General features: G+C 35.7%; 106 protein-coding genes, 2 tRNA genes, 1 pseudogene and 2 riboswitches (2 of these 111 cut by a window edge). Of the genes and pseudogenes, 15 read left to right on the forward strand and 94 right to left on the reverse strand.

Translation table 11 applies throughout. The annotated features are described in order from the left end of the window. The 25 genes from CIN_RS06635 to CIN_RS06755 form a co-directional block, all read right to left on the reverse strand. Positions 1-1,930: the 5' portion of a TonB-dependent receptor gene (locus CIN_RS06635; protein WP_139016967.1), read on the reverse strand. The gene continues 494 nt to the left of window position 1, outside the view; only the first 1,930 of its 2,424 coding nucleotides appear in the window; it begins with the start codon at positions 1,928-1,930; the stop codon falls past the left edge of the window. Beyond that, positions 1,923-2,023: riboswitch (TPP riboswitch) on the reverse strand. Its footprint overlaps the gene before it by 8 nt. 45 nt (positions 2,024-2,068) lie before the next feature. After that, the gene (locus CIN_RS06640) at positions 2,069-4,249 is read right to left on the reverse strand and encodes an FUSC family protein (RefSeq protein WP_040364056.1); all 2,181 of its coding nucleotides are present in this window, start codon (positions 4,247-4,249) and stop codon (positions 2,069-2,071) included. A gap of 176 nt (positions 4,250-4,425) precedes the next feature. Beyond that, positions 4,426-4,791: a hypothetical protein gene (locus tag CIN_RS06645; protein WP_008854303.1), complete on the reverse strand. Its 366-nt coding sequence runs from the start codon at positions 4,789-4,791 to the stop codon at positions 4,426-4,428. Positions 4,792-5,025: 234 nt separating this feature from the next. After that, positions 5,026-6,357 (reverse strand): glycoside hydrolase family 28 protein, encoded by a 1,332-nt coding sequence (locus CIN_RS06650; RefSeq protein ID WP_050798378.1) that lies wholly within the window; start codon positions 6,355-6,357, stop codon positions 5,026-5,028. 30 nt (positions 6,358-6,387) lie between these two features. Further along, positions 6,388-8,514 carry an FUSC family protein gene (locus CIN_RS06655; RefSeq protein WP_008854305.1) on the reverse strand — a complete coding sequence of 709 codons (2,127 nt, stop codon included), beginning with the start codon at positions 8,512-8,514 and terminating at the stop codon, positions 6,388-6,390. Between the two features lie 134 nt (positions 8,515-8,648). Continuing rightward, positions 8,649-10,814 (reverse strand): FUSC family protein, encoded by a 2,166-nt coding sequence (locus CIN_RS06660; RefSeq protein WP_008854306.1) that lies wholly within the window; start codon positions 10,812-10,814, stop codon positions 8,649-8,651. A 354-nt stretch (positions 10,815-11,168) separates the two neighbouring features. Further along, entirely contained in the window at positions 11,169-13,244 is a 2,076-nt protein-coding gene (locus tag CIN_RS06665; protein WP_008854307.1) for an FUSC family protein, read from the reverse strand. A gap of 149 nt (positions 13,245-13,393) precedes the next feature. Continuing rightward, on the reverse strand, positions 13,394-14,971 hold the full coding sequence (gene lnt, locus CIN_RS06670; RefSeq protein ID WP_008854308.1) for an apolipoprotein N-acyltransferase: 1,578 nt from the start codon (positions 14,969-14,971) through the stop codon (positions 13,394-13,396). Positions 14,972-15,010: 39 nt separating this feature from the next. Further along, complete coding sequence (locus tag CIN_RS06675; RefSeq protein ID WP_008854309.1) at positions 15,011-15,856, reverse strand: GNAT family N-acetyltransferase; 846 nt, start codon at positions 15,854-15,856, stop codon at positions 15,011-15,013. Positions 15,857-15,873: 17 nt separating this feature from the next. Further along, on the reverse strand, positions 15,874-16,314 hold the full coding sequence (locus CIN_RS06680; protein WP_008854310.1) for a Fur family transcriptional regulator: 441 nt from the start codon (positions 16,312-16,314) through the stop codon (positions 15,874-15,876). Positions 16,315-16,468: 154 nt separating this feature from the next. Next, the gene (gene rimI / locus CIN_RS11460) at positions 16,469-16,915 is read right to left on the reverse strand and encodes a ribosomal protein S18-alanine N-acetyltransferase (RefSeq protein WP_050798379.1); all 447 of its coding nucleotides are present in this window, start codon (positions 16,913-16,915) and stop codon (positions 16,469-16,471) included. A gap of 1 nt (position 16,916) precedes the next feature. Continuing rightward, the gene (gene tsaB / locus CIN_RS11465) at positions 16,917-17,609 is read right to left on the reverse strand and encodes a tRNA (adenosine(37)-N6)-threonylcarbamoyltransferase complex dimerization subunit type 1 TsaB (protein ID WP_008854312.1); all 693 of its coding nucleotides are present in this window, start codon (positions 17,607-17,609) and stop codon (positions 16,917-16,919) included. 4 nt (positions 17,610-17,613) lie between these two features. After that, entirely contained in the window at positions 17,614-18,201 is a 588-nt protein-coding gene (locus tag CIN_RS11790; RefSeq protein ID WP_008854313.1) for a malonic semialdehyde reductase, read from the reverse strand. A 15-nt stretch (positions 18,202-18,216) separates the two neighbouring features. Then, positions 18,217-18,786, reverse strand: coding sequence for a NifU family protein (locus CIN_RS11795; RefSeq protein ID WP_008854314.1), 570 nt, complete (start codon positions 18,784-18,786; stop codon positions 18,217-18,219). 114 nt (positions 18,787-18,900) lie between these two features. Next, positions 18,901-20,082 carry an OFA family MFS transporter gene (locus CIN_RS06705; protein WP_008854315.1) on the reverse strand — a complete coding sequence of 394 codons (1,182 nt, stop codon included), beginning with the start codon at positions 20,080-20,082 and terminating at the stop codon, positions 18,901-18,903. A 232-nt stretch (positions 20,083-20,314) separates the two neighbouring features. Next, positions 20,315-21,541, reverse strand: coding sequence for a tetratricopeptide repeat protein (locus CIN_RS06710; RefSeq protein ID WP_008854316.1), 1,227 nt, complete (start codon positions 21,539-21,541; stop codon positions 20,315-20,317). Between the two features lie 15 nt (positions 21,542-21,556). After that, positions 21,557-22,006, reverse strand: coding sequence for an ExbD/TolR family protein (locus CIN_RS06715; RefSeq protein WP_008854317.1), 450 nt, complete (start codon positions 22,004-22,006; stop codon positions 21,557-21,559). A gap of 18 nt (positions 22,007-22,024) precedes the next feature. Continuing rightward, positions 22,025-22,480 carry an ExbD/TolR family protein gene (locus CIN_RS06720; RefSeq protein WP_008854318.1) on the reverse strand — a complete coding sequence of 152 codons (456 nt, stop codon included), beginning with the start codon at positions 22,478-22,480 and terminating at the stop codon, positions 22,025-22,027. After that, positions 22,477-23,394 carry a MotA/TolQ/ExbB proton channel family protein gene (locus CIN_RS06725; protein ID WP_008854319.1) on the reverse strand — a complete coding sequence of 306 codons (918 nt, stop codon included), beginning with the start codon at positions 23,392-23,394 and terminating at the stop codon, positions 22,477-22,479. Before CIN_RS06725 ends, CIN_RS06720 begins: the two co-directional genes overlap by 4 nt. A 164-nt stretch (positions 23,395-23,558) precedes the next feature. Further along, complete coding sequence (locus CIN_RS11470; RefSeq protein WP_170314042.1) at positions 23,559-23,879, reverse strand: energy transducer TonB; 321 nt, start codon at positions 23,877-23,879, stop codon at positions 23,559-23,561. A 159-nt stretch (positions 23,880-24,038) separates the two neighbouring features. Then, on the reverse strand, positions 24,039-24,725 hold the full coding sequence (locus CIN_RS06735) for an energy transducer TonB (protein ID WP_008854321.1): 687 nt from the start codon (positions 24,723-24,725) through the stop codon (positions 24,039-24,041). Between the two features lie 60 nt (positions 24,726-24,785). Continuing rightward, a protein-coding gene (prfB, locus tag CIN_RS06740) for a peptide chain release factor 2 (RefSeq protein ID WP_139016968.1) occupies positions 24,786-25,917 on the reverse strand; the annotation gives its coding sequence in 2 pieces (ribosomal slippage) (positions 24,786-25,847 and positions 25,849-25,917; 1,131 coding nt in all). Between the two features lie 72 nt (positions 25,918-25,989). Continuing rightward, a complete protein-coding gene (locus CIN_RS06745) occupies positions 25,990-28,515 on the reverse strand; it encodes a penicillin-binding protein 1A (protein WP_008854323.1) in 2,526 nt (841 codons plus the stop codon). A 112-nt stretch (positions 28,516-28,627) separates the two neighbouring features. Beyond that, positions 28,628-29,542 carry an aldo/keto reductase gene (locus tag CIN_RS06750; protein ID WP_008854324.1) on the reverse strand — a complete coding sequence of 305 codons (915 nt, stop codon included), beginning with the start codon at positions 29,540-29,542 and terminating at the stop codon, positions 28,628-28,630. A gap of 66 nt (positions 29,543-29,608) precedes the next feature. Then, on the reverse strand, positions 29,609-31,147 hold the full coding sequence (locus CIN_RS06755; protein WP_008854325.1) for a TerC family protein: 1,539 nt from the start codon (positions 31,145-31,147) through the stop codon (positions 29,609-29,611). Positions 31,148-31,295: 148 nt separating this feature from the next. Between CIN_RS06755 and rdgB the strand changes: the two genes are divergently transcribed. Next, positions 31,296-31,898, forward strand: coding sequence for an RdgB/HAM1 family non-canonical purine NTP pyrophosphatase (gene rdgB, locus CIN_RS06760; protein WP_008854326.1), 603 nt, complete (start codon positions 31,296-31,298; stop codon positions 31,896-31,898). 23 nt (positions 31,899-31,921) lie between these two features. Here the strand turns inward: rdgB and CIN_RS06765 are convergent, their stop codons facing one another. From CIN_RS06765 to CIN_RS06780, 4 genes are all read right to left on the reverse strand, one after another. Continuing rightward, positions 31,922-34,525: an MMPL family transporter gene (locus tag CIN_RS06765; RefSeq protein WP_040364058.1), complete on the reverse strand. Its 2,604-nt coding sequence runs from the start codon at positions 34,523-34,525 to the stop codon at positions 31,922-31,924. A gap of 464 nt (positions 34,526-34,989) precedes the next feature. After that, the gene (locus tag CIN_RS06770) at positions 34,990-36,498 is read right to left on the reverse strand and encodes a basic amino acid/polyamine antiporter (RefSeq protein WP_008854328.1); all 1,509 of its coding nucleotides are present in this window, start codon (positions 36,496-36,498) and stop codon (positions 34,990-34,992) included. 82 nt (positions 36,499-36,580) lie between these two features. Next, positions 36,581-38,956, reverse strand: a complete 2,376-nt coding sequence (locus CIN_RS06775) for an Orn/Lys/Arg family decarboxylase (RefSeq protein WP_040364059.1) — start codon at positions 38,954-38,956, stop codon at positions 36,581-36,583. Between the two features lie 111 nt (positions 38,957-39,067). Continuing rightward, positions 39,068-40,393: an amino acid permease gene (locus tag CIN_RS06780; RefSeq protein ID WP_342619809.1), complete on the reverse strand. Its 1,326-nt coding sequence runs from the start codon at positions 40,391-40,393 to the stop codon at positions 39,068-39,070. A gap of 205 nt (positions 40,394-40,598) precedes the next feature. Between CIN_RS06780 and CIN_RS06785 the strand changes: the two genes are divergently transcribed. After that, positions 40,599-42,137, forward strand: a complete 1,539-nt coding sequence (locus CIN_RS06785) for a carbohydrate porin (RefSeq protein WP_008854331.1) — start codon at positions 40,599-40,601, stop codon at positions 42,135-42,137. A gap of 87 nt (positions 42,138-42,224) precedes the next feature. Here CIN_RS06785 and ribH read toward each other — a convergent pair whose 3' ends face one another. Genes ribH through ribD form a run of 4 tightly spaced genes read right to left on the reverse strand, consistent with a single transcriptional unit; the run spans position 42,225 to position 45,683 of the window. Beyond that, positions 42,225-42,704, reverse strand: a complete 480-nt coding sequence (ribH, locus tag CIN_RS06790) for a 6,7-dimethyl-8-ribityllumazine synthase (RefSeq protein WP_008854332.1) — start codon at positions 42,702-42,704, stop codon at positions 42,225-42,227. A 23-nt stretch (positions 42,705-42,727) separates the two neighbouring features. Continuing rightward, positions 42,728-44,008, reverse strand: a complete 1,281-nt coding sequence (locus tag CIN_RS06795; RefSeq protein WP_008854333.1) for a bifunctional 3,4-dihydroxy-2-butanone-4-phosphate synthase/GTP cyclohydrolase II — start codon at positions 44,006-44,008, stop codon at positions 42,728-42,730. Further along, positions 43,990-44,610, reverse strand: a complete 621-nt coding sequence (locus CIN_RS06800; RefSeq protein WP_008854334.1) for a riboflavin synthase — start codon at positions 44,608-44,610, stop codon at positions 43,990-43,992. The genes CIN_RS06795 and CIN_RS06800 overlap by 19 nt, the downstream gene beginning before the upstream one ends. Then, a complete protein-coding gene (gene ribD, locus CIN_RS06805) occupies positions 44,592-45,683 on the reverse strand; it encodes a bifunctional diaminohydroxyphosphoribosylaminopyrimidine deaminase/5-amino-6-(5-phosphoribosylamino)uracil reductase RibD (RefSeq protein WP_008854335.1) in 1,092 nt (363 codons plus the stop codon). The genes CIN_RS06800 and ribD overlap by 19 nt, the downstream gene beginning before the upstream one ends. A gap of 81 nt (positions 45,684-45,764) precedes the next feature. After that, positions 45,765-45,921, reverse strand: a riboswitch (FMN riboswitch). A gap of 234 nt (positions 45,922-46,155) precedes the next feature. Here ribD and CIN_RS06810 point away from each other — a divergent pair. Beyond that, a tRNA-Thr gene (locus CIN_RS06810) sits at positions 46,156-46,230 on the forward strand. 40 nt (positions 46,231-46,270) lie between these two features. On the opposite strand, the gene CIN_RS06815 is transcribed toward CIN_RS06810, so the two are convergent. The 22 genes from CIN_RS06815 to CIN_RS06910 form a co-directional block, all read right to left on the reverse strand. Further along, positions 46,271-47,203: an STM4504/CBY_0614 family protein gene (locus CIN_RS06815; RefSeq protein WP_008854336.1), complete on the reverse strand. Its 933-nt coding sequence runs from the start codon at positions 47,201-47,203 to the stop codon at positions 46,271-46,273. 112 nt (positions 47,204-47,315) lie between these two features. Continuing rightward, positions 47,316-47,834, reverse strand: a complete 519-nt coding sequence (locus CIN_RS06820; RefSeq protein WP_008854337.1) for a hypothetical protein — start codon at positions 47,832-47,834, stop codon at positions 47,316-47,318. A 158-nt stretch (positions 47,835-47,992) separates the two neighbouring features. Continuing rightward, positions 47,993-48,583, reverse strand: a complete 591-nt coding sequence (locus CIN_RS06825) for a phage neck terminator protein (RefSeq protein WP_008854338.1) — start codon at positions 48,581-48,583, stop codon at positions 47,993-47,995. 217 nt (positions 48,584-48,800) lie between these two features. After that, entirely contained in the window at positions 48,801-49,466 is a 666-nt protein-coding gene (locus tag CIN_RS06830) for a hypothetical protein (RefSeq protein ID WP_245527824.1), read from the reverse strand. Next, entirely contained in the window at positions 49,463-50,155 is a 693-nt protein-coding gene (locus CIN_RS06835; protein ID WP_245527825.1) for a hypothetical protein, read from the reverse strand. The genes CIN_RS06830 and CIN_RS06835 overlap by 4 nt, the downstream gene beginning before the upstream one ends. Beyond that, positions 50,082-50,828 (reverse strand): neutral zinc metallopeptidase, encoded by a 747-nt coding sequence (locus tag CIN_RS06840; protein WP_008854341.1) that lies wholly within the window; start codon positions 50,826-50,828, stop codon positions 50,082-50,084. The genes CIN_RS06835 and CIN_RS06840 overlap by 74 nt, the downstream gene beginning before the upstream one ends. A gap of 54 nt (positions 50,829-50,882) precedes the next feature. After that, a complete protein-coding gene (locus tag CIN_RS11915) occupies positions 50,883-51,044 on the reverse strand; it encodes a hypothetical protein (protein WP_170314043.1) in 162 nt (53 codons plus the stop codon). Beyond that, entirely contained in the window at positions 51,031-51,444 is a 414-nt protein-coding gene (locus tag CIN_RS06845) for a hypothetical protein (RefSeq protein ID WP_040364062.1), read from the reverse strand. Before CIN_RS06845 ends, CIN_RS11915 begins: the two co-directional genes overlap by 14 nt. Then, on the reverse strand, positions 51,425-51,676 hold the full coding sequence (locus CIN_RS06850; protein ID WP_008854344.1) for a hypothetical protein: 252 nt from the start codon (positions 51,674-51,676) through the stop codon (positions 51,425-51,427). Before CIN_RS06850 ends, CIN_RS06845 begins: the two co-directional genes overlap by 20 nt. Positions 51,677-51,780: 104 nt before the next feature. Beyond that, positions 51,781-56,403: a phage fiber-tail adaptor protein gene (locus CIN_RS06855; RefSeq protein WP_040364063.1), complete on the reverse strand. Its 4,623-nt coding sequence runs from the start codon at positions 56,401-56,403 to the stop codon at positions 51,781-51,783. A 120-nt stretch (positions 56,404-56,523) separates the two neighbouring features. After that, on the reverse strand, positions 56,524-56,985 hold the full coding sequence (locus tag CIN_RS06860; protein WP_008854346.1) for a hypothetical protein: 462 nt from the start codon (positions 56,983-56,985) through the stop codon (positions 56,524-56,526). Between the two features lie 3 nt (positions 56,986-56,988). Continuing rightward, the gene (locus tag CIN_RS06865) at positions 56,989-57,486 is read right to left on the reverse strand and encodes a phage fiber-tail adaptor protein (RefSeq protein WP_008854347.1); all 498 of its coding nucleotides are present in this window, start codon (positions 57,484-57,486) and stop codon (positions 56,989-56,991) included. A gap of 18 nt (positions 57,487-57,504) precedes the next feature. Next, a complete protein-coding gene (locus CIN_RS11475) occupies positions 57,505-58,914 on the reverse strand; it encodes a hypothetical protein (protein WP_008854348.1) in 1,410 nt (469 codons plus the stop codon). A 1-nt stretch (position 58,915) separates the two neighbouring features. Continuing rightward, positions 58,916-59,047, reverse strand: a complete 132-nt coding sequence (locus tag CIN_RS11700; protein WP_083813359.1) for a hypothetical protein — start codon at positions 59,045-59,047, stop codon at positions 58,916-58,918. Between the two features lie 7 nt (positions 59,048-59,054). Beyond that, the gene (locus tag CIN_RS06875; RefSeq protein ID WP_008854349.1) at positions 59,055-59,735 is read right to left on the reverse strand and encodes a DUF2612 domain-containing protein; all 681 of its coding nucleotides are present in this window, start codon (positions 59,733-59,735) and stop codon (positions 59,055-59,057) included. Between the two features lies 1 nt (position 59,736). Beyond that, positions 59,737-61,191 carry a baseplate J/gp47 family protein gene (locus CIN_RS06880; RefSeq protein ID WP_040364064.1) on the reverse strand — a complete coding sequence of 485 codons (1,455 nt, stop codon included), beginning with the start codon at positions 61,189-61,191 and terminating at the stop codon, positions 59,737-59,739. Next, positions 61,178-61,594 carry a hypothetical protein gene (locus tag CIN_RS06885; protein WP_139016969.1) on the reverse strand — a complete coding sequence of 139 codons (417 nt, stop codon included), beginning with the start codon at positions 61,592-61,594 and terminating at the stop codon, positions 61,178-61,180. Before CIN_RS06885 ends, CIN_RS06880 begins: the two co-directional genes overlap by 14 nt. Before the next feature lie 34 nt (positions 61,595-61,628). Next, entirely contained in the window at positions 61,629-61,811 is a 183-nt protein-coding gene (locus CIN_RS06890; RefSeq protein ID WP_040364065.1) for a YqaE/Pmp3 family membrane protein, read from the reverse strand. Positions 61,812-61,875: 64 nt separating this feature from the next. Beyond that, a complete protein-coding gene (locus CIN_RS06895) occupies positions 61,876-62,430 on the reverse strand; it encodes a Gp138 family membrane-puncturing spike protein (RefSeq protein WP_086632615.1) in 555 nt (184 codons plus the stop codon). Further along, complete coding sequence (locus tag CIN_RS06900; RefSeq protein WP_008854354.1) at positions 62,427-63,506, reverse strand: baseplate hub protein; 1,080 nt, start codon at positions 63,504-63,506, stop codon at positions 62,427-62,429. The genes CIN_RS06895 and CIN_RS06900 overlap by 4 nt, the downstream gene beginning before the upstream one ends. Before the next feature lie 4 nt (positions 63,507-63,510). Then, positions 63,511-63,828: a phage baseplate plug family protein gene (locus CIN_RS06905; RefSeq protein WP_008854355.1), complete on the reverse strand. Its 318-nt coding sequence runs from the start codon at positions 63,826-63,828 to the stop codon at positions 63,511-63,513. A 17-nt stretch (positions 63,829-63,845) separates the two neighbouring features. Beyond that, positions 63,846-64,526 carry a phage baseplate protein gene (locus CIN_RS06910; RefSeq protein ID WP_008854356.1) on the reverse strand — a complete coding sequence of 227 codons (681 nt, stop codon included), beginning with the start codon at positions 64,524-64,526 and terminating at the stop codon, positions 63,846-63,848. 146 nt (positions 64,527-64,672) lie between these two features. On the opposite strand from CIN_RS06910, the gene CIN_RS06915 reads away from it, so the two are divergent. Both CIN_RS06915 and CIN_RS06920 read left to right on the forward strand, forming a co-directional pair. Then, a complete protein-coding gene (locus tag CIN_RS06915) occupies positions 64,673-65,161 on the forward strand; it encodes a hypothetical protein (RefSeq protein ID WP_040364066.1) in 489 nt (162 codons plus the stop codon). A 146-nt stretch (positions 65,162-65,307) separates the two neighbouring features. Beyond that, the gene (locus CIN_RS06920; RefSeq protein WP_008854359.1) at positions 65,308-65,856 is read left to right on the forward strand and encodes a hypothetical protein; all 549 of its coding nucleotides are present in this window, start codon (positions 65,308-65,310) and stop codon (positions 65,854-65,856) included. Here the strand turns inward: CIN_RS06920 and CIN_RS06925 are convergent. The 25 genes from CIN_RS06925 to CIN_RS07045 form a co-directional block, all read right to left on the reverse strand. After that, positions 65,846-67,921, reverse strand: a complete 2,076-nt coding sequence (locus CIN_RS06925) for a hypothetical protein (RefSeq protein WP_040364068.1) — start codon at positions 67,919-67,921, stop codon at positions 65,846-65,848. The genes CIN_RS06920 and CIN_RS06925 overlap by 11 nt on opposite strands. Before the next feature lie 147 nt (positions 67,922-68,068). Beyond that, positions 68,069-68,656 (reverse strand): hypothetical protein, encoded by a 588-nt coding sequence (locus CIN_RS06930; protein ID WP_008854361.1) that lies wholly within the window; start codon positions 68,654-68,656, stop codon positions 68,069-68,071. Between the two features lie 234 nt (positions 68,657-68,890). Continuing rightward, complete coding sequence (locus CIN_RS06935; RefSeq protein WP_008854362.1) at positions 68,891-69,406, reverse strand: hypothetical protein; 516 nt, start codon at positions 69,404-69,406, stop codon at positions 68,891-68,893. Positions 69,407-69,492: 86 nt separating this feature from the next. Beyond that, positions 69,493-70,011: a phage tail fiber protein gene (locus tag CIN_RS06940; protein WP_008854363.1), complete on the reverse strand. Its 519-nt coding sequence runs from the start codon at positions 70,009-70,011 to the stop codon at positions 69,493-69,495. A gap of 1 nt (position 70,012) precedes the next feature. Then, on the reverse strand, positions 70,013-71,557 hold the full coding sequence (locus CIN_RS06945) for a DUF3383 family protein (RefSeq protein WP_008854364.1): 1,545 nt from the start codon (positions 71,555-71,557) through the stop codon (positions 70,013-70,015). Between the two features lie 565 nt (positions 71,558-72,122). Beyond that, positions 72,123-72,479 carry a hypothetical protein gene (locus tag CIN_RS06950; protein ID WP_008854366.1) on the reverse strand — a complete coding sequence of 119 codons (357 nt, stop codon included), beginning with the start codon at positions 72,477-72,479 and terminating at the stop codon, positions 72,123-72,125. A gap of 209 nt (positions 72,480-72,688) precedes the next feature. Beyond that, positions 72,689-73,465 (reverse strand): LysM peptidoglycan-binding domain-containing protein, encoded by a 777-nt coding sequence (locus tag CIN_RS06955; RefSeq protein WP_008854367.1) that lies wholly within the window; start codon positions 73,463-73,465, stop codon positions 72,689-72,691. Positions 73,466-73,686: 221 nt separating this feature from the next. Next, on the reverse strand, positions 73,687-74,832 hold the full coding sequence (locus CIN_RS06960) for a hypothetical protein (protein ID WP_008854368.1): 1,146 nt from the start codon (positions 74,830-74,832) through the stop codon (positions 73,687-73,689). A 33-nt stretch (positions 74,833-74,865) separates the two neighbouring features. Further along, the gene (locus CIN_RS06965) at positions 74,866-75,276 is read right to left on the reverse strand and encodes a hypothetical protein (protein ID WP_050798381.1); all 411 of its coding nucleotides are present in this window, start codon (positions 75,274-75,276) and stop codon (positions 74,866-74,868) included. 182 nt (positions 75,277-75,458) lie between these two features. After that, entirely contained in the window at positions 75,459-76,385 is a 927-nt protein-coding gene (locus tag CIN_RS06970; RefSeq protein WP_040364070.1) for a hypothetical protein, read from the reverse strand. A gap of 122 nt (positions 76,386-76,507) precedes the next feature. After that, complete coding sequence (locus CIN_RS06975; RefSeq protein WP_008854371.1) at positions 76,508-77,290, reverse strand: hypothetical protein; 783 nt, start codon at positions 77,288-77,290, stop codon at positions 76,508-76,510. Between the two features lie 29 nt (positions 77,291-77,319). After that, positions 77,320-77,901 (reverse strand): hypothetical protein, encoded by a 582-nt coding sequence (locus tag CIN_RS06980; RefSeq protein WP_008854372.1) that lies wholly within the window; start codon positions 77,899-77,901, stop codon positions 77,320-77,322. 10 nt (positions 77,902-77,911) lie between these two features. Next, positions 77,912-78,355, reverse strand: a complete 444-nt coding sequence (locus CIN_RS06985) for a DUF4054 domain-containing protein (protein WP_040364071.1) — start codon at positions 78,353-78,355, stop codon at positions 77,912-77,914. Beyond that, positions 78,356-78,712: a hypothetical protein gene (locus CIN_RS11480; protein ID WP_050798382.1), complete on the reverse strand. Its 357-nt coding sequence runs from the start codon at positions 78,710-78,712 to the stop codon at positions 78,356-78,358. A 3-nt stretch (positions 78,713-78,715) separates the two neighbouring features. After that, positions 78,716-79,786, reverse strand: a complete 1,071-nt coding sequence (locus CIN_RS06995; protein ID WP_008854375.1) for a major capsid family protein — start codon at positions 79,784-79,786, stop codon at positions 78,716-78,718. Positions 79,787-79,797: 11 nt separating this feature from the next. Then, on the reverse strand, positions 79,798-80,328 hold the full coding sequence (locus CIN_RS07000; RefSeq protein ID WP_008854376.1) for a structural cement protein Gp24: 531 nt from the start codon (positions 80,326-80,328) through the stop codon (positions 79,798-79,800). A 2-nt stretch (positions 80,329-80,330) separates the two neighbouring features. Further along, positions 80,331-81,578 (reverse strand): DUF2213 domain-containing protein, encoded by a 1,248-nt coding sequence (locus tag CIN_RS11485; protein WP_008854377.1) that lies wholly within the window; start codon positions 81,576-81,578, stop codon positions 80,331-80,333. Positions 81,579-81,608: 30 nt separating this feature from the next. Further along, positions 81,609-83,339, reverse strand: coding sequence for a hypothetical protein (locus CIN_RS07010; RefSeq protein ID WP_008854378.1), 1,731 nt, complete (start codon positions 83,337-83,339; stop codon positions 81,609-81,611). Between the two features lie 149 nt (positions 83,340-83,488). Beyond that, positions 83,489-85,270, reverse strand: coding sequence for a hypothetical protein (locus CIN_RS11490; RefSeq protein ID WP_008854379.1), 1,782 nt, complete (start codon positions 85,268-85,270; stop codon positions 83,489-83,491). A gap of 156 nt (positions 85,271-85,426) precedes the next feature. Next, the gene (locus tag CIN_RS07020) at positions 85,427-86,116 is read right to left on the reverse strand and encodes a hypothetical protein (RefSeq protein ID WP_008854380.1); all 690 of its coding nucleotides are present in this window, start codon (positions 86,114-86,116) and stop codon (positions 85,427-85,429) included. Positions 86,117-86,292: 176 nt separating this feature from the next. Further along, the gene (locus CIN_RS07025; protein ID WP_008854381.1) at positions 86,293-88,014 is read right to left on the reverse strand and encodes a hypothetical protein; all 1,722 of its coding nucleotides are present in this window, start codon (positions 88,012-88,014) and stop codon (positions 86,293-86,295) included. Positions 88,015-88,109: 95 nt separating this feature from the next. Further along, positions 88,110-89,483, reverse strand: coding sequence for a DUF1073 domain-containing protein (locus tag CIN_RS07030; RefSeq protein WP_008854382.1), 1,374 nt, complete (start codon positions 89,481-89,483; stop codon positions 88,110-88,112). Between the two features lie 67 nt (positions 89,484-89,550). Beyond that, complete coding sequence (gene terL / locus CIN_RS07035) at positions 89,551-91,002, reverse strand: phage terminase large subunit (RefSeq protein ID WP_040364072.1); 1,452 nt, start codon at positions 91,000-91,002, stop codon at positions 89,551-89,553. Beyond that, positions 90,950-91,237, reverse strand: coding sequence for a hypothetical protein (locus tag CIN_RS07040; protein WP_008854384.1), 288 nt, complete (start codon positions 91,235-91,237; stop codon positions 90,950-90,952). Before CIN_RS07040 ends, terL begins: the two co-directional genes overlap by 53 nt. A 183-nt stretch (positions 91,238-91,420) precedes the next feature. Beyond that, positions 91,421-92,398, reverse strand: a complete 978-nt coding sequence (locus tag CIN_RS07045; RefSeq protein WP_008854385.1) for a GlxA family transcriptional regulator — start codon at positions 92,396-92,398, stop codon at positions 91,421-91,423. A gap of 515 nt (positions 92,399-92,913) precedes the next feature. Between CIN_RS07045 and CIN_RS07050 the strand changes: the two genes are divergently transcribed. Further along, on the forward strand, positions 92,914-93,696 hold the full coding sequence (locus CIN_RS07050) for an acid phosphatase (RefSeq protein WP_008854386.1): 783 nt from the start codon (positions 92,914-92,916) through the stop codon (positions 93,694-93,696). Positions 93,697-93,958: 262 nt separating this feature from the next. Here CIN_RS07050 and CIN_RS07055 read toward each other — a convergent pair whose 3' ends face one another. The 4 genes from CIN_RS07055 to CIN_RS07070 form a co-directional block, all read right to left on the reverse strand. After that, entirely contained in the window at positions 93,959-94,360 is a 402-nt protein-coding gene (locus CIN_RS07055; RefSeq protein WP_008854387.1) for a hypothetical protein, read from the reverse strand. A 64-nt stretch (positions 94,361-94,424) separates the two neighbouring features. Then, positions 94,425-94,958 (reverse strand): hypothetical protein, encoded by a 534-nt coding sequence (locus tag CIN_RS07060; RefSeq protein WP_008854388.1) that lies wholly within the window; start codon positions 94,956-94,958, stop codon positions 94,425-94,427. Between the two features lie 68 nt (positions 94,959-95,026). Further along, positions 95,027-95,479, reverse strand: coding sequence for a hypothetical protein (locus CIN_RS07065; protein ID WP_040364073.1), 453 nt, complete (start codon positions 95,477-95,479; stop codon positions 95,027-95,029). 74 nt (positions 95,480-95,553) lie between these two features. Further along, positions 95,554-96,297 (reverse strand): hypothetical protein, encoded by a 744-nt coding sequence (locus CIN_RS07070; RefSeq protein WP_008854390.1) that lies wholly within the window; start codon positions 96,295-96,297, stop codon positions 95,554-95,556. Between the two features lie 621 nt (positions 96,298-96,918). On the opposite strand from CIN_RS07070, the gene CIN_RS07075 reads away from it, so the two are divergent. From CIN_RS07075 to CIN_RS07090, 4 genes are all read left to right on the forward strand, one after another. Beyond that, positions 96,919-97,668: a LexA family protein gene (locus tag CIN_RS07075; RefSeq protein WP_008854391.1), complete on the forward strand. Its 750-nt coding sequence runs from the start codon at positions 96,919-96,921 to the stop codon at positions 97,666-97,668. Positions 97,669-97,831: 163 nt separating this feature from the next. After that, positions 97,832-98,182 carry a hypothetical protein gene (locus tag CIN_RS07080; protein WP_008854392.1) on the forward strand — a complete coding sequence of 117 codons (351 nt, stop codon included), beginning with the start codon at positions 97,832-97,834 and terminating at the stop codon, positions 98,180-98,182. Positions 98,183-98,320: 138 nt separating this feature from the next. Next, complete coding sequence (locus CIN_RS07085; protein ID WP_040364074.1) at positions 98,321-99,631, forward strand: HlyD family secretion protein; 1,311 nt, start codon at positions 98,321-98,323, stop codon at positions 99,629-99,631. Beyond that, the gene (locus tag CIN_RS07090; protein ID WP_008854394.1) at positions 99,628-101,802 is read left to right on the forward strand and encodes a peptidase domain-containing ABC transporter; all 2,175 of its coding nucleotides are present in this window, start codon (positions 99,628-99,630) and stop codon (positions 101,800-101,802) included. The genes CIN_RS07085 and CIN_RS07090 overlap by 4 nt, the downstream gene beginning before the upstream one ends. 83 nt (positions 101,803-101,885) lie before the next feature. On the opposite strand, the gene CIN_RS07095 is transcribed toward CIN_RS07090, so the two are convergent. Together CIN_RS07095 and CIN_RS07100 are read right to left on the reverse strand one after the other, a co-directional pair. Then, entirely contained in the window at positions 101,886-102,437 is a 552-nt protein-coding gene (locus tag CIN_RS07095; RefSeq protein WP_008854395.1) for a hypothetical protein, read from the reverse strand. Between the two features lie 81 nt (positions 102,438-102,518). Continuing rightward, positions 102,519-103,826: an ammonium transporter gene (locus tag CIN_RS07100; RefSeq protein ID WP_008854396.1), complete on the reverse strand. Its 1,308-nt coding sequence runs from the start codon at positions 103,824-103,826 to the stop codon at positions 102,519-102,521. Between the two features lie 396 nt (positions 103,827-104,222). On the opposite strand from CIN_RS07100, the gene cysE reads away from it, so the two are divergent. The 4 genes from cysE (at position 104,223) to CIN_RS07120 (ending at position 109,830) form a co-directional block, all read left to right on the forward strand. Continuing rightward, positions 104,223-105,059 carry a serine O-acetyltransferase gene (gene cysE, locus CIN_RS07105; protein ID WP_050798387.1) on the forward strand — a complete coding sequence of 279 codons (837 nt, stop codon included), beginning with the start codon at positions 104,223-104,225 and terminating at the stop codon, positions 105,057-105,059. Positions 105,060-105,086: 27 nt separating this feature from the next. Beyond that, positions 105,087-107,084, forward strand: a complete 1,998-nt coding sequence (locus CIN_RS07110; protein ID WP_008854398.1) for a KAP family P-loop NTPase fold protein — start codon at positions 105,087-105,089, stop codon at positions 107,082-107,084. Between the two features lie 277 nt (positions 107,085-107,361). Next, positions 107,362-107,541, forward strand: coding sequence for a hypothetical protein (locus CIN_RS07115; protein ID WP_008854399.1), 180 nt, complete (start codon positions 107,362-107,364; stop codon positions 107,539-107,541). Between the two features lie 285 nt (positions 107,542-107,826). Beyond that, positions 107,827-109,830 (forward strand): Hint domain-containing protein, encoded by a 2,004-nt coding sequence (locus tag CIN_RS07120; RefSeq protein ID WP_008854400.1) that lies wholly within the window; start codon positions 107,827-107,829, stop codon positions 109,828-109,830. Positions 109,831-109,971: 141 nt separating this feature from the next. Here the strand turns inward: CIN_RS07120 and CIN_RS07125 are convergent, their stop codons facing one another. From CIN_RS07125 to rlmB, 3 genes are all read right to left on the reverse strand, one after another. Next, complete coding sequence (locus tag CIN_RS07125) at positions 109,972-111,027, reverse strand: linear amide C-N hydrolase (RefSeq protein ID WP_008854401.1); 1,056 nt, start codon at positions 111,025-111,027, stop codon at positions 109,972-109,974. 68 nt (positions 111,028-111,095) lie between these two features. Next, positions 111,096-112,226, reverse strand: coding sequence for a glycosyltransferase family 61 protein (locus tag CIN_RS11495; RefSeq protein WP_050798383.1), 1,131 nt, complete (start codon positions 112,224-112,226; stop codon positions 111,096-111,098). A 24-nt stretch (positions 112,227-112,250) separates the two neighbouring features. After that, complete coding sequence (rlmB, locus tag CIN_RS07135) at positions 112,251-113,015, reverse strand: 23S rRNA (guanosine(2251)-2'-O)-methyltransferase RlmB (protein WP_008854403.1); 765 nt, start codon at positions 113,013-113,015, stop codon at positions 112,251-112,253. 127 nt (positions 113,016-113,142) lie between these two features. On the opposite strand from rlmB, the gene CIN_RS07140 reads away from it, so the two are divergent. Continuing rightward, positions 113,143-113,228, forward strand: a tRNA-Tyr gene (locus tag CIN_RS07140). 276 nt (positions 113,229-113,504) lie between these two features. Here CIN_RS07140 and CIN_RS07145 read toward each other — a convergent pair. The 5 genes and pseudogenes from CIN_RS07145 to CIN_RS07155 form a co-directional block, all read right to left on the reverse strand. Continuing rightward, positions 113,505-113,780, reverse strand: coding sequence for a hypothetical protein (locus CIN_RS07145; RefSeq protein ID WP_008854404.1), 276 nt, complete (start codon positions 113,778-113,780; stop codon positions 113,505-113,507). 27 nt (positions 113,781-113,807) lie between these two features. Next, a complete protein-coding gene (locus CIN_RS11920; RefSeq protein WP_008854405.1) occupies positions 113,808-113,945 on the reverse strand; it encodes a hypothetical protein in 138 nt (45 codons plus the stop codon). Next, positions 113,945-114,097 (reverse strand): annotated as a pseudogene (locus tag CIN_RS12210) (hypothetical protein); the annotation flags it as partial. The pseudogene CIN_RS12210 and the gene CIN_RS11920, both read right to left, overlap by 1 nt. Before the next feature lie 318 nt (positions 114,098-114,415). Further along, positions 114,416-114,625, reverse strand: a complete 210-nt coding sequence (locus CIN_RS07150; protein WP_008854406.1) for a hypothetical protein — start codon at positions 114,623-114,625, stop codon at positions 114,416-114,418. Between the two features lie 63 nt (positions 114,626-114,688). Further along, positions 114,689-115,343 carry the 3' portion of an integrase core domain-containing protein gene (locus CIN_RS07155; RefSeq protein WP_211475709.1) on the reverse strand. Its footprint extends 92 nt past the window's final position, so 655 of the gene's 747 nt are visible here — the last part of the coding sequence; its start codon lies beyond the right edge, outside the window — the gene reads right to left on this strand; its stop codon occupies positions 114,689-114,691.

Raw genomic sequence — 115,343 nt, forward strand, 5'->3', positions numbered from 1 at the left:
CTCCATCTACCCCACGCGACGTTTGCCCACCAGCATTAATACTGGAGCCAACCCACGCACCATTTTCTCTTAAAACAGTAGAAATCAGACGATTGGTATAGTTATAATTAAAAAACGTAAGGCTTCCCAAAAAACGAGGCCCATTATAACGATAGCCTAATTCTTCTTCAATCGAATATTCAGCTTTTAGATGATTAGTCCCTGCTTGAGCCAAATCCCCAGTATTCGGATCGTATGTATTAAACAAGGTCGATTTATGTGGAACTGCAAAATTCGTATTGACACTCGCAAAAATCTGATGCTCTTTGGTGAATTGATAACGCACCCCAATTCTTGGTAACGGCTTAGAAACGTTATCCCCCGTACGATATTGTGGGCCAGGCAATCTATTCCAAGCAGCACGATTTAAAAAGACCTGTTTAAACCCAACATCAACGAATAATTTCTCATCCATAAAATTCATATGATCCCCAAAGAAAATAGCATTGACTTGAGTAATCGTATTGGTATTTTGTGCATACAGTTCTCTACCATCAGGTAAATGTATATTTTGATGAGATCCACTCCATAAATCCCATGGCTGACCATTAGAAGAAACAGGCGTAAAGGGCTGCGTTACCGTATCATCAGAATAATCATACCAATATCCCAACACAAACTGATGATGTTTTAAATTATAATGAAGCGTAGGTATAAATCCTGAACGATATGTTCTTTGAAACCATCCCCCCATGACCGTCGCTGATCCATCTATTGCACCAGGAATAGTCACTTTACCATTCACTGCTTGCGTTCCTTGCCACAACCCTTCTTCATTTAGCACTGTGCCATAAGGCGAATTCCCATAGCCATATTGAAAATAAGGAGTGACTTTAAATTGTAATTTATCCGTTAACGTAAATTGAGACGGTGCTGCAACGTAAACTTGTTGGAACGTTTGTTGATAGAGTTTCCAATAATTACTGTTATCAACCGCTGTTTTATCCCATGTGCCAGAATAATTATTACCGTTCCCTGGCCCATCGCTAATCCATTCTGATTTAGTCGGCGTATAATAACTGCTAGTAATGGCGTAGTTCCAGTCGCCTAGCAAAGAAATATGATTGTCATTTCCCCATTCTTTTAGGAATTTAAAATCGATATGCTGACGATGGTCATAGCCAGGCCCTCGCCAATTACTGCCATCCGTATAAGAGTATGAAACAAACCCTTTTACGCCTGTTTTCCCAATTTCACCCGTATCAATACGCATAAAAGCACGCTTTGTATTATGCGAACCGTAAGAAAGCTCTGACAAACCTCCAAAATGATTTGCTGGATCTCGTAGCTTTAAATTAACAACCCCACCAGCAGCATTATAAACAGGACTATCTAAATCAGGACTTCCTTGTGCCAACGAGATATTTTGTAGATTTTCACTATCAACAAATTGATTTAAATACCCAAATCCATCGGAAACATCATTTAAAGGCATCCCTTCCAGAACATATCCAATGGAATCTCCAGTCATTCCTCTGACTGTAATATCATTTTGCGAAGAAATACCAAAAGGATCAGATGTCGAAACATTAGCCCCAGGTAATATACTTAAAAAATTAAAGACGTTCGAGGTCGGTGCTTGCATTTGAATAAAATCTTGCGAAACATTACTAACCGATTTATTCGCCGTTTCAGCTTGGATTAGCCCTCCACCAGCTTGCTTTCCTGCATAACCATAAGCTGTTTTATATCCTGGAGATTTTCCAGTAACAACGATTTGCTCTCCAGAACTGGAATCAGTATCAACTTGTGTTGTCGATGATGTCTTTGATGTTCCCTCTTGTATCGGCGATTGAGTAGCTGGCTCTACTGCCAATGTTTCCCCCAAGATAGAGGATGCAACCAGCACGATTAAAGAAACATGTGATAATATAGAAAATTTAGTCGTCATCTATCCCTCTCCCTTCGCTGGCATGATCCAGATCAGGTTCTACGAGTATGTTCTCAGCCTCTTTTGAAAAAAGAGACACCCCGGTTAAAACAAATTATATATTTTATATATTTTACATACTTTATTTTTTTTAAATTGTTAATCCCATTTTTCATTTAATAAGAAATAATGATTAACATCTAAAAATGCTTCATTTTTTTCTAATAAATCTGCAATCACCGTTAAAGAAGAAATAGCGGCAATAATTTCCATCCGAATAGCTAAGTTTTTCTCAGTCTTTGCTCTTGCACGCAAACGCCGAACAACATTATGGGCAATAGCCACCGTACGACCATAAGAACCATGCATATTAAATCTAGAAATACGTCTTAACACGATACGCAAAAGAATCTTAATATCATCTGTCACAACATCATGAGCAATCATCGACCTTAAACGAATGACACTTAAGCCAATCATCATTACCGCCAACGCACCAAAATGATAAGCCTGTACTACTTTTGTATTCTTTGTCGTATTAAGTTGCCTCATCATTTTCACGAGAATCTCTGTTGTTTGAAACAACCATACTCGTGGATTTTTCTTGAATGTTGTGGGCACTGCACGGAGTTTTTTAAGTAATGTTTGACGCAAATGGAACCGTGTTTTTAATGGATCATATCGATATAAAAGACCAAAAGAAATACTGGTAAAAATAATACCTATAAATAAAGATAAAGAGTTATTCAAAAAAGAAGATTCATCTAATCTAACACTATTTTCTAATGAGATCATATATGGCAAATAAGAAGCATAAGAAGCTGAAACGGACAGTGTTTTTGGATAAGCAATTCCCAGACCACCAATCATAGTCGGAATAAATAAAACAGCACATAAAGTTTCAATATCACTGAGCGGCGGAATAAAATAAAAAGTTAGTAAAAAACCAACAAAAAGCGCCCACAAAGAGCCTTTCAACCATCCCACAGTTGTTGCAGAAGGGTTTTCAAACAAGCAAAAACGCGCACAGCCCATGCCTGTCAGTGCCGCTGTAGCCCCCCCTTTATCCCAACCAGTCACATACCACATCAAACAGGCTGCCATCATCGCCATAAACGTACGCACAGCATTTTTCCATGCCAAATCATAATTTAAAGAAGGGTTCACATGAAACTTGAAATGATCATTTTTTATAGGGTGAGTACTTTTATAATATTCCTCTAAAGTAAACTGTAGCTCTCCTAACAGCTCACTTAATGTGCGTAACAAAATACGGTCATTAAAGTTAGCTTCTTTTTGCCGTTCACATTCCTCTTCTGTTCCAGAATATTGCTTTTCATAAAAACTATCTGTAATACGCTGTCGACATTCCCAACGTAATTTATTGAGTTGTCGCTGTTCATGTTTAAAATCTTGATCTTTTTCTATACGATTGGCTAACTTATCCATACGATCTTGAACAAGAGAAATAATTTTTAAAAATTCATCTGTCACATTATGAAAATGAGACATCTGCGTGGCCAACCCCATCCCTTTCGTTAACACCGCTGTGACGGACAATAAAGCCGCATGCGCATGATCACCTGTATGATCTGTTCCAATCATTTCAATTTGACGAAATTCAATTAAACTGTTAAAATTGATAATTGAAGTAAACAACTCTTGTGATTCAACAATTGCTTTTTCATCACCTTTGAACATATTGGAGATCGAACGTAAAGTTCCTTTAATTGCAAATAGCAAGCTATCATTTAATTGTTTACGTGCATGACGATCAATATTAAAATCAAAAAAACGGCCAACAATACTATCTGAGAAAACACCTAGTAAAATATAAGTTGTTCTGGACATTGCCAGCATAAAAGTACCATCTGGATTACCTACAGAACCAAATGCAATAATCGCACAAGTATATCCAGCTAATACCATTGCATAAGCTTTGAAACTTTGCATACAAGTTCCAAACCACACACAAACTGCCACAAAAATACAAACCGCAATATTAAAAAGCCATGGTTGTTGTGGAAACACTGCAATAAAAAAAACCGCAGCTATTGCACCAAAAATTGTTCCAATGCCTCGCCAATTTGCCTTAGAGATTGTTTCGCCACGTGATGTATTTCTTGCACACACCCATACTGTCATCGGTGCCCATTTAGGACTGTCCATTTGCAACCACATTGCAATAGCCAGGGCAATAAAAGAAGCAATTGTTGTTCTAAGCGCAAAAATAAATGCTGAACTAGAGGGTGCATAAATCCAACGAAAAGATTGAATAAAATCTTTCCGTATTAACAGATGCTTCTCCATCCAAGACGTGACAGTTTGAACTCTGGCCACAGAAAACCTTATAAATTTAAAGTATGAAAATCAAATATAGGATTTGGTCATAAAACGGCGTTAATCTATTCCTTTTTTACGTATCCTTCAAATACTAAATGATATTATTTTAGTATAAAATCTTTTTTAACAATTGATAACCTGTTAGAAAAAACCATATATGTTACAATTTATAACTATTTTATCGCCTTGAAACAATTTGATATTTTGTTTGATAATGGATCATAAACAAATCGTTGTGTTACTGGATAAGTCAAAATAGCATACATACTTTGCCCATCATCTCCAGCAATCGCTTTTATATAAAATATTTGTCCCATCTTATCATAACCACTAATAACTGCCCACTGCCGATAGCTTACGCGATACGTAACACGTCCATGTTTCCCAAGAATCCATTCTAATTCTTGTGCTGTATCCTTTACAAGATCATTATTATTGATTGCACTCAAAGAATATGAGCCAAAAGCACTTATACTAGCACCATCTTTTGCACTAAGAACTTGTCCATCACCATTATCAGATTCACCTTGCGGTATCATAAATGAAGGATAACATAATTGATACTTGAAACGACTCTTCACATATATTTCAAATTGATCAGATATTTTCGATTTAGCATACAGACTATCACTCACAAAACATGATACTAATAATAGTAAGTAGTATAGAAATTTCATTTTTGCATATCACCAATTATAAAAGCACTCTGATCCATTCAAGAAGCTTAATAGTTTTTCACCTCATTTTTCGTTACGATATAAAATTAACATTCTTTATTCTCTCTTTAAATATGTATCATTACCAAAATAAAACGGCGTATCTCCTTCTTGATTTTGTATAATCACTTGATGCATAACCCCTTGTACATATCGTGCCTTTAATCCGTGCTTTGCTTGCATAAAAATATGATCCAAAACAATATTCCAAATAAAAGCTTCTGGTAACCCACTTAAAATAATAGAATTATCTGCATTCACAACGTGGATATCACTCAATAGAATATCATGGATCAACGGCGTTAAGGAGGTGAGTTCTTTTTGTTTCAAAGCTTCCTTAAAAGAACGTTTTTTATACGAATTAACGCTATAACTTGCATTAATGACAATTGGATTGGTTACATTTTCCATCTGAATATGATCGACTGTAATAGGACCAATAGAATTTCCACGATCTCGTTGAGATTTAATCCTTATGCCATTAGTGGAGCCTGAAAAATGAATATTTTGAATAGTTACTTTTCCAATACCATTCGCCGTTTCACTGCCGATAGATATGCCATGTCCATCATGCATTAGGCTATTTTTAATCGTAATATCTCTTGCAGGAAGAGCATTTCCTTGCTGCAATCCTGATTTGATTGAAATATTATCATCTCCTGTTGAAATATCGACATCAGAAATCTGGATATACTGCGAAGACACAATATCTATACCATCTGTATTCGGAGAGTCTTTTGGATTTTGAATTTTAATCGTATCGATATTCACATCCTGACTGCTCCGTATGACCACATTCCACATCGGAGCATTTGTTAATAAAACACCCTTAAGATGAACATTTTGAACGTCATTAAATTCAATCAACCATGGTCGAGGAACGCCATTTGCGATTGGCACTCCAGAATACTCTTGTTTAAACAGCTGATCATTACCTTGATGCAGCAAAGCATTAATCTGTTTTGCTTTCGCCCACCAAGTTTGTTGGCCATCACCGTCAATGGTCCCTTGACCCACAATACTTACATCATGCACGTGATCTGCTAAAATAAAAGCTTCACCCTTTTGAACAGGATAATCAATAAAAGCATTCTTAAACTGATCATCCGTATTGTTTGCTTTTAAAACCGTTCCTTGACCTAAAGAAAACGTAATATTACTTTTTAACGTTATGGGGCCACTTAACCAAACACCTTTGGATAAAAGAACAACACCCCCACCATATTGGGCACACATATCCACTGCTTTTTGAATAGCGTCTGTATTTATTGTGTTTCCATCTGCACGTCCACCATAAATTTCTGGTTTACAAACAGAAGGATTTCCCTTTGCCCAAGCAGCAAAAGGCATCAAAACACATAATCCAATAATTAAATAAAATTTAGACAATTAAATCCCAAATATTATGAAACGATAACATTACTTCTTTACTCTTAAAAAAGATGCATTTTTATCCAAAGCATAAGAGATTAGAATTAAAGAAGAAATAGCAGCACTTACTTCAATACGAACAGCTAAATTTTTCTCTGTTGCTTCACGTTGTCGAAAACGAGCAATCGCACGGTGCGCAATCATAACAGTTCTCGCATAACGCGCATATTTCGCCTTACGACCTTCAAATGCAGCAATACGTCTTAAAACAACCCTTAAAATATCTTTAATATCTTCTGTCATGATATCATGATCCACCATATGACGCAGACGAATAACATTAATACCAATCAACATCACCGCCATACTTCCATGACGATAACTTTTTATCAGCGTAGTATTACGATCTTCATTTAACTGACGCATTAAAATGACCAGTGCCTCTGTAACTGATCCCACCCACTCTCTGGCCAAAGGTAGAGAAGCTGTAGGATTTGCCAAATGATGAAGTCCTTTTAATAATTTCAATCGCATTTGCCGTCGAATACGTCTGGCACGATAGGGGAAAAACACACGATAAGAAACTAATGCACAAACACCACTTAAAAATAGGGCTGAAGCATTATTAAAAAAGGAGATCTCATCCACACGTCCTTCATTGGCAAATCCTAACATATAACAAAAGAAAAACGCATAAGTAGACGCAACAGGCGCAAGTCTTGGCACACACATTGCCAGAGCACCAATTCCTAAAGGAATAATTAACAATGAAAATAAAAATGTTAAATTACTGACAGCTGGCATAATTAAAAAATTATAAAAACCACCTACAACAATTGCAATGCACGCTCCTTTAAACCACCCCCAACAGGCCAAAGTCGCATTTTCGAATATACAAAAACGTGCACAGCCCATACATAAAAAAGCAAGAAACAAAGGGCCATGATCCCATCCTGTAATTTCCCACGCAACACACCCTACAGAAATAGCAAAAAAAGCACGGATTGCATTTCTCCATGCTCTTCTAAAATCAAAAGTTGGTTTGATATCAAACTTAAAATTATCATGTAAACTTAGATCACGACTTTGGCTTAACTCGCGTAATGTTACCTCTAACTCTGCTAAGATTTCACGTAAGCTTTGGTATAAAATACGATCATTTAACGTTTTTCGCGCATAATCTTCATTCGTTGCTTGAGGTTTTCCTAAATTTTTATAAAAACTATCTGCTATTCGTTGTCGACATTCCCAACGTAGTGCATTCAGCGCTTTTAATGTTTCATCTAAAGGCGTTCCAGCCTTGAGATGCTCTAATAATTTTCCAAGATATGTTTGGGTTAGTGGCACAATATAATGAAAATTAAGCACATCTTTTTGCATTTGTTTTAAATGTATTGAAAACCCTGTGGCTTTCACCAATACACCAGAAACAGAAGCCAACACTGCACGGGCATGATCCCCTCTATGCCCACTGCCTTTCATTTCTCGTTCTCTAAATTCAATATTATTATTCAATGCCATAATTGAGGATAATAACTTATCAGACTGCGCAACTGCCCAATCATTCCCATCTAGCATTTTAGAGACTGATTTAACCCCTTCCTCTACTGCTAATAATAAATCATCATTTAATTTTTTATGAGCTTGGTGATGTAAATTAAGATCAAATAAACGTGCTGTAAAATTTTCTGCTAAAATCCCGATAATAAAATAACTACCTCGAGACATTGCCATCATGAATGTCTGATTAGGATCCGAAACGGATGAGAATAAAACAATAGCACAGCTGTAGCCAGCCATTACCATTCCCAATGCACGAAAATTTCGAGTGCAACTGCTAACCCAACAACAAAATGCAACCCATAATGCAACTGCAAGATCAAACAAAAAAGGTTGTTGAGGGAAACTTGCAACAATAATTAAAGAGACAACAATACCCGTAATATTACCAACAATTACCCAGTAGGCTTTTGATAATACCTCACCACGAGAAGCATTTTGTGCCACAATCCACACAGCCATAATAGCCCAACGCGGACTGTCCATCTCCATCCATAAGGCAATGACAAGAACAACATAAGAAGCAATTAACGTGCGAAAAGCAAAAATAATAGCTGTTTTTTGTGGAGCATATAGCCAACTAAAAGACTGAAAAGTAGCTTTACTTAAAATCATGAACTTTACCTAAGCGGACTTAACACTCTGTACTAATAAGACTGCTAGAGGCATATATATATATGCACGACTGTCTATATTTCAAAAAACAACTATTTTCTTTAAAAAATTCAATATTTATAGAATCTTTTACTTCAGTCCTGATTATATAAACGATACGAAGGATTAAGAAAAGCCACATTTTTTTCTAAAGAAAAATAAATCAATATCAAGCAAGCAATTGCCATACTAATTTCTAATCTTTTCGCTAAGTTCTCTTCCGCCTTTTCACGTAAACGTAACCTACGAATAGCACTTTTCGCAATTAAAACCGTCCGTCCATATCGTCGTCCACCACGAAAATGAGAAACACGACGCATCACTACTCTGAGCTCATTTTTAATATCCTCTGGTAAAATATCCTGATCAATCATTTTCCGGATTTCCATAATATTTAACCCAATAGACATCACTGCTAATGCACCATGATTATATTTTTGCACTAACATTGCTTCTTTTGAAGCATCAAATTGTCTCATTAGAGAAACAAACCATTCCATTGTTACGACCAACCAACGTCTTGGATTAGGTAATGGTGAAATATTTGCTAAAGACCGGACACTATGTAGCATTTTAATCCGGATTTCACGTCTAACCTTTTTAGGAGCATAAGGCGCAATAAAACGAAAGGCAAAAACCGCCATTCCTACACCGATCAGCATCACCAGCATACTATTTAGAAAAGTTTCCTCGTCCATTCTGACCTGATTGCCTAAAATAATCATAAATGGAAAGAAAATGGTAAAGCTCATCCCTATTCCTCTGGTGGGTAAATTATAAATCGCTAACCCCCCAATAAACAATGGAATGAACAAAGCTAAATATACCATATCTATATTACTGGCCTGCGCCATTAAGCTTACATCTAGAATACCACTAACCAATACTCCCCACAGCGTTCCCTTTAAAAATCCTATACACATCTTATAGCCATTTTCAAACAAACATAAACGACCACAAGCAACGCATAAAAGCCCTATAGAGCCTGGGAATTCATCCCATGCAGTAATTTCCCATAAAAAGCAAGCGACTAAGACAGCAACAAATACACGAAAACCATTCCACCATGCCATTTTAAAATTATAAATTGGAGGTAAGCTAAATTTAAATTTATCTGTCTTCTTCGGATTTAATGCATATTGATACTCAACTAAAATAGCCTCAATTTCTCCTAATAATTTACTTAATGAACGATATAAAATACGACGATCTAATAAATTATCAGAAGTTTCCTGTCCCTCTTCTAACTTCTCAATGGCATCATAATATATATAATCTGCAATAACTTGCCGACATTCCCACCGTAATTTACTTAATTCATTTAAATGCTCTGTAAAATCCGTTTGCTTATTTAAAGAACCAATTAAGATCTCTAAATATTTTGTAACTTTGAAAGTAATATCATTAAAAGGCTTATCTTTAATGAAGTTTTGCATATAAACAGTTAAGTTAATTAAACGTGCTAACACAATACTTACTGAAGATAGTGTTGCATGAACATGATCCGCCATATGATCATCATGCAACATTTCAATCTTTCTAAATTCAATACTATTTTGAAAGGCCGAAACCGCTGTAAATACATTTTGGACGCGGAAAGCCGCTTTATAATCCCCTTTTAAAACATCAACAATAATCGTTAAAGAACCTGTAATTGCTTTTAATAAATTGTCATGTAATGATTTTTTTGCCTTTTGATCCATATTGAATGCGAATAAACGCTCAATGAAACTTTGACATAACACCCCTAAGATAATATAGCTTCCGCGCGCCATCGCCGTCATAAAAACATCATTTGGATTATTAACAGACGCAAAGCCAATCAATGCACAGGTATAACCTGCTAAAACAAAACTATATGAGCTCGAACCGCGAATTAAACTGCCTAGCCAACAACAACACCCCATCCATAAAGCCATAGCGATGCCAAATAACATTGGCTCTTGAGGAAATAAGGCAATCATAGTAACAGCCATAATGACACCAATAATCGTGCCAACGACTCTCCACTGTGATTTTGCAATTGTTTCACCTGGAGATGTTTGAGCAACAATCCAAACCGTCATCATTGCCCATTTAGGACTATCTAACTGCATCCATAAAGCAATAGCCAAAGCTAAAAAAGAAGCAATAATCGTCCTTAATGAAAAGTAAATTGCTTCTTTTGGAGGAGAGTAAAGCCACTTTAATGCATTTGGATTTTGAAAAGGCAAAAAATTTGTTAATTTTAACCACTCAGCACTTAGAAAATTTTTGCCCACGCTTTGTTTTTACTCACTATCATTAAACCATATTAAAAATATGTTTTTTAGAAATATATCTTATTCTAAAAATATTTATTTTAAATATCATTAAAATAAACTGCTCATTTAATCAAATAAGCAATAAATAACTCGCCTTCAATATATGAGGAATAAATTACAACTACCTATTGATTGAGAAGCTATCGCCTCTCAATACCACGTCTCATTTACTAAATTCAATAAGCATTATAGCGTATTTGTACATTTTTCATACAATACATAATAATTGCATAAATATGATGTAACACCCATCAAGACATCTTTATAAATATAATCTCTGTATCTCTTTGATATTTATATCAATAGTCGGCATTATGCAGAAAGATTAAGAAATTCAACATTTTTTTCTAAAGCATGATAAATAAACATTAAGCAAGCAATCGCAACGCCAATCTCTAACCGTCTAGCTAAATTTTCTTCAGTCGCTTCATATTCTCTTAATCGCTGAATAGCTTCTTTCGTTACGATAAGCGTTTTTTCATATTTTTCTCCACCAAAATCCGCGATATGTTGCATCACATCTCGCAACTCATTTTTAATATTGTCAGACAAAACATCATGATCAATCATTTTACGAATTTGCAACATATTTAATCCAATAGACATAACACCTACCGCACCATGATTATATTGCTGAAGCAAAGCCGCATCCTTAGCGGCATTAAATTGACGCATTAAATAAACAAACCATTCCATCGTCGATAATACCCAACGTCTTGGATTAGGTAGCTGCGTAATTTTAGCCAAGGAACGAATGCTATTCACTAATCTATGACGAATTTGCTGTCTAACTTTTGGAGGAGAATAAGGAAAGATAAAATAAAACGCAAACGTACACATCCCCACGCCAACAATCATTGCTAGACTAGTATTCAAGTACTGAATTTCATTGATTTTAGCTTGATTTCCCCAAATAAGCACATAAGGAAAAAAAACAGAATATCCCAATCCAATTGCTTTAGTTGATAAATTATAATTCATCAACCCACCAATAAATAATGGTATAAATAAAGACAAGCAAAGCATTTCAATCGTGCTAGCCTGAGCCAACAATGTCACATTTAAAATACCAGCGGCAACACATCCCAAAATAGCACCTTTGTAAACACCAACACACATCATATAGCCATTTTCAAAGACACTCAGACGACCACAAGCAACACAAAAAAGTCCAATAATTGTTGGAAATTGATCCCATGCGGTAATTTCCCATAACACACAGCCAAATAACACAACAATCAAAGTACGTAAGGCATTTCCCCATGCTACTTTAAAATTATACATCGGAGCAGATTTAAATCTAAATTTATCTGCTTTTGGAGGATTATGTGCTGCTTGATATTGAATTAATAGCTTCTCAATTTCTGCCAATAACCCGCTTAGTGCACGATATAAAATACGATGATCTAAAAGACTTACTTGATCTTTTTCTCTATCTTCAGACTGTGCAATACTATCATAATACACATAGTCCGTAATAATTTGTCGGCATTCCCACCGTAATGTATTTAATATTTTTAGCTGATCATCAAATTTGTCTTTTTGTTCTAAAGAGGTGGTTAATTGTTCTAAATAGGTTGAGATTTCCAGTGATATCTTTTGATATACTTCATCTTTAGGTAAATTCTGCAAACATACATTTAAGTGAGTCAAACGCGTTAACACCAGGCTGACTGATGATAAAGCCGCATGGACATGATCGACCGTATGATCTGTATCATGTAACAGCTCAACTTTTCTAAATTCAAGACTACTTTGAAAAGCAGAAACCGCCATAAAAACTTTTTGTACACGAGATGCTGCTTGCTTATCCCCCTTTAAAACGTCAACAGCAATCGCTAATGAACCTGTAACAGCAGTATCTAAATTATTATATAAAGTCTTTTTAGACTTTTGGTTCATACTAACAGCAAAAAAACGCTCAACAACACTAAGACATAAGACACCAAGGATAATATAGCTTCCCCGTGCCATGCCCATCATAAAAACTGCATTTGGATTACTTGTTGCCGTTAAACCAACCAAAGCAGCGGTATACCCAGCCAAAACATACCCATAGTTTGTAGCACTACGAACCAGAGATCCCAACCAAGCACAGGCTCCTACCCATAGAGCCAATCCAATATAAAATAAAACAGGCTGTTGTGGAAATAAGGCCGGCAAGACAATCCCTGCGATCACACCAACAATCGTACCAGCCACCCTGGACTGTGCTTTGATTATTGTTTCCCCAGAAGTAGTCTGAGCCGTAATCCAAACAGTCATCAATGCCCATCGTGGACTATCCAACTCCATCCATAAGGAAATCGCAACAGCTAAAAAAGAGGCTAATATTGTTCTTAACGAAAAATAAATCGCTTCTTTCGATGGGGCATATAGCCATTTCAATGTGTTTGGATTCTTAAAGGGCAAAAAATTTGCTAACTTTAGTGTATCAGAATTTAAAATACTTTTGCCCACGCTCTGCCTTTAATTCATTTCAATATATTTAGCCTATTATAAGCTAGGCTTTCTTTTAAATATTTTTTAAATAAGTTTTAGATATTATATCGTTTTCTAGTAAAAGATCCCCATAAAATACATAATATCGAAATAATTAATGGAATCAAGCGTCCACCTTGTGAAAATAAAGTCGGTGGCAAACAGCTAGGCAATGCAACTGCCTTTTCTGCATGAACATTCCAACCAATTCTTGCTATTTCTCTGCCATAAGGATCAAACACAGCTGAAATACCTGTATTCGCAACACGAACAATAGGAATTCCTTCTTCAACAGCACGTAGTCTAACTGCGGCCAAATGCTGACGAGGGCCTGCTGAATTGCCATACCATGCATCATTTGTTAAATTTAATAACCATTGAGGTCTATTCTTCTCATCTACTACCTGACCTGAAAAAATAACCTCATAACAAATTAACGGCCCAAATGCCCCAACACCTGGAAGATGAATACTCTCTACTCCACTACCTGGGGTTAAGGGTGCCCCAGGAACCACATGAAATGGAATATACCAAGGTTGAGACTCTCCAAATGGCACTAATTTTGTTTTATTATATTGCGTAACGATAGAACCGTCATCAGGACTTAAAACCACTAAACTATTATAAATATGCTCTTGATCATCACGGGTAATAGCCCCTAAAATCCCTGCGGTTGCCCCTTTGACAGCTTGCATTAACACAGATCTGGCCATTGAATCATATTGAATAGCTCCAGGAAAAGCACTTTCTGGCCAGGCAAAGATAATCGGACGATTAGGAATAGCTTGCTCAGCTTGCAGCTTCAGCGCCTCTTGCATGCCTTGTTCTGTGAGCGATAAATAATTTTGGAAAATACGGCGGGGATCCGTATTGTTAATCTTATCATCCTCAGCAATATTCCCCTGAATTAACGCAACGATTGGCGTATCTTTTTGTGCTATTGGCGCAGGAGATAGACGTATAAAGCCAACAACAACCCAACAAACAATACTACCAACTAGAGCAATCCACCCTTTGCGCCCATAAATTGGTAATAAAACAAGAAGCACTGTTAAAAAAGTCAATCCATCTACGCCAATCCATGCCGCAGGTTGAATTAAAATATTCCCTAATTGCCCAGGAATTTCCCAAGCACTTCCTAACGGATTCCAAGGAAACCCTGTTAATACAGGGTTCCACCAAGTTGGAGGTAGTAAAATTGCTCTGGACATATCACAGACTGTCCATAATCCTGCAAATAAAAGCGCTTTCCCTAAACCTGAAGGGCGCAACCAATAATAAATTACACCAACCAGTCCTGTCCAAAAAGCGAGTAAAATAGCACATAAAGGGGAAACAATAGGAACCAACCACCAGAAATCTTGAGCCCGAATTAAAATCGCATTAACCAGCCAAGACAAGCCAATCGTATGCAGCCCAAAGCCAAACCAATAGCCTTGAGCAAACGCATTTTTCCGGCTTTTAGCATTTTGTATTCGTAAAAGAAGAATGGGAAAAGTAAACAGTAAAATCGGAACACAATAGGTAGGAGGGAAAGACAAAGAAGACATTCCCCCTATTCCAACCAAAAGGCAAAAACCTTTAAAACCTGTTAAATGAATAAATTTATCAATAATAACACGTGCATTTACCATAAAAAACTATATCCATCATGCACAATGCACTATTCAAAATTATTCCAATGCATCGCGTAAACGACGCTCATAATGACGATAATATTTATCCGCAAATAACTCGGTTTTTACGATAATTGCAACGTCAGTTGTATTAAACTGTTCGTCAATCACTGCACCATCACCAACATAGCCACCTAAGCGTAAATAGCCTTTAATCAATGGAGGCAAATTTACCAAGGCACGACGATGATTTAACTGATGTGGATCCGTATGCACCATCTCAACACGTCTCTCTGGCACAGCAGTCATTCTTAATGCTGGGGGTGCCAAATGCGCATGGTATAAATAAGTTAAACTTTCAGCATGATCCGCAAGGTTAGTACCAGGTAAACTTGCACAACCAAATAAAATATCAATACGATGCATAAAAATATAAAGGGCAATGCCCTCCCACAGAAGCTGCATTGCAGAGCGGCCTCTATAACGTGCATCAACACACGAACGTCCTACTTCTAACAACCGTCCAGGATATTCTTTCAAAGCAGCAAGATCATATTCATCTGCGCTATAAAACTTACCTGCTAAATCTGCTTTTTCTTGTGGTAACAAACGGTATGTTCCAACGACTTTTTCCATCACCGTCGGTTGATCATGATCTAGAACCAACAAATAATCTGCATATTCATCAAAGCTATCATAATCACGTTGTGTACGAACGGCTTCTTCACTAGGAATTGCACCCATTTCCTCGTAAAAAACACGATATCTAAGTGCTCTGGCTGCATCCCGTTCAGCATCGTTTTTTGCTAAACGGACCCCCAAATTACCAGAACGTAGCTCGACATATTCATCTCGTCGAAGATCAAGCTCCAATAAACTATTCGTAGATTTTTCTTCTACCACAACCCGTTTCCTCTTCTTTAGCTTTTATTATTTTGAGTACGACGCGCGAATAATTCCAAACGATGTTGCAACAAATCAAATCCAAGCTTTTTCGCCATAACTTGAACTAACTTAACATGTTCAGGATCTTCAAATTCTATAACTTTTCCTGTATCGACATCAATTAAATGATAATGCGTGCCTTGCTCTGTGACTTCGTATCTTGCTCTACCACCACCAAAGTCATGTTTCTCTAAGATACCTTTTTCCTCAAGTAAACGCACAGTCCGATAAACTGTTGCGACTGAAATATTATCATCAAGCTTAGAGGCTCTACGATACAACTCCTCCACATCAGGATGATCATGAGACTGAGACAAGACACGCGCAATCACACGACGTTGCCCCGTCATCTTCAATCCCTTTTCAATACATAAGCGTTCTATATGAGATAAACTATCTTTTTTTTCGCGTGTCATAGAAACCAATTTAATAATAAACAAAAACTTTTTTAAATTTGCTTATAAAATACTCATAATGCAAATGATATTTTATGAATTTACTGCAATTTGTCAAAATAACCAGAAAATAATATTAAAACAACAGATTATTTACCCTATTTCCTTATATTTATCATAAGGCTTTCGACATTAATAACGCATCCATTTTATTTTCGTAATATTTCCGGCGCCTGCCATTTTCTATAAAACCATATCGATGATACAATTTAATAGCAGAAAAATTATTCTCAGCAACATCTAAAAGAATTTTACTAACTTGCTTCTCTTTCATTTTTTCTAGAAAAACAGCCAGCAAATTAGCACCTATTCCCTTATTCTGTAATTCTGGGCTCACACAAAAAGTTAAAATCTCTGCTTCGTCCAGAATCAAAGAATAAAGTAAAAATCCTCTTATTTGATTTTCATCATCATAATCAACGGCAAGATAATGAAAGGAAATCTCTAACAAATCCTTATATGCTTTTTCGTTCCACCCTTGCCCCTGAGGGAATGCAGCCACATGGGCTGTAGAAAAATCAGCTTCTTTTCCATCCACATGGCTTAAAAATTGTATCGACATCCTATACTGGTGCCTTTCTAAGTCCTTTTTGAGGCAATTTTGCTTCTGGTGGATCTACATATAACGGCGCTATTTGACTAGAGACTTTATTTTCATGCAGATATTGATATGCAACTTTAGCCATCATCATCGAATCAGCTTCACAAATATTTGGAGATACCTGCGCATGACTAGGGAGTTTCCCTTCCAACCCTGCTACAGATTCCCCTACAACCATAAAAGAACTATCAGGGAATAAAATATCATCTTCGTTATAGGCAATGACTTGTGATGATTGATTCGTCTCAACAAAAACACGCCCTCTGCGCGCAGAAGTCACATGCCAAACCAACTGTTCAGATGATATATTCGGTAAAAATGGGAATAATACTTCCCCACGTCGCAATCCAATTGCTGGACAATCTAATCCCACTTGCATTCCCAAAGCAAAAGCAATAGATGCGCGTAATCCTGTAAAAGAACCTGGCCCCACCATTACAGCAATCAAATCAATTTGATCTGGAGTAATGACACCTTGATCAATAAAAGATTGGAAATATATTGGGAAACGTTCTGGCCCACCTTTAAGCGTTGTTTTTTCTTCAGCAAGCAGATGATAAGCATCTCCTTGTTTTTGAACAAGGGCAATATAATTGGGTGCAATTTCGGACGAAGATGCACCATTCATCACTAAAATCGTTTTACAATCAGACATTCATTTACAACATTAAACAAGCATCTTCGAATTCAAGACGAGGTAAACGCTCAGATTCTTGATCTTGCTTTGCATGACCTAGACAAACTATAAAATTAGAATGCCAACCTTGCTCTTCAAAAAATAACGTATCCACCATTGAATTATCAAAGCCAGATATTGGCCACACATCTAATCCCAAGGCTCGGGCTGCTAAAATTAAATACCCCCCTTGCAGAGTAGAGTTCCGAAACGCTGTTTCCTCTGCAAACGGAATATCTTCTGCATACCAAGAACGCAAATCCACTTCTGGGTAAAGTTTAGGCAATTCTTCGTAAAATAACGGATCATGAGCCACAATCACAACAACAGGTGCGCTCAATACATGATCGACATTCCCAACAGAGAGTGCAGAACGAAGCTTTTCTTTACTAACCACATGCGTCAAAAATGTAAAACGTCCAGGTTGACAATTTCCAGAAGTCGGAGCCAACTTCACTAAATTATAAAGCTGTAGCAATAAAGCTGGCTCTATTTCTTTATCCAACCAAACTTTCGGTGTTCTTGCATCATCAAATAATTGACGTAAAGCTTCCTCTGGTAAAGAAGTCATCTGGGAATCTCTTTTCTAAAAATCAACTTTTTCAACAGAAACTAAATCTGGCAAATGACGACGTAAAATTGTTTCTACACCATGTTTTAACGTCAAAGAAGATGAAGGACATCCCTGACAAGCGCCTTGCATTCTTAAATAAACGCTACCTGCTTTATAGCCATGGAAAATAATATCTCCACCATCACGAGCCACCGCAGGACGAATTTCATCATCAAGAATATCTTTGATTTTATTAACAATCTCTTGATCTTCTGCTGCAATGTCCATTTCTGAGAAATCAGAAGACGCACAATCCATCTTAATCATCGCTTTGTGCATTAAGATAAATTCCATAATCACAGAAATGACTGCACCTTTTAAGCTTGTCCACTCTACAGATAGATCTTTTGTTACAACGATAAAATCAGAACCAAAATAAATTCGTTGAACACCTTCAATATCAAACAGAGCTTGTGCTAATGGCGCACAAGCAGCACTTTCCCTATCAAGAAACTCAATTGCTTGATGATCTTGCAAAATAGTCCGCCCCAAAATAAATTTCAAAGCGTTCATATTTGGAGTGTCTTCAGTATGGATCATCATTATGTTAAGAGTCCTTTAAAGCTCTATATAGGCATTATAAATTATAATAATTGCATCTGTTTTATGCTGTTCCCTTAAAATAATCAACACTTGTTCAACTTCAATATGATGTCATTACTCCTGATGTAGTTTATTTTTCGTCAACATAACAATCACCAAAGCCAAAATCATACTAAGAACTAGAACCGGTAACGTCTTTTGAAAGCCATTTAAAACAAAGGAAATCACATTTCCACACACACTACCGATACCAAATCCAAGATAAATAAAGCCATAATTTTTTGTAACATTCTTTATGCCGAAAAAATCACCAATCAACGGAGGATAAACGGTTATAGAACCACCAAATCCAAAGGCAACACAAGCAATCGCGATAAAAAATAAAACCATATTTAATTCAGGGTAACAAATCAATGCCACGCCAGAACACAGAATGATTTGGCAAATTCGAACGGATTTTAATGTTCCAATTTTATCCGAAGCACTTCCCATAACTAAACGGCCACAAAGATTAAAGAACGTTAAAATTGCTACTGCATTTGCAGCCGTTGATGCATCTAAGCCTGCCATAGACTCACCAATATCTTTGGCCGCACCAATCACATAGAGTCCTGTCATACAGGTCATTAAAAAGATAACTGCAAATCCCCAATAAGATTTATGAGATAAAACTTCGCCCAATGTATGATTGCTACGCGTTTGTTCTTGAGGCGCATTAAACATCATAAAGGCAGATAAAATTAACAACACAAAAACAATAATCCCCCAATATAAGAAAGCCTTTTGCAATCCATAAGCAACTAATAAATCATAATTAATATATTTAAAAGCCACTCCACCTAAACCATAAGCCCCAACAGCCAAAGAAGAAATCAACCCTTTTTTCTGAGGAAAGATTTTAACGCAGTTTGTTAGTGACATTAAATAGACGGAACCTTCAGCAATACCGATGAGAATACCTGCACCGATATAAATACCAATCAAATTCGTTGCATGAGCTGCAATATATAAACCGATAAACATTAAGAATGCAGAAATAATTGTTGTATATCGCAACCCAATTGTTTTCTCGATATAGCCTGCTTGAGAGGACGCTAACGCCAACATAAAGCAACATAATCCAAAGGTTAACGCAACCCGATAAGCATCTACGTGAAGCTCTTGAGCAATCGCAGCATTAAATAAACTCCACGTATATACAGAACCTAAAGCAAACTGGGCAATAATTGTCCCAATTAAAGTGAATGCTTTCTTAGAGCTTGATAACTGAGTAACAGATGCAGCAGTTGAGGACATAACAACAATAATACCCGAAGATATTCCATAAAGATTTTAAATAATTGTCCATAGGATAATGATTCCTATAATAAAATAAAAAGAGTCTTTATGACGATATCACATATTCATGAGTTATCGTATCTAATTAGCAACATTCAAAGTAACATTGAACGTGATCAATAAAAAGAAAAAGCCCCATATGACATATGATCATATAGGGCTTTTCAATGATTATCTCTTCACTAAATGCTTATTTCGCTTGCCATTTCATTAACCATAGGCTGGCCAATTCAGCAGGAACATTTTGCCCCGTTAAAGATTTTAAAACCGTGACTGCTTTTTTCTTATCACCAGAAGCTTGTTCTGCTAACGCATATTCCAATGAAGCAATATTCCGATCAGTCGTGGGTTTCGCCAAGGCTTCTTGCATGATTTTAATGCCTTCTGTGACCTCACCTCCAGCAAAGCTATCATAACCTAACTTAAAGAGTGCATCACTTGTTTTTTCTTGACGTGCAGCAGAGAGCTGAGTATTAAACTCTTGCTTTTGCTTCTCGATAATTTTACCGATATACTCTTCTAACCGTAAAGCACGGCTAGCATTATTCCCTGTGAATAAATTTTTTGCACGGCCACGCACCAAAGTTTCCTTACCCACATGAGGTAATCCCGCTTGCACTGCAATTTCAGCCATTGTCATATATTGATCAGCAGTCGTCAATAAACCTGCTTGCTCTCTAAATCTCCAAACTTCTAACTCGACTTGTGGGGTCATCCCTTTGGCTGAAACCAAAGAATTCATGACATGAGACCAGTATTCAGGCTTTGGATAGTGTAAAGCAAGCTGCATATAACTATGACGCAAGCCCTCTTGATCCCCTAATTTTTGCTGACAATTGACCATAAATTGCCATTGCGTTTCTGCGGGAACAGAACCATTTTTTAATTCAGTATTAATTTGATTTTGTTGTTCGTTCAATGCAGACTTGAAGTCATTATTTAAGAAATAAGACTGTATCAACAAGGTCTGCATATGAGGATTATCTCCACCAGCTTTGAAATATTGTTGAATATATTGTGCTGTCTGAGGATATTTTCTGGCACGATACGCCAAGCTGGCCTGAGCCATCATTGTTTGAATACGTTGATCTTTGGTCAAACGCGAAGAAGAAAGCAAATGCGTATATCCAGCCAAAGCTACATCCACTTTATTTTGTTTAACCGCAGATGCAATTTGTAACTGTGTAATAATGTCATGCTCATAAGGACTGGCATTGGGAATAGCTTGAGCTTCCTTAATGGCCTCATCAGCCTGAGCATATTTTCCTTGCTTCATGAGTTGTTCTGCCTGTTTCAAAGGCACAGCCATCTTATTACTGACAATATCTTTGCCATATGCAGCAACAGCCCCCATACTCATCGCAGAGCTTAAAAATGTTGCTACTAATAAATTACGTATCCAAACAGAATGTTTCATGAAGTCTCTCTCGCCTTAATTTTGTCCCATAATGCCAATTTTCTTGACACCCAACCGTTGCGCATCTGCCAAAATCACAGCAACCACTTTATAGCTCGCCAATCGATTAGGCTTAATAAACAATGTTGGCTGATCGGGTTGTGCAGCGATATCTTTGAATTTTTGCTGTAAAGCATCTTCATTCGCAACCGTTTGATTATCAAATGAAATCGTATTATCAAAATCAATCGCAACCGTTAAACTCGGAGGAGGTTCAACTTGAGTAGGCTCCCCTCTTCCCAAAGCAAGCTGTACAGATTGCGTCTGTAGTGGAATGGTAATGATTAACATCACCAACAACACCAACATCACGTCAATCAAAGGGGTTGTGTTAATATCAACAATAACCTCTTCTTCTTCATCTGTGCTTTTTTGCAGCAAAAGACGGCGTTGTTGTCGGGCTCTTAACGTATTATTATCCATCATTAATAATCCTTACTACCCCTAGCCTGGCTTTGGAGGTTGCGTAATGAAGTCCACACGAGTAATGCCTGCTTGTTGGCACGCATCGACCACTTTACCTACAAATTCATAACGCGCATTAATATCACCACGAATTTGGATCTGTGGCTGTGGCTTCATCGCAGAAATCTCTACCAGCTTAGAACCCAGCATATTCATATCTGCCACAGGCTGTTCATTCCAAAAAATCTGTCCATCGGCATTCACCGCCAATACAATATTTCCTGGTTTTACCATTGTTAAATGGCTCATCCGTTCTGGCAAATTGACTTGCACGGTATGTGTTGCAACAGGAATAGTGATTAAGAAAATAATCAACAGCACCAGCATAATATCAACCAAAGGGGTCGTGTTAATTTCGGAAACGACTTCGTTTTCCTCTCCTCCCATTCCCCCATAATCCCCACCACCGCGGGGGCCACCTAAGTGAATGCTCATGAAGCGTCACTTTCTTTACTTGCTGTATTTTTAGTTTGAGGATTGCCACCAATTAACACACATTGAACATCTGATGTGAAATTACGAGCTTGATCCATGACCACTTTATTACGACGAACTAAGAAGTTATATCCCAATACTGCAGGAACCGCAGTCGCCAAACCAATCGCTGTCATGATTAATGCTTCACCCACTGGACCTGCAACTTTATCTAATGTTGCTTGGCCAGCAATGCTAATTGCAGATAACGCATGATGAATCCCCCAAACCGTTCCGAATAACCCTACAAAAGGTGCTGTAGAACCAACAGTTCCTAAGAAAGCTAATCCACTTTGTAAACGTGCTTGAACATGATCCAACGCACGGTGCAAGCTCATAGAAACCCAGCTGTATAAATCAATAGAATCTTGCAATGCGCCCTTGTGATGTTGAACTGCTTCAATTCCGTTTTCAGTAATATAACGATAAGGAGATTGCGCATTTAATACTTCGGCACTTTGTTGCAAATTCTTTTGTTGCCAAAATTGCTTGCGGCTAACTTCTTTAAACGCACCTGAAACGCGGTTTTGTGCAATCACTTTGATAACAATCACATACCAACTACCAATGGACATAATCGCCATAATTAACAAGGTAATCCGTGAAACAATATCCCCACCCGTCCATAAAGCTTTTAATCCATAAGGATTGTCTGCAGGCTTTGCATCTGCTGCGGTAAAAGGTGTTGCAGATACAGCTTGTTGCTGTTGTTCAGGTGCCATAGTCGCAGGTTGCGCAGCCGGAGCAGCAGCAGGTTGCGCTGTTGCGGTTTGTGCAGGCTGTTGTGCCATCGTTGTTTGATTGACCGCTAACGCCATTGTCAATACAAAAGCAACGGGGGCAACATAACGAACAAAGTGATAACGCTTACTCATAATTCAAAAACATTCCTCAACAAAACAAAAAAGCAAAATTACTCAAAAACAACTCAATCTTTATAATTTATATTCAACAAAGAGTATAATAAATACACCCTATCCTTGAATAAACTGATCATTCATAAAGACCACACTGAAACTTTTAACAAAACCTCTATCCTTTATTGCTCTTTCTGGAACTGAAATAAATATTGCCGAGCATATTCTTTCACTGCAATTCCATGATTAAGCTTAGGTTTATAATGAGCTTGCCTTACATATTGTAAAGATTCAGCATCAAAACTTTCCTCTCCACTCGACTGAGTAATGTGACAATGACTAGTCACCCCAGTTTCTTCTATATCACAACTCAACGAGACTTTTCCTTCTTTTCCAGCCTGTATCATTGATTTAGGATACTCAATAGAGATACCATTCAAAGGACGCCCCCCTAGCGAAAGAATTAAACCATCTTGTGAGAGAATTAAACGCTCTATTCTCACTGGTGATACAACCTCTTTTTTATGTTCAGCCTTATGACCCCACGGATATAAAAACTGTCCTATTGATCCTATGTAGCTAATTAGAAGCAAAAGCGCAGAAAAAAACATTTTTAAAAGATGATATAATTCTGCCAAGAAAAACGACCTCTAATATCCCAATTAATCAGAAAGCTTAAATGTAATCGTATAATGATGACCAAACTCTTTGACAGGAACGCCATTTTTAGTCGCTGGACGATAACGCGCATTTCCTGAAAACTTTAACGCAGCTCTTGTAAAAGAAGATCCCCCAGAAGAGCTAATCACATGACAATTACTCGTTGAACCAGTGGTCTCAACATCACAAGATAAAATAACTTTCCCCTCTTTGCCTTCAGCTTCCATATCGGGTGGATATTCAATCTGAGCCCCATTTAATGGGCGACTTCCTGCACTACGATCTGGTTTACCTTCACTTGCATTAGACTGACCTTGCCCTTGCGTTGCTGCTGGTGCACTTGATGCTGCTGGTGCAGGTGCCGATTCAGCAGGATGAACTTTTTTAACAGTTTTTTTGACTACTGGTGGCGGTTTAGGTTGTGGAGGAGCCTCCGTATTAATGGGTGGCGGTTCGATTTCAGGTGGCGGTGGTACAATCATTTCTGGTGCTGGTGGTTGTGCCGTCGCAGCAGAAGCCGAAGATGCCACATCAATAATCTGAACCTGAACAGGAGGTTGCTCTGGTTGATCTTTTTTAGGAATGGATAAGAACACCACTAATAGCCAGATCACTAAAATATGGAATATAACTACCCCAATGAACCCAACAATATGTTCAACAGGATGACGTTCATTCAAATTGACCATTAATCAATTCTTCCTATTCTTTTCATAATCATAACCATCAACACACACCCTTATTATTCTTTATGACGCTTGCGCACTGGCCTCTGAACGTGTTGCACCAACACGCAGTGCCAAAGAAGCCGCCATAAACTCATCTAAATCCCCATCCAATACAGCCTGAGGATTTGTTCTTTCTACTTCTGTACGTAAGTCTTTAACCAACTGATACGGGGCCAAAACATAAGAACGTATTTGATGTCCCCATCCAATATCTGTTTTTCCAGCTTCTGTCTGTGCAGCTGCCTCTTCACGTTTTTTCAACTCTGCTTCATATAAGCGTGCTTTTAACATTTCCATCGCTGTGGCACGGTTACGATGTTGAGAGCGATCATTTTGACAAGCAACCACAATTCCAGTTGGAACGTGGGTAATACGAATAGCAGATTCAGTTTTATTAATATGCTGTCCACCAGCACCCGAAGCACGGTAAGTATCAACCTTTAAATCAGATTCATTAATATCAATTTGAATTGAATCATCAATCACAGGATAAACCCACACAGACGCAAAAGAAGTATGACGACGTTTAGCAGAATCAAACGGTGAGATACGAACTAAACGATGCACCCCAGCCTCAGTTTTTAACCAACCATAGGCATTAATACCGCTAATCTGTAAAGTCGCAGATTTAATTCCAGCCGTATCACCTTCTGTGCTTTCCATAAACGATACTTTATATCCACGCTGCTCAGCCCAACGTGTATACATACGCAACAACATTTGTGCCCAATCTTGAGCTTCTGTTCCACCAGCGCCAGAGTTGACCTCTAAATAACAATCATTTCGATCAGCTTCACCAGAAAGTAAGCTTTCAATCTCTAAACGCTTAACTTCTTTTTCCAAAGCCTTCAGATTACTTAAAGCATCATCAATAATGGCTTGATCCCCTTCGAGTTCTGCCAATTCGATCATCTCTAAATTATCGTTACACTCCTGCTCTAAACGACGGACAAAATCCACTTGATTGGCAAGATAGGTTCTTTCTTGCATAATCTTTTGCGCATTTTCCGCGTCATCCCATAAATTAGGATCTTCGATTTGATGATTTAGCTCAGCAAGCCGATCCAATGCGACATCCCAGTCAAAGATGCCTCCTCAGCAGCTCTAACGACTGCTCGATCACTTGATGAATTGCTTCACTCTCTGTGGACATAAAATCCTCTACTTCCAAATGCAAATAGTTCTTAGTATTACTATCAACTTTTTTTAACGAATACAAGCCCGATTAATACAAGCCACCCATTCCAATATCTTCACCTGAAGGTGCCGCTGCTGGCGCTGTTTTAGGCTTAATTGTACCACCATCATTAACATAATCACCAGAATAACCTGATCCCATATTATCCTCTGAATCTGGCACATTCTCAGCCCCAGTATCCGCTGCACTTAACGCACCTGTCGCAGCACCTGAGCTTAGATTAATACTAGCCCCAGGGGTTTGACCATCTTTAAACGCATCCATAACCATCCCTTTGCTCGTGCTATAACTCGCCATAAAGATTCCTGATGGTCTTACAAAATCTCTTTTTGGATAGGTTGGCAACACATCTTTCATATAAGCATTCCACACTGGCCCAGCCAATACACCCCCAGCCATACCTTTACCCAAAGTCTTTGGCGTATCAAACCCAAACCAAACAACAGTCACAACATCTGGAGAGAACCCCGCAAACCAAGCATCATTGAAATTTTGTGTTGTTCCTGTTTTCCCAGCTATCGGCGTATCAATCCCTTTACTAGCAGAGAAGCCAGTACCTCGACGCATCACATCTTCCATCATGGTAATAATCTGATAAGAACTTTGTTCAGAAGCTGCACGTTTACGATTATCTGTAAATGTAGGCAATTGATTTGGATCCGTCACATTATTCGCTGTAAATGCGTCTGAACGCCAAATGACCTTACCATTACGATCCTGAATATAATCCACTGTTGTTGGATGAACAACCATCCCTTCCGCTGCAATACTCGCATAAGCCCCGGCATGACGGATAACTGTTGTTTCAACGGCCCCTAACACCGCAGGCAACACTTTAGGCATTGAATCAACTTCACCTAATGCGATTGCCAAGCTTGAAATCGCATCCATTCCAACCTGTGCAGCCAAACGAATAGTCACAAGGTTACGAGAATAACGCAACCCATTATGCAAGGCTGTTGGCCCCCAAAAGTTCTTTTCATAGTTATTTGGATGCCAATCCCCTACAGAAAATGGAGAATCCATAAAGATCTGAGAAGGTAAAATTCCTTTTTCCATTGCTGCTAAATAAGCAATCGGTTTAAATGAAGAACCTGGCTGACGTTGGGCTTGTGTTGCGCGGTTAAATTGAGATTCTGCAAAAGACCACCCACCGAACATCGCTAACACACGTCCAGTTCTGACATCCATAGAGACCAGAGCCCCTTCAACTTGAGGAATCTGGCATAATTCAACCTGACTTCCCTCAGCCTGAGGTTCAATCATCACAATGTCACCGTCTTTTAATGGGTGACGCTTTGACCAAGCTAGACTTTTAGATAAAATCGTTCCTTGATGTGGTGTTCCATTTTTACCACCTTCAATCCAACCGACCTCACCCGTTCTAGCATTTAAAACCATTGCCAAACGCCAGTTCGGCAACATACCAGCAGGTGCTTGTCGTTTTGCCAGATCTTCTTTCCATTGATTAACGGCATCATCCCCAAGATGAGCAACAGCACCACGCCAACCATGATTACGATCATATTTCACCAAGGCTTGACGCATTAACTTTGTTGCTAATGCTTGGTCTTTCAAATCAAGACTAGTATGAACTTCTAATCCACCTTGCATTGTTTTTTCAAGACCATAACGATCAATCAAATCACGACGAACTGCTTCACCAAACCATTCTGTGCCAACTAATGGCCCACGTCGACCACTGGTATTTTTAGGCAATAACGGTTCATTTTGCGCTTTAACTTTTTCTTCTTGAGTAATTGCACCCGTTTCCGCCATACGTGCCAAAACAAAATCACGACGCTGCTTTGCGGCATCTGGTTTACGGAATAAATCATAGTTATAAGGAGACTTTGGTAAACCGCCAAGATAAGCGGCTTCTGCAGTTGTTAATTGATCTAAATTTTTATGAAAATAAATTTGTGCAGCAGCAGCAACCCCATAAGCCCCTGCTCCCAAATAGATCTCATTTAAATAAATTTCTAAAATCTGATCTTTGCTAAGAGATTGCTCTATTCGCATTGCCAGAATAGCTTCTTTAATTTTACGTTCTAACTTACGATCATTGTTTAACAGCATATTACGTGCAACTTGCTGAGTAATCGTAGAAGCACCTACTAAGCGTTTTCCATTCACACGAAACACATCTTGTATCACAGCACGAGCAATCGCTAATGGATCAATCCCGCCATGTGTATAAAAATTTTTATCTTCAGTCGCTATAAAAGCATCTTTAACTTTTTGAGGAATAGCCGCTGAGGGTACAAATAATCGACGCTCTGCAGCCAACTCAGCAACAACCTGATCATCATCAGAATAAATTCGGCTCATCACTGGAGGGGAATAATCCCGAAGCCCCACAACAGTAGGTAATCCTTTGATTGCCCCTTGATACTTAATCCAAGCAGCAAGCCCCCCCCCTACAAGGACAAATAAAAACAATCCAGCAACAGTTCCGAGGAATAAGCACCAGAACCTGTAACGAGGACGGGGCAAAGCAGCAGCTGGACGTTTGCGTTTAGAATTACGCGTATCAGGATTTTCAGGAGACATATGTGTTAGGCTCTATTCTCAAAAATGACGATATAAACAATCTAATTAATTGCCTTATATACAGATCTTCATAGAAAATTGAAATAAGTCAAATAAAATGATCTAAGAAAAATTACTCTTCTGTCAAATATAACTTTACAGCGTTTTTACGACATTCCCACATTTCTGCACCTTCTTTGTCTAATTGTTCCCATTCATCATCAGATAAATGAATATTCACCGCAGCTGTATTTTCTTCTAAATGCTTTACTTTTCCAGTCCCTGGAATAGGAATAATATGTCCAGATCGCTTTAATAACCACGCCAATGCAATTTGCCTTGCTGTTGCTTTTTTGTTCGCCATAACTTCTTTTAAAACGGGCCCTTCCTCGAAGACACCTTGATCTAATGGAGCATAGGGAATAAAGGCAATATTATTCGCATCACAATAACTGACAACATGCTCGGATTCACGATTAATCAAATTATATTTATTTTGTACTGAAACGACTTTAAAAAATTCTTGGGCTCTTTTAATCATATTCACCCCCACCGCAGATAATCCAACATGACGAATTAGACCTTCTTGCTGCATTTTAGCAATCACTTCAAATTGCACTTCTGCTGGCGTATCCTCTGCGACACGATGCAACTGCCAAAAACGAATCTGACCTAACTTTAAACGACGTAGGCTCATTAACACACATTGGCGCAAATAATCAGGATTACCAATAGGCCGCCAAATATCAGGCCCATGACGCGTATGTCCTGCTTTTGTGCCAATCAATAATTGTGAAGAATATGGATATAAAGACTCACGAATTAAATCTTCACTAATATAGGGGCCATAACTGTCCGCTGTATCAATAAAATTAATACCCAATTCCACAGCACGCTTTAAGGTAGCAATTGCTTCGTTACGATCTTCTGGTTCTCCCCAAACACCTTTACCAACAATACGCATAGCACCAAATCCCATGCGATTGATTTCAATTTCTCCGCCTATCTTATAAGTGCCAGCACTTGCAGCATTAATTTCTTGAGCCATGTTACTTCCCTTTACGATCACTTAAAGATACTACTTTATCTTATAATACTTTTCTTAAAAGATAGACTATTCCTGATGAGGATCTTCCAACTTCGTGATACGAACTAAGTCAATACGATAATCTTTTACTTCTAAAACTTCAAATCTTAATTGATTAATTTCAATCACTTCGCCAACCTTTAAAATCCGTTTATAATGCGCAAAAAGAAAACCCGCTAAAGATACATACTCTTCATCATGATCAAAAAACGCATCACAATTCAAAGTCATCATTACAGAGTGAATATCTGTTGCCCCTTTAACCAACCAGCCATCCCCATCTTTTGAAATCTTTGACGTTTCATCTTCATCAGGAAACTCACCAGCAATAGCCTCCAAAACATCGACTGGCGTTGCAATCCCTTGAACCGTATCAAATTCATTCACAATAACAACCAAACGCCCCTTAGCTTTCTTTAAAATTGGCAGTAAGTTAATGACATCAATCATATCTGGCACAATAATTGGAGGATATTTTGATGCGAAGTCAGCAATATCGCCTTTATCATTAACCACCATCAGCAAATCTTTGGCTCTAACCACCCCAATAATCCTATCCAATTCCCCTCGGCAAATTGGAAAAATATTATGAGGCGTTTCCATAATATGCGTCTTGATTTCTTCTAAAGAATCCTCACAATCAATCCAAGATACTTCTATACGCGGTGTCATAATACTACGCAAAGAACGAGAAGCCAGCGTTAAAACGCCATTAATCATATAGCGCTCCTCTTCAGCAAAACTCTCTTGAGAAGCCTGCTCTGTAGCTCCTTTACTTTTCTCTGAATGATTAGAACCAATTAAACTTAATATTTTCTCAGCCGTACGATCTCTAAAAGGTCTTTTTGATTGATTTTTAAGAAAATTCCGTCGCGCAACTTGATTAAAAAACTCAATAAGCAAGGAAAAGCTAATCGCCGCATAAACATACCCTTTGGGAATATGGAACCCTAATCCATCAGCAACCAAGCTAACACCAATCATCATCAAAAAGCTGAGACACAACACAACAACTGTTGGATGAGCAATCACAAATTTTGTTAACGATTTAGACGCATAAATCATAATCATCATCGAAATAATGACTGCTGAAGCCATAATGGCAAGCTCATCAACCATCCCAACGGCTGTAATCACTGAATCCAAAGAAAACACAGCATCTAATACAATAATTTGGGCTATCACGATCCAAAATTTTGCATCGCCCTTTCCTTGATTTTCTTGATGCTCATGCCCTTCCAATCGTTCATGCAGCTCCATCGTGGCTTTAAATAACAGGAAAACACCACCCACAATCAAAATAACATCGCGAACAGAGAGTGTAAAACCACCATACTGAACCAAAGGCTTCGTTAATGTCACAATCCATGAAATAATAGACAGCAACCCTAAACGGGTAACCATCGCGAGAACCAAACCAACCACTCTGGCTTTATCTCGTTGATGAAATGGTAGTTTATCAGCAATAATCGCAACAAAAACGAGATTATCGATCCCTAGGACAATTTCTAAAACAATTAATGTAATTAATCCTGCCCAAGCCGAAGGATCTAGTAAGAGTTCCATGTATAATTCTCAAAAAATAATAAAAGCCAATTTATAATCGCAGCGGTAACAATACAAAAGAAAATGATTTATTTCACTCTATATTCCACGCTAATATATTAAAAATAATTCAATTGGGTTTATTTTATACAATAAAAAAGAGTATTTTATGACAATCTATCGCAAAATAGAGCATGGTTCTAAACTGGTTGTGGCCACCCATAATGCTGGGAAAGCTCAAGAAATACGGAGCCTATTAGCACCCTTTCAAATTCAAACTTATTCAGCTGGAGATTTAAACTTACCAGAACCCGAAGAAACAGGCTCTACCTTTAGTGAAAACGCAAAGATCAAAGCGATGGCTGCGACTTTAAAATCTGGGTTACCTAGCCTTGCCGATGATTCTGGATTTTGTATTAATGCATTAAATGGAGATCCTGGAATATACTCTGCACGTTGGGCTGGCCCTAACAAAGATTATCCTATGGCAATGCGCACCATGTATGAAAAACTGGAAAAATTTGAAAATCGCTCTTGTTATTTCATCTCTGTCTTATGTTTAGCTTTTCCAGATGGGTATAGTTGCGAATTCGAAGGGAAAATTCACGGTGACTTTATTTGGCCTGCCAGAGGTCATAACGGTCATGGTTATGACCCTATCTTTCAACCCAAAGGATCTTCACTTACCTTTGCTGAAATGACCGAAACCCAGAAAAATGAAATTAGCCACCGCGGATTGGCTTTTCAACAATTTATAAAAAACTGTTTCTAAGCCTTTTTCTTTTCCCCCGCTTGTTATTTTTCGTCAATGTCACGTTTAGGTAATAAAGCGGGAACCAGTCCCAATGTCACAAGAAGAGTACATCCCAACGAAATCAATAACAGAACCCCCATACTTGCTGTTCCAGGATGTGCTGAGGCAGCTAATGCACCAAAAGCTGTCCCTGTTGTTAACGCAGAGAATAAAACAGCTCTAGAGGTTGGTGATGCTAAAGGTTCTTTTAATTGATCGCGCCAATTCATAACGAAATAAATATTAAATGACACACCTACTCCTAAAAAAAGAGGTAACGTAATAATATTAGCAAAATTCAATGACATCCCCACGGCAACCATCACAATAACCGCAATTAACCCAGACAAAAGCAATGGGATCATCACTAAAATCATATCTAATACACGGCGCAGCGCAATAAACAAAATAATTGCCAAAGCCACAATCGCCATACAGGCTGCAATAATAAATGAATGCACAACAGTTTGAGCACTCTCTACAATATCCACCACTGTTCCCGCAGCTTTGGGAGCCACCGTAAGCACTTGCTTTACAAAATCTTTAATCTGCTTCGTTGTTAAATCTGTACCTTTGGGATAAACTTCTACCCTTAATCGCCCATCTTTTGTACGATATTGCTCGGCAAGCTCTGCAGGGATATCTTTTGCTGTCGTCAATTTAGGTGTTAAAATCGTTTGTAAGCGCTGTAATTGATATGGTAAAAATTGCACTAAATTATCATTAATTGCCATTAATTTATCATCTGGCATTTTTACAATTATTTGCAAAGCAGCTTGCATACGTCTTAAAGGACTATCTTGTGGTACCGCATCTTGAATGGAATCAAGACCTTGCAACATCTTTTCAATAGATTGACGCAGCTCTTGTGCTGTTGGTTTGGGCTTAGGATGATCTAAAGATAATGTTGGCAACAAAATAGATGCTGCATCATGCAACATTAATATTTTTTGCTGCTGATCTTCAGGAACAAAAGAATTTAACCAAACAACACTTTTTACCGCAGGAAGTTTTTGTAATTTATCCGCGATCTCTTTAGCTTCTTGAGGAGTATTTACAACAATATCAGCAGTATAAGGTGACGTATTGGGATCACCCATCATCATTTTCAATGCCATCATTCCTTCAGAATGAGGATCTTTCGTATGAAACGGATCAGCATCAAAAACAACTTTTTGATCTGCTAATAAGAAAATACCAATAGCTCCCAAAATCGCATAAATAGAAATAATGAGAAAACGATATTGACGTATTTTTTTATCAACAGGTTTTAACCAAGGAAAACCAGCTGCTTTTTGCACAATATTTGGACGTAAAAGAGCCAATAATGCAGGTAAAAATGTGACCGTACAGACAAAAGCAATAAACATACCAATACCAGCAATTAAGCCCAATTGCTTTACACCAATAAAATCAGTTGGCGTAAATGCTAGGAACCCTGCTGCTGCTGCAACTGCGGCGGTAAAAATTTGATGTCCTGTTTCAAACCCTGTTGCGGACAGAGCATGAAGTAAATCTTCTTTTTTATTTGTCCCAATTAATTCTTGCCCTCGGAAACGAACGCAAAACTGTATTCCAAAATCAACAGCAATACTGACAAATAAAATCGCAAAAGAAATTGATATTAAATTAAGTGTACCCACCGCTATCGATGCAAAGCCAGTGGTTAAAACCAATCCAATAAAAAGCAACATTAAAATTGGCAGGATCAATCGCCATGTCCGAACAGCCATAAATAGCCATCCTGCAACCAAAACAAAAGAAACAAATAATCCTACGACCATCCCATGTAAAACAGTCGAGAACTCTTCATCATTAATCTGAGCATCTCCCGTTATAAATACTTTAACAGCACCATTTTTAACATAAGGTAAATCATTAATTGAATTACGTAATATTTCAGAAGCCACCCCAGAAGGTCTAATAGAGTTTAAATCCAACTTCGGTTTAGCAATGACTAATTGATATTTTCCACCCAGTTCAGACAACTTCCCCGATAGACTTCTTTCCCAAGAAAATGGTTGAATATTTCCTGCTGCATCAGCGGTTAATACATTGGCAAATCCATTTAACGCATCATTATATTTCGCCAAATCAATTTGTTTTTCTTTAACCCCTAAGACAACCATACCCAATGTATCGAATAACCCTCTGGCAGACGGATCATCGGATAGGCTACTTAGAAACGGTTGAGCTTGAATAATATTATTTAAAGTAGTGTCCAATAAAGGAGGAGGTAAAAATAACAATCCGCTTTTCACTAAAAATGGATCATTTTGCAAAGATTCTACAAAATAAAAATGCTCTTTATCATTTTTTAACCGACTAACCAATGTTTGAGCACTGATCTCGCCTTCCTCTGGAGTTTTTGATTCAATCAACGCAACCAATAAATTTTCACGCTGAGGAAAATCTTTACTCATCTGATCAGAACGTTTTTTCCAATCCATACCGGCGGAAAACATTTTAGTCGTGTCTGTCGTAATCTCTAAATTGTTATATGTTATCAAAGACGAGGTAATTGCTAAGGCTATATAAAATATAACAGTCAACCATGCATGGCGAGAACAAAAGTTCACTATACGCCCAATAAGTGCGGATATCATATGGTCTAAAACCCCTTTACCCTTGATATTGATTGCAACCAAGAAACAGACACAACCATCCTAACAGAATATATAATCTGACATTCAAAATATTTACGCCTACATAAATAGAAATAAATAAGAAATAAAACAACCTTTATATGCAGACATCAGAAATAAAATACTAAATTAAAAATGATTTTATACAAAATGATGATTAATTTTCATGATAAAAATAATGCTTTCTATTTAATCTGGTTCTTATATACCCAATGATGCATAACCTTTAGCTAAGCTAGTTTTTCCATAAAGTAAGAAAAAGATTTGAATTATCAAAACAGATCTTGAGTAATTTTACAACTTAACGGATATGCAATAAAAAAAAAACCTTGATACTAGCTTTCTATCAAAGGGTAGTCAAAATATATTTCAAAGTAGCCTTATAACTTTATCGTTATAAACTGTTTATTGTATTATCTAGAACATTACAATGAAACAACACCTGTCAAAAATAGAGCTGCAACAATCACATCTAATAACAATAATATAGAGATATAAATATATTCTTTAGGTTCAAAAAGACGTTGATTATTTCCTTTTTCTTTACGTGACCAAATAAATACAGGTAATCCACATGTTAGTAAGATAGGAACAAGGGCAACATATTGCATTTGGCTGGCATAAAGAATGAATACACAGAATAAAGCACCTAAGATACCACTGATTAATGCAAGATGACGTCCACGTTTCGCATATTGATCATACTGACGATTAAGACAAATCTTAGCAATATATAAAGTCGTCGTAATATACGCAGGAACAACCATTAATGCACTGATGTTATACATTGTTGTCCATGCATTATTAGAGAAATATACTAACAACATTGCCGCTTGCATGATAAAACTACTAACCCAAAGGGAAACGCTTGCAGCTTGTTTTTTATTCGTGCGTGCAAATACTTTTGGGAAAGCGCCTTTTTGTCCTGCAACCATTGGGATTTCAGCACAAAGCATTGTCCATGCCAACCATCCTGCAAGCACAGAGATAATGAGACCAATATCCATCAACCACTCACCCCAAGGGCCAACCACGTGAGCTAACACTTTAGCGGTAGAAGGATTACTAACCAATGCAAGTTTAGACTGTGTTAAGGCTCCGAAAGGTAAAACTGACATCAACATATAAATGACTAAGGCTAAGATAAAGCCAATCAATGTTGCTTTACCAACATCTTTTTTGTTTTTAGCACGGCCAGAAAGCACCACCGCACCTTCAACCCCGATAAATGCCCATAAAGTCACAGTCATTGGTGCCAAGATTTGAGACATTAAAGAAACTGGTTCTGCTTGCCCATTAACGGTTTGCATGATTTGTGGAGAGTTACCCAAAAAATTACTTAAAACCTGAGAGTAATTGATCAAGAAACCAAGCAAGATTACAAATAAGATCAATGGAACTAACTTAGCAATTGTTCCGATTGTATTTACAAACCCTGCAACTTTTGTTCCTGATAATACAAGGAAATTATATCCCCAAATTAACACCGAACCACAAATAATAGAGTTTAAGTTATTTCCATCTGTAAAAACGCCAGGGAAAAATTGATTAAATGCATCCATCAAGATAACGGCAAAAGCAACGTTACCAAAAGCAGTCATTAACCAGTAACCCCAAGCGACGTTAAAACCGATAAAAGAACCGAACCCTTCTTGGGCATACATATAAACCCCAGCTTGCAAATCTGGACGTAAATCAGATAAAAGTCTAAAAGAGTTTGCAATAAAATAAATACCAATGCCAGCGATAATCCATGCAATAATCACAGGCCCTACTGCTGAAGTTGCTGCTGTATTTTGTGGTAGACTAAATACACCACCACCTAACATAGAGCCAACAACAATAGCAATTAATGCAATTAATCCAAGTTTATGTTCGCCACCAGACGGAGGACTTGCGGTATTACTTGTCGAATTTGAAGTTTGTGTTGTCATAAATAAAAATACCTAAACTGAAAGGGAAAGAGTTCCCTGGTATGAATAGAATTCACACCAGGAGCGCATACGCTAAACGAGACTACTGACGACCTTTTTTACCTGATGTAGAAACTTGACGTTTTTTAAAGGTAACTTCTTTAGGGAGTTCAACAGCTAGACGATCATCTTCAATAATGGCTCTGACCCAGAAATCTCCATTATCATCCACATTAACCCCTTGAATTTCATGTTCAAATCCTGGGAATATTTTATCAAACTCTTGTAAAGCACGAAGATAACCAATAATGCCGCTATCATCTTTTGGTAAACGTTCACCAGGCATTAATACTGGAATTCCTGGAGGATAAGGCACCAACATACTCGCTGCAATACGACCAGAAAAATCGTCTAAACGAATATGTTCTGCTTTATAACGAACAACTTTTTGATATGCTACAGCTGGCGTCATAACGGCTTCGGGATCACTATTCACTGCTTCATTGATATGTTTCATCAATTCCAGTTCACGCATTTTGTCATGCATTTCCTGACAAAGTTGTTTTAACGTTAATGTTTCATAACGTGGAGATTTTCCTTTTAAAGATGGAATAGCATCAATAGCCAAAGCATCCGTATCATACAGTTTTTTAAAGGTTAGAAGACTTTCAATCAAAGTGCCCCATTTTCCTTTTGTAATCCCAACAGAGAATAAAATTAAAACCGTATAATCCCCAGTACGAGCGATTTCAATGCGTCTATCATCAAGGAATTTAGTAATTAAGTAACCAGGAATACCTTGCTCTTCATATTGACCATCGGTGTTAATGCCTGGGCAAGTAATCGTCACTTTAACAGGATCAAGCATACTATCGGTATCTGCTAAGTCCTCTGCAGCAAATCCATGCCATTTATCTTCCGGTTTTAACTGCCAACATTGTTGATCTTGGCTTAATAACGATACAGGAGCATCCTCAAAACTAAAGCGTTTTCCTGTTTCTGGATCTTTCACTTCAGTCGGTTGCAAAACATCAAAGAACCAAGAAGTTTCATCTTCTTCCTCTTTTAATTGTCGTTTTACAGAGACGACAGCTTTACGAAATGCAATAGCCTCTTCAATTGATTCTTGCACCAAAGATGGGCCAGAGTCACCTTGCATCATGCTCACTGCAACATCAATAGACGCAATAATCGGATAAAATGGAGATGTCGTGCCATGCATCATAAAAGCATCATTAAAATCATCATAATTCAAAGGAGCACGTTCACTTGGTTTAACATGGATCATTGATGCCATGGAAAGTGCTGGTAACATTTTATGTGTAGACTGCACAGCAAAAATTGTTGGACGGTCTGGTGTATCTTGAACATCCATTGCATAGCGGTTTTTATATAATGGATGGAAACGTGCATATGCGTACCAAGCTTCATCAAAATGAATACGCGGAGCACTAGCACCAAGATGTTTAACAACATCATTTACATTATAACAAAAACCATCATAAGTACAGTTGGTCACAACAGCATAAGCTGGATTTTGATCCACAGCACCTGCAGCTAATGCGCTATTTTTAATCAAGCCATCAATACTATCTTTTTTCAAACGTTTGGTTGGAATTGGACCAATCAAACCATAAGCATTTCGTGTAGGTTTTAGATAAACTGGACGAGCATTAGAAAGTGTTAAGCCATGATTTAAAGATTTATGACAGTTACGATCAACAACGGCGATTTCATCGGTTGCTACTGCTGCTTGAGCAACAATACGATTTGACCCTGATGAACCAGAAACACCATAAAATGTCCAATCTGCACCAAAAAGTTTCGCTGCAATTTCTTCAGATTTTTTAGGTGGGCCTGCATGGATCAAATAATCTCCCATTTCAGCAGTGGCAACACCAATATCGGCACGCATCATATTTTCACCAAAGAAATTGATAAAATCAATGCCTACAGGATGTTTTAAATAAGCCATCCCACCCATGTGACCTGGGCAATCCCAATAATAATCTCCGTCCTCTGTAAAGTTTTTTAATGTTTTAAAATATGGAGGAAGAAGGTTTGCAGCATATCGATGCACAAGAGTATAAATACGGTTTGCTGTAAATTCAGGTGTTTCAGAAAATAAATAAATATACTCATTAACTTCTTTGATAATATTCAAAGGAATATGATCAGTAATATTTTTTTCAGAAACTAAAAATAATGGTGCTGAAGGATTACGCGCTCTAAAGATCTGAATAAATTTTTCATAGTCTTCAACCATTCCAGAACTGAGATCATCCCAAAAGAAGCCAACGCCACTATATTTAGGGCTCTCATTGATTAATTTAATACCATCTTGAATATTATGAACCACATGCGTTTCAAAATTACGCTTAGCAATCTCGTCTTTAATTTGAGTAACAGCATGTTTTGCTGGAGAATTTTCTTGTAAACTTGCAGACGAAATAAATAGGACGTTGTGATTAAACTTCATAATCATCTCTCTATTTTATAGGTTAATATTTTAATACGATATTATAACGTTACGCTATAAACTTATGGGTTAGATATAGGTACTCAAGGAACGAATACTAGACATAGTTCATTAAAAACTGATGATTCCTTGAAAAAACAAAACGAAACTAAAAATATCAACCAAGATCAAAGCCCCAAACAAATATTTTTCCATAGAAGTTAAGATGTTTTTACCGTCTTGTTGCTCATAACGAGCCCAGAAAAATAGTGGCAATCCAATCGTTAATAAGACTGGCACCATTGCTAAATATTGAACTTCGCTGGCATAAACCATGAACAAACAAAAACATATACCAATTAAACTGGTAATCAGTGCCCATATGCGATTATTTGTCGTATATTTTTTATATTCGTTTGTTATACAAAGCTTACATAAATAAGCTGTAGACATAAGATACGCAGGCAATACAGTAATCGCCGAAATCGCAAGCATCGTTAGCCATGCATGATTTGAAAAATAAACAAAAAAGACAACAATTTGCATCAAAGCACTACTAATCCATAAGGACACAGAAGCAGCCCCTTTGTTATTTTTTGTAGCAAATTTTTCAGGAAAAGTACCATTTTTTGCCGCTACCATTGGTATTTCTGCACAAATCATTGTCCATGCCAACCAGCTCGATAACACAGAGATCAGAACACCAACAATAATCAGTTGCTCCCCCCACTCACCGACAACAATTTTTAAAATACCCGCTGTAGACGGCGTTGGAATAAGACTTAAAGTCTTTTGAGAAACCACTCCAAAAGGTAGAATAGAAACCAAGATACAAAACACTAAAGAAATCATAAAGCCAATAAACGTAGCTCTACCAACATCTTTTTTATTTTTAGCTCTTCCAGATAATGCCACCGCACCTTCAACCCCAATAAAACACCAAAGCGAAATATCAAGCGGCGATATAATTTGAGAAAAAACAGACCCAAGATGAGTATTAGACACACTGGGGTTGGTTCCCCAAAAATCACTGGTAAATTCCGTATAATTTAACGCACACGATAAAACAAAAACAAAAATAACCAACGGAACCATTTTCGTAATTGTACCGATCAGATTGATCGCCCCTGCAACTTTTGTGCCTGCTAAAACAAGGAAATTAAAACCCCAGATTAAAATAGAAGCCCCAATAACCGAAATCAGATTATTCCCCCCTTGAAAGTCACCTGGCATAAAATAATTTAATGTATCCATAATCATCACTGCAAAAGCAACATTGCTGAATATAGTCATTAACCAATATCCCCAAGCAACAATAAAGGCTGTTAAAGCGCCAAATCCTTCATGGGCATACATATATATTCCTGATTGTAAATCGGGACGAATATCTGAAAGAATAATAAAGGTACGTGAAATAGGAAACATTACAGAAATAGAAATATTATTTCTAATTACAATAGGAGCGCATCTTTCCTTTAATCAAAGAGAGAAAAGCTTGCTAAATAAATCACACAACACAAAATTTTATCATCAAATAAAACGTTAACCTTTTAATACGATCAATCCATCCCATCTGTTAACTGTCATTGCTTAAGTTGCACCTTCACCAAATAAAAAACTAGCAACTTAGCATCAATAATTTTTGAATTATAAGGGTTTATACATGACGAACACGCCGCTTTGCTGTCGCTCTAATTTAACAAATCATTATTCTTTTAAAAAAATATTAACGCTATTTTGCTTTAGTTTCTTAGTCTCAGCCGAATTCGGAAATATTTCTTATGCACAGGATATATCTGTCACTGATAATGACAAGAAACCTGGTGCGATTTCTGTCGGTGGTAACTACTTTAAAAGAGATGGACCACCAGCAAAAAAACTTGATCCCAACACAGGACAAAGCCCAACCAGTAACAATATGTTATTAGGATCTATGTTCGGATTACGACCATGGCTTGCTCAATATGGGGGCACGTTTACCGCTGTCGATGTTAATGATATGTGGGGTAATCCTTCAGGTGGTTATAAACAAGGAACCACTTATTTTGGCTCGACTACATTAACGTTAAACTGGGATCCTGAAAAAGTTCTCGGGATTAAAAATGGTCTTTTTAATATTAATGCGCTACAGCTCAGAGGAACCAGTATTACCTCTAATAATTTAGGGGATATTAATACAGTTGATAATGATAATGCCAGCCGCTCTACACGCCTATGGGAAGTCTGGTATCAACAAGGTTTTTTTGACGATAAATTAAATATTCGTCTTGGTAAACTTGGTCTAGGATCTGAATTTAATGTGAGTGAATATTCTACACTATTCCTAAATTCAAACTTTGGCTGGTCAATGATGAACTCCGTCAACACTTATAATGGTGGCGTTGTTTATCCCGTTGCATCACCGGGAATACGTATTAAATTTGAACCCAATTCACATTGGACCAATCTATTCGCTGTCACAGATGATAACCCTACCAATGTTGATTTTTGTAACCCATCAGGTGCATTTAGCTGTGGTGGGCCACCAAAACATACATCCGGAGTATATTTAAACTTTAAAACAGGTGCTTTTATTATTAATGAGCTTCAATATCACTTGAACCCAGCTTCTGATGGCAATGACAAATTACCTGGAAATTATAAAGTGGGTGGATATTTTGATAGTGCTCGCTTCCCAGACCAGGCGTATAATGGACAAGGTCAACCTCTTGGCAATCCAAACAATCCTCAAACCATGAGAATGCATAATAATAACTGGTCACTATATTTCATGGCTGATCAGATGATTTGGAGACCTTCTAAAGATTCAAATAAATCCATCGGTATGTTCGCCAATATACAAACCGCACCTGGAAATAAAAGCTCCATTAGCTTAGATGGAAATGCTGGTATTGTGTATAATGGAATCTTTAATAATGCCAATAACTCGGTAGGATTTGGATGGGGATTTGGTAGCTTTAGTAATCGTGCTCGACAATATGATAAAGATTACCGTTATTATGCAGATCCTACTTGGCGCGTTAGAAACACAGAACATCATATTGAATTAGTTGCTCAATTTGAAATCACGCCTTGGTTGCAACTAACCCCTGACTTTCAATATATCTTCAACCCTGGTGGTGGCTTAAACCTACAAACAGGTTCTTATAAACGTATACAAAACGAAGCTGTTCTTGGATTAAGATCAACGGTAAACTTCTAAAACTATTTAATTCAATATCACAAACAAAAAAGAGGTCAACCTCATATTGAGACTGACCTCTTTTAAAAAATTATATCTAACAAAAAATTATATTTTGTGAATTAAAGCTAAGCTTTCAATACAAGCCGCGACAGCTTCACGACCTTTGTTTTCTTTATTTTCTTCAGAACGTATTTCAGCTTGCTCAGCAGTATAAGTCGTCAAGATACCAAAGCTGATAGGTGTTTCTGTAGCTAAAGAGGCTTGCATAATTCCAATGGTTGCGCCTAAGCTGATATATTCAAAGTGGGCAGTATCCCCTTTAATCACACAGCCTAAACAAACAACACCATCATATTTACCACTTTTCGCTAAAGTTTGCGCAATCAACGGCAATTCAAAAGCACCTGGCGCATAAAGTAAATCTTCATTTACATTAAACGGAATTTGATGTTCTGCCAACCATTCTTGTGCACCTTTGGCTAAACCATCGGTAACTTTTTCGTTAAAGCGGCTTACAACAATCGCAATACGAGGGGTTTTCTTAAACGTAAAGTCAGTCAAAGATTTAGGAGCTTGTTTAATCATTTTTTAAACTTTCAAGATAACGACTAGGATTTTTGATCAATTTTTTCAGAAACTAAAGCATGCCCCATGCGATCTCTTTTTGTTTTTAAATAAGACACATTATGAGGATTGGCTTCGATTTCAATAGAAACACGATGAACAACAGAAAAACCCTGCTTTTCAATCATCTCGACTTTGTCCATATTATTGGTCAATAAATCAAGCTGCTTAATCCCTAATTTTTCTAATATAGCCCCTGCAACCGTCCAATCACGCATATCCGCAGCAAATCCTAAACGATGATTAGCATCCACCGTGTCCAACCCTTGATCTTGCAAAGCATAAGCAGAGATTTTATTGAACAACCCAATTCCACGCCCTTCATGACCGCGCAAATAAATCAAAACACCTTTTTCAGATTCACCGATCATTTTCAAAGCTTTATGTAACTGAGGCCCACAATCACAGCGTAAGGAACCTAACACATCACCAGTCAAACACTCTGAATGCAACCGAACCAAAGGTGTTTTTTTATCATTTCCTGAGAAGTCACCTTTCATCACAGCTAAATGCTCATTTCCTTTGAGATCAACAAAAGATTGGACTGTAAAATCTTCACCACCATAATAATTAGGAAGATTGGCAACCTCACCTGCTCTAACCAACGAAGTTAATGGGTCAACAGGCACACAATCATATTGCTTGCGCCATTCAATAATAGAAGAAACTGTCACTAATGGAATTTCATGCTCTGCTGCAAATTTTTTCAACACTGGCATTCTTGCCATTGTGCCATCTTCATTTAAGACTTCACAAATTGCAGAGATAGGCTTTAATCCAGCCATTTTTACCAAATCAATTGAGCCCTCAGTATGACCATCTCTAGCCAAAACACCATTTGGATTAGCAACCAAAGGAAATACATGGCCTGGACAAATAATATCACTGGGCTTTACATCATCCATAACAACCGCAGCAAAGGTTTTCGCACGATCATCCGCAGAAACGCCCGTTGTAATTCCCTCTTTTGCTTCGATAGAAATAGTAAATGCTGTTTCATGAGGTGACGTATTATGTTGTGCCATTTGATAAAGATTTAATTGCTGTGCTTTATCCCCACACATCGGCATACATAAAATACCACGCGCATGCGTAATCATAAAGTTAACGATTTCAGGAGTCACAAACTCTCCAGCTGCGACGAGGTCTCCTTCATTTTCGCGACCTTCGTCATCAACCATCAATACCATCTTGCCTTCACGTAACGTTTCAATAGCAAGCTTTAATTCAGGACTTAACGTCTTGATCATTTCTGGATTAAACATAAATTCTCCACGTACTTTGCAATAACATCCACTTCTACATTGACCATATCATTAGGCGATAAATGACCTAATGTTGTATGCTCCCAAGTATGCGGAATAATCATAATATGAATAACAAACTCATCAGAAGCAGCATCACTACCACCTATTTCCCCAATACCATTTAAGGTTAAACTGGTTCCATCAATCGCAATAGAGCCCTTTTCAACAACATATTTTCTAAGGCTTGCTGGAAACGCAAAAAAGACTTGATGTGCATCTCCACTTTTTTCTGCTTTTACAAATCTGCCAGGAGCATCAACATGCCCTTGAACAATATGCCCCGATAAACGTGTTGAAGGTGTTACTGCGCGCTCTAAATTAACGCGTTTCCCTTCTACTAATTTTCCTAAATTGGTTCTCGCCAAAGTTTCAGAACTAATAAAAAAAGATGCTTGTCCTTGTTGATTATATTGAACAACCGTCAAGCAAACACCGTTTACGGCGATACTTTCCCCCATGGAAAGATCCGTAATACCTGTATCGACTTCAACCACAATTGCATCTTTTTCATGCTTAACGGTTTGAATTGTGCCTAAAGATTCTATGATACCAGAGAACATAAATCTTCCTTTACAAAATGGAAATGAGTATCAGATAATAGCTGACGTGTTGGATAAGCTGCATGTCTTGAGATGATATTCACATCATCTTCACCTTGAGCCTGCTGACGAATAGTTAACCATTCATCCCATAATTGACGTTGACGAAATTCTTGTAATAAAGCAGGGCCAGCTTCTACCATTGCCCACATGACTTTATGCGCATATAAAAGCTCTGGCAAAGCATCTAGATTATTACAAAGAATTAAAGAAAAGCCATTTGCTTTTGCTTGCTCTATATATTGCTTAGGCAAAGCATCTTCTAATGTTGCATGTGTTTGACTACAAACCACCAGTAAACGTTTCACATTAGAATGATCTGGCACATGACGAACCGTAAATGATGGGAAATCCATCTTTATCGTATTAACACCTGTAATAATGGCCTCTGTACCACGACGCAACTGATGGGCTAATGTCAAAGACTTTTGAGACGTAAACGTCTTCTGTCCCTTTGGTGGCACCATAGAGCCCACTGTATTAAGAGCCTGTTTAACAGTAATCCATGCTTTACGCTTCAGCATAAATTGCGTAAATGGGGCCAATAAATCCACACATTGCTGATGCCAGTAATGCGCCATTGGAGAAGTCATCTCATCTAATAAAAAGACTTCTTTTCCACCCTCTTGCAACCTTACACGACCCGCACCATGAACATAAGGATTAGGATCTTTTACTCCAATCCATATTCTTTTTGCAGGAGTTTCTAATAAAGCCTCGGAACAAGGTGGCGTAAGCCCTGTATGGTTACATGGCTCCAACGTTACGATTACATCGGCGATTTTATCCCACACACCAAGTGCTTTACATTGCTGCAACGCCAAAGCCTCAGCATGTAAAGCCCCTGCTTGATGATGCGCGGCAACCGTTAAAATATTCCCTTGCTCATCTAAAATAGCACAACCTACGGGAGGATTGGGCGCAGTGCGACCAACATATTGCAAGGCTTCGTGAATCGCTCGACGAAACCCTTTCGCAATTTTTTCAGAAAAATCAACTTTATCTAACAAAGTTGAATGAATGCGTGCTTGCATTTTAGTAGACCAGTCCTTTGCTCTGGACGCACGCGGGCAGATATGCCAAGCCTGTTACATAGATTTCTATGTACAACCCTAGCACGTTCTTTCTCATCCGGACTATGACCGTCGGCTTCGGAATTACACCGAAATCTGCTTGACCTTATGTTATTACTAACATAAGCGCTCACGGGCTTAGAAATATTTCTATTTCATCACCGCCGGTGAGGAGTTACACCTCGCCCCAAGAACGTCGTATTAAATTATACTTTTTAAAGAGTCGTTATAACTCTTCCTCATTAAGTTAATTTTATTTGTGCAAATGATCAAGGTCAAAGCAATAATTTTCTTGAAAATTCTAACAAAAAGTCGTGACTATATGACTTTCTTTAATAAAATTCTTAAAAAAATTACTTTTTTTGATTTTTTCTCTTGCAATGTTTTTTGAAATACTGCATAAGACAATCCATCGAACGTCACAACGTTAAATGCCGGATTAGCACAGTGGTAGTGCAGCGGTTTTGTAAACCGAAGGTCGGGAGTTCAAATCTCTCATCCGGCACCATAAAACTCCCTAATATAAAATATAATTAAAAAACAATATATTATTTATTCAAAGAATATTTGTTCCAGGCTTCGTGTAGAAATAACAAATTTGAAGCGGTCAAATTAAGCATATATTGTGCCATATATAATGGCTGCTCTGCTGCAACACTGCCCTCTCCGTGCCCACCGTGATCGTTTCTTAATGCTGGCACACCATTTTTAAGCATTACCACAAAACTATTAAAATTATTTGCCATTCCATCTAAAAACAAATCATTTTTCCTAACTAACGTAATTAAATCGCTAGCTCTGGCACCTGATGCGTATTCCCACCGCTCTAAATCGCAAATTGTTTTTAACATAGATTCAAAAGAACGATTACAAGCAACAATACAATCTTTAATATGCTTATTTCGATAATGCTCGTGTGCTAAACGATATTCTTCATCAACTTTCTTAAATCGCTCATCACCGAGTAATTGTAAGACAGGTTTAATGACTTCTTTATGTATATGCTGGCTATCAATACGAATCATTTGGTTATTATTATATTCATACCCAAAACTAGATTCTTTGAAATATGTGTTTAGCTCCTCGATGGCTTGATTTATTTTCTTTTCATAAGAATAATATGATGTCAATATATCTTTAACTTTCTCAGTATATATAAAAAGCAAATCACAGAAATCTAATATTCCGTATAAATCCGCACTTTCTTCAATATAATTTTCTAAATTTTTACGAAACTTATAACTATTTATCTCATGTTGTTGTAAAGATTTAATACCACCATCTCTAGCAACGTATTGTGATAAATTCTGCCACAACAATTGACTGTGCTGGTTGCCAAATGAACAATCTCCTAAAAGATCAATCACAATACCCACAATCTGCACTCTTATCTTATCTGGCACCTCATCATACTGATACACATCAACACCATCAGGCTGACTTGCACGTAAACGACGAGAGTAAGTATTGGCTAAACCCATTGAAGTGATCCTTAGATAATTATCTTTCAGAACATTCTAGCAATAAAAACAAAAAAAAAGCCACCCCAAACGGAGTGGCTTTATAAAATAATTTTCAACAAATTATATATACTTAAGCGTCGATAGCTTGTTGAAAACGATCAACATTATCCTGCCAAACAGCTTTGCCTAATGATGTATTATAATATTTTTTATGATATTGAGCCATTCCACTTGCATCAGTTGCAAGAGGGAGTGCTGCTGGAACTCTTAAATAAAAAATACGACACATTGCAGCTGCAAAGAAAATATCTCCTGTTAACGTATTGGGTTTAGGTATCCCATTACTATCAGTGTTAAAAGTCCCTGCAATATTTTTTAGCAAAGCTGCAATATGACTACGTTTGGAGCCAGTAAGAAAATTTTTCCAAATATCATTATAAGTTACAGGCTCCATTTGCATCGCACCCACTGCAGGACCTTTTCCAAGTTGTTTTAAATAAGTAAACCCACCAGCATAACCTTCTGCTAAAAAGGTTCCTGTCACTTGGTTCACTGCACGTGCGCCACCCAATCCTAAATAATCCAAAGCTGGGGTAACAATTTCATTTTTTAAATGAGGAATATAAATTCCTCCTGTAACTTTAGCCATATTCTTTTCCTTGTGATTTGAAATAAAAAAAGCCACTCTTAATGAGTGGCTTTTAAAAAATGATAAGATTAAAATGTAGAAATATATTAGTTAACAATAACCCAATTTATATCTTGTATAATATTTATAAATTCCTAATCTTTTAATAAACTTTACTTTTATAATAATTCTGCAGCATCCATATCCATTACAATTTCTTTGGCGCTATTCGCACAGACACCAAGTTCTGGATGATATTCAAAATAGGCATTAATGGAGCATGCATCATCATATTGATCTTCTGAATTAATAATCTGCCCTTCGGAGTTTATATCATCACTATAAAGAGGAAAAAGAATGTCGCTATATTGTTCGAACTGCTCACTTGCCCACGCATCATTAAACCGAACATCAAAAGCATATGCCATTTGTAACGCTGGAATAGTTTGACTGCCTACAAATGAAATATGCACGGATACTTGAGATCTGCACCACATAATTTTATACTGATCTGTATACCGAGTTTCACTGGATGATAACCGTTTTTGATCAGTAATTTGCAAAACAATATAAGGAGATTTTGGGGATGAAGCACGATTTTGAGAATCATGAATAATCGATAATTTAACCCCTTTCACAGGAATAGCTTTGCGTATAAATTTAGCGATTAAATTATATATTTCTTTATGACTTAATGTCTTTAACTCAGGAAAATCCTTATCTTTGGGTGCTTTTGCAATCACTTGAGCAGACTTACTCTTTTTAATCATTTTTATAGCTTCTCTTTTAATAATACTGGAAATTTAAAACGCAATAATGGCGTTTAATTAATAAAATATTTTTATGTTGTAATTTGATCGTTATATAAATTATTGAGTTTTATAGGACTCAATGCATTGAGAATAGAAAAATTATCATCAACACTATTCAAATTGCTATATATCTTGTTGATATATAAAATATCAAACGACACTGAGGTCTATTTCTTTACCTTAGATGCGGCGCTTGCTTACGCACATATTGAATCCATTCCTTTTTTTCCTGTTTATCAGAAAAAGATAAAATACCAACCCCTGCAGCACAATTTGGTGAATCCATAGTTGATCCCATTGCAAATTTTCCCCATTCATCTGGGGTATTAAAAGCTATTGGTGCATTTGGCTCTGGATGACTAAATAACAATTGTGGAATTAAAAAACCGAACTCTTTTTTTAATAACTTGGTACTTACATATTGTTTCGGATCTAAATCTATACCAACACCCTCAATTTGTTTTGACGCTTTTAAATGCGTACTAATCTCAATTTTCTGAATAACAACACCATCTAATGTCTTAAATGGACCAACAGAATACGTAATAAAAGTATCGTCTTTCTCAATAGTAAGAAATTGATTATTAAATATTTTCTGAAACTTTTTTAATGATGCAGGTAAAGGTTTAGGAATAGCTTTAATTAAATCTATAAATTTATATGACAGAACAGGATATTGCTTTGATATTGCCTCAGGGACAGCATCTTTATATAAAGGTATCGATTGCGTTAATGTCTGTGCATAAGAAGAAGATACAAAACTACATCCTAATAACAATATAAAACTAATAAACTTCGCCCTTACACTCATCACCGCAATCTTTAATTTCTTTTGAGTCACCTTTTGTCTCGCAAGTATGGCGCTTGTTTACGAACATACTTAACCCATTCTTTTTGCGCTTCTTTATCTGAAAATGCTTCTAAACCTACACTCGTAGCACAATCAGAATAATCCATTGTTGTACCCATCGCAAATCTTCCACGTTCGCCAGTAGTATAGTAAAGAATTGGTGCATTAGGAACAGGATGAATGGATAATAACCGAGGAATTAAAAAATCAAATTCTTTTTTTAGCAACTTAGTACTTACACATTGTTTCTGATCTAAATACATTCCAAAGCCTTTTACTTTTTCCTTTGTCTTTATACCAGTACTAATACCAACCTTCTGAATAATAACGCCATCTAATGTCCTAAATGGACCGATAACATATCGAATATAACCATCATGCGTTTCCTTTATATGCAATGGATTATTAAATAGTTTTTTAAATCTTTCTAATGATGTTGGTAATGGTTGAGGAAGCGCCTTAATTAAATCTATAAAATTATATGGCAGAACAGGGTATTGCTTTAATATTGCCTCAGGCACAGCCTCTTTATATAGAGGCATCGATTGCGTTAACGTCTGTGCATAAGAAGGAGATATAAAAACTCCTCCTAATAAAAACAACAAACTAAGGAATATCTTTTTTTGAAACGTCTTTTTTGGAGGTATCTTGCTTACAAATATTTCTCTTACAATAATCACAATAATAATCCTCATATGTTTGTTTTGTATTACTAGTATATTGTTTAGAATATCGTTTTGCAATTGTATCTTTAGCCGTTTTCATATCCTTCATATTGACGCCCAGATTATAAATATCAACAAAATCTTTTTTCATCCAAGCATATTCATTATACTCTTCAAAAATATCAATACATACTGCATTTAAAATCTCTTTTCTGACAGTAAGTTGATTTATAATGGCATCAGCTTCACTTCCACCACCAAACATTAAACTTTTTATACAAGCATCAATAGAGGACAGATCTGGGACTTTATGAAAAAAAGCATGCCCTACCTCATGTGCCAACGATGAGGTTACATAAGCAATATCTTGTGACTGATTTGTTTTAAAATGTGAGTCGATTATAATGCGATTATCTTGCACATCATAATATTCAAATTGTGTTGTAGTCCCCCCTCCATCAGCCCCCCATACAATTTTCCAGTCTTTTCTTTTTAACTTCGAAATTTGCTTGACCAATGTTGGAGATTGCGACGCATAACGATCAATATCAGTTCCTAATCCTGTTATCACCCGAATAGAAAACTCTTTTCTGCGACGCTCCATCTCTGCTGCATTCGGCCTATCTTTAGCCTCAAACGCCGATAATGGTGGAGGAGAACAACTTGGCTTTTCTATTAATACTCCCATCCATATAACCCTAAAATAATTATCTATTTATAAAATGCAATCACTTAAATATCTTTAGTCTTTTCCTCGCCATAATTTAATCACCGCACATATTGCACGAATAACAAACGACAACGGAATACTTACTGCCATAATAGGAATAACCCATGGATCATGAACTTTAATCCATTCCACATTATTTTCCCACCACCACTGTAAGATCTCAAAAAGGCTCATAATCTCTCTCTATCCCCCTAAGAATTCTGGAAAGGGCGTAGAGATTAATTGCAGAAAACACTCCCCATGCAATTAGGCTAAAATGCCATTCACCATAAACTAAAATATTTAAAAATCCCCAAATCAATAAAGATGACGCTAAAAAAGCTGCTACCCCTCTACCAATAAAGCTTTCACTACTCAGCACCAAAAACTGAAAAAAACCGATACTGACAAATAAACACTCCCATAAATGCACAGGGATTATTTTTAAAAAACCATCAATAAATGATTGTTGAATAATAAAACTATCAGGTGCACAAAAACCGTATATTCCTACAGAAATTAATAAAATAGAGCTCCACCATTCTGCAAACCAATGATCACGCTTACGTAATACCTTAGCCAACTTTATCGACATTATCTTTTTCCCTCACCACTTTATCTGACTTTTTAAAAGACGCTAATAAATGAAAAATCTGCCATAATTTATGCAATTTATTCTCTTTTTGCGGCTCTTTCCAAAATCGTATAATTAATGTGCAAATTGTTACTATAACCGTTGCAATAGAAATAATATTACCAGCGACATCTCCTGGCACCACTCCTAAAACATACTGAAAAATTTGCATTAATAAATCTGTACTATCCATGTTACTCCTCCATAAAAAAAGGCATAAAAAAAGACGCTTTTGCGCCATAATTTATGCCTAATACTATTCATAATTTTGATATAAAAATTTCACAATCTAAATAACTAACTTACAAAAAACGTAAAACTAGCTGGAGATAATTGAATTCGCTGATCCCAACTTGTAGAATCAAATAACTGCTTAGGATACCAAGCAACCTTAAATTGTATTTTATCTCCTTTAACAACACTCATTGATAAGCTACCATTTAAATATAAAGATGGCCTATAACGTGTTTGGCCATTAGATACAAACTGATAAGGTGTTAAACAATGCTTCACAACATTAGATGGAATACCCTTTGCCCCTTGCTTATCAGCACAAATCCATAGCTCATCATTTAATTGAAAAATGGTGCCATCAATACCTGTACCAGCATTACTATTAAAATTAAAATTATAATTAAGTGTTAATACTCCTGTTTTTGGTACTGTCCATGTCAAAGTAGCATCATCCCAATATTGTAACCCTACTCCTGCTGATGTTTTTGGATCAATAGCCCCTTTACTTACACTGTTCCATGCAGGATCACTCAAAGAATTACTTCTTCCTAATAAAATAAAGTTTCCACCTAAATATGTATAAGTCTGATCTGTACTTAATACAGTATCTTTAGAATTACCATTTTCTGCAATACTATAAACATTCCATACTTTACTTAAACTATCATACTGTTTTAATACACCGTTATCTAAACCAAAAGTATTATGCTCAATATACGTATCATTTGTATATGATGAAATATCTCCGATACATAATGGGCCTGTTGTCTTAATCCCACCATCAAAATAATAGTTATTTAAATTAACAAACTTATTTTTATTATAAATCTGATGAACATTATAATTCGGAAACAACCCATCACTAACGGTATCTTCATATTTTGTATTCGCAATTATATCTAAAGCTTTAGCTTGCTCTACTTCATCTGTAATTTTATTAGCTATTTCTGTTTCTATTGCTTTACGTTCCTCAGCCGATCTAGACTTTTCAAAATACTTATAAGTAACACCACTATTGTGTGTACTATCACCGTAATTCGTTCCCCACATATTCGGAAAAGTCATCTCAGTATTCCAGCTATCAATAAATTGTAGAGAATTTACCTCGACCCTCGTACACGTAATATTTGCGGCCTTTTTCTTTTCTATAACCAAATTATTCCATATTTGATTGTTAGCATCATAAACTGCTGGCTGATTATCACTATTTAATGCAATACTACCATCTTGTATGATCTGTAATTTATTTAAACTCGTTTGTTTACCAATGTTTAATGCACCAGTTGTAACAAGCGTTCCATCAAAATAAAAATTATTAACATTCACGGCTTTCGTTACATGAGGATTATAGATTTGCATTACACTATAATCTGGAAATAATCCTTGACTTGTATGTAAAGCTTTCGCCTTATCCTTTGCATTAATCCTAGCTTGCTCTTTTGCTTTTACTTTCTCATCATCTGTTAATTCAATATCAACATCTATCTCTGGATCTATAGTATCAGCTACATTTTGAACAACATCTGGATATTCATACTCTTCTAGCTCTGTATCCGTCCAAGTCCGTTCATAATATTTATATTGAACCCCGCCATTCATTTCTGCCGCAGTTTTATTATTGAGCATATTAGGAAAACGCATATATCCATTATAGCTATCAATAAAAGTTAACCAGTATGTGGCAATATCTTGTGCTTTTACATTATAAGACAATGTTCCTTGTACAAATAAATTCCTCCACTGATAGCCATCATAAATCTGGCTATATTGTGTTGTTGTATTATAACGATAAGCACCTTTCGTTAGCACCGTAGGAGGATAATCGAAATCAACATATTGATTCGAAATCACTACTGGAGTTAAAACATTTTTAACATTTTGTGCTTTAACAAGCTGATTATGTTTATTTAAATAAACATTGCCTTCAATAGCCATTGAAGCATCTTCTGGAAATTGGACAATAGCTCCATCTTTACCATCATTAGCCTTAGGAAGAGAGAAATTAAAAACCGTCGTATTATCGCCAACATCTTCAGTGCTAACACTAGCTGATGCACCTGGATCAAGCATCGTCACTGAACCACCTTGAATAACAGGCGTCGTTCCAGATGAACCTATAGGAATAGAAAAATTAAAAACCGTCGTATTATCGCCAATATCTTCAGTGCTAACACTAGCTGATGCACCTGGATCAAGCATCGTCACTGAACCACCTTGAATAACAGGCGTCGTTCCAGATGAACCAGCAGAACCTGGAGCACCCTCTGCTCCCTGCGGAATAAAGAATTTAAAGATCGTCGTATTCGTGTCCGCATCTTCCGTCGTGGTAACACTAACTAACGCATCTGAAGCAACCATTTCCACTTCAGCTTCAACTTTAGGGGTAACCCCATTCTTACCTGGAGGCCCTGCAACACCAATGGTTGCTATTGGACCTTCCCAAATATGATCATCAGTTAAAATATAAGAACTTACATCATGATCATCATCGTTAATATGTAAATACATATCTCCTGGACGTGGTTTTCCTCTTTTATCATTTACACCGGTTAAAGCGTCAGGAACGATTGTTCCACTATACCAACGTGCACCACTGTCTCCTTTTTCTCCTTGTTGACCAGGGTTACCTTGTTCACCTTGAATATTACCAATATCTATCCAAATCCAAGCACCATTCTTACAAATAGTGCGCTTCATATTCCAATTTAGCGTATTAATCCAAATAACATTTTGATTTTGATCAGCACTGCCAATCTCTGGATCACCTTGACTGGTGATAATACTTGCACCATTTTTACCGTCTAAACCGTTAACACCTTTGATAGATCCACGAGATTCCCAATATGTTCCATTAAAATAAAACACACTAAACGTTGCTGTATTTAAATAAAAATCACCTGATTTATATGTATCACGAAAGACAGGATTATCCTCCCCTGAAGACCATAGAGAACCACGCTCACCACGTTCACCTTGTAGGTTTGATATCTTTACCCATTGATTTCCATTATAACTAAGAAGGTCACTACTAGTCGTATTTAAATATAAATCATCGACATTATAACGTTCACAAACCGATGGAGCCTCAAGACCACTATAAATATGACTTCCTGCATTTCCTTTTAAATTACCCAGTTTATTCCAGCGATATAATCCATTGCTTTCTAAAACACTTTCAAATAACTCACCTGTCTCGCTATTTAACCAAACAACATTATCTTCCGCATTTTTTTCAGTAGGATTAACTGTATTAACAATAATACGAGTACCATCAAAACCAGCATCTCCTTGCTCACCTTTATCTCCTTTCGGAATAACAAAATTGAAAGTTGTCGTATTAGCTGCCTCATCAGTGGTCGCCGTAACATCAGCTTCACCTTCAGTAACTGTACCAACCTCAATAATAGACGTATCACCTTTATCACCTTTTGGAATGACAAAATTAAAAGTTGTCGTATTAGCTGCTTCATCAGTGGTCGCCGTAACGTCCGCTTCACCTTCAGTAACTGTACCAACCTCAATAATGGGTGTATCGCCTTTATCTCCTTTCGGAATAACAAAATTAAAAGTTGTCGTATTAACTGCCTCATCAGTGGTCGCCGTAACGTCCGCTTCACCTTCAGTAACTGTACCAACCTCAATAATAGGCGTATCACCTTTGGGCCCAACCTCACCTTGTAAGTTAGCTGTTTCTTTCCACTGACTATCCTCAAAAATAAAAAGCTGATTTGTTGTTGTATTTAAATATAAATCTTGCTCTTGACACTCTTCTGTAACTAACGGTTCACCTTCACCAGCAGACAATAAAGAACCACGCTCACCTTGATCGCCTTTGTCACCTTTCAAACTAGCAATTGCAATCCACTGATCTTGATCCAAATTAAAGAGTTCACTTGTGCTAAGATTAATATAAATATCACCTGGTTTATACTTCTCTTCTACAATAGGATTTCCATAATCACTATAAATAATACTACCAGGATTACCCTTTAAATTACCATTTTGTTTCCATTCATATTGATCATCAACTAAAACCGTCTGAAACAAATCACCACTGTCATTATTTAACCAAATGATATTTGCTTTAGCATCGACCTGTTCAGGATCCGTATCCTTAATTAAAACCTCTGTGATATCTCCTTGGACGCCTTTTTCCCCTTCCTTACCACGAGGAAGAACAAAATTTAGTTTCACATCAATATCATTATCAGCAATATTTGTTACTTGTGCATCACCATCTGTCTCTGAAGCTGTTACTTCCCCAATAGTAATAGTACCTGCACGACCTCTAGGACCAACAGGGCCTGTATTCCCAATCACATAACTACCAACATTACCACTTCCTACAATTCCCGCTGGAGCTACAGGCAATGTCACGTCAAATTCACGAACAGACTTATCTCTGGTAGTCACTAAAAAACGAATACCTGTTTTAGTATTCATTGTACCACCACTAATACGAGCTTTAAAAATCTGACCTGAAAAAGTTATTTGATCAACGATTAGCTTTTCATCAGCTGGCTGTGCTTGCACGTCATCAATAATTTCTGTAGAACTTAAACGGTTCGCCATTGAAAATTGGTAGAAAACAGCCTCTACCGGCGATTTACATTGTAGGCTAATTTCTGTATTTTCTAAACAACCAGATGGAACAATAATGATCTGGTTACCTGAGTTATATGACATTTCTTGCCATCCTTTTTATTTGTTTAAATACAAAAAAGCGTCCAAATTTGGACGCTTTTTAAAGTTATCTATTTGTTATTATTAATTATTGCATTTATTAAATAGATAATTTTATATTTATTAATGAGAGCCTTGTGTTAATACACCATCATTTAACCATGGACTACCATCACCAGGATCTGTCGTAGGAAGAACTTTAAAAGCCTCTTTTAGAGATTTTTGCATTGCATTAGGAGCTAACGTACCAAGATATGATGGATCTCCTGTTGCCACACGAACAAACCCTTCATCCAACCATAGACTTTTACCATCTGCAGGATCTGTTCTGCTCATGACTTGAATAGCTTTTTCCATAATCATAATGGCAACTTCAGGATCTAAACTATCAAAATTAGCTTTATAAATTTCTTGTTCATTTCTATTCACAGTCCGCAAAACAAGGATTTGATCTGTTGATAAAATTGTATTTGTTTTTTGAACGACATCCACTGCATCTGATGGTTCAGCATTACAGCTATTCTGATGGCAGAATTCAAGATTACTGACCATACAACCTGCTTCTTTATTTTTTGTTGTTAACATTGTTTATACCATAATATATGAATTTTTTTTATAAATTAAATAGTAGCCATTAATCGATAACGCATTTAAAGGAGGAATATGCGAAGGGGTTTGACTGTGTGTATCTAGAGCACGCACTTTATACATTGTATTTGCGTGCTTATCCTTGAAACAACCATAAGTTGGCAGGATAATTTCCTGACAGAATTCATTCCCTTTGTTCGTTTTAATGATAAAGGTTAAATAAAAAGATAGACTTTCTTTCCCACCAGAAAGAAAAGCCGTTAAATAATTTTTTCTAAAAAAAGAAGAATTAATTGTTAACTCTGTATGATTACACATTACTTTTCCTTGAATAATGCTTTCACCATCACTCAGCAGATTAGAAAAATCAACAGAGTAATCAAGGTAAGACGCGATATGTTTTTCTGGAAAAGTCGAAATTCCTTTTTTATTTTTAATACGTTTTGGAACTGTGTAAATACGTAGTGGATTTAAAGTAAAACTTGATAAAAGTTCCATAGTTATTGCAACCTTTATTTACATATACGCTTGGACATAGCAAGATACCAAACCAACATCTTCAGTTGCTTTATTTTCTTTTGCTCTTCCGACAATCACATCATTTTTGTTTGTACTAACAACACCATATCCATCTTGACCAATGGTAATCTTATCACCGCATTTGACAATGCCTTTTACTTTAACAGGAACTTTACCATTTAATGCCATTAATACAGAATTGGATTCATCTTTCCCTTTACCATTCATCACATATGCAGGACTAGTAGAAACAACACCAAAAAAATCATCAGATTGATCAATTGATTGACATAAAGTTACTTCTGTATCAACACCATGGCACATTAATGTACCAGGTTCATAATCACCACGATCAGCTTGATAATATTCTGCTAAATCTGCACCATGCTCATTAGTAAAAGCACCCCAAGATGCATTAATATCCCCAGTTTTAGCAGATACCCTTATAGCCTCAAAAGTTTTTATATCACTTTCAAAATACTCAAAAACTAAATCGCTAGAAGATTTGTCATAACGTTGATTCCATGCTGTAAGTTTATCCTCACTTGAAAATGCCAAAAGATCATACACATGAAATGAACCATTACAATCTATCCAATCAGCTCTCAAATATCCTGTTGTGCCCCCAAATGTCCAACTATCACGTTCTACACTTAAAATAGGTTCTTTATTATTTTTTACATAAACTCTATAACAAATATCTGTATATAATTGTACCTCGCCTTGTATTTCTTTAAATATAGTATTTTGACTAATATCCGTAGAGCAAAAACCATACTGTTTGGCCGTCATACTATCCGCGCTAAAATCTTGACGACAACTACCTTCTTTTTGTGCTTTAGCAGGCAATTTATCATTATAAATATCAGAAATATCAGTATCGTGCCTATCTAATCTACCATCAATAACAATGATATGATCTTCCGCAGCTTTTAATCGTTTTTCTAAATCTTTAAAATCAAGCTTAACCCATCCGTTATCTGGGCTAATCGTCTCATCAGGATTATTTGTATTTTCATCAATTGTAGAAAACCATAAAAATAATGGATCATCGTTTACTGTTAAAGTTATAGTAGTTGATTTAGGTTGTAGAATAGCACCTTTTGGATAGCCACCTATTTTATCACGTAACTCCTCATTGAATGATGCGCATCCACCAGCTTGTATCCATTGCAATGTTTCTGTAATACGATTTAAAATTCCGTTATGATCCTCTCCCCAAGGGGGTTGTCCGCCTCTCATTGCTGATCTCATTGTAATTTCAGGAAAGCCTAACTCCATACTAGCTCTTGCTTTATGTTCTGCTTCTGCCTCGGATGCAGTTTCATAAACTGAAATCTTTTTACTTTTTTTTGATTCTGCCCATACGGTTACAAATGGATTTGGTCTATTGATTTCTGTTGTCATCTTAACTTTTCTCTTCTACTTGAACATTTATTTTCATTTCAACGCCCGCAGGTCTGGACAGTAATCCAGTATTATAAATTAGGGCTACATCTCGTTTGCTCGGCAACCAATTTAAAACAATGCTCAACGTCATATCCAAATTATCTTGGACATAAATAAAACGTTGATTTTTTTTTGCAACATATACCCCTACATTTTCTGATAATTTTACGAGTGCTATCTCTACAATCACTACAACAACATGTTTTATCGACAAATAAAGACATCAATAAAAAATTAATGCTGGAAATACTATAATCACTAATATTCGCATATGCTTTGGCTAGAATTAATTTACGGAAATCATCATCATCAAATTTAACCTCCTCCATTAAATCGATGCCATCTCCATCTTGTCCTTGAAGGTCTCGAAACATACCAACAGCCGTATCATATTGATCTGCAGGCAGGTTTTTATCATATCCATCATCATAATAAGGTCGGGCAATTAACAAAGTTTCCTCATTGAATCCCCAGAAAAATCCCATAAAAGACCTTACTGTACGAGTGACACCTACAATACGTCCCCAAATATCCAGTCCAAATCCCTCTGCAGTATTAATATTCCAAACAATACGATAAAAATCATCGAAAAAACCACAAACCTTGATCTCACTATCAATCCCATCTAATAATGAAAGCATTACGGTTGAATTTGCATATTGTGCAATGACCGTTTTTTTATAGTCTAAACAAGATGGACCCGCTGTTTGATCTATTTGTTGATCGGTATTACAGTTACAATGATTACAACATTCTTCTTGCTCTATATCTTCATCCATTCTATGCTCCTGTCGTATCATTCATAAAGTTCACAGTAATATTATCTAAATCCAAGACAGGCATTTGATTAATAGCGACTTGGACTTTATTTTTATCTACAACACCATTTAATCCGACTTTTAAACAAATAACTTTTGCCCATTCCCCCAAAGACTGCACAGCACAATAAAATTGTGAAGCGAAAATTTGACTACCAATTCTTGGTTTTTTCGAACCATCCTGTCCTGTAAAAACTTCATATATTTTATTTTTAATCAATGTTACAGGATCTCCAACAATTGGCTTTGAATCCTCCATCATTACCTTGATATAGACATCTTTTTTTTCTGCGTAATCAAAACTAATTTTGTATTGAGGTGCTCTAGAATTACAATATAAACAATTACCATCACTATCTGTGGTATCGTCAGTAACCAAAACTGTTTCATTACCCACCAAAGCACAGCCAGGTGTTTTATTTTTCCAAATTACTTTGGCAATTTGCTCTGATGGTGTTTCTTTGCTAGTCGTAGTCGATTGCTTTGTTTGAGCGCGAAGATAAACACAAACGTAAATACTATGAGCCAATAATTCAAATGAAAGTTTGTTTGGATTACTATCTATCTTATCTATATTGTCTGCAGTATAATTTTCAATAACATAAGCATCTTCTATAATATCTAATGTTAATAAAGATGCCATAATACTATCAACACTATTCTTAGAATTTCTAGCTACAGATTGTCTACGTCTTTGTTCAAACTGTGCTTGACTTTCATCGGCAATCCCAACAGTTCCATCATTTAAATTCGTAACAGATTCCCAACCTGCAATTACTTGATATCGCTCGGTCAAAGATCCAGCTGGACAAGTAATGATACCTTTCTCTAGACATCGAAACATAATATCAACATAAGTTGTTGTTTTGGTTTTAGCTATCTTACCCTCGGTATCCTCACTTACGATATTACCGTCTTTATCAACATATACAATGTTACCATTTTTATCTAAAATGGTTTCGATGAGTTCTTGATTAATAACAGCTGAATCTGTAGATTCATAGACATTCCCTTGCTGATCTTTAACTTTTGTATACTGAGGAATGACAGTGCTCTTTGCCCCAAAACATCTACCAACTACGGTTGTTTTTGTTGCCTTTTTCCGTTCAATAAAGTAAATACGCCCAATTCCATCTTGCATACGCCCTACAGCATAGTTCGGATCGACTTGGTTTACATAATAAGCCAATAAGCGATTACGATCTGAAATCATCGCTGCTATAGAAGTGACAAGCTGCCCTTGTGGCGTGGAAAGTAAAAAGTTATTATTTGAATCTTTTTGAAAGGTTAATTTACCATCAAATGCATTTTGGAAATCTTGTATAACACCGTCCAAAATATTTTTTTCTGTAGGAAGGCTTATACCACTACTACTCAACTCTAATTTAGGTATATGCGTTTCATTAGTAGACGACATTGACTGTTTCTCCATCCTTACTGGTTATAAAAATATTTCCATGCAAAGTTCGCGAACTATCAACATACATATCAATATCGCTACTCCTTACATTATTAACACCATTGACACGATCTAATAAGATATTACGGATCAATCCTAAATTACTGTTAGTACCCAGGATTTGTGCAAAATGCGGTGTTCCTTGGGTTAAGTCGTACCACCCTTCGCCTGCAAATAATTTAATTTCATTGGCGGCCTGCTGTGCAATAGAGTAAGCACCTTCACAAACAGCAATATTGCCATTGATATCCACCTTTAAATCCCAAGCTACGACTTTTGATTTTGGTCCTGCTTGCTCTACATCTTCATCCGTTGTTAATAATAAATCCATTATTTTTACCCAATAAAAAAGCCACCTCAATGGGTGGCTTGTTATTCTCATATTCTCAATAAACTTATTGATATTTATTTATTTTTTGATCAGTTCGCCAATTACTTAACGCATACACACCCCAAATCGCCGCGGGGATCCAACCAATTATTGTAATTTGCAACAATAAGCAAAAAAGCCCTTGAAAAGGCTTCCCAATTGTAAAAAACACCGTAAATGGCAACAAAAGAGCCAGTAGTAATCTCATTATATTTTCCTTATTGACATAATATTATACTTTTAAATGGTATCTTAAAGTATAAAAATCAATATTACTTTGGAGGTAATATTGTTCCTTTATCATACTTATGTGTATGCTTTAAAAAAGAAATACCACCAATTGTTGCATCAGAACTAATCGTCACATTTCCTGTAAGTTTAATTTCCTTTGCTTTTACCTCTACTGTATCTCCAGTAATTTTAATATATGTCGTTGGTTCATCATACAATAAAGAAGCAATATACATCCCATCAGACATGGAGTGTTTACGTAAACTTGCAGGCTTTGCTTTTCCTTTACTTTGCACCACATCAGAAATGTCTCGAGAAGCAAACACAACTAATCCTTTATCTCCAGCTTTTGGTTCAATAATCAACCCATAGTCTCCACCTTGCAAACGAGCATAAGGAATAGCAGTAATCGGCGCATGCTCAACAGCATTCCCTGCATTATCCAGCATATCCACCATTGGCATGACATCTACAGTATGGTTCTCATAGACTTGCAACACAGTGACCGGCATTGCTGTAGAGATTTGACTTAATGCATTGTCAATAACTCCCACCAATGTATTAAGACTACTATTCCCTTTATTCGGATTCATCATTTCTGTTTACTCAACTTTTCTTTTTCTTCTTCAGATATTTTTGACAATCCAATCGTCGTTGTCCAAGCCCCGTTCGGTGTCAAACAAGACAATTCATGTTGCATAGAAATCATGTATTTCCATAAACCACACGCTGGCGTATATACGGATTCAACCTGGATTTCTTCGCCATATAATAAATCTCTTGTAAAGATAGAACGCACCGTAATGCCATCATTTGCATACGTTGGATACCCAACCATCCCTGTCTTATTAGAAAAAACTCTAGTTTTCATTGCTTTACTCTGATCTTCACTAATTGCTGATTTAGCTATTGCTTCATTCAAAGACAAATTCATTGGCCAAATATAAACAACACCATTTTGTATACTAAATCGAATATGAGCATCACTCGCACATTGTCGAATTTGACTAATCACATCTCCACTATAATTCGAACCATTTAACGTTGCTGTGACACTGTAGTTTTTAAAAATAAGATATAATGGATTATCTGATGTCAAAGATAGTTTCTTATTATAATCCTCAATAATAGACTGAATAATTGCAGCAGCAGATACTTTCCCCCTAAAAGACAAAGACTTTGCCGCATGTAAATTTAACCCTCCCAAAGCCATTGCTCTGACATGGAATATCACATCTGGAGAAGAACCATAATCTGTATAAGCAACACTGATCCCTCCTTCAAATATCTTTGTAAAAACTGGTTTTTCTAAACTTCCATAATCCGTACTGGCATAAACAATCAACTGGTTACCATAACCTGTATTATTTTTCTGATACTGTCCCAATGTTGTCAGTTTATTTGCCAATGCTTCATCCATATTATAGATAGTACATTCACACTCTGGTAAACTTGAACCACCTGTATAACTGATCGAAGCTGTCGCACGAAGATTTTGAACTACCGCTTTTTGCGCTGTATCCTTAGATCCAGTTACGGCAAAATAAATTGGCTTATTATCCTTATCAACACCTGCGATAAATTCGAATTTTAAATAACGTTTTGTGAAAGATCGATGAAGTATATTTGGTTTAATCATAATATACTGTAAACTTGTGCTATCATCTGCCATTACATTACATTCCTATGCCATCGTCATCGTCTTCTGCCAAGTAATATAGTAAATATCGTGTACCAAATCCTGTATAAACAGGATGATTAAATCCCTCTTGATCTACGAACATGAGGTCCCCTGGAAAATTTAAATATGCAGAACGCACCAAACGTACACGATCTAAACATAATATTCCTGTTAATACAGGGTCAATTCCATCATAAATATCCAATAAAACTCCGGCCTCACCTTTATCAAACAAGCGAAAACTATATAATTTTCCGCCTAAACTAGATGAAAATTCTTGAGCGTCTATAGCATTAAGAGAGATAATTTTCATGATCGTTATTCTTCTTTTTATTGTTTTTTACTTGCTGCTTGTATTTGCGTGCCTGTTGCTGTTGATGTTTCTACTTCTCCTTGAGCCAGAGGATCATTATAGGTAGTCTGTGCACCAACCAACTCCACTGAATTATAAGAAAGGAGTATTTCTTGAAACGTAATCTGATACTGTATCAATTGAGTGCCTTGACTAGCACTACGATTAACCGAGTAACCTATAATTTTAATATTTTTTATTGCACGTTCTGAAGTATGTAACTCATAGAGCTCTAAACTTTTTTGTGCTGCCTGCAAAGCTTCTTCAAATTTCTTGCGCTGCTTTTCAGTTCCTGTTGAAACATAAGTGACCTGTCCTTGGCAAGCTTGCTCAACCAAATTATAAGCCATTGTTTTTCCAGGAATTTGTTTTCCGTCTGCTGTTTTAGCACTTTCTACAGGAGCCGTCGTGACATTATAATTTTTATTATAATTAAAAGCAGTAACACCACTTTCCACAACAGAGTCACCCCCTAAAAAAGTGAATGTTTTATTAAATATACTGATTTCTGTTTTATCTAACGCGACTTCATAAAAAGCATTTCCTTGGGAATCAAAAATACCAAAACGAGAGTTAGAATTAATCAGCTGAGTCAGTGCTTTCCACCCCGCACTTTGCGCAGAAGAAGCCAGCACATTCCCCACCCCTATTTTTGCCATATGGCCCTCCATAAAAAAAGCACCGATAACGGTGCCTGCTTACTTAATGTATTGTTTGCTAAAAGATGAAAAAATTGAAATTATTTTGTATTTATTAAAAGTATGATAAGTGAACACCAATGACTTTACTTTAAGGGGTTTATATCATGAAAAAGACTTTATTAACCTTAACTATATTTCTTCTTCCCTTGACCGCTCAAGCCAAGGACACACAAAAATATATGCCTCCTGAACTAGTCGATCAAGCCGTTACCCTATTTGCACCAGATTATTGTCCGCCTAATTCCCAAGGCGGTAGGGTCAGAGGAATTGTAAAATCTATTGCTGAATGTTACCAACAAGTTCCCATCGAAAACCCCATTATGGATGTTTGTCTGATGGTGGATGGTTACACCATGTCTATAGTAAATACTGAACGAAAAGACAGCCGTGCACATGGAGAATCAAGACCCTATAAAGAAATTCCTTTTTTAGAAAGAGATGCTTTTACTGAACGTTTTGTAAAAATCACCTCAACCTCACCTCGTTATGAACATGTTGGGAATCTATATATTTATTTTGATAAAGCAACAAATTTATTTGTCGAACAAATAGCTAAAGAATGTCAAAACCCGAAATACAGTGCTAAACCATAGTCATTTGGGTTGCATGTGTACTGGGCACCGATTTCCTGTGTCCAAAAGATGCTTGTTTAACTTTGTTATAAACAATCTCTGCCACACGCATTGGATCCGCATTGGCAGGCCTTACATTAATCACCGTATGATATTGTTAATTGTTCATGATGAAATACAATGATAATGATATCTTTATCACTATTCTTCATGCTCAAGGATCAACAATGAAAAAAATATTCCTTATCCTTACCGTAATAGCTCTTCCCTTGACCGCTCAAGCCAAAGACATACAAAAATACATGCCTCCTGAACTGGTCGATCAAGCCGTTACCCTATTTGCACCAGATTATTGTCCACCCAATTCCCAAGGTGGTGGGGTCAGAGGAATTGTAAAATCTATTGCTGAATGTTACCAACAAGTTCCCATCGAAAACCCCATTATGGATGTTTGTCTGATGGTGGATGGTATTACAATATCCATGAAAAATACTGAACAAAAAAAATATATTGCCTTAGGAAAGGCTTCTCCATATGAAGATATCTCTTTTTTAAATAATAATATTTTTATACAACGTTTTACAAAAATTACCGCCACGTCCCCCCGTTATGAACATGTTGGTAATCTTATTATATATTTTCAAAAAGCATCCAACTTGTATTTAGAAAAAATGAGCAAAGAATGTCAAAACCCGAAATACAGTGCTAAACCATAGTCATTTGGGTTGCATGTGTACTGGGCACCGATTTGCTGTGTCCAAAAGATGCTTGTTTAACTTTGTTATAAACAATCTCTGCCACACGCATTGGATCCGCATTGGCAGGCGTTACATTAATCACCGTATGATATTGTTGATTATTAATTTCCTGTGATAATTTAGAAGCCTGCCCAGCATGTTGCATGTCCATTGCTAAATTCCGTGTCCTAAATGCCCCATTATTCATACCAGACTGATCAAAACGAGGTATCCCTAGTCTGTAACCCGCTTTTACAACCAAACCTGCTATTTCTGGATTAGCACCCCCTAAAATAGGATTATAATTTGATGCTTGCTGATTAAGTGCAACATTGCGTTTTTTATTAGCATAATCATTGTTCGCAATTATTTGTTTATTACCAGGCAAAAGCAAAGGTGTAGGCACATTCCGTAATGAAGGCACATACCTCTTAAGAATTATAATAAATATAGTCTCTAGATCCTCTAGAAGCTTTTTTTGTACAGATGGATCTTTTAATTTTTTTTCTATATTTGTCGCAGCATCCTTTACCTTAGAAACAGCCTTTTCTGCAGCACCCTTAACAGGCGATGGAATATAATCTGAACCATGCTTTTTTGCATTAACCGTACTTTTTACAATTGCCCCACCTCTTGTCAACGCGGTCTGTTGCTTTTGTAACCTTTCGACAAAATTGGTTTCATGTTCTGGCGTTTTTGACACAGCCGCGGTTGCTGCTGCCACCCCAAATTTTGTAATATCCCCCGCCATAGAGCCTTTATTTCCAGTAACTTGTGCAGGATCAGGACCAGAATCATCTGAAGAAGACGGTGGCGCAGGAGGACGGTTTTGTTTCACTCTTTTGGGCCCACTCGGTTTCCAATCAGAATTATTCGGATAGAATGCCTCTTTCGCAGCACCCACCCCCTTATAGGCCTTATAGGCAAATTCCAGCCATTTTGTCCCTTCTGACATCACGGCTGCCCCCCCTTGAATTTTACCAATTTCATCAGGATATTTATTTAATGCAGCATTGATTAACCCTGCCACATTACTGACAATTGGTTGTATAAATGGAATGGATATCCCACCACTGACCGACTCATGACTATTTATTGCCTGAGTTTTTATATCAACATAATGCTGAGCTGCTGGCATCCCTTGATCTTGTCGATCCGCATTCACCGCCTCCTCTGCTTCAATGGCTTTTGCATTTGGATCGGTAATCACAGCATAAACTTTAACCGCAATTTTCTCTCCAACAATCGCATCTAAATGCGCCTTAATTAAATCTGGATCAACTTTGTTGGCTTGAGCACGTTTAATCGCGGCCTCCAGTTGATGTTGACGATCCAAAGCACCATAACGTTTACCATTGGCATCAGATGTTTTATTTAGCTCTCCATTATATCGTGCAAAAAACTGATAATCTTTATCTTTTGCTACTTTTTCAGGATCCAGTTTTAATGCGGTTGTCAAACCAGATAATTTCTTTTGTAATTCAATAAAATCATCATCACTGGTTCCCTTACGTCGATAAATATTTCGCAAGAGAACAATATCTCTTGATTCTTCACCTTCAATTTTTGACAATTGCTTTATATCTGACATTCTGTCAGATAATTGAAATGCCGTTTTAATCGAAAAAGTTGCGTCAACAAATGTCTTCAAAGAAGATGTAAATCCTGAGATCGCCTCTCTTTGCTCCTTGGTCATTCCATCCCACAACTGCACCAAGCGTTCAATACGTTTAGATTGCTCCACATATAAATTTAAAGGATTCAATCCATATTTTTTGACCCCTTGATAAAAACCTTTTCCTACATCAAATGTATTAAAATCAGGAAGCATTATATTTTGAGACGCCTGAGGCATATTCAATTTATTAGCAGCCATATCTACTAAATTATTATAAACAAGACTTATATCTCTATAACGATTTATAAATTTTAAATTAAACATACCATATACACTATCACGAACCCGACTTCTCATTGCTCCAGACAAAGAAGGTATTTGATAGTTTGTATCTGTTGGATTGTTTTGTTCTAGAATATTAACCATGTTTTGCATTCCTTATACTATTCTCTAGCATTACACACTCATTATAATTATTTATTAAAACAATCTCTAAAAAGTCATATAAATCCTGAACCCCATAAATAGTTTTCAATTCATTCAATGTCGCAAAACCGGAGCTAACAACTTGTCCTATAGCTTGGGGGACGTTGGGGGTGTATCGGATGACTGATCTATCTGTGAGTCCATTTGACTGATTAATCGGCTCAAGTGACGCTTGGCGCCGTTGGTAAAAAAATCAGTGTGAAGTTTAAATGCCTCCCGTTTTAAGCCAAAAATAGTAGAAGCCTCTTCAATATATTGCGTTGGATTATTTAAAACTGGCTCTGTCATTTGAGTTTGTCCTGGATTTAAATAAATCGAACAACATTGCAGCAAAGGATCACTTACCACACGCAACTCATCATATGGTAACTGGAAAAACATTGATGCAAAATATATCGCTAAACTTTCCGTCGCTTGATTAATTGCAGCTTTTCCTTCTTCACGATCTTCCACAACTTCCTCAAGAGATTTGTCTTCGTTCACTTGTTGAACATAAGAATAAACAAGCGGTAATAATACTGCTAAATCTTGAGAGGTCGCATTTCGTAAAATCGCATTAATCGCACGTTCTGCCCATTCTTCAGTATCAAATGCTGACATTTCCGTAACTTTAAAGAGCTTGCCTTGGTCTCTTCCTTTTTCTTCAATCTTAATATCAATCGAACGACGAGCCATCTATATTTCTCCAATAAAAAAGGCACCTGTTACAGTGCCTGTTAGTGTTTGATTTTAAATTGTTTTCAGTTTATTATTGTTCTAGTTTTGATCTTGAATAGGATTATAATTAATGAACGATAAAGCTAGTAATACAAGCAATAGCTCACCTCCACGCAAAGGAAGTGATTTAATGAAAAATGTTAAAAGATCTAATATTGTGAAAGATCCAAGTATACGTGCTGCTGATTCTGCTTACACACATAAAACTACACAAAAAGAAAAATTAAAAACCATTATTACTAAAGAAAGTGGAGTTAAACAAAAAAGAACCCATGCTAACTTCATAAAACGTTGAGTTCTTTGATAATATATTATATTTTCTTCGATCGTACAAAAGTGCGCATCTAGTTGCACTTTTAAAGTTTCAATTTGTGAGTCTTGATAAAAATCATCAAAATATTTTTTACGATAATCCAGCTTTCTCCATTTTTTAGAAAAAAGAACTACTACACAACAAATTGCAGTAAGTATTAATAACGTTGATATAACACCTAATGATATACTAAAAATTATATTATGCTTCAAAATACTTGCAGCACAGGCTGTAATACTCGCAACAGATAAAGTTATTACCCAACTTAATAAAGAAGTTGCTCTTGCCTTGAGAGTTTCTATATCTTTCTCATACCCATCCAAAGTTTCCTTTGTTCTTTGAACAAAAAAATCAATAAACCAAAGTTCATAATCACTATTATTATCTGTCATCATATTCCTTAGCTGTTTTTTAGAATTTATATCATATCTAACTGAAAAATTGATAGTAAATAGGAAATATATCCTATTTACTTAAAATCTTATGCTTCTAATGTTTCATCCACAGATTCAAAGCGGAATTTACAAGCAATGGGTTGTAAGATTTTTGCATGCGTTGGAATTGATTGCCATTCCAACCAATATCCATTATTCAACGCAAATGTTTTTCCTTGTGAAGGAACAATCATTGTACCGTTAAATTTCATCGTTTCACGTTGAACTTGCATAACTTTTGCCAATGCTTGCAAAGTTGCCAATGAATCAGACGCTGCAATAAAGGTAATAGTTAGTTCAACTGTATTCGCAGTTGCTAAGTATCCACCATATAAATTGCCTTCCATTGAAGTTGCTGTTTCAACCATCGTTTGATGAGAAAAGCTAAATGGATTATCAGAAGTCATCCCTTCTAGGCTTAGCGGAACCCCTACTAAAGGAGAAACAAATCCTGTTGCTGTTGAACCAAGTCCTACTGCATCTGCTGCGGTTGTATTTGTCCATGGATTAGACGCAATTAAAGTTAATTTCGTGTTAATTGCGGTAATTGTTCTATTTGCTACCATTTTACTGAATCTCGATACTGTTCATGTTAATTTGTTGGACGGATTGACCATCGGTATACCAAAAATTAATTGGTGGAGACCCACGTTGTACGCGAGTTTGTGGTGTAACACGTTCCATATCTACTTTGAGATAGTAACCAACCGTCGTAATATTGTTAATTTGAGATTGATTTAAACCTGCTTGTTTAAGCTGTTGAACTTGCTCATCAGCGAGAGTAATCCCTGGACGAATAGCACCAAAACTTAAATATTGATCAATTGCTGGCTTAATTGCTGTGGTGAGAATACCTTTACCATCTGTGTTATAAGGAATTTGTCCCCTGGCAAGTAATGTCATAATAAAATAATATTGAAATTGACGACGCATCCAAACTTGACAGAACCAGCTGTCTAACCATACATATTGTCCAGAAATTTTACCTTCATACATAAATGTAAAATTACTTGTAGAAGACGCCCAAACACCGTAAAAATTATATCCATTGTCTCTCAAATTATTAGCTTGCTCTTCATCAGTAATATTTGCTTTTAATAAAGAGTTACGTCGGAAAGCTGCTGTAAAACGACCATCTGATTTCGTCAAATCCCAAGCTGCAGGATATCCTGCAATAAAGGCACAAAGCTCTAAATTATTATAAACAGATACTACACCTTCATAATTATTATCTTTGACTACTTTGGCAAAAGCTGTTTTTGAATCTTTTTTATATGCCTCTGGATTTTGATCATTTAAAATAACACAAACATCATCTTGCGTAGAATTAGCCCACTTGGCGAACTCTAGCTTTTCATTGATATCTGCATGCCATGTTAAAAATACAGAACAAAAAGAGAGATTTTGTTGGCGCAATCTATCCAATAATTTTGTAATGGTAGAAATATCTTCAGAAATGGATGCTTGTGCCCCAGTCTCAGTTGTTAAATATAATGCTTTTGCTAATGCACCAGAAGCACTAATTTTTATAGCATCTTTTACTGAACCACTCTGTTCATTTTTAGATAGCTCATGGCTAATCACCATAGAACTACTCATCACCGAAAAAGTAACTGATGCAACGGCACTACCTGATGTAGATGATGCGTTTTTACTACTTTTCTTTCCAAATAATGCTACATTTATTTTACTTGCAGCACCACTGAAACTGGTTACATCACCTAAATCAATAGTTTCAGGCCCGTAAATTGTCTTATCAACGGTTACAGTGATATCACCAGATAAACTACGTAGTTCATCTAATGTCATATTTCCTAAACTTCCACCGATTAAACTTACAGGAACATTTTTATAATATGGCGCAATATATAATTGTGCTGCAACACGATCAGAGTTCGTAAAGCCAGAAAAATATACACTCGCTAAACTATATTCTGTAGATTCATCACCAAAAAGCTTACGAACTTGATCTGCACTCGTAAACGCCGAAATATGACCTGCAGCAAGTCCTGTTGTGTCTGTTAGCATTAACCCAAAAAGGTTATTTCCATTATTCCCAACACCTAGTACACTAGGCTTAATATTTACGATATTATTTAAAGGTATAGACATAAAATTCTTAATCCTTACTTTATTTTGGATTGTTATTTAAATTTAAAAAAGGACATACAAATGGTGTCCTTTGCTTTTAACAGCTATATTTTTCGCCATTACTAAACGATTATTTCAATAAAAAAGGCACCTTAAATCAAGGTGCCTTTTATTAATTCATTTTAACCATATTTTAATTAAAAGTCAGACAATGTAACTCTTTTCTATTTATTAGTATCAAAACAAACATAATGATAATTTATATTATCTTTAAACTCACCTGCAATATAAGCTGCTGTGGATGCACTAGTTTTGAAAGATTTCCTTGGAAAATAAGAGCAAATATTTTTTGAGTTGTAGTAATCCTACCTTCAAATCTATATTAATTAAATCTATCACTTGCATTATCGTAAGGAACACCTAATCAATGATGATGGTTGATAATATTCAACATATTCCTCGTAAACTACTACCATATACACTTGATGCCATAATATCATGTTTACTAACATTTAATTCTGCAACGCCATTAGACTTGTAATTACCCTTAACATTCCTTTTAAATTATATGATTTGTTTAATAAACTTAATTAATTTTCTCTTGATTGGCCATATTCAGATATTTTTGTACTTGTACATAATATGAGAATGCTGCACATACGAAAGACAAAGAGGGCGTTAAAGTGAATAGACAAGCAAAAGTAGTTAATACAATTTCATCAGAAGAACTATTTTTAATTGTTAAAAAATAATAATAAGCAATTCCCCAGCCCACACTCCAAATGACAACTAAAGTTATTAAAGCAAGTAATCTAGGTATATTAATATTAATTAAACGAGACGCTTCAGATACAGCCGTGAATAGTGCAATCACAGCAACTATCGCAATAATCAATCCGAAAGCACCAACCAAACCTGCTTTAAAAAAAATAATTAAACTCATAACAAAACCTTTTATTAAAAGCTATTTTATAGATTAATAATTAATCAAATTACTCTAATTGACATACCTTTACAATAACTCCAAGTATTTGATCATACAACTCTCTTTGACCTACTATGTCTAAATCTAATACTATCTGATTAACATTATTTTTTTTGAATCTTTGACGTTTAAATATTTTCATCTTAAACATAGCATATCTCTATTAATTATTGGCGATTGATCTCTGTGTAAGCATACTTCAGCTTTTTCATATATCGACGATCCCCCTCAGCATTATATTTTTTGGTAATGCTTAAAAAATTCATCGAATACCATCCCAATACTGTTTTCCGTATTTTGGCTTTTTTATATTTAAGCAGTAATCCTGCTTGTAAATGTTGTATATTTATTTGAGGATTAAATTGTTTTAAAATATTAACTGTTGTCCCATTAGCCGCTGCAATTTTATTAATATTATCACCAAATTTTACAGTGATTTTATAATCTTTTTCATCAAAATCAACTACAGTTCTATATCCAAATTTAGCGTGACGCATTAATAAATACGCCACTCCTGCTTGAATATTTAATTGTGGATCATGGCGTATTTTCTCTTTATTTTTCCAAGTTAAATTTGCAGTATATTCAGGAGGAATAATTAACTCAGCACCTTCACTTTGAATATGCACTTTTCCATTTTTTAACCGTGTTTTTTTTAGATGTAATACTGCTTGTAATCCAGGATCGCCAATATTTCCAATCTGCATAGGGCGAAAACGCCATGCAGAACGCTTATGCCCGCTCTCTACCCATATCATTGCTTTAATAACACGCCAGTCTAAGTTCTGATAATGTGACGCTGGATATTTTTTGCTAAGATAACGATTAAATGTTCCGACAATATGACGAATATCAGCATCATACTGATTTCTAATATCACTTTGTTGATCCATACGATCTGGCAAATCGATATGATATGTAGCAGGCATGCCATCATAAGACATGTCCAAACTCTTTTTTAAATATAAAATTGAATTAATTTTAAACAATAAAAAAGGCCTTTGGCTGATTTTGGATACTGCCTAAAGACCTTACTTAAAGTTGGTTTTTACAATTTTTATATAGAAAAACCATTCTATAATTAATCTATCATCTTTATACAAAAAAGACAACTCCACATCATAGAAAGTTGTGTTTTTATGATATGGTATATTTGTTTAAGATATTAATCTGGAATAAAAGAAAAACCTGCTTGTCCTTCTTCATTCAAAGGGTCAGTAATCCCATGAACATTACTATTAACAAAAGCTTGTGCTACACAATCCCCATCTTCCACATGAATAGGTAAGTTACCATTCCCCGTCATTTGTGTTAATGCAGCATTTATTCCACTACCTTTAAGCGTTTTTTCTGCGATGACTGTTGATGTGTCCAATGATGTACTATCTATAAAACTATTTGTATCTTGCCACCTAAATCTACTTAAACGATGCTTAGGGAATGCTTTTTCACAACTACCATTTTTATAAACAATAATTTTACTTTGAACCACCCAATCCTTGAGATTTGGGTAATTAACATTAAGAACACCTACTCCACCAAAAACAGACATAATTGTTCCTGGTGGTAGTGTTTGATTTGCAGAGTTACCATCCTTTAAAACAGGGTACACTGTATATCCTGTATCAGGGGCCCCCCACAAATTTTCTACATCTAAACTTTTTTTCTGAATATTTGGATTATAATTAGAAGCCGATGTTTTATATTTAATTTCTAAATCAGCTGTAATAGTATAAGGTTTACTTTGCCAGTCCCATCCATCAAATTTTAAAAACATACATTTATCTTCCCCAAGATTTAATGGTAACCCTTGAGCCATAGTGTAATCAATATCAAGTGTTTTATCACCTACATTAGTCTGTTTCATAATTTGTGAAAAATAAGATGTAAATTTACTTGTATCATAGAGATTAAATGTGCTGGGATTAATAGTTTCCCCCATTTTTGGACAATAATCAGAGCTAGAAGAAAACATTTCTAATAATGCAACCGCATCTTTCTTCTCATCAGGACTTTCACCAACAGTAGTAGCTGTAATTGTCCCTGTCACACCAACAAACTCAGCACCATTAGGCACGCTCTTTGGTAAATTAAAAGGCATTAATACTATTGGTGCCTTATTTGAATCGTAATTCTCCTTTGTCCATTGCAAATGAACAGGAAATACCTGATAATCTGATCTTAACTCTTTATGTTCATATTCCACTGTTACGTGGGCATATGCCAATCGTGGTTTTACCTCTGCATGTGCAGACAGCATAATTCCAAAGCCAAATGCCAATAAAGGCACTGCATATAAATATTTTTTCACTATAATATCCTTATTATATAAATTAGTTTTAAATTAAACATAGTCTTCTATCGAAGCATCATCATCTTCTGGTTTATCTAACTGTGCGACGACAGCAACCTTACACCAATCAGAATTTTCCCATGCTTCTAATCTTTGAACGATTAGCCAACGCCGACCGTAAAATTCTAATAAATCACCACCTGCACCACGTACGCGATCAATACCAAAAGCCTGACCGTTGACGTAAACAACTTTACGTTCACCTTGCTGATTTAAAAAATGGGAGTGGCTTAGTTTATCTCCAGGAACAGACTGAATTTGCAACTCAACTTGAATAGGGTCCTCGTAAAGGGGGTTTTGTTGCGTTCCTTCCAACACATAACCCTTGGATCGATATAAAGATCCTGTAATATTAGGATTAACTACCCCAATCATTCCTCTTACCAAGTCATGAATTTTCATGATTTTATACCTTTTTATTTCTTAAAATCATCACATCTTATTAAAAAATCCAGCATCATTTCAAAATAAGAGAAATCCTTATGAATAATTAAATTTATAAGAATTATTTTATTAATTAATAAAATTTTTTATATAAACACGTATTTTGATCATTCAAATAAATCTTCATAATCAACGTAATCTCATTTGCTAACTTGTTGATCTGCACTATTATAAACATAGATCACTTTACTCAAAGAACTATCCTGGACAATTTTTACAATTGGAATAATTATATGATTATTTAAATCATAATATCTTTGTTGGAAAAAACGAGCATCAGACAGGCCAGAATTTCCATCTGTATCTGTTGTATAGAAAAAAGCCTGAATAGGAAGATCTTGTGCATTACTAATATGCCCCTTACTATCTGCCACCCACAAATTCATAATTAATTCGTTGAAATTAAAGAAGGTATCCCATGCTCCTTCTTCAACTTTAACCTTTTTTTGAGCTTGTAACATTTGATTAAAAATGTCAGCCCTATTATCTGTACCTTCTTTAATATCAAACCCACATTCATGTGTAGCCCTAGCCCAATTTGTTCCCCAATCTTCTTTATCAATGGAAGTAAATTGTTTATACCATTCATCTGCAGTATAAATTCCTTGATCTTGACAAGGAATACTATCCTGAGGAAATGCAGAATGTGCACCACAACTCTGAACGCGCTCATCCGTAACACCATCCATAGGAAACGCACATAAAAACTTTGCTTGTAATTTTCCTTCAGGCCTAATTAATGGTGGATAATAAATAATTCCCAAAAATTTACCATTAAAGACAACCTTAGTATTCACATCTCTACGCGTATAAAAAAAGGATACGCCTGTTCCGTTTTGATATGACGTTGGGGAAGTTTCCCATGGTAAATAATTATGATCATTTGTTGTAAAGCGAATCAAATTACCTGAACATAAATAAGCGGGGTTATCCTGTGATCCACAATTATTGACGATTTTATTATAATTAGCTGTTAAATCTTGTGCAACATTCGCATCAGCTCGACTAGAACACCCTGCAACAGACACAATAACAGCCATTAATGAAATTACACGAAGAAATTTCATGGCTTGTTTATCCTTAAATTTACAAATGAAATGCAATAAAAAATAATTAAATTTTAATAAGTAAAAAAAAAGCAGCTCATAAGCTGCCTAACAAAAATATATATTTTAAATAGAAGGTTATATTAAAAAGAAAAACGATCAATATTAATATTTTCAAGCAAAATACCGACTAAAATTAGCGTATGTGTCTCCAACTCAATAAATGCGTTTCCATTAACATTTTTTGAAATTCTTAGAAGATTAACAAAACTATTTTTATCAATAATTTGAGAAACATCAATGTAATCAGTATCTTGATTAAAATTTAAAATTAATGTCGTTCCATTCTCACAAATATTTTTATACATTGAAAAAACATTCTTTCCATCTCCTCCACTATAAATATTCATTCCTTTTCCTGAAATGAAACTATTCGCTGATTTCCCACCAAATGCTAAAATTGTAGAGGATGCATCATCATTTGGGTAACCCCAAAGCGTCATTTTTGCTGTAGAATTAGACGCTTGTAATATAGTATTGCCTGCATTATTGATAACAATACCATCATCAGCAAAAGCTTCTAATGTCAAATTTAATCCATCCTGTCCAAATATAGAATAATTACCATTAACTTCAGCATATGTCTTACCTGTACCATTCAGGAATGTGAAGTTACGATCTGCATAATAAGTATTTCCTCTACCTTTTGATACGGTCAGATTAGTATTTGCAACAGCATGTATTTTTACGTTTGTTGCATCACTTACTGAGCTTTCTGCAATATTATTTTCATCATAATTTATAAAAAAAGCAGTGTAATTATCACCGCCTTGAATATTACTGCCACCAGCAAGTTTATTAATACTACCGTTTTGTGGTGCACTCAAAGAAATTTTTCCCTGGCTTTGATAGTCATACTCTGACATTTTCTCACTCTCTTATAATTATTAACTTATTAAGCAATCATATTATTTGTATTACTTACTACAAAAATAGAACCATTTAATAATGGAGACCAATTTCGATGAGTTTTTAAAAATACTTTCCAAGCCGGTCTGATAATTTTAGTAAAACCAACATTTCCATGGTGAATTTCTTTTTCATGATCTGGCATATCATTAATTCCTCGTAATAACACTTTGCTCTTTCCTAAAGAAATCACAACACCATTTGGAAAACGACATCCAACCACAACATAATCTTGAGTATCTTCCTCGACAACACGCATAGATTTTTCATAATATGAAATTTTATTATCTATATTCGAAGACATCAACCGATCAACAGGCTGAAAACCCTCTGTATTTTCATCATGTTCTTGATCTCCTTCTTCATCCTCTTGCACATAACAAGCTTTTGTTATGTTCAATGCAGAACGCAATAAACACTCTGCTTCCCCTGAATTAACCTCATCTTCCTCGTCCATAAAATCGTCAACTGCTGCAGAAGGTTTATCTGAAGCTTTTACTTTTTGTACTTTTATAGGTTTTCTTACAGAAGATGTTTTTTTTGTTGTTTTTACTTTAATATCAGCCATAAAATGTTCCTTATGGAAAAATTCTTAATCTTGGGTCGGGAATAGGTCGAATATAAAATGTGCTGCGATATTTTTTACTGAGCGCCCAGAATTCTTGACCATATCGTGTCTGTGATAACCAAGGATCAATCTTTCCGATGCTCCCTTTGGTATCTACAGACAAGGAAATGCTCCCTTCTGATACAGAAGAAACAGGCCCCATTAATTGATCTCCTTCGGCTGTTTTCTTTTGTAAGAAAACCAAATGAGAAACCAATAAGTTCAATAAAATACGACGCTCTTTTGGACAGCAAACAACCCCCTTACTACTGGGGTTGAAATAAATTGCAGCACGCTCTGCAATTTTTTGCACATTATGAGGTCGGAAATGACTTTCCAGTTCTGGAAAGCTTGCTGCCCATTCCGACCACTCAAAAACAACTTCCCGACCCATTACATCGGGTCGTTCATTCATTTAAACTTGTCCTGCTTTGACTTGTTCTAAAGTTTTAGGAAGTTTAGAAGGGTTAATACGTTCTAAACCACTTTTAAAATCTGATTTTTCATCAGCTTCATCCAATAAACGTTTCTTCTTACTAGATGCAAAAATCAGACCTTTTTTAACAGGTTCGAATTCCTTATGATCATTGATCCATGCTTCCCAAAAATCACGAGGAACTTTGGTTAATCCGACACTATTTGCAGGAGCTGTAAAAAAAGGCGCCTCAAGGCGCCCACTTTGCATTACTCCATTTAATTTCACTCGTTGCTTTCCAACGTCTAAATAAATCCCGTGCGGTAATTTGCACGCGACCAATATATCATCACTCATTCTTTATACCCCAATCATTTGTGCGACTAATACAGGACGTGTTAAAATAGTCCCCCAAGACCCTTGAGTTAATTTCTCTTTCATAGAAGAGCTTTCACGCACCACACCATGACTACGTAATTTTTCAGAGAAAGCACAAGTAAATGTATCAATTCCTTGATAGTTTTCTACAAACAACTGTACCAACTCAATTTTTTTATTATCGCTTTCCTCTCCTACGGCATCTAAAGAAAGTTGAGGTGCGCTCATTTGCACAAGGTTTGGAAAGTTCTTTTTTAATAAATCAAGAACAGAAATTCCATATTCATTTGTTTTTAATAAATATGCTTGAACATTATTAGAAACGACCAATTTTAATGGACTATCCATATCCACAGCATTATCTAAATTAACAACACCTTGTGTTTGAGATTGTAATTCGCGATAGAGTTCTTGAATATCTTCATAAATCTCCTTCGCCGTTGCATCTTCCCAAGCTGTTTTTTCACTTGCTTTTACCTTAGGAGCAATTGGTGCTAAAAGATTAGGATCATTTAATGCACCGTAATTTTGCAAATTAGAAACTCCAAAGAAATAACTTTGATTTTGCCAATGATTTAGCAATAATGCCGCGGCTAAACGCTTACGAGATGGTAAATCAATATTTGCCAACCCTGCACGCCCAACTTCACGATCACCCCATTCTGCAAATGCTTGTACTAGAAATTGTTGACGTTGAGGAAAGTTAGTGTTCATACGACTATAGCCAGCTTGATGGAAGTCACCATAAGCAGCAACATCGCCTGCTGGCTCTACAACAGTAAACATCATTGTATCGTGTAACCAATCGCCTTTTTTTGCTTCACCATAAATTTGTGCAGCTTTTAAAGGAGCAGTTAATACATCAATAATCTGAGGATCAATATAAGTTGTAAACTGTGAAGGAATAGTATTATTCGCAGTTGTTACTGCAGAAAAAGCACTATCTCCTACTCTGGCATTATTACTATAATCCATCACATTTGGCAGATGAATACCAAATTCATTGGCTAAAATAGCTCTATCACGAGCCCAAGATTTTGTTTGAATAGTCATTGAAAAGCCCCTTAAATCCATGATGAAACAGCAACCAACTCGCCGACTTTAGCGCTGGTTACGTATTTATATGTTGTTACAATCCCATCATCACTAACAGTAAGTTTACCTTCAACAGTAACTCTCACTACCTCACCTCGTTGCACTGTGATGGCATCATCTGGGACATTAACTAAGAACTCCCCTTTTGAATAAACAGTCACCATAAATCCAGCAGGAATCTGTGATGATGCTTCTTCTAAGTAACTCGCAGGAACACCAGTTAATTCACGACCTACAAACCCAGCAGGACTACCTTCACCTGTATTCATAATTGTTTTTGTTGCTTCATCAACCCAAACAAAAGATCCAGCTCGAACACCACCCACACCAGCTTGATAATAGGCACTTTTTAACGTAAATCCTGCTTGATTTTCACCATCTACTACTGTTACTTCCTCTGATTGAGGATCACCTAGAAAAGAAACTCTTACATTCGTAGAAGCAAAATCGCCTTCCCACCCCTTTGCTGGGCCTAAACTAACCTTCTTTTGAAATGTCATTATTAAATACTCCGTAATCGTGTTGCACCAAAACGTTGCAAGTCACCTTTTTGCATTCTTTTACTATCATTTGCTCTACCTTGAGATTTATGAGACAAAACAAGATCTACTGCATATTTTAATCCGCTATATCCCATTGATGCTGGTGGAGCTTCACCTGTAATTTCAACAAGAACGCTACGTAAAATTTCTTCACCTTCATCTTCGGTAATCGCCCATTCACCAACCAATGGTTTCACAAGTTGACGAGCTTCTTGAGCTTGCTTTGCTTTCGCAACCAATCGTTTTTCAATAGAACGTTCTAAAGAAGCCGCATCAAATGCTTGAACGCGTTGTTTAGCATTTTTCTTACTCAAACGATCACAATCAGCAACATCTAAATCAGAAGTATCTTCATCTTCTGCAGACACTGTATCAACAGGTTCTTCATCACCGATAAAATCTGCATCTTCATCCATGACACGATTAACAGCGTCATCGATTTGATCATCTTTGACACAATCACAATCTGCTGCAGTCATATTATTGGTTAAAATTGCATGTAAAATTTTACCAAGATTTTTACGACGTGTACCACTCGCTGTTGCAACTGCATCTGCAACATCGCTACGACTTACACCTGTTTTTCCTAGTAAATTTGCCAGAGCGGTTGTTAATTCCACCCCTGTATCATTAAGTTTTGGCATTATGTTATTAAACCTTTCATCTGAAACTCTAACATCTGGACCTGCCCGTCCCTCTGCCACTAACGCAACGTGATCGACGTAAATTTCCGTCATAATCCCGTCATAAGAATCCCCTTCGAATTCTCCTTTATCCATAATCGGAGTAAATGCATAAGAGGCTGATAGTTCAGCCTGAGTATTGTCTTTGATTGCCTCAATATAATCCCCATCCCAAATCGTAATCGAAGATTGAATATAAGGGTATGAAAAGGCAGGATCCGATCCTGTTGTTCCAATAACTTTGGAGTTATCTAAACGATTAGCATCAGCTGCCTTATGCACATAAAGGATTGGACGTTCTTTAAAAGATCCTACCGCTTTTTCCAAAGCATCAGGCGATCGTAAAAAACGATACTTTTTATTGGGATCTAACCCATATTGTTTATGGTTGTTAATCTCAGCACCATAATATTCACAGACATTTGCTTTGGTTAAGTTCGTATTATGTACGCGCAAATGCCCGTTCCAGTCTTCAAAACGCATAGACTGCGCATCAAAAACCAAAGTCCTATTTTTTAATGTCATGAAATTATTTTTAATTAATATAGTTTATTCTTAGTTATTTTTCACCACTTGATCTGTAGCTTTATATTCAAAAGAAATATTATTAAAATCAGTTGTATTCATATAAACAACAGGAACAACTTTGCCTGTCGTATTATAATAATCTTGCTGATATTTTTGAGCTTCTGTTAATCCAGTAGCATTTTGATAATAGAATGCTTGTAAAGGAAGTGTCTCTGGATGAACGCTTTTACCACTTGCATCAGTTTCCTGATTACGAACAATAATTTCATTAGATCCACTACCACTCAAATTAGAGTTTGCTTCAGCAAGATTATGAGCTTTTATAGATTCACTAAAAGCTGTTGCAATATCATGCCCACAATTTGAAACATCAAATCCACATTGACTAAAAAATTTATTTAATCCAACCACAGATGTATCTGCAAATTTTTTATACCAATCATCTGCAGTATATATACCTTGCTGTTGACACTCAACGCTCGTTGTTGGATAACTTGTGTGTGATCCACATCGACCATAGGGACGATCATTAGACCAACCAATTGTAGGAAATGCACAAGAAATTTTTGCATTTTCTATATCACTTGGTGCCTGCTGAGATGGATAATAAATAAAGCCTGAATTACGAGCATTCATAAAGTTTCTAAAATGTATATCTTTACGAAGATAAGCAAAAGAAACACCATCTAATTTAATAGAAAGCTCATTAGGATCCCAAGCATGAGAAGCACTAGAGTAAGAAGTTTGACGAAATAAGATACCAGAGCATTGAAATGCTGGATTATCCTTACCCCCACAATTATCAACAACCTTATTATAGTTTGCGTTCAATTCATCGGCGACTGTAACCCCACGATCTTCAGGATTATATGAAAAGCTAATATTTGCAGGATCATTTTCATTTTCATTTACCTTTACAATAGGAACTATAATATGCGCCTTTTGATAATATTGTTGTTGATAATATCGTGCATCAGCTAAACCACTATTGCCATCTTTTGACACATAAAAAAATGCTTGAATAGGCAATTTTTCTGGATTAATAATCTGAGATTGATCATTCGAAGGAAATGGTTTAATCGTTATTTCATTATATCCATTAATTCTATAAGAAGGTAATTGACCATCAGCACCAAGCATTGTCTCATCAAAAATATTATTTATTATTTTTAAATTTTCATTAAAATCTTGAGCTATATTTTCCCCTTTAATAGTCATAGAAAAACCACATTGATTAACATATCTATTACTATCAGCTATTGGCCGTGACATAAAATCCTGATACCAACCTTCTGCGGTATGAATACCTAAATCTTGACAAGTTTTATTATCAATCGGTCGCTTACATCCATCAGATCGACTTGATGACCACCCATCCATTGGGAAAGCACATTTTATCTGTGCAACCTCTTTATCGGCAGGAGTTATCATTGGAGGATAATAAATAATTCCAGATAAAAGCTTATTATACCCTAATTCAACTTTAATATCATGCCGTAAATACGTAAATGATACTGACTGAAGAGCTACAGAATGGGGATTAGGATCCCAAGCATTATATTGAGAGACAGAAGTCAACCTCACCAAATTTCCAGAACATTCATACGCTGGCTGATCTGATGAACCACAATTGGTTACGATCTTATTATAATTTGTATTTAAATCATCCGCAACATTAGCTTTAGCCTCTTGCTGCAGATTAAAACTCAGTATTGCACCTAAAATAGATGCTACTGAAACTACATTACGTAATTTCATTTTACATTATCCAATATATTTAAAAATAAATAAAAAATTCTAAATATTTATCTAAACAAACCATCTCATTTATTGAAATGTTAAATAAGAAACAAAATTATCATCACTTATTTGATCATATTTATTATAAATATTTATCAACTTATTTTCTAATTAGCACTTTTGAGAACAACCTGATCAGCAGCTTGATATTTAAAAGAAATATTATCAAAATTAGTTGTATTCATATACACGACAGGAACAAATTGACCTGTAATATTATAATAATCCTGTTGATATTTTTGCGCTTCTGTTAACCCTGTAGTATCTATATAGAAAAACGCTTGTAACGGCAAAACTTCTGGGTTAGTTGTTTGACCATTTGCACTTGTTGCTGGGGTTTTAACTACCACTTCGTTAGAACCATATTGTGGATATGCTGAAGATGTATCATAAACCATATTATGCGCTTTAATTGATTGAATAAACGCATCTGCTGTATTATGACCGCAATTAGAAACATCAAATGCACATTGATGTTCAAATATCCCATACCCACTTACGTCATTATTCGTAAAATGTTTATACCAACTATCTGCATCATTAATTCCTTGTTGCTGACACTCAACACTTGTTGTAGGATAAACAGTTGTAGAACCACATCGACCATATGATCTGTTATCAGATTGTCCTACAGCTGGAAAAATACAGGATACTTTTGCGCTTTTTTTACTTGTTGGCACCAACTGTGAAGGATAATAAATAAATCCAGAATGTCTATTAGGCTGCATAAAATTCTTGATTTTTATATCTTTGCGAAAATAGGCAAAAGACATACCATCATATTGAATAGATTTTTCGTTTGGATCCCAATTATGAACCCCACTAGAATATGAAGTTTGTCGTAACAATATTCCAGAACACTGATAAGCGGGATTATTTTTTGATCCACAATCCTCCACAATATTATTATAATTTGTATTTAAATTATCCGCGATAAATTGATCTATATCATTATAAATAAATTGATCTTTATCATTATATGAGTAAGAAACATCAAAAGCACTTTTAACAGCTAGCCTTACAATAGGCACAAAAAGCCCCGTTACTCTATAATAGTCTTTTTGAATAAATTGAGCTCTTAATAAATCCTCATTTTTACTATAAAAAAAAGCTTGAATAGGTAACTGATCAGGATTATTACTTAATTGTTTTTCTTTTTGTACATTATCTTCCGTATAATAATACATATAAGTTGGCCAAGCTTTAAGTTGAAGCTCCGGGTATCCATACTCTGTATATCCTGACTGTGTGTCTGCAACTTCATTATGAGCTTTAATAGCCTCATTAAATGCAGCAGCTATATTCGTCATTTTTTTTGTCATATCAAAAGCACATTGATTCTGAAAAACACCAGCATATTGAATTTCTGGATTAGCAAAATGTTGATGCCACTCCTCAGCTGTATAAATATTCTGCTCCTGACAACGCTGGCTAGTTTTAGGATAAGCCGTTGATACACCACAACCACCGTCAGGCCTTGTATCAGACCAACCATCAATTGGAAATATACATGATGTTTCAACATTACTTTTCGTTTGAGGCTTTTGTTCGGGTGGATAAAAAATCATACCCGTCGTTTGACCACCAGTAGTATTAACCTGTTTACTGTAATTAACATCTTTACGTAAGTAAATAAAAGAAACACCGCCACGTTCTATTGATTTTGGGCTAGGATCCCACGCATGATAATTTGTTGTAGCATTTGCATAACGCACTATATTCCCTGAACATAAATATCCAGGACTATTCTCAGATCCACAATTATCAATCACTTTATTATAATTTGTATTTAAATCATCAGCAACATTAGCTTTAGCCTCTTGCTGCAAATGAAAACTCAATATTGCACCTAACACAGATGCTACGGATACTACATAACGTAATTTCATTCTATAACAATCCTATTAATCCATAAAGACACCTATAGCCCACTTTCACAAAGCATCTAAACCTGTCTTTTATTCAAATAAAAATGTATTTGTTATCAAAAAGTGCAATCAATATTGAGAGCACTATTCCAAAAAAGTTCAATAAGAAGTAAAAAACTATTGATTATTTTGATTGTAACTATCTGTTTGGTCAGCTTTATTATAAGTATAAGTGACTTTACCTGTGGTTGTATCAAGATCGAATTGAACAACAGGAACATAAGTACCAGTTGCTTCTAAATAATCTTTTTGATAGCCTTGAGCTTCCGTTAATCCTGTTGCATTTGTATAGAAAAAAGCTTCAATTGGTAATGATTTAGGATTATCAATATTATAAGATACATTACCGTTAGCATCTGTAACCTTATTATACGCAGGCACCCCTAAAATTAACTCATCATAATTGGCACTTCCTCTTGCTGTTTGTAATAGTTTTTGCCCATCAATCACAGCTTTAAAAATATTCCCTAAATTTGACTCATTACTAGCTAAACTAAATCCACATTGATGCTGTAATCTATCTTTATCTACATCTGGGATCGCTGCAAAATGATCATACCATTCCTGACCTGTGATAATCCCTTGCTCTTGACAAGGTTGACTATCAGTAGGGTATTTTACCGTTGCACCACAAGCATCATTTTCACCATTGGTGTAGCGTCGATCTGTATAACCATCCACAGGATAAGCGCATCGAATACTATTCACATCTTTTGCTAAAGGTTTTTCTTGAGTTGGATAATAAACTAATCCTGATGTTTTATCTTTAAATGATTTATCAAGTGGAAGATCTTGACGTACATACATAAAATATACGCCTTTTCTGCCCACAGCTGCTGGACTTGGATCCCAATCTTTTAAAGATGCTTTTTTTATTATCTACATTGATATGACGATATAATGAGAAGCTCTCTTTTCAAAAATAGAGAGCATTTTAAAATCAATTTATTTAACAATTACTTAATATTAAATAATATTAAAAATTAATTATTATTCACAACCTGATCAGCTGCTTTATATTCAAAAGAAATATTATTCAAATCAGTTGTATTCATATACACAACGGGAACAACTTTACTTGTCGTATTATAATAATCCTGTTGATATTTTTGTGCTTCTGTTAATCCAGTAGCATTTTGATAGTAAAATGCTTGTAAAGGCAACAACTCTGGATGAACACTTTTACCATTAGCATCAGTTTCTTGAGTTCCGACAATCACTTCATTTGTACCGTACTCTGAAACATTTGCCTGCATGTTATAAATCTGGTTATGTGCCTTAATAGATTGTAAAAATGCATTTGCTGTATCTTGTCCACAATGAGACACATCAAACCCACATTGATGATAAAAACCAGCATCTCCAGCTACAGACATAAAATGTGTATACCACTCTTCTGCTGTATTAATATTTTGTTGTTGGCACTCTGTACTAGCTTGAGGATAACTAAAAGAACCTCCACATCGACCGTAAGATCTATAATCTGTCTTTCCTCCTACAGGGAATGCACAAGATACTTCTGTACTATCTGCTCCACTTTGTACTTGTTGAGAGGGATAATAAATAAATCCTGAGCTTCTATTAGAATGTAAGAAATTTTTAAAATGAATATCTTTACGTAAATATGAAAAAGAAATACCACCATATTGAATAGACTTTGCGTTTGGATCCCATACATGGGAAGAACTAGAGTAAGATGCTTGACGAAATAAAATTCCAGAACATTCATAGGCTGGTTTCTTTTTAGATCCGCAATTATCAACAATGTTATTATAATTCACATTTAACTCATCTGCAATTGTAACACCACGATCTTGTGGATGATATGAAAAAGAGATATTCGCTGTATCATCATTATTTAACTCTACAATTGGTATAATAATTTTAGCTGTTTTATAGTAATCTTGTTGATAATATTGCGCGTCAGCTAAACCACTCTTACCGTCTTTATTCATGTAAAAAAATGCTTGGATAGGTAATTTTTCTGGATTATCAATTATATTCTTCGCATTTAAAGGCCATAACTTCATCAACAACTCATTATATGAGGCATGATTAAGCCCATCATTCTCATAATGAAACACTTTGCGAATTGCTTTTAAATCTTCATCAAAAATTGTTGCTGTATTTGGTGTTCCAGCAGACATCGTAAAACTACATTGATGTTGATACTGATTATTACTATTTTGAGTAACAGACATAAAATGTGTATACCATGCATCAGCCGTATAAATACCTTGATCTTGGCAAGGTCCACTTCCTGCGGACCATCCTGTTGCTCCACAACCATTTTCACGTCCATTAATCGTAAAACCATCGGTTGGAAATGCACATCTAACTTCTGATGCATCAGTCGAAGATGGTTTCTGCATATTAGGATAATAAATAATCCCAGATAAATGGCCTGCAAATCTTAAATCAACCTTAATATCATGACGTAAATAAGTAAAAGAAATACCTTTCGCTACATTAATGGAATTCGGACTTGGATCCCAAACATGATAGCTCGTAGATGCTGATGTCAATCGCACCAAATTACCAGAACATTCATAGGCGGGACTAGTATCTGAACCGCAATTATTAACAATATTGTTATAATTTTTATTTAAATCATCAGCAACATTGGCTTTTGCCTCTTGCTGCAAATTAAAACTCAGTATTGCACCTAAAATAGATGCTACTGAAACTACATTATGTAATTTCATTCGTAACCCTTATTATATATATTTTGTAAAATAAAAAACATAAAAAAAGCTCCCATTAAGGAGCTTCTAAAGGCGTTTTTTATATAGATAAAAATCTAGAAATTTTTGTGACTAATAATTTCTTTAATTTTCTTGGTATCTATTGCGCCTATACCTAAATAATCAGCGAGTACCTTAGCAGTATTCACATCAACTTGCGATTGTTGAACCTCGTCTAATTGCCATAATGAATTGAATTCAAAGGTAATATTTTTATCAATCAAACCAAACAAATGAAGCTGTACGATTTTTAAGATTGTATCAATTGGTTGGCGTAATACTGACTGTTGCAATGCAGAAATTTTGTCATAAAAACAGCGTATTTCTCCATCAGAAGATGCATTCAATCCTGATGGTGTAATTCCTAATAATTTCACCAAAGGAATACCAGAAATGGACGCTAGATGTTCTTGGGATTGCGCTTGTAATTTGTCCAATCCTGATAAAGGTGTTGCAATATTTTCTAAATCTTCGCTATCTTTATCAACAATTTGTAATCCACGATTATCACGATAAGCAGCCATCAACTCTGCCCTTTTACTAAGTTCTTCACATCCTGGGCTTAATAATTGAGATAAATCCGTTTTTAAAATCATTGTTGAAAAAGATTTAATTAAATCTGCTACAGATTGACGTGTGCGCAACCAATTATCAACATAAGGTTTACACATAAATGCTAAAGGTACACCACCAAAATTATATGCAGGTTTAAGAATATCTGGAACAGGTTGAGAAATCATTGAAATCATACGAGACGCATGAATTTGCTGCCCTAAAACCCACCATAAAGAAGGCTTATAAAAATCATCACTAAAAGGATCCATTGCATCATAACTCACAGGCGTTACCCATGTTGGATCTAACAATTTAATTGACTTTAACTCACCCTTTTTAATCTTTTTAGGGGTTAAAAATAATGGGCTCATTTTTTCTTCAGGATCATTTTGAGCCGTTTGTAAATCAATATATAAAAAAGACTGCCCAAAATAGCCTTCGGTACAAAGTGCTTTACGTAATAATCCTTGTACATCCAATCTTTCAAATTCAGCATTGATTTGAGCTATTCTCTCATCATAATTTGCAAATTTATCTAAGCTTTTAATCTTAATCCACTGTCTTGTTGCCTCTTCTGCTCTGGTTTCCACCACCATACGATATTCACCACGCAAAGAAAGTTGTGCAAGATAAGGATAGCCTGGAAAACCAATACCTTCTTCAAATAAGGTTGTCATTGGATCATTCGTCACATTAAAATTACGAAATTGATCTGTAAAAATACTATCACTGACCAACAAATGATCTGCATCATCTCCTTCGCCAATAATTCCTTCTGGAACTTCATAAGGCGCAAAAAGATCTTGCTTATTAATTGGATCATTTTGTTTAGATTCAGAAATATAAATTTCTCTTAATTTACTTTTTTTAACCATTATTTGTTTTCTCAACTATTTTTAATATCGCAGAACACAAAGATAGAGTTTTTGAAAAATCACAAAACTACTTTGAAATTGTTAATAAATTTGCAAAAGAAGGCATTTTGGGTAAGCCTTTTTTGATTGCTATAAATGCAAAAGCCCCGGATGCTGCATCGACTTGATCATCATGCCCACCTTTGGGGAAACAACTTAATTCTTCTAAGAAAGATCTATTCCAAGAAGCTCTTATGAGAGCAACATTTCCCATATTTATTTGAGCAGCAAAAGGATCTGCTCGGGTTGCTTTATCCCCTGTTTCTCTGACAGATTGAATTTTATAACCTGCCAGTAATTTTGTATAATATTGAACCTGCGCAACACCTGCTTGTCCAGGATCTTGAGGTAAAATAATACGCACATCATATCCATCCTGACTAGCCACTGCCATGACTGTTTTTTCAACCTCATCAGGACCGCCACGAAAACGAACAACGTCTAGGATTGTATAGCCACCATCTTCATTACGTTGCATTTTAACGCCGGCCGTCCAGTCTGGATCATAACTGCCAATTGCTTTACTTGCAGCGAAATCCCACCGCCTTACTATTTGAACGGCTTTAGAAGGCACATCCACAATAGGTACTTTTTGCGTCTTAAAAAATGTACCCGTTGATAACGTCGGTACACCTTGATACAAAGACATCCAATCACGCTCTCCCACTGCTTTTTCAATTTGAGTAAGCTCTTTATCTCCAAAAGCTTCAGCCCATAAAGGCTTATTCACTGCCCTACCTAAAGGATCATTTTCCATTGCTCTGGCAGGTAAATGTAAAATATCCCAAACTTCTCCGGTGCCATTTTCCATTTCATTGATTAAACGCCCCGCAAGATCATCGACGTGCCAGCGCGTTAACACGAGAATAATCGCACCACCTGGCATAATTCTGGTTCTTAAAACAGACTTATACCAATCCCACACATTTTCTCTTACCACTGCACTTTCTGCATCTTGTCGATCTTTGACTGGATCATCAATGATGGCTAAATCACCACCATAACCAGTCATAGACCCACCCACACCAGAAGATAAGAAAATACCACCTTGATTGGTTTCCCACAGATCTTTGGCTTTACTGTCAGAAGATAAAGAAACTGTTGGAAAAATATTCTTGAACAAAGAAGATGAAACGATATTTCGAACATCTCGTCCAAAGCTATCTGACAATTTTGCAGAGTAACTCGCAGCAATGAGCTGTTTAGTCGGATTACGTCCTAAAAACCATGCAGCAAAACGTTTAGAAGTAAGCTCACTTTTTCCATGTCGAGGAGGCATAAAAACCATTAACCGTGTTATTTTACCTTTTTCGACGGCTTCGAGTTTTTCACACAATAAACGATGATGTGGACCAACAGAATAATCCAGTTTTGTATAAGTAGTAAAATCTATTAAATGATTTCTGGCTAAGCCTCGTTTTGTTAACTCATGGAGGGCGGCTTGCCTTGCTTGCGCCGATAAAGATTTGTAGCTCTTCATCACTCATCTCCTCTGGACGCTTTACATTGGTTACTTCTAATTTTGATTCATTTAATTTTGCATGTAAGTAAGGTGCAACTTTATACGCTACGTTTAACGCCAAATCATAATTTTCTTCTTCTAGACTTTTATTCATAATAAAAATCATAACCTCTAAAGGTGTTTTTTGCGTTTTTTTTACCATCTTAGATAACCATTGTTTAGAATTACCATTATCAATCATTGCTTTTGGCATCTTAACCCTTAAATAGCTTTTGTGAGCTAATTCGTGCAGTCAAATGCACCATTAGACATCACTCCATAATCATCAAAATAATATATTTGCATTCTCAATACTTCTCAAAAAAGCGAATGTATTTTTACATTCGCTAATAATCAATTAATGAAATTGCTTTTCTCTATAATTAATACATGTAGGTTAAAGCACAGAAAAAGCCTGACGATATACATTAGGTTTTAATCCTACGATTTTTATGAATACTTTTGAAAACGCATTATCATCATTATAACCAACATTATGCGCAATTTGCTTAACAGACATATCAGTATATTGCAGAAAAACCTGAGATTGCTTTACACGATATCGTTGAACATATTCGGTAATATTTAATCCTGTTGCTTTTACAAACCGACGCTGTAATGTCCGTATCTTTAATTTTGAAATTTTAGAAAGTGTTTTTAGTGTAATTGGCTCTTTTATTTTTGCTGTTTCAATCCAACGCTGTACTTTTAAAATATTATTATCTTCATGATCCATTTGCGGTTCAAAAATAGAATAATGCCTTTGCTCTCTTCTATAGGGTTGCAATAGGCACATTTTAGAAGTTTCCGCCATGACGGTCGGTCCTAGTAACCGATTAATTAAGCATAATCCCATATCTGCCCAACACATTCCACCACTGGTTGTAATGATATCTTTATCATCCACTAATAATTTATCTATTTGAAGTAAAATTTCTGGAAAAAAATTTTTCAAAATATTCCCATACTTCCAATGTGTTGTAACGTGTCTATTTGTTAACAGCCCAGTATTAGCTAATAAAAAAGCCCCTGTGCAAACAGAGGCTAAAATAGTTCCTTTTTTATAATGAAGCCGTAAAAACTTAATATATCTATCGTCAGTTGAAATCTTTGGGATACCGCTTAAATCCGGGGGAATAATAAGCGCAGAAAAACACTTTTCTTGAGTATAAGATTGTAAGAAAGCAATATCAGCATAATTAATCGTATCTTCTAAATTAATAATACTGACCTTTAATTGAGGTAATGATTGCTCCTTAATTGTTTGCCCTATTTGATTAGCAATGATGAATAAATCTCTTAAACCTAAAATCGTGGCCTCTTGCGCATTTGGATAACGTAAAATACCAATATGTATTGATTGAATATATGTCATTTTTTCAGCATTTATAAATGTTAGAGTTATTACTTCAATAAATAAAAAAATAAATTTTCTTTATTTGACTATGTTAAAAGCAAAAAAATAAATACAATTAATTGTATTCTCATCTTCTTTGAAGAATGACAGAAACAGTAAAAATATTCCTATTTACAAAAATAAAAATAAAGAACTTTAACTACTAAATAAGAGTATAATCGTCTACACAACCTATCATTCATATTTTTGTATAAGTTATATAAAAACTTATGCATGTAATAAGGATTACTTATTCTAATAAAAAATACATCTTTATAAACACTCCTTGTTCCATTACTAAAATTATATTTCCGAATAAAATATACAAAAATTCATTACGACAATAACATAATTTATGACTTATGTTAAAAAGTTCTATGTATTATATTTTTTCATTCACCAATAATTTGTTTTTTAAACTTAAAAAATTATGCGTATTATAAACAAGAGACAGTTTTACTTATTTATAATAAAATTCGCTTAAGGAAATTATAATGTTGTTTAATAAAACCAAAATTTTTCTACTCGCTAGCAGCTTATTATGCGGTATTACCACAAGCACTTTTGCAGCTGAAAATAATGCCGCCGAACATAATACTATTTTAAAAATCAAACACAGCGAGCCTTATACCTCTTACTTGAAACCAAATGAACTCGCGGATAGCTTGGCACTTTTACCTCCTCCTCCACAAAAAGATAGCCCAGCTTTTGCCGCAGACCAATTAGCGTATAAAAAAGGACATACCTTAATCAACACTCCTAGATGGGCTTTAGCACAATCAGATGCAAATCTGGCAGATAGTAATGTTGGAAAACCTTTTGAAAAAGCTTTGGGAGTTACAATTTCTGAAAAAGATACACCCATTACTTATCATTTAATTAGACAAGTAATGGTTGATAGCGGTGTCTTAGGAACTAATCTTGCAAAAGATCATTATAAACGCACTAGACCATTTGTATATTATCATACACAGACCTGTTGGCCTCAAGATGATCATCTTCTTAAAAATGATGGTTCCTATCCATCTGGACATTCTGCTTTTGGCTGGTCAACTGCTTTAATTTTGTCTGAAATGTTTCCTCAAAAACAAAATCAAATTTTACAAAGAGGATATGACTTTGGTGAGAGCCGCGTCATTTGTGGTGCACACTGGCAAAGTGATGTTGACGCTGGCCGCATTATCGGTGCAGAAGTCGTAGCTAAGTTGCACACCAATCAACAATTTATGCAAGATTTTCAAAAGTCTAAAAAAGAACTAACACAAAAAATGAAGTAAAATAAGACCCAAATAAAAGCAGCCTCGTTACATTATAAAACATAACGAGGCTGCATAATACTAACAATAATATAACTCTAAATAAATATTAGTTATAATATAATTAAATAGATTTGATAAAATGAAAAATAAAAAAGTTTTAAAAATATAATAGATTTAATTTTTGCATCTATAATAAAGACGCAATAAACATATTATGAAATAAATTTAACATAGCTTTGACAAGAATACAAGCATTTATTTATTAAAATGAAAGATAAAATCACTTACAATTAATATATGAAAAATAATGATGCCCTCGTCCACTTTTGCAAACGCGACTAATCTTATCTTGGGTAATTTCCCATACTTGATAAGAATTTTGCTGTAAAATTAAAATATGACGTTCCTTTTGGATACTATCATCATTTAAACCGTCGATTATAAAAATAATCTGTACCTGCAAAGGACAGATTGCTTGCCCTTTACAAAATATACGCGCTTGCTGAAGCGTGACCTCTTCTTTTCCTTCAGAATCCCCACTAGGTAATTCGTTCTTCAAAAAAGCAACCGCAACTTCCAGAGGTTTTTGCTCTGATTTGCCGATAAACAGAGGTTTAGCATAAGCAGATAAACTAGCACAAAAAGAAGCTGCTATCAAAAACAAAGATTTTTTATTAAACATCGAACCAGTATCTTTTAAAACATTAAAAATAAAACTATACTGGTTTTTATTTATATAACTAAAATTATTTAGAAAAAACTTGAGCTATAGCCTCTTCCAGCAAGATAAAAGTTGATAATACTTGTCCCATTGTATAATGTAAATTTAATTTCATTGCCTGAGAAATTTCTTTTGTACTCATATTTCCTAATACAATCATATTCAAAATACCACGATGGTAACGTCCTATTTCATTCCATATTTTAAACAGTTTTTCATAAGCTTCATGCTGAGCTGCAGATGGCTCCCAACCTCCACTATGGCCTTCTTTCATTAAATTTATACGTGCATATAAATCACCTGTTTTACCTAATGCTTTTTCACATAAAATAGCATAACGCTCCGCACAATCTCTTTGTTCTTGTGTGATAGAGCCTCTATTTAACATTTCATCATAAACAGATTTACGGCGCAACCGCGTGATTTTAACTTTTGAATTGCGAATATCTTCAGCTTTTTCAACTTGATACTCACCACGCATATAAGGAACAACCATTCCTTGTGCTTTTACTATTTTTGGAAATGTAATTCCTGATTTATTTTTAATATATCCTGTCATTATCTCTACTCTTCTTTTAGATAAAAAATTTTAATTTTTCACTCAATTACTTTATTAAATTTGATTTTTTAAAGAATAATCTCTCTTAATAATTCAATATTTTTAGTTATTTTTTGTATATTATTCGTCATAACTTTATCAATATCATAAGCAGAAGGAAAAAATGGGCTTAAAATTGCCAACTCTTTGCATGTTTGTTCATTAAAAAGAATTAAAGAATAATTTTTAAAAAGCGCATATAATGGCTTCATTTTAAGATGAAAAATCTTTTGATTTAAAGGTTTTGCAATCAATAAATTAATTACTTTAAAGAAATCGATAAATACTTGATAATCAACACTAGTATGATAAAGGATTTCCAGATTTTTCAAACTATCTTTTGCTTCACTTACTTCAATACCGTTCGTGATCTCACCAATAATAAATTGATTTTTCATCTGTTTATTATGCATTGAAAACCAATTAGGCAACTCAACCACATGACACTTTATATAATTATCCCCGATACTACTTTTTAACATACTCACTCCTCCCTATATCCAATTACTTTTTACGTACTTAACCCATAATCTTGTTAACAATTTTTTCCTTTATATTATCTATTTTTTAACCTTCTCTGGTTTGCTACCCTACACCACCGTCTCCATGCTGCTTCCCAATCCATTTTTACAGCTTCCCTCCCTACTTTTGCATGCCAATAATCACGAAAATCCTCTAGAATTTCCTCTGGACATAGATCTAATTGACAAGCATATGTATAGGCCTCACGATCTGGGAACCATGATTTTGGCAATCTTTTCCCCATCACATCATACTTTATTTCACGATTACTCTTGTATTGAGCATCTTCTGTACCTATATCTCTTGTGATGTCTATAGTGTGTCTATTTTCTTTTGTATTATTGCATGAAGAAAATTTACTTATAACATCTTGTTCTCCTTGACTTTTATAGCGATAATCGAATGATACTTCCCTATCACCAATTTGATTATCGCTCTTTTTTTTTGAAGAAAATAAACGGCGTTTTTCTTCACGCACGATACGTCGACAAAATACAACACCTTCTTTATTCATCGAACAAACATCATTATCTATTAATTTTTGCAATAAACACTCAGCTCTATCTTTTCGGATACCCACACGTTTTGCCATATCAAATATGGTCATGGGGCGACCATTAATAACTAAATATCCAATCTGTTCACTTTTATGCATCATTGCGATTAAATTAATCCACAACCCTTGTGCCGCTAAATCACAACTCTGCAAATTAATATCATTCAGCCAAGCATCCCAATAAAATTTCCCCCAATTATATTTAAAACTTATATTTGCCATAGTGTTTACCTCAAAACACAATTGAATAAAAAACAGAAAACCATTATAATAATCACGCTTTTCATAATACCTTTTTATTCAGAATAAATTTTAACAAAAAACATATCTTTATTTTCTGATCTCCTCTTATAATTTTACTATTGTTACCCATATTAAATTAATAACCTTGTGTTTAACGATTAAAAGAGATAGAAAGTTAAGGTTATTTTTCCGTAGTTGATATTTGTCATTTTATATAAAGAAAAAATACGCATATATTTTGCAAAGTATTTGCATATAAAGCTATTCACTCTTTGAAAAATAAATAAATAAATTACAACCATAGTAAATATAAACTCGATCCATTATTTTTTTTATAACCTCTTGAATATTTTGGAATACATAATAAGTTTATGATAAGACAACCAATCTCCACTCGTTATAGTTGATTCAATGATACAAAAGAAATATTTCGATAAAAAAATAATTGTAGATATGTTATGTTAAAATCTCCCTTCATACATTTAAGGAAAACAATGATCAGAACAATTAATATTTAAGGCTATTTTTCCTTAATGTCAATAATAATTTAAGGTTAAAAATCCTGATATATTTTTAATGTGAGTAAATTTGTAATAAATTATGAAAAATAAAATCTTATTAAATCAAATAGAAAAGATCCTTAAAGAAAAAGGGTTAAGCGCAAGGAAAGCCTCAATCCAAGCTGGTGTAGGAGAGGATTTTATTAGAAATTTGCGTCGTTATAATAACATTCCAAAAACCGATAAGTTACTTAAACTTGCAAATACCTTAGATGTTGATGTTAATCACTTCTTAAAGGACGATGATGAAAAAAAAATCACCTCACAAAGTGAGGTATTTTCACCAATTCCAATCAAAACAATACATATTCGAGGCGAAGTGCAAGCCGGACAATGGAATGTCGCCGCAGAATGGCCTAAAAATGAATGGATCCCTCTTACCGTTCCGTTAGATAGCCGTTATAAAAATTTTACAACCTTTGCGCTAACTGTTAAAGGCGACTCTATGAATTTACTTTATCCAGAAGGAACAATTGTTATTGCTGTTAATTTCGCAGATATTGGTAGAAACCCAGAAGATGGGGATTGCGTTATTACAATTAGAAGAGATACATTAACAGATTGTTATGAAGCTACCTTAAAAATCATTCAAATTAAAGAGGATGGAAGCGTTTTACTATGGCCTAAAAGTGATAACCCAAACTTTGTTAGACCTATTATTTTACCAAAAATTACAACGGAGTATCAAGGGAATGGTATGGATGCTGATATCGCAGCTATACCCGACATCACCATTCAAAGTCTTGTTATCGGCAGCTACAATATTGTTGGTAAAATGAACATCAAGTAAAAAAATCAGTCTCTACATTCACACATTGTCTCATTTTGAAGTATATTGTCATCTCGTTTTTAATGTGATATCAGTATGATAGTTTTGAAAGTAATTAGTTATTTTAAGTAATTTATTATTTTGAAGCAAATAAAAAAATATATCTAAATTTTGGAGAATTCAAATGCGTGAAATTTCAGCAGTAGAAATTACAAACGTTGCTGGTGGCTTTAGCCTAGGTAGCTCAATCCCTTCACTTAGCGGTGCAACAATTGGTGCATCTTTAGGTACAGCTATTGGTTCAGTAGTTGATGGTGCATACAATTCATTAACAGGCGGAAGCTCAACATCACAAACAAATGCTGGTGCACTTTTAGGCGCTGGTATTGGTTCAATTGTTGATGCAGCTAACTCAACATCTTCTACAGCAATCACATCTAACGTTGTAAACGCTGTAACAGGTATTGGCTTTGGTTCAATCGGAATCCTAAGCGGTCTTGTAAAAGGTATTAGCACAATTGCTAAAGGTGCTTAATTATTAAGCATTAAAACGATGGCTTATTGTAAAAAATAAGCCATCGTTTTATCTATTTTACTAATCAAATTTTATTTTATTCATTTAAAGAATTGATTTAATTAATTTTTTATATATTCACAATAGATACATCAATTAATGAGCTCTCTTTTCAGACCAGAAGTATTAGAAGCGAAACGGGATACTTGGCTTGGAAAAGTACAAGATATACAACCCATTCCTATTAAAATCATATCTATTGCCTCACTTATTTTTACAATTCTTGTTATTTTCTATATTTATTACGGTGGTTATACCAGACGAACCCATGCCATCGGAAGCATGATGCCTGCTTCAGGCTTAGTTACCGTAGGATCGCGTACCAATGGAATTATTACTGAACAAGCAATAAAAGAAGGGCAATTTGTTAAAAAAGGGCAAAAGCTTTATGCAATAAGCTTAGAAAATAATAGTATAAATGGTCCCACACAACAACAAATTGTTGATCTTCTAAAAAAACAAAAACAAATTTATATCGATCAATATAATTTACGCAAGGATAATGCTCCTATTGAAAAAGCAAATATTGTTTCGAAGCTAACAAACTTATATAAACAACATGAAAAAGTTACTGATCAGATTAATCAAGATAATGTGATCATTCCCAAAATTCAATCATCATTATTAATGATTGAAAAAGCTAAAAAAATGTCTTTGGCAACGAATACTGAGTATCAGAATCAACTTTATACATATGCTCAAATTCTTGGTTCTCACTCACAGTTTTTACAAAGTCAAACATCTATTGATGGGCAAATTCTAGAAAATGCTTCAAAATTGCGTCTCTTTGATAGTACGTTACAGCATGATCTTTATGATATTCAACAGAAAATCAATGATACAGAGCAAAAAATTGCTCAAGGTGAAAAAGATCAAACAATTATTGTAACCGCTCCAACCAGCGGAACAGTAACTGCTTTAAGGGGGTATGTTGGGCAACAAGTTACCATAGATTCTGCATTACTTAGTATCCTACCTGAAGGACAAAAGCTTGATGCAGAACTTTACGTTCCAAGCTCTGCAGTTGGTTTATTAAAGAAAAATGACACTGTTGTCTTAAGTTACGCAGCCTTTCCATATCAAAAATTTGGTTTATATAAAGGTGTTGTTTCTGAAATTACATATACACCAGTTACCTCCGAAACCGTAGGTAAGGATAATGGTGATCGTTTAAGAACAGAATATACGAATCAACAACAAAATAAAGAGCAGACTTTATACAGAGTTCGCATCAAACCTGAACAACAATATATTAATGGATATAACAACCAGAAATATTTCTTACAACCAGGAATGCGCGTGGAGGCTGATATCGCCATTGATTATCGCCGTTTATACCAATGGATGCTAAATCCATTTATTAAAGTCAAAGACACTGTTAAAACAAGATTAATCAAGCCAACGCCATGATCGATGCATTAAAAAAACTGGAATTTGGATTCCACCATAAAACCCCTCTTATTTTGCAAGTAGAGGCCGCTGAATGTGGTTTGGCTTGCCTTGCAATGATTATGGGCCATTATAAAAATTATATTGACCTAACAACCTTTAGGCGTCGAGAATCTATCTCCATCAAAGGGATTACACTACAAAATATTATTGATGTTGCACATCGTAATAATTTAACCACTCGCCCTTTAAGACTAGAACTAGATGAGCTTAATAAATTAAAACTTCCATGTATTTTACATTGGAGCCTTAACCACTTTGTTGTGCTCACTGCGGTAAAGACTTACGGTATTATTATTAATGATCCTGCACATGGGCAACGTAAAATCTTATGGGAAGAAGTTAGTAAAGAATTTACAGGTGTAGCACTTGAAGTCTCTCCTAATGAAAAATTCGAACGTAAAGATGAGCGAAATAATCTTAAACTTAGAGATTTATTTAGAAAAACAGATGGATTAAAAACAACTTTATCCTATGTGTTTTTCGCCTCTCTTGGATTAGAACTCATTGCAATCATTATGCCAATGGCATCGCAGGTCATTATTGATGAGGTTATTGTCACTTTAGATAAAAACCTATTAACAACCATTGCAATTGGTGTTGGTTTGTTAATTCTACTTCAAATGATTATTTCAACTGCACGTACATGGATGGTAATGCTATTTAGCACACGCCTGAATGTACAATGGAATGCTGGACTATTTGATCATTTAACACGCCTTCCCCTTGATTACTTCTTGAAACGTCATGTTGGAGATATCTTATCTCGTTTTGGATCTTTAGGAACAATTCAAACAACCATTACGACCGATATGGTTCAAGCCATTATGGACGGAATTATGGCGGTTGGCATGTTGATCATGCTCTTTATATACGGCAAATGGCTAGCTTTTGTAACAATTATTGCTGTTACTTTAGACGCGATTGCACGTTTTATTGCCTATCGCCCCTATAAACAGGCCTCTGAAGAAGGGATTGTTTATAGTGCTAAAAAAGACTCTCATTTTATTGAGACCTTACGAGGCATGGCAAGTATTAAATTATTAGGTTTACGTGAACGTCGCCGTGCTCGTTGGCTTAATTTGTTAGTTGATAGTATTAACGTTGGTTTAAAAACACAACGTTATGATTTAATTTTTGGACGAATTAATGATGTTATTTTCTCCTCTGACCGATTAATTATGATGGTCGTTGGTGCCTATTTTGTTATGGGCAATATCATGTCCGTTGGTATGTTAGTTGCATTCCTATCTTATAAAGACCAATTCACAAGTCGTATAGGAAGTTTAATTGGAGCTATCTTTAAACTTCGCATGCTCTCTATTCAAAGCGATCGTATTTCTGATATTGCATTGACTGACCCTGAAAAAAATACAGCAGATTATACAGCATTACAAAGCACGTTTCCTGTCCCATCAGAACAAGAACATCATGCTCAGTTAGAATGCCATAATCTTGGCTTTAGATACTCTGCAGCTGAGACTTGGGTCTTTCAAAATATTAATATCAGCATCCCTCAAGGACAAAGTGTTGCAATTGTTGGTCCATCAGGTTGCGGAAAATCTACTTTATTAAAATTAATGATGGGACTAACTTTTCCTGAAGAAGGGAAAATACTTTATAAAGGCCAAGATATTTCTCAGCAATCCTTAGATATTTATCGACAAAATATTGCAGGTGTTTTGCAAGATGATGGACTATTTTCAGGTTCAATTGCAGATAATATTTGTGCTTTTGATGATAAACCTGATCAAGAGCGTATTATCGAATGTGCTAAAAAAGCAGCAATTTTTGATGATATTATGACAATGCCTATGAAATTTGAAACTTTCGTAGGTGATATGGGAAGCTCTTTATCTGGTGGACAAAAGCAACGTGTAATTATTGCTCGTGCTTTATACCGTCAACCTGATATTTTATTCTTAGATGAGGCAACAAGCCATTTAGATGAATTTACAGAAGCACATATTGCAGACACATTAAAAAATATGCATGTAACCCGTGTTATTGTTGCACATCGTCCAGCTACAGTTGCTTTATGTGAATTTATTATTATTCTAGATCCACATACAATACAAAAAGGTGAAATCCAAATTGTTAAAAGAGAAGACCTTTACCCTGACCAAGCCTAATTAATAAAAATCAATACAAAAAAAGACCTGGCTTGTTTAATCAAGCACAGGTCTTTTTTGTATTTAATACTTACAATAATTAATTACTTCGTTGCTACAGCAGATTTCAAGTGTTTATTACATTCACTATAATACCCACCACCTTTTTGTATCCATTTTAAACCACCATTTTTAGAAGAAACTTTATTTGCATTATATTGTTTTTGACATGTGTGCATACGTGCTGTGCCTTCTTTTTCACTCGCAAATTGTGCATCAATTTTATCAGGAAAAACAACATCACCTATAGTAACGGGTGCTTTTTCTACAGCTTCTTTTTTCACAGGCTCTTTCGTATTATCCTTTGCTATAACTTTATTAGAAACTTCTCCTGCTACTGGAGTAACACTTTTGTTCGGTTCAGTCGTTGTTGCAGACTTTGGTGTTGTCACAACGCCCTTAGCATCACAATGAGCTACTTTAAATTCTTTAAAATTCTTCCCAGTTAATGTACCCGCTTTTTTAGCTTCACTAAATTGTTCATAACATGCTTTTCCTTCTGCAGCATGCGCAGAATAAGAAATCCCAACTAAACCAGTAACTGTTAAAGCAGCATATAATCCTAATAGAGAAAGAGAAGATAGAATCTGTTTCATAAATTTACCCCTAATTATAACGAATACATCGAAAGAATAGTGTTTTATTAATTGTACAACACTATTCTTTATTGAGTAGAATTATGAGTTAATCTGCTCATTATGTAAAGACATATCAAGACCTAGACGTTCATCATCAGGATCAACACGTAACCCGATAACTTTATCAATAACTGTTAACAAAATCCAAGAAATACCACCGCTCCAAATAATCGTCACAGCAACAGCTTCAATCTGAGCAATCACTAAACTAATCGAAGCAGAAATTCCTGCAGGATCTGCTTCTGTCGCAGATAAAGGACCAAAAGCAAACACACCCGTTAAAATCGCACCGATAATACCGCCAATCCCATGAACACCAAATGCATCCAAAGAATCATCATATCCTAATTTGTGCTTTAAATAAGAACAGCTCCAAAAGCAAGCAATACCACCAATAAATCCCATTAAAATAGCTGGACCAGGCAAAACAAAACCTGCTGCGGGCGTAATCACGACTAAACCTGCGACTGCACCAGAAACTATTCCTAAAACTGTTGGTTTCTTACGTTTAATCCATTCAATACACATCCAGCCAATCCCACCAGATGCTGCTGCAACTTGTGTCACTAACATTGCCATCCCAGCACGGCCATTTGCCCCTAATGCAGAGCCTGCATTAAACCCAAACCAACCAACCCATAGTAGTGAAGCACCAATCACAGCATAGCCAACATTATGAGGGGATAAATCACTTTTACCAATCCCTATTCTTTTACCGATCATAATGGCACAAACCAAACCAGCAACCCCAGCATTGATGTGAACAACAGTACCACCAGCAAAATCAATTGCCCCTAATGAAGCCAACCAACCATCAGGAGACCATACACAATGGGCGATTGGAACATAAGACAACAACCCCCATAGAATACAAAACACACATAACGCGCTAAATTTAATACGTTCTGCGGCTGAACCGACTAAGATTGCCACAGAAATAATGATAAATGTCATTTGAAACACGACATAAACACTTTGTGGGATTGTCATCATCGCAGGGGCAGCCGTATCAGCCCCTAAAACAAATCCTTTATCAATACCAAAGTGGAAATGTTCTAGGATCCCATTCAGCATAAATTGAGATAAATTACCGATATAAGGCGTTCCGGTGGTAAAAACCAAACTATACCCAATTACCACCCACAAGATACTCATCATACAACAGATAGCAAAAGACTGCATCATTGTCGCCAGAACGTTTTTCTTTCTCACCATCCCAGCATAAAACAAAGCCAACCCAGGAATAGTCATCATCAGAACTAACGTTGCGCTGATTAACATCCAGGCAGTATCCCCTGTATCCAAAGTCGGAGAAACAACAGTCGCACCATAGGCATGCATCGGCATCAAACATAACAGCCCAATTAAAAGATAATTCTTCAATCGCAAAGAATTTAAAATTCTGCCCCTCATATACGCTCGTTCCCTTCCTCAACTTTGTACGAAAAAATATAAAATCCCTAAACAATCAAAAAGAGTAATTATAATTCAATAAATGCTCTATTTTTAATATATAATCTTATAATAAGCACGAAAACGTGATTATTAATAATAAAATTTTTTAAAAATTATATAAAAAATAAATCTGTTTCTATAAAATTACATATTATATAAATAAACTATAAGGTAAAATTTCTATCTACCTTTAATATTTTAGATTCTTTTTCAAAATAATTGACCGAGGCCGTTATGAGTGATTCTTTGTCGCGTTACCCTAATCCTATTATTCCAGAACAAAACGCAATGAATGATCCACGCAATACCCTTGCCAGTGGGCCAGATAGTCATGAAATTAATCTCGATGCATTATGGATGAAGATTGTCGATGAGAGTCGTGCGTGTTGTGATCCTTTGTTAGGCAGTTTTTTTAATGCCTGCGTACACAGACACCCTCATTTTTCTGCAGCATTGGCTGATATTATCGGACGCAAACTTGGGGATACTTCTATTTCCCCTTCTGCTCTGACTCATTTAATTCAAGAAACTTATCGTCATAGCCCACCGCTCGTTTCTATTGCAGCTGCGGATTTAATTGCGGTGATGATGCGTGATGCGGCATGTAGTAACTTAGTAACGCCTTTTTTATTCTTTAAAGGGTTTCATTCGATCCAAGCTCACCGAATTGCACATTGGTTATGGCAACAAGATAGACCTTTCCTTGCGCTACATATGCAGAGTCGTATTTCAGAAGTTTTTGCGGTGGATATTCATCCTGCTGCCAGATTGGGACAACGCGTCATGATTGATCACGGAACAGGTGTTGTGATTGGTGAAACGGCTGTGATTGACGATGATGTTTCTATTCTTCAAGCCGTTACATTGGGGGGAACTGGTAAAATAGAACAAGACCGCCATCCAAAAGTTCGTCGTGGTGTGTTAATTGGTGCTGGAGCAAAAGTCTTGGGCAATGTCGAAATTGGTGAAGGTGCAAAAATTGGTGCTGGTTCTATTGTGCTGGAAAATGTCCTGCCCTATACCACGGTTGTTGGGAACCCTGCCCGTCCTGTTGGGATTAAACATAAAGACATGCCTGGGATTTCAATGGATTTATCGTTACCTCCAATTGATTACGTGATTTAATTTTTTACGTGCAAAAGGAATAAGAATATGAATGATACTTCTTCAGGTAATTTATCTGCGGATAGCCCCATTAAAGAGCTAGCTGCTGATTCTTTAGGATATCGCCCTTTTGCACAAAATATTGCGACAATTTTAGATAACGCCACCACCAGAGAAGATTGCTTAGTCCTTGGCATTCATGGTGAATGGGGCTCTGGAAAAACTTCTGCGATTAATTTAGTCATTAAAGAACTTGAGGATCGACAAAAAGGCACAGAAATACAAACCAAGATTATTCATTTCTCACCATGGTTGTTCTCAGGACAAGAGAACCTAACCTTTGCCTTTTTTCATGAGTTAGATCTAAACTTAAATGGTGAAGAGTGGACAAAACTAAAAGATGCTCTAAAAGAAATGGCAAGCGCAACATTGCCAATTGCTGGTAGTATTATGAATCTAATCATTCCTGGTACAAAAGATGTTGCCAAATCTATAAAAGAAACAATTGATCAAAAACCATCCTTAGAAAAAACAAAGAACAAATTACAAGATATATTAACACAGCAACAACGCCCTCTATTAATCATCATTGATGATATAGACCGCCTCCCTGCCGATGAAATGCGTCAAATCTTTCGTATGGTAAAATCAGTGGCAGACTTGCCTTATGTTACTTACCTTTTAGGATTTGATCGTAAAATTGTTGAAGGAGCTTTAGAAAAAGATACAGATTTAGAAGGGCCACAATGGATCGAGAAAATCGTTCAAGGCTCTTTTGATCTTCCTTACATTATTCCTTTTAGAATAGAATTATATTTTTGGAATAAGCTTAAAGCTGATATCCCTAATCTGTATGGGAAATTAGATGAAAATACAGCTCCTTATTTTAAACATTGTTTATTTCCACAACTCAAAAATCCACGTCAAGTTACTCGCCTTATCAATGCCCTAATTGTTGGATGGTTATCCGTTCAAGATAGTGTTAATCCAACTCTGTTCGTCGTTATCGAGTCATGGCGTTTATTTAATCATGGTCTTTATGAATTTATTAAAGATAATAGAGATTATATTTGTTGCGATACAGAAGATGGCAATAATCTAGAAACATTTGAAAAAAAAATGATTACTTATAATCAAAAACTAAATATTAATCTCCATTATTTTTTCGCTAGAGGAGAATCAACTCAAGCATTAACGCTTCATTACCCGATCATCTCATCACACTTTTTCTACAATTATTTTATATATGACAACAATTCTCAGTTATTATCCCCTACTGAGCTAACAGAAGTAGAAAACAGTTTAGATTATATTGAACAAGCACCAGAAATTATTAATAAATTTTCTAATGATATATTAGATCATCATCTTTCAAAAAATAGGGCTTTACTTCTTCATTGGAAACAAAATCTATCAGCTTATTCTGAAAGAAAAATTACTAAAATTGCTTGTTGGGTAGTATCTATATATGATTACTCAATCTCAATAGAAAAACAATCTGTTGAATATAATATTCAAGACGAAATAAAATATCTAATCATTAATGTTTTTGAGCATATTCGAAATGACAAATTACAAACAGAATTATTAAAAAAATTATATCATGATTTTCCTTTTTGCTCTTTGTTAATGAATAAATTTTGTAATATACTTTTTACCAATGATCCCCGTATAATTCTAAGAAGTAACGAATTAAATAATCTTATTAATCGTTATCAAGACATATTAAAAGAAACCTATCAAACAAAAATAACAGAATTAGTATCTACAAAAAAAGATTTTCCTTCATTTCCTGAATTTATTATAATTTTCTTCAATATTTTTGATGCCGAATGGACTGATAATTTTCTTCATAACAACATAGATCAAGCAATTAATATAATGCTTTTCATTCTCCAAACTTCATCGGCAATTCTAGATCAATATAACCGTCCTACACAAATATCCTGTTTACTAACAATTGCTAAAGAAGTTCAAGTTTCTGACTGCAATGAGAGTTCTAAACAAATCGCTAAAGATTTCTGCAGTATGTTTGACAATCAATAATCAAATAAACATGCCCCTTTACAAACAAAGGGGCGTATCCATAAACCCTATTTCACATCATTAATTGGTAAAATTTAAATATTTCATATCCTTACAAAATCCATGGCATTACCTACAACACACAAAACACTTTTATTTTTTCTTAAATTGTAATTATTTCAACAAATCACATTCTCGCCTTATTTCCGTTAAACTATCGACATATTTGAATTGCATAAACATACTCATAAGTTAGCAACTAACTTAAAAAATATTTTTTATTAAAGGAGATACAATAATGAAAACATTAACAACAACTCAAGTAAGTCAAGTTTCTGGTGGTAGCCGTGCAGATGCAATCGCAAAAGCAAACATCATCAGAACAGGTCTTAAAAATGGTGATAACTGGGCAACCATCGGTAAAAACATTGGTCTTTACTTCAAAAACAAATATGCTGGTGGTAATTTTGCAAAATAATTAGTATTTATCTTTATACTAATTAAAAATAACTTCTTTATAAAAAGCAGTAATTAATAAAATTAGTTACTGCTTTTTGTTTATCAAATATAATAGATTTAAATACTAAATACAAATAACTATCATAAAAATTAATAATCGCATATAATGCGATCTTCAAATTATATCAAAGATTTAATGAGATTATCACCGTAGTTCTTATAGGACTACCCATAAATAAATAAATAAATAAATAAATAATCTAAATCAAAATAAATTGAAAACTACTTTGGTTGGGAGATCAATATGTCAGATAATACCGTCATGAACTTGAATACTGCAAGTTTACAGCCTAATGCAGAAATTACACCTTATGTCATTACATCAGGCTCTGTGATTACTAATGAAACCGTCAATGTAGAGGAAGATGATACATTTGAGGGAAACACGATATCTACAGGTGGAACGGTCAATGCAAGCGGTGCTACATTAACGAGTAATAGTTTTTATTCAGGTGCAACTTTAACCCTTACGGATAGTGCGACAGCTATAGATAATAGTTTTTACTCAGGTGCAGTTGTAAATGCTACTGGGGATTCGACTCTTACTACTAACGAGTTTTACTCAGGAGCATCAGCTTACGTTGGTGCAGATTGTACAGCTGTAGGAGATACTATTCATGCTGGAGCTACCATGACAGCCGATGGTGGCGTACTAATGGGCACCATCGTTTCTGGCGGAGACCTTATTCTTCAAGGAAGTTCATATTTAGCCTATGGTGAAATTGATGCTGGTGGCACTCTAATTGCAAGTAGTGGAACTATTATCGAAGATTTAATGATTAATTCAGGTGGAAGCGCAACCATTATGCCTGGTGCAACCATTGCATCTGAACTTGATCCAACAGCCACAACCTCTGTGACTGTTGCTGCTGGCGGAACCTTAACCCTAGATCCAAATGCGGGCGGGGTTGTGGATATGGCTACAGGTTCTGGAACACACCTGATTATTTCCGCATCAGATAGTACCGCAACCACAACAACACCAACCGTTATTAATGGCCTTTCAGGATCATCGGAATCTGCACAACTCACATTGGCTGGCATCACAGCCTCCGAGATTACCAATATCACCACAACAACTGATCAAGTCACTTTTACCCTGTCCAATGGCAGCAGTATCACCTTAAACGTGACAGGTGCTGATCAAATTAATTTTGATAACACAACGACAGATACTAACGGAAATATTGTCTTTGATATTTGCTTCCTAGCTGGCACAATGATTGAGATGGAAAATTCAATTTTCACCGCAGTAGAAGATATAAAAATCGGTGATACAATCATGAGCTATGATTGGCACCATCAACAAAAACAGCCTTGTACAGTCACATGGGTTGGCAAAAAACATATCAATATCAGACCTCATTTAAGTGATGATTTTGCTGGATATCCAGTACGTGTTCTTAAAGATGCCATTGCTAATAATATTCCCAATAAAGATCTATTAATCACATCTGAACATAGCCTGTTTTTTAATGATAAATTTATTCCTGTTCGTATGTTAATCAATAATCATTCAATTTATTATGATTATTCAATTACCTCTTATGACTATTATCACATAGAAACCGATAATCACTCGATCATTTTTGCAGACGGAATGACAACAGAAAGCTATTTAGACACAGGAAATCGTCATGTTTTCGCTCCAGACGGAAACGTCACAAGCATTTCTGTTACCCCTCCTAAAAGCTGGGAGCAAGATGCCTCCGCTCCTTTAGTAGTATCCAGAAATCAAGTAGAGCCTATTTATCGCAAAATTGAACAACGTGCACATAATATGGCTGTACCTCACAAAAATGAACCACCTCTATTAACAGATGATGCCGCGATACACTTAATCACAAACCATCAACATAAAATCAATCATTATACAGTTGAAAATGGTCGTATTGTATTTACCTTACCATCAGACACAAAATCCGTCAGAATTATGACACGTATAGGACGTCCTAATGAAACAATAGGGGCATTTATTGATGATCGCCGTTATTTAGGGGTTCTGATCGGTGAAATAACGATATCTCAGAATAATAAGTCTGACATGATAACCCTTCATCATACTTCAAATCATTTGAATGGGTGGGATGTAAAAGAATCAGCACCATGTCGATGGACAAAAGGAAACGCACTACTTACTCTTCCTACTGATACCAATACACAAACACCTATATTGCTTACTTTACAAATCCTTTCTGGAGGACCATATTTTTTAAACGCAGCAGATATTGAAAAGAAAAGAGCTTAATACACTTTAAGTAAAAAAGGCGGTATCAATTTATTACCGCCTTTTTTTATTATCTTAGTGTAAAATTATAACAAAACAGTCATTTTAGCTCCTGTACCGTAAAAACACAGTGAAATAAAATTAACTCTTTTATATAAAACCTTACTTCACATCATTAATTGGTAAGAATTTAAACATTTTAGCATCTTTAAAGGATGCGGTGGCGTTGCCAGAAAAAATATTAGTTTGCTCTGGGCCTAGATCTAGTTTTTTAACTTTTCCTGTTTTTTCTGAGAAATCAACTTGTTTTAAATCTACCCAGAAAATATTCGGCGTTAATGCAGATTCAAAGAAATAACGTTTATTCTTTTGCTCAGCCACCGTGCGCCAACGCGTTGAAGAAATATTTGGCTCATTTTCTGTGTTAATCCCATAAGGCACAGAAACATTTCTAATCACACTGAAAACACTAGCTACTTCTTTGCGGTCATCCATATTTTTGGGAATAGCATTAATATAAAAAGACGCTCTGGCAAATCGATCTGCTGCACGATTAGTCCCTGGCAACATCACGGTACCCCCAATAGACTTCCAATACGCATCCAAAGCCAATTGTTGATCAAAAGCAGGGGAATTTGTCATGACTTGATATTTGCGGTTGTGATGAATAATTTGCTTGCCATCAATATATTCAATAATCGCGCTATCCCCTGTTGCATCAGAAATAGACATATGTAATGTCGCCATTCTTTGCTCACCAGGAACTTTTTCTGTTACCACAGTAAAAGGCTCTTTTTCCAACGCTGCAACCGCTTCATCTACGGTGGCAAAATTATCCAACACATATTGTCCCCAAACAGAAATAGACATTGTTGGTTTGTCTTTGGTTGGTGTAGGATAAGCAGACTCAACCAACCACAGCATATTCACATCGAGACCTTTTTCATTCATCCCATCTGTGGTCGCAATATCATATCCTGTAGCAATCACACTTCCATATTTAGACTTCCAATGCACCGTATTACCCGCCGTTGCACCATCCCGATCCATCCCTCTTGGTAAAATCCACAAATTCGTCCCAACGTCCTTTTTCCAATCCATAGAACGCGCTGTAATAACTTGATCTTTATCCCCTAAATAAACAGCTCTGGTGCATGCAAGACTGCTCGTAGAAAACAAACAAGCCCCTGCTATAAAAGCATTGAATAATTTACGCATGGCCTAAAATACCTTATTTCAAAAATGTAAGTTCGGCACAGTGTAACTCTATCAAGTGAAAATACAATTTATAATTCAATAAACTGCTCTAATTCACCCAAACGTGTTTCTACGAATTCAATATCAAGGGTATTTATCCATGCACTTAAATGATCAGGACGATTATGATCAACACCCGTATCAAATTTATCCGCCCAATATCTCAGCTTTCCTTGTAAAGACATTACTAAAAAACACTGATTATCATGATGACTAGGAATCAGTTCGTAAATAATCGTGCCTTCTTTACAAAAAGCAATATTCGATAGCCCCGCCCCTAACAATGCCACAACCATTTTAGCATGCTGAAAAATAATAATCTGTTCATCAATGCTATATTGTTCAGGATCTAGAATAAAATAGCCCCTTTCCTCTAACAAAGTAATTAACTCTGTTTCATTATTTAAATGACGATGCTCTTTATTCGCACGACTAATATAAATTTTGTCATGACACAACGCTGGCGATACAGACGCATTTATATTACATATCATCTGTTGGTAAGCCTTAGCAGACAAGCTTGAAATTGCAAAATCCGCCTCCCCTGTGCCTAACTCATAATAATCAACGTTAGATAAAGCATATTGTTGATCTTTCTTGATCGGGCAACAACGTTCTAAATCAACACCAACCAACTCTAATGTGCGTTGTTGCCAAGGTAGTAACGGTGATGGAACTAAGAATTTTCCTTGAATACCAGATTGCAAAGCAGCATAAAACGCAGGCAAAGCATGCGCAATCCAATGAAAGTAATTATTTTCCCAATGATCAGAACAACTAAAAACAAGCCCTTGATCCTCATAAGAAATAACTTCTTCAGGTCGCACTTTTAATGAGTCCAATAACTCCCCTGTAATATAGTGATTACAGTTTGGAATAATCCCTCCATCTTTAAAAAATACCATATAATACGCATCAAGCACAACATTATCTAGACGATATCGATAAATCGGCTTTGCTGGTCGCCTCCAGTCAGAAAAAGGGTATCTTTCAGTATGCGTCAAACGAGATGTATCAAACCACGTCACCTGCCCATCACAGGACCCGCATTGTTCTAACTTTACTCTTTGTGTCGCAACACGGTTTAGACGAAAGATAAAATGATAATAGGAGCGTATTGTACGCCTTACAGCAATACGTAGTAAATCTCGAATTATCATTTTACCTACCTATTGTCTTATAAATTAGAAGAAACTACGTGTAATTTCATACAAAGCAATTGCACCCGCAACAGAGACATTTAAACTATCAATATCTCCTGTCATGCGTAAACTTGCAATCTCATCGCAATTTTTCTTCGTTAATTGTCTAATGCCTGCCCCTTCTGCTCCTAAGACTAACACAACGCGGCGTTGTGCAAAGTCAGCACCATTTAACAGATTACCATGTGCATCTAATCCAACCACCCATAGACCCGCCTCTTTTAGTTTCGTTAATTCACGAGAAAGATTAACCGCACGCATAATAGGAATATTATCTAGTCCACCAGAGGCTGCTTTTGCCAAAACACCACTTTCATCAGGAGAATGACGATCTTGTAAAATCACACCAGCAGCACCAAAAGCCACCGCAGAACGTAAGATAGCCCCAATATTCCGAGGATCAGTGACTTGATCTAGCATTAAAATTGGTCCTGAACGTTCCAACATTTCCTCTATGCTCGCACTGCCTAATGGCATTACATGTAAAGCAACACCTTGATGTACCGCCTCTTTACCACAAATTTGATCCAAAACAGAGCGATCAACAATTTCATGACCAACTTTTAAAGGTGCATCTAGCTTTTCCGCTACGGCTGCATATGCATCAACCGTTGCCACTAAGCGCATTTTTTGGCGTTTACGATTTATCAGTGCGGCTTGTACTGCATGTTGCCCATACAACCAAAAACCACCTTTAATATTATAATTCGTATTTGTATTAGAATTGGAATGAGGTCGCTTACCCATGAGTTATCAATCTTTAAATTATTAAAAAATAAAACATTATAAAAAAAATGAAAAATTCTCCAGTAAAAAGTTATTTATTTAGTTGACAGTCGATAAGTAAACCTGTTATTAACCTCATATCTTATACGGAGAGGTGCCCGAGTGGCTAAAGGGGGCGGACTGTAAATCCGCTGACGTACGTCTACGTTGGTTCGAATCCAACCCTCTCCACCATCCATGTTGTTTAACATGTTGATTTTATTATATATTTCCTTGAAAATTAAATATACCCCATCATAAAAGCTATCTTATGTTTTAAACTTATCATTCAAAGCGATTACAATAATTTCTTAGTATGATTATCATCATCGCTTATTAATTGATTCAAATCTTTTTAAATTATTATAAGTTATTAAATATTCCCTCCAACCCCTTTAAATTTTTCAACAAAAGCAGATATTTTTTGAAATATGGTTTGTTTCTTAGTTAAGTATTGAGGATTCAATGGACTCATTTTGGGTAAATAGCTTCTTGACCTCCTGCGATAAACTCTACATTGATAATTGCAGGAGGATTCTCAGGATCCTCATAATCGCCATCTAAAAAGATTCTATATTGTTCCAAAGCATGCAAAAGCTGTGCTCTGGTCATCAAAACTTGTGATTCTTCGGCATATTCCGTACCAATAAAAACATAATCCCCAGTAATGAAAACCGAAAAAGCATTTCCCTCACCAAAGTCACCATCTGGTGCACGGCTATGTTCTAAATCTGTTAAATTATTCACCCAAATATCAATCGAATGGGTAGAGTATTAAATTTCAGCTCCCCAAAAAGCTGCTATTGCCCCCGCACCATCAGATGTTTCATCTTTATTATTCGGATTAGTGCCAGACAGGCCAAACCATTTAAAACTTTCACTCCACCAAGGATATATTTTAGCTGTAATCATTATTTTTTCACTCCTATATAAACTGGGTATGCTGTTGCAGCTGAACCATCTTTGTTATAATAACCTTCTATCTTCATTCCACTTGATGACGCTCCCTCCCATTGACCTGGCTTTCCTTTCGGTTTTGCATTTGCAAAGGCACTTTGAATTTCGGACGCTGCCTTAGATTTATCTCAACTTTGTGGAAAGAATGTTGTTTCAGATTTTTTAGGAACCCATTCCCCCGTCGCAGGATCTCAAACAGAAATATACCCAGAACTTACACCATTTTTATCCGCTGCACCCGTCCATTCCGTTACCTTAATATCAGGATAATATCTCCAAAATCCTCAACTGTCGTGCCCCATAGCGGACAGCATTCATAATCAGGCATTAATTTTACGCTTCCTCTTAGGTTTGCACCCACAATATATCCATTACTACTTGTTACTGTTGCAATAGACTCCCATTGAACGGCAAATAAACTTAGTTTATTTTAAAAAGTTACGATATGTTACTTCATAACCATTGCCCAACTCTGCTTGTAATTTTTTTTGTAAGTTATCACCTTGTTTTATAAACGCAGTTTTATCTTCTAAACTTTTAAAGTCAGAATTTGCAGGATCATCATCATTAAATATCCCATCATATTCATCTGACCAATCCAATAACTCTTTTTTCAAAGCATCACTGATAGGCAAGATATTAGGATCAAAATCTCCTACCTCATAATCTGAATCACATGTATGAATTGACTGCGTTGTTTACAGATTTTGTTTAAAATAATTATCCAAGACTTCATAAGGTGTTTTTCCTAAGATGCCTTTATGAGGTTTAACAGTGTTATAATAATTTATAAATCGTTTCAACTTTAGTTTTCGATCTTGAGTATTAACGAAACTCTCTTTTTCATGCCACATCTCCATTAGAGTGCGAATAACACGTTCTGCTTTACCATTGGTTTGCGGGCAAGCGGGCTTAGTAAACTTCTGGTTAATTTGATGTGTATAACAAGTTTTAACGAATAGATGCGCTGGCGTGCCTTGATATTCTCTCCCATTGTCAGAATAGACACATTCGATCGTATAAGGGCATTGAACCAGCACATCATCTTGTAGAAACTGAGCTGCACTAAACTGGGATTTATCGCTGTAAATACCTGCATATAATTCACGGGAGAAATCATCAATACCCACAAATAAATACTCACGAGTGTGTTGTTTCGTCTCATTCTTTAATAAAGGAAGGCGCTTTGTATCCACATGCAGCATCTCTCCAGGATAAGATTTGTTATAACGTTTAGCTTGCCGTCTGAGTTTATCTTCAAGGGTTTTCTCAATCTTAGCAAGGCGTTTAATGCCATATTTAATCGTCTTATAGCGTTCATTAGCACTAGCCATTGGCACAAATAATTGTAGC

This window comes from Commensalibacter intestini A911, assembly GCF_000231445.1.
GTDB classification, from domain to species: domain Bacteria; phylum Pseudomonadota; class Alphaproteobacteria; order Acetobacterales; family Acetobacteraceae; genus Commensalibacter; species Commensalibacter intestini.

Bases quoted from the DNA above. Each gene is read 5' to 3' on its own strand.
- CIN_RS07045 (WP_008854385.1), bottom strand. From the start codon at position 92,398: ATGACATATATTCAATCAATACATATTGGTATTTTACGTTATCCAAAT.
- CIN_RS06765 (WP_040364058.1), bottom strand. From the start codon at position 34,525: ATGATATCCGCACTTATTGGGCGTATAGTGAACTTTTGTTCTCGCCAT.
- CIN_RS06825 (WP_008854338.1), bottom strand. From the start codon at position 48,583: ATGATTAAAAAGAGTAAGTCTGCTCAAGTGATTGCAAAAGCACCCAAA.
- CIN_RS06915 (WP_040364066.1), top strand. From the start codon at position 64,673: ATGAAAAAGACTTTATTAACCTTAACTATATTTCTTCTTCCCTTGACC.
- CIN_RS06980 (WP_008854372.1), bottom strand. From the start codon at position 77,901: ATGGCTGATATTAAAGTAAAAACAACAAAAAAAACATCTTCTGTAAGA.
- CIN_RS06645 (WP_008854303.1), bottom strand. From the start codon at position 4,791: ATGATACCGCAAGGTGAATCTGATAATGGTGATGGACAAGTTCTTAGT.
- CIN_RS06910 (WP_008854356.1), bottom strand. From the start codon at position 64,526: ATGGCAAAAATAGGGGTGGGGAATGTGCTGGCTTCTTCTGCGCAAAGT.
- terL (WP_040364072.1), bottom strand. From the start codon at position 91,002: ATGAAGAGCTACAAATCTTTATCGGCGCAAGCAAGGCAAGCCGCCCTC.
- CIN_RS07075 (WP_008854391.1), top strand. From the start codon at position 96,919: ATGAAAAATAAAATCTTATTAAATCAAATAGAAAAGATCCTTAAAGAA.
- rdgB (WP_008854326.1), top strand. From the start codon at position 31,296: ATGACAATCTATCGCAAAATAGAGCATGGTTCTAAACTGGTTGTGGCC.
- CIN_RS06815 (WP_008854336.1), bottom strand. From the start codon at position 47,203: ATGGGTTTAGCCAATACTTACTCTCGTCGTTTACGTGCAAGTCAGCCT.
- CIN_RS07010 (WP_008854378.1), bottom strand. From the start codon at position 83,339: ATGAAATTACGTAATGTAGTTTCAGTAGCATCTATTTTAGGTGCAATA.
- CIN_RS06930 (WP_008854361.1), bottom strand. From the start codon at position 68,656: ATGGCTCGTCGTTCGATTGATATTAAGATTGAAGAAAAAGGAAGAGAC.
- CIN_RS07040 (WP_008854384.1), bottom strand. From the start codon at position 91,237: ATGCCAAAAGCAATGATTGATAATGGTAATTCTAAACAATGGTTATCT.
- CIN_RS06735 (WP_008854321.1), bottom strand. From the start codon at position 24,725: ATGGTCAATTTGAATGAACGTCATCCTGTTGAACATATTGTTGGGTTC.
- CIN_RS06975 (WP_008854371.1), bottom strand. From the start codon at position 77,290: ATGTCAGAGTATGACTATCAAAGCCAGGGAAAAATTTCTTTGAGTGCA.
- ribH (WP_008854332.1), bottom strand. From the start codon at position 42,704: ATGATTAAACAAGCTCCTAAATCTTTGACTGACTTTACGTTTAAGAAA.
- CIN_RS06680 (WP_008854310.1), bottom strand. From the start codon at position 16,314: ATGACACGCGAAAAAAAAGATAGTTTATCTCATATAGAACGCTTATGT.
- CIN_RS06795 (WP_008854333.1), bottom strand. From the start codon at position 44,008: ATGTTTAATCCAGAAATGATCAAGACGTTAAGTCCTGAATTAAAGCTT.
- CIN_RS06985 (WP_040364071.1), bottom strand. From the start codon at position 78,355: ATGAATGAACGACCCGATGTAATGGGTCGGGAAGTTGTTTTTGAGTGG.
- CIN_RS06875 (WP_008854349.1), bottom strand. From the start codon at position 59,735: ATGGATGAAGATATAGAGCAAGAAGAATGTTGTAATCATTGTAACTGT.
- CIN_RS06750 (WP_008854324.1), bottom strand. From the start codon at position 29,542: ATGGCTCAAGAAATTAATGCTGCAAGTGCTGGCACTTATAAGATAGGC.
- CIN_RS11480 (WP_050798382.1), bottom strand. From the start codon at position 78,712: ATGAGTGATGATATATTGGTCGCGTGCAAATTACCGCACGGGATTTAT.
- CIN_RS07115 (WP_008854399.1), top strand. From the start codon at position 107,362: ATGAAAACATTAACAACAACTCAAGTAAGTCAAGTTTCTGGTGGTAGC.
- CIN_RS07060 (WP_008854388.1), bottom strand. From the start codon at position 94,958: ATGACAGGATATATTAAAAATAAATCAGGAATTACATTTCCAAAAATA.
- CIN_RS07085 (WP_040364074.1), top strand. From the start codon at position 98,321: ATGAGCTCTCTTTTCAGACCAGAAGTATTAGAAGCGAAACGGGATACT.
- CIN_RS06850 (WP_008854344.1), bottom strand. From the start codon at position 51,676: ATGGATAGTACAGATTTATTAATGCAAATTTTTCAGTATGTTTTAGGA.
- CIN_RS06945 (WP_008854364.1), bottom strand. From the start codon at position 71,557: ATGTCTATACCTTTAAATAATATCGTAAATATTAAGCCTAGTGTACTA.
- CIN_RS06900 (WP_008854354.1), bottom strand. From the start codon at position 63,506: ATGGCAGATGATAGCACAAGTTTACAGTATATTATGATTAAACCAAAT.
- CIN_RS06840 (WP_008854341.1), bottom strand. From the start codon at position 50,828: ATGGGAGTATTAATAGAAAAGCCAAGTTGTTCTCCTCCACCATTATCG.
- CIN_RS06655 (WP_008854305.1), bottom strand. From the start codon at position 8,514: ATGATTTTAAGTAAAGCTACTTTTCAGTCTTTTAGTTGGCTATATGCT.
- CIN_RS11920 (WP_008854405.1), bottom strand. From the start codon at position 113,945: ATGATTACAGCTAAAATATATCCTTGGTGGAGTGAAAGTTTTAAATGG.
- CIN_RS07030 (WP_008854382.1), bottom strand. From the start codon at position 89,483: ATGGTTAAAAAAAGTAAATTAAGAGAAATTTATATTTCTGAATCTAAA.
- CIN_RS06705 (WP_008854315.1), bottom strand. From the start codon at position 20,082: ATGTCCTCAACTGCTGCATCTGTTACTCAGTTATCAAGCTCTAAGAAA.
- CIN_RS06710 (WP_008854316.1), bottom strand. From the start codon at position 21,541: ATGAAACATTCTGTTTGGATACGTAATTTATTAGTAGCAACATTTTTA.
- rlmB (WP_008854403.1), bottom strand. From the start codon at position 113,015: ATGGGTAAGCGACCTCATTCCAATTCTAATACAAATACGAATTATAAT.
- CIN_RS06935 (WP_008854362.1), bottom strand. From the start codon at position 69,406: ATGATGACAGATAATAATAGTGATTATGAACTTTGGTTTATTGATTTT.
- CIN_RS07055 (WP_008854387.1), bottom strand. From the start codon at position 94,360: ATGTTTAATAAAAAATCTTTGTTTTTGATAGCAGCTTCTTTTTGTGCT.
- CIN_RS06880 (WP_040364064.1), bottom strand. From the start codon at position 61,191: ATGTCGTCTACTAATGAAACGCATATACCTAAATTAGAGTTGAGTAGT.
- cysE (WP_050798387.1), top strand. From the start codon at position 104,223: ATGAATGATCCACGCAATACCCTTGCCAGTGGGCCAGATAGTCATGAA.
- CIN_RS07025 (WP_008854381.1), bottom strand. From the start codon at position 88,014: ATGAAATTACATAATGTAGTTTCAGTAGCATCTATTTTAGGTGCAATA.
- CIN_RS06800 (WP_008854334.1), bottom strand. From the start codon at position 44,610: ATGTTCTCTGGTATCATAGAATCTTTAGGCACAATTCAAACCGTTAAG.
- CIN_RS06895 (WP_086632615.1), bottom strand. From the start codon at position 62,430: ATGATGAATCCGAATAAAGGGAATAGTAGTCTTAATACATTGGTGGGA.
- ribD (WP_008854335.1), bottom strand. From the start codon at position 45,683: ATGCAAGCACGCATTCATTCAACTTTGTTAGATAAAGTTGATTTTTCT.
- CIN_RS06860 (WP_008854346.1), bottom strand. From the start codon at position 56,985: ATGTTAACAACAAAAAATAAAGAAGCAGGTTGTATGGTCAGTAATCTT.
- CIN_RS06920 (WP_008854359.1), top strand. From the start codon at position 65,308: ATGATGAAATACAATGATAATGATATCTTTATCACTATTCTTCATGCT.
- CIN_RS06725 (WP_008854319.1), bottom strand. From the start codon at position 23,394: ATGAGTAAGCGTTATCACTTTGTTCGTTATGTTGCCCCCGTTGCTTTT.
- CIN_RS11490 (WP_008854379.1), bottom strand. From the start codon at position 85,270: ATGAAATTACGTTATGTAGTATCCGTAGCATCTGTGTTAGGTGCAATA.
- CIN_RS06955 (WP_008854367.1), bottom strand. From the start codon at position 73,465: ATGTCTTATGATGGCATGCCTGCTACATATCATATCGATTTGCCAGAT.
- CIN_RS06995 (WP_008854375.1), bottom strand. From the start codon at position 79,786: ATGACTATTCAAACAAAATCTTGGGCTCGTGATAGAGCTATTTTAGCC.
- CIN_RS07080 (WP_008854392.1), top strand. From the start codon at position 97,832: ATGCGTGAAATTTCAGCAGTAGAAATTACAAACGTTGCTGGTGGCTTT.
- CIN_RS06940 (WP_008854363.1), bottom strand. From the start codon at position 70,011: ATGGTAGCAAATAGAACAATTACCGCAATTAACACGAAATTAACTTTA.
- CIN_RS07090 (WP_008854394.1), top strand. From the start codon at position 99,628: ATGATCGATGCATTAAAAAAACTGGAATTTGGATTCCACCATAAAACC.
- tsaB (WP_008854312.1), bottom strand. From the start codon at position 17,609: ATGTCTGATTGTAAAACGATTTTAGTGATGAATGGTGCATCTTCGTCC.
- rimI (WP_050798379.1), bottom strand. From the start codon at position 16,915: ATGTCGATACAATTTTTAAGCCATGTGGATGGAAAAGAAGCTGATTTT.
- CIN_RS06865 (WP_008854347.1), bottom strand. From the start codon at position 57,486: ATGGAACTTTTATCAAGTTTTACTTTAAATCCACTACGTATTTACACA.
- CIN_RS06785 (WP_008854331.1), top strand. From the start codon at position 40,599: ATGACGAACACGCCGCTTTGCTGTCGCTCTAATTTAACAAATCATTAT.
- CIN_RS06845 (WP_040364062.1), bottom strand. From the start codon at position 51,444: ATGTCGATAAAGTTGGCTAAGGTATTACGTAAGCGTGATCATTGGTTT.
- CIN_RS11795 (WP_008854314.1), bottom strand. From the start codon at position 18,786: ATGATGATCCATACTGAAGACACTCCAAATATGAACGCTTTGAAATTT.
- CIN_RS06950 (WP_008854366.1), bottom strand. From the start codon at position 72,479: ATGAGTTTAATTATTTTTTTTAAAGCAGGTTTGGTTGGTGCTTTCGGA.
- CIN_RS07100 (WP_008854396.1), bottom strand. From the start codon at position 103,826: ATGCCGATGCATGCCTATGGTGCGACTGTTGTTTCTCCGACTTTGGAT.
- CIN_RS07070 (WP_008854390.1), bottom strand. From the start codon at position 96,297: ATGGCAAATATAAGTTTTAAATATAATTGGGGGAAATTTTATTGGGAT.
- CIN_RS06905 (WP_008854355.1), bottom strand. From the start codon at position 63,828: ATGAAAATTATCTCTCTTAATGCTATAGACGCTCAAGAATTTTCATCT.
- CIN_RS11495 (WP_050798383.1), bottom strand. From the start codon at position 112,226: ATGATAATTCGAGATTTACTACGTATTGCTGTAAGGCGTACAATACGC.
- CIN_RS06965 (WP_050798381.1), bottom strand. From the start codon at position 75,276: ATGAAAATTCATGACTTGGTAAGAGGAATGATTGGGGTAGTTAATCCT.
- CIN_RS06925 (WP_040364068.1), bottom strand. From the start codon at position 67,921: ATGGTTAATATTCTAGAACAAAACAATCCAACAGATACAAACTATCAA.
- CIN_RS07065 (WP_040364073.1), bottom strand. From the start codon at position 95,479: ATGTTAAAAAGTAGTATCGGGGATAATTATATAAAGTGTCATGTGGTT.
- CIN_RS11475 (WP_008854348.1), bottom strand. From the start codon at position 58,914: ATGACAACAGAAATCAATAGACCAAATCCATTTGTAACCGTATGGGCA.
- CIN_RS07000 (WP_008854376.1), bottom strand. From the start codon at position 80,328: ATGACATTTCAAAAGAAGGTTAGTTTAGGCCCAGCAAAGGGGTGGGAA.
- CIN_RS07120 (WP_008854400.1), top strand. From the start codon at position 107,827: ATGTCAGATAATACCGTCATGAACTTGAATACTGCAAGTTTACAGCCT.
- CIN_RS11790 (WP_008854313.1), bottom strand. From the start codon at position 18,201: ATGACTTCTTTACCAGAGGAAGCTTTACGTCAATTATTTGATGATGCA.
- CIN_RS06890 (WP_040364065.1), bottom strand. From the start codon at position 61,811: ATGAGATTACTACTGGCTCTTTTGTTGCCATTTACGGTGTTTTTTACA.
- CIN_RS06755 (WP_008854325.1), bottom strand. From the start codon at position 31,147: ATGGAACTCTTACTAGATCCTTCGGCTTGGGCAGGATTAATTACATTA.
- CIN_RS06715 (WP_008854317.1), bottom strand. From the start codon at position 22,006: ATGATGGATAATAATACGTTAAGAGCCCGACAACAACGCCGTCTTTTG.
- CIN_RS06745 (WP_008854323.1), bottom strand. From the start codon at position 28,515: ATGTCTCCTGAAAATCCTGATACGCGTAATTCTAAACGCAAACGTCCA.
- CIN_RS11485 (WP_008854377.1), bottom strand. From the start codon at position 81,578: ATGACATTAAAAAATAGGACTTTGGTTTTTGATGCGCAGTCTATGCGT.
- lnt (WP_008854308.1), bottom strand. From the start codon at position 14,971: ATGGTAAATGCACGTGTTATTATTGATAAATTTATTCATTTAACAGGT.
- CIN_RS06820 (WP_008854337.1), bottom strand. From the start codon at position 47,834: ATGGCTAAAGTTACAGGAGGAATTTATATTCCTCATTTAAAAAATGAA.
- CIN_RS06775 (WP_040364059.1), bottom strand. From the start codon at position 38,956: ATGAAGTTTAATCACAACGTCCTATTTATTTCGTCTGCAAGTTTACAA.
- CIN_RS07110 (WP_008854398.1), top strand. From the start codon at position 105,087: ATGAATGATACTTCTTCAGGTAATTTATCTGCGGATAGCCCCATTAAA.
- CIN_RS06970 (WP_040364070.1), bottom strand. From the start codon at position 76,385: ATGAAATTTCTTCGTGTAATTTCATTAATGGCTGTTATTGTGTCTGTT.
- CIN_RS06855 (WP_040364063.1), bottom strand. From the start codon at position 56,403: ATGTCATATAACTCAGGTAACCAGATCATTATTGTTCCATCTGGTTGT.
- CIN_RS06720 (WP_008854318.1), bottom strand. From the start codon at position 22,480: ATGAGCATTCACTTAGGTGGCCCCCGCGGTGGTGGGGATTATGGGGGA.
- CIN_RS07020 (WP_008854380.1), bottom strand. From the start codon at position 86,116: ATGTATGTACGTCAAGATCTTCCACTTGATAAATCATTTAAAGATAAA.
- CIN_RS07125 (WP_008854401.1), bottom strand. From the start codon at position 111,027: ATGCGTAAATTATTCAATGCTTTTATAGCAGGGGCTTGTTTGTTTTCT.
- CIN_RS11915 (WP_170314043.1), bottom strand. From the start codon at position 51,044: ATGAGCCTTTTTGAGATCTTACAGTGGTGGTGGGAAAATAATGTGGAA.
- CIN_RS11700 (WP_083813359.1), bottom strand. From the start codon at position 59,047: ATGACGTTGAGCATTGTTTTAAATTGGTTGCCGAGCAAACGAGATGTA.
- CIN_RS07095 (WP_008854395.1), bottom strand. From the start codon at position 102,437: ATGAAACAGATTCTATCTTCTCTTTCTCTATTAGGATTATATGCTGCT.
- CIN_RS07050 (WP_008854386.1), top strand. From the start codon at position 92,914: ATGTTGTTTAATAAAACCAAAATTTTTCTACTCGCTAGCAGCTTATTA.
- CIN_RS06770 (WP_008854328.1), bottom strand. From the start codon at position 36,498: ATGACAACACAAACTTCAAATTCGACAAGTAATACCGCAAGTCCTCCG.